Source organism: Agromyces zhanjiangensis (genome assembly GCF_040496055.1).
Classification (GTDB): domain Bacteria; phylum Actinomycetota; class Actinomycetes; order Actinomycetales; family Microbacteriaceae; genus Agromyces; species Agromyces zhanjiangensis.
The window spans coordinates 1-112,750 of the sequence record NZ_JBEPKB010000005.1 but is presented as its reverse complement, the minus strand read 5'-3'; the positions used below and the strand labels follow the sequence as shown (position 1 = coordinate 112,750).

The following is a 112,750-nucleotide window of genomic DNA, read 5'->3' as shown; positions in this document are numbered from 1 at the left end:
GGCGTAGAGGTTCAGGAGTGCGAGCCCGAGGTGCACTGCGCCGAAGGCGAGCCAGAGCGTCGCCCGCTCGCCGAGGCGGGGCGGGGTCCGTCGCGGGCCCCCCGGCCGCTGCCCCGCGACGTCGGTGTCGGACTCCGCCATGGCACCCGAGCCTAGCCGCGCCCGATTCGGGACCGGCTCAGCGGCGGAGCAGGCCGCCGACGACGGCGGGCACCGCGTGCGCCACGTCGAGCGCGGTCACCGGGCCCCCGTCCCATGCGTCGCTCGCACGGCGGCCCGCCTCCGAGTGGATGAACGCCGCCGTCGCCGCGAGGTGCGTGATCGCCGCGGCGTCGTGCGCGAGGCGCTCGTGATGGGTGGCTGCGAGCGCCCCGATGATGCCGCCGAGGACGTCCCCCGTGCCCGCGCTCGCGAGCCAGTGCGTCGACGCCGTGACCGTGTGCCTGGTGCCCTCGGGGTCGCAGACGTGGGTGACCGCGCCCTTCAGCAGCACCGCGACCTGCAGTTGGTGGGCCGTGCGTTCGGCCCATCCAGCGGGGTCGGCGTCGATCTCCTCCACGGTGCACGCGGTGTCGCGGTCATGCAGCAGGCGCGCGAGCTCGCGGCTGTGCGGGGTGATCACGGTCGGACCCGTGTGCGAGCCCACCAGGTCGAGCCCGCCCGCATCGAGGACCGAGGGCAGGCCCGATGCGAGCGCGTGCTGGAGCTCGCCGGCGAGCCGGAACGAGCGGTTCGTCGAGTCCATGCCGGAGCCGAGGAGCCACGCCTGCACGCGGCCGGGAACGCCGACCGTCTCGGGCCGCGCGGCGAGGACGGCCTGGCGGACCGCGCGCGGCCCCGTGAAGCGGACCATGCCGACACCGGCGCGGTGCGCGGCCTCGACGCCGAGCACCGCCGCACCGGGGTAGTCGGGCGACCCGGTGATGACGCCGAGGACGCCCCGGCGGTACTTGTCGTCACCTGCTCCCGGTTCGCTCAGCCAGGCGGATGCGTCGTCGGCGGTCCATTCGCGCCACGTGCCGGTTGCCATGTTCCCAACGATAGGTTGATGGGCATGCCTGCGACCATTCCCGCGCCGATCGCCCTGTCGCCCCGAGTGGTCGTGTTCGACTACGGCGAGGTCATCTCGCGATCGCCCTCGGAGGCCGATCGCGCCGCACTCCTCGCGAGGGCGGGCGTGACGGGCGATGGGGCGGAGTCGTTCTGGGCCGCGTACTGGGCGCATCGCGACGAACTCGACCGGGGCACCCTCGCCATCGCCGACTACTGGGCCCGGGTCGGCGACGACCTCGGGCTGGCCTGGTCCGCGCTCGACGTCCACGAGTTGTGGGCGATCGACCACCGAGGGTGGCTCAGCGTCGACCCGGACACGCTCGCCGTGCTCCACGCGCTCCGCGACGGAGGGACCCGGCTGGCGCTGCTCTCGAACGCGGGCGCCGACTTCGGCGGCTGGCTGCGCCACGGCGCGTTCGGGCCCCTGTTCGAGGCGGTCTTCGTGAGCGGCGAGCTCCGGGTGGTCAAGCCCGATCCGGAGATCTTCCGGCACGTGATGCGGGAGCTCGGCATCACGCCCGACGAGCTGGTGTTCGTCGACAACAAGCCCGTGAACGTCGACGGCGCGATCGCCGTGGGCGGCACCGGTCACGTGTTCACGGATGCCTCCGGCCTCGAGTCGTGGCTGCGGGGTCTCGCCGCATGAGCCGCCGCGACCTCGCCGTGGCCGACGCGACCGCGGACAGCCCCGCCCTGTTCCGCCCGATCCGGATCAGGGGGCTCGAGATCCGCAATCGGATCTGGGTGCCGCCGCTCTGCCAGTACTCGGTCACCGAGCGCGACGGCGTCCCGCACGACTGGCACCTCGTGCACCTCGGCTCGATGGCCGCCGGCGGAGCCGGCCTGGTGATCGCCGAGGCGACCGCGGTGAACGCGGAGGGTCGCATCTCGGAGTACGATACGGGGCTCTGGAGCGACGCGCAGGCCGACGCCTGGGCGCGGATCACGCGGTTCATCCGTTCGCAGGGCGCGGCGTCCGGCATCCAGCTCGCGCACGCGGGCCGCAAGGCGTCCGTGTGGCCGGAGACGGTCGACCGGCGCGGCTCGCAGCCGCTCGACGAGGGCGGCTGGACCACGGTGGCGCCGTCGGCGATCGCCTTCGACGGCCTCCGGGAGCCCGTCGCGCTCGACGAGGCGGGCATCCTGGCGGTGATCGAGGACTTCCGGGCCGCCGCGCGACGTGCGGTGACCGCGGGCTTCGACGTCGTCGAGGTCCACGCCGCGCACGGCTACCTCGTGCACCAGTTCCTCTCGCCGCTCTCGAACGCGCGCGACGATCGCTGGGGCGGCGACCTCGAGGGCCGGGCGCGCCTGCTGCTCGAGATCGTGCGCGCGGTCCGCGCCGAAGTCGGCGAGCGGATGCCCGTGTTCGTGCGCTTCTCCGCGACGGACTGGGCGCCCGGCGGCTGGGACGAGGAGCAGACGTCGATCGTGGCCGGCTGGGCCGCCGAGGCGGGCGCCGACTTCTTCGACATCTCGACCGGCGGGCTCGTCCGCGACGTGCGCATCCCGGTGGGCCCCGCGTACCAGGCCGCGCACGCGGAGTTCGTGCGCGGGCGGGCCGGCGTGTCGGTCTCCGCCGTCGGCCGGATCACCACGCCCGAGCAGGCCGAGCGCCTCGTGGCGTCCGGCGCGGCCGACGCGGTCATGTTCGGCAAGGCGATGATGCGCGACCCGCACCTCGCGCTGCGCGCCGCGAACGAGCTCGGTGCGGGCGCCGCGATCTGGCCGCCGCAGTACCGCCGGGCGAGGCCGGAGGTCAACGACGGCGAGTGGTGAGTCGGACGCTCAGGCGGTCGACCCGGTCAGCATGGCCCGCGCCTCGTCGAGCGAGACGCCCATCGGCGTGGCGAGCGCGATGATGTTGCCCTCGCTGTCGTCGAACCATGCTCCGCGCTCGCCGGCCTCGTCGTCGCCCATCCGGGCGACGCCGTCGACGGTCTTGAGCTCGGGGAGGTCGTAGTCGTGGAAGACGACGCCCTTCTCGCGGAGGGCGGCCATGTCGCGGTCGAGGTCGTCGGTCATGATCGAGAAGGCGGTCGCCTTGTTGGTCCCGGCGAACTCCGACTCGTACACGAGGACGGCCGCGGAGCCGATCACGTAGACCGCCCCACCGCCCGTGTCCGTCTGGACCGGATCGAGGCCGAACACGTCGTGCCAGAACGCCTTCGCCCGTTCCAGGTCGGATGCCGCGAGCACGGTCATGGCCATGGAGTTCTCAAACATGAGACCACCTCATCTATCGGAGACGCTGCGAGTCTACGCCGACCGGGAGGCGGCCGCCTCACCCCCTCCGGGTGGCATCCTGCACCTCGCCGACCAGCTCCTCGATGATGTCCTCGAGGAAGATGACGCCGGTCGTCCGCCCCTGGTCGTCGAACGCGCGCGCCAGGTGCGTCCCGAGGCGGCGCATGCTGGCCAGCGCGTCCTCGAGGTCGGTGCCGTCGAAGATCGAGACGACCCTGCGGACGCGCTTGGCCGGGATCGGATCGTCGAACTCGTCGTCGTCGAGGTCGATGACGTCCTTGAGGTGGACGTACCCGACCGGCTCGCCGTCCGCGCCCGCGAGCACGTAGCGCGAGAAGCCGCGCCGCGCGACGGCGCGCTCGACATCGCCCGGCGTGGCGTCCGCCGGCAGGCAGACCAACTCGTCCATCTGGACGGCGACGTCGCGCACCTTCTTCGTCGTGAACTCGAACGCCGCGGTCAACGTCCCGCTCGCATCCACCAGCAGGCCCTCGCGGCGCGACTGGACGACGATCGTCTGGACCTCCTCGAGCGTATAGGTCGAGGTCGCCTCGCTCTTCGGCTGCACGCCGAACAGGCGCAGCACGCCGTTCGCGGTCGCGTTCAGCGCCACGATGACGGGCCGGAAGATCCTCGCGGTGAACACGAGCGGCGGGGCGAGCAGCAGCACCGCGCGATCCGGCAGCGAGAAGGACAGGTTCTTCGGCACCATCTCGCCGAGGACCACGTGCAGGTACGAGACCAGCAGGAGCGCGATGACGAAGGCGATCGTCGACACCACCTCGGGCGACCACCCGGTCAGCTCGAGCGGGACCTCCAGGAGGTGGTGGATCGCGGGCTCCGACACCGTGAGGATCAGCAGCGAGCAGATCGTGATGCCGAGCTGGCTCATCGCGAGCATGAGCGTCGCGTGCTCCATCGCCCAGAGCGCGGTCTTCGCACTGCGGCTGCCCTGCTCGGCCAGCGGTTCGATCTGCGAGCGCCGCGCGGAGATGACCGCGAACTCGGCGCCCACGAAGAACGCGTTGCCGAGCAGCAGCACGAACAGCCAGGCCAGTCCCGCCCAGTCGCTCATCGGCCCGCCTCCCTCGCGTCGTCGCCGACGACGGCGGCCTCCCGGGCGGCATCCGCCTGGGTCGGCACCGTCGCGGGCGAGAACTGGATCCGGTCGATGCGACGCCCGTCGAGCCGCTGCACGCGGAACGTGCCGCCCTCGACCTCGACCTCGTCGCCGACGACCGGCAGCCGCCCGAGCGTCGCCATCACGAACCCGGCGACGGTCTCGTAGGCGCCGTCCTCCGGCACGCGGATGCCAGTGCGGTCGAGCAGCTCGTCCGGCCGCAGGATCCCGGGGAAGCTCACGAACTCGCCGCGCCGGACGACGCCCGCACGGGTGCGGTCGTGCTCGTCGGAGACCTCTCCCACGAGCTCCTCCACGAGGTCCTCGAGCGTCGCGACGCCGGCCGTTCCGCCGTACTCGTCGACCACGACGGCCATCTGGTAGCCGCGGCCGCGGAGCTCGCCGAGGAGCGCGTCGAGCTTGATCGTCTCCGGGACGCGGAGCGCGTCGGACTGCAGCGCTGAGGCCGGCACGACCTCGCGCTTCTCGCGCGGCACCGCGACCGCCTGCTTCACGTGCACGATGCCGACCACGTCGTCGAGGTCCTCGTCGTACACGGGGAAGCGGCTGAACCCGGTCTGCCTGGCCAGCTCGAGCACGGCCTCCGCCGGCTCCGTGCGCTGCACGGCCGCGACGCGCGGACGCGGCGTCATCACGTCGGAGGCGTCGTGCTCGGAGAAGCGCAGCGTGCGCCCCAGCAGGGTCGCCGTGTCCTGCTCGAGCAGGCCGGCGCTCGCCGAACGCCGCACCAGGCTCGAGAGCTCCTCCGCCGAGCGGGCGCCCGAGAGCTCCTCCTTCGGCTCGATGCCGACGAGGCGCAGCAGGCGGTTCGCGCTGCCGTTCAGCACGGTGATCGCCGGTCGGAAGACCCATGTGAAGGCGGTCTGGAACGGCATCACGACCTTCGCGGTCTGCCGCGGCAGCGCGAGGGCGAAGTTCTTCGGGACGAGCTCGCCGATGATCATCGACAGCAGGGTGGCGACGACCACGGCCGTGATCGCGCCGACCGGCCGGATCAGGGCCCCGGGCAGGCCGATCGCGGCGAGCGGACCCGCCAGCAGCGACGAGATCGCCGGCTCCATCGTGTAGCCGGTGAGCAGCGTGGTCAGCGTGATGCCGAGCTGCGCACTGGAGAGGTGCGTCGAGGTGATCTTGAGGCCCTCGATGGTGAGCCCGAGGCGGGTCTCACCCCTGGCGCGACGCGCCTCGAGGTCGGCGCGGTCGAGGTTCACGAGCGCGAACTCGCTCGCAACGAAGAGGCCCGTGCCGATCGTGAGGAGGAGTCCGATGCCGAGGAGTACCCACTCAGACATCCGCACCTCCCCGCGCGGTCACGGGCGTGGGTCTATGGCAGGGCGAGGTCGCAGAGGGAGGGTCGTCCATGATCGAGCCAGTATATCGGCGGATGCGGGATGGTCCCCGAGCCGTGACGCCGCCGTCACACGCGCCTACCAGCTGACCGGGAGCGCCTTGCCCTCCTCGTATCCTGCGGCGGACTGGATGCCCACGAGCGCCCGCTCCCGGAACTCCGGCACGCTGCGCGCTCCCGCATAGGTGAACGAGCTCCGAACTCCCGAGGTGATCATGTCGAGCAGGTCCTCGAGCGAGGGTCGCAGCGGATCGAGGTAGATCGCCGACGACGAGATGCCCTCCGCGAACAGTTCCTTGCGGGCGAGCTCGTACGCGGAGAGCCGCCCGAAGCGCTCCTTGACCGCCTTCGTCGAGGCCATGCCCCAGCTCTCCTTGTACACGCGACCGTCGGCGTCCCGACGAAGCGTTCCGGGCGCCTCGATCGTTCCGGCGAACCACGAGCCGATCATGACGGATGCCGCGCCAGCGGCCAGCGCGAGCGCCACGTCACGCGGGTACCGGACCCCGCCGTCCGCCCACACCGCGGCGCCGCGCTCGCGGGCGGCCTCCGAGGTCTCGAGCACCGCGGAGAACTGCGGCCGCCCGACGGCGGTCATCATGCGCGTCGTGCACATCGCGCCCGGGCCGACGCCGACCTTCAGCACGTCGGCCCCGGCCTCGACCAGGTCGGCGACCGCGTCGGCCGTGACGATGTTGCCGGCGACGATCGGGATCCCGAGCCCTGCGGCCCTCACGGCCCGGACCGCGCGGATCATGCCCTCCTGGTGCCCGTGCGCGGTGTCGACGACCAGCATGTCGACGCCCGCCGCGGCGAGCGCGCGCGCCTTGGCCTCGACATCCCCGTTGATGCCGATCGCCGCCGCGACGCGGAGGCGGCCGGAGGCATCCGTGTTGGGCTCGGAGACGGTGCCGCGCAGGGCGCTCCGGCGGCTCAGCGTGCCGACGACCCGCCCGTGCTCGAGGATCGGCGCGAAGTCGATGCCGGCGTCGACCATGAGGTCGAACGCGCGCCTCGGGGTGTCCACGTCATCGGCGTCGAGCGACGGGATGGCACCGTGCACGAGGTCGCCGAGCCGGGCGTCGGGCAGCGCGGTCGCGAGGCGCGCGGCCGGGATCGTCCCGGCGTACGCGCCGTCGTCGTCGTGGAGCACGATGCCGTGGCCCTCGACGGGCGGCAGCACCTCGAGCGCGTCGGCGACGGTCCGGTCGGCCGAGAACGCGTGCGGCACGTCGAACCGGGCCGGGCGGGACTTCACCCACCGGATCGCCTCGTCGAGCTCCTGGAGCGGCAGGTCCTGCGGCAGCACGCCGATCCCGCCGCGGCGCGCGAGCGTCGCCGCCAGCCTCGGACCGGTCACCGAGTTCATGTTCGCCGAGACGATCGGGATGCTCGCTCCCGAGCCGTCGTCGGGCGCGAGCGACACGTCGAGCCGGCTCGTCACGCCCGACCGGCTCGGCACCAGGAAGACGTCGGAGTACGTGAGGTCGTGCCGCGGCGTCGTGCGATAGAACTCCATGCCCACAGGCTATGCCTCGCGGGCGCGGCCCGGGTCGGCCGGGGTCGGGCGCGGAGCGGGTGCACGCGCGCTGGGAGGATGCTGCGATGCGTGCGCGCATCCGTTGCACGGTGCCGAGCGCCATCGGAAGGGGTTTAGGCTTGTCTGGGCGTTCCGCGTCGTGCTGCGCGCCACGCCTCAGGTGAGCATCCATCAATGGAGAGAGTGGGCGAAAGGCTGTGTCGAGCCAATTGACCGGGTCGGGATCCGACGAGACGACGTCGGCGATGTTCGGAGCCAACGAATGGCTCGTGGACGAGATGTACGAGCGGTTCCTCGCCGACCCCAGTTCGGTGGATGAGACGTGGCGCGAGGTGCTCGAGCACTACCGCCAGGTCCGCACCGGCGAGACCGCCGCGACGCCCACGACCGCGGCCGAGATGCCCGACGAGTCGGCGCTGCACCGCGCGGCGAGCGAGCAGTCGGGGCCCGCGCAGTCGGCCCCCGCCGCCCCGGCCGCTCCCGTCGAGCAGGCCGCCGCACCCGAGGCCCCGGCCGCGCCGACCGGCGAGGCCGCCCCCGCCGACCAGCCCGCGGCATCCGCCCACGCCCCGGCGACCGCGCCGAACGCCGTCATCGGCCAGGCCCCCGCGGCGCGCACCACCTCGGTCGCCCCGCGCACCGCCCCGGTCCCCGCCGACGTCCCCGTGACGAGCCCGCAGCAGCGGGCCGACGCCGGCGAGCGCGAGGACGAGGTCCTCCCGCTCAAGGGCCTCCCCAAGACCCTCGCTGCGAACATGGACGCCTCGCTCACGGTGCCCACCGCGACGAGCGTGCGCACGGTGCCCGCGAAGCTCATGATCGACAACCGCATCGTGATCAACAACCACCTCCGCCGCACGCGCGGCGGCAAGGTGTCGTTCACGCACCTCATCGGCTGGGCGCTCATCCAGGCGCTGAAGGAGTTCCCGAGCCAGAACGTCTACTACTCCGAGGTCGACGGCAAGCCCTCCCTCGTGAAGCCCGCCCACATCGGGCTCGGCATCGCGATCGACATCCCGAAGCCCGACGGCACCCGCGCCCTGCTCGTGCCCGCGATCAAGCGCGCCGAGACGATGACGTTCAACGAGTACCTCGGCGCGTACGAAGACCTCGTGTCGCGAGCGCGCAAGAACAAGCTCACCGCCGACGACTTCAAGGGCGCGACGATCTCGCTCACGAACCCGGGCGGCATCGGCACGGTGCACTCCGTGCCCCGCCTCATGAAGGGGCAGGGCTGCATCATCGGGGCCGGTGCGCTCGAGTACCCGGCCGAGTTCCAGGGGGCGAGCGAGAAGACCCTCGCGAACCTCGCGATCGGCAAGACGATCACGCTCACCTCGACCTACGACCACCGCGTCATCCAGGGCGCCGGCTCGGGCGAGTTCCTGAAGAAGGTCCACGAGCTGCTCATCGGCGACCGCAACTTCTACCAGGACATCTTCGCGGCCCTCCGCCTGCCGTACGAGCCGATCAAGTGGAACGCCGATATCTCGGTCGACATCGCCAGCGCGATCGACAAGACCGCCCGCGTGCAGGAGCTCATCAACTCCTTCCGCGTCCGCGGCCACATGATGGCCGACATCGACCCGCTCGAGTACGTCCAGCGCTCGCACCCCGACCTCGACATCGAGAGCCACGGCCTGACCTTCTGGGACCTCGACCGCGAGTTCGTGACGGGCGGGTTCGGCGACAAGCGCACCGCGCTCCTGCGCGACATCCTCGGCGTGCTCCGCGACTCGTACTGCCGCACGATCGGCATCGAGTACATGCACATCCAGGACCCGGTGCAGCGCCGGTGGATCCAGCAGCAGGTCGAGCGCAAGTACGAGAAGCCCACGCACGACGAGCAGATGCGCATCCTCGGCAAGCTCAACGAGGCCGAGGCGTTCGAGACGTTCCTGCAGACCAAGTACGTCGGCCAGAAGCGCTTCAGCCTCGAGGGCGGCGAGTCGATGATCGCGCTCCTCGACGAGGTGCTGCAGGGGGCCGCGAAGGAGGGCCTCGACGAGGTCGCCATCGGCATGGCGCACCGCGGCCGACTGAACGTGCTCACGAACATCGCCGGCAAGACGTACGGCCAGGTGTTCCGCGAGTTCGAGGGCACCCAGGATTCGAAGGCCTTCTCGGGCTCGGGCGACGTGAAGTACCACCTCGGCACCGAGGGCACCTTCACCGCCGACGACGGCCAGCAGGTGCCCGTCTCGCTCGCGGCGAACCCGTCGCACCTCGAGGCCGTCGACGGCGTGCTCGAGGGCATCGTCCGCGCCAAGCAGGACCGGAAGCCCGTCGGCACGTACTCGGTGCTCCCGATCCTCGTGCACGGCGACGCGGCGATGGCCGGCCAGGGCGTCGTGGTCGAGACCATGCAGATGTCGCAGCTTCGCGCCTACCGCACGGGCGGCACGATCCACCTCGTGGTCAACAACCAGGTCGGCTTCACGACCGTCCCGGGCGACGCGCGCTCGTCGATCTACTCGACGGATGTCGCGAAGGCCATCCAGGCGCCCATCTTCCACGTGAACGGCGACGACCCCGAGGCCGTGGTCCGGGTCGCCGAGCTCGCCTTCCGCTACCGCCAGGAGTTCAAGCGCGACGTGGTCATCGACCTCGTGTGCTACCGCCGTCGCGGACACAACGAGGGCGACGACCCCTCGATGACCCAGCCGCTCATGTACAACCTCATCGAGGCCAAGCGCTCGGTCCGCAAGCTCTACACCGAGGCGCTCGTCGGCCGCGGCGACATCACCGAAGAGGAGTACGAGGAGGCGCACCGCGACTTCCAGGACCGCCTCGAGCGGGCCTTCGCCGAGACCCACGCGGCGCAGACCGGGTCGATCCCGATCGTCGGCGGCGAGGCGCAGGTCGCGGAGCCGGTCTCGGGCGAACTCGAGACGACCGGCGTGTCGACCGAGGTCGTCCACGCCATCGGCGACGCGTTCAACAACAAGCCCGAGGGCTTCACGGTGCACCCGAAGATCCAGCAGCTGCTGGCCAAGCGACAGGACATGAGCCGGAACGGCAAGGTCGACTGGGGCTTCGGCGAACTGCTCGCCCTCGGCTCGCTGCTGCTCGAGGGCACGCCCGTCCGCCTCGTCGGCCAGGACGCGCGCCGCGGCACCTTCGTCCAGCGCCACGCGGTGCTGCACGACCGCGTGAACGGCCAGGAGTGGCTGCCGCTGCAGTACCTCGGCGACCAGCAGGCCCGGTTCTGGATCTACGACTCGCTGCTCAGCGAGTACGCGGCCATGGGCTTCGAGTACGGCTACTCCGTGGAGCGGGCCGACGCGCTCGTGATGTGGGAGGCCCAGTTCGGCGACTTCGCGAACGGCGCCCAGACCATCATCGACGAGTTCATCTCCTCGGCCGAGCAGAAGTGGGGCCAGCGCTCGAGCGTCGTGCTGCTGCTCCCCCACGGCTACGAGGGACAGGGGCCCGACCACTCGAGCGCCCGCATCGAGCGGTACCTCCAGATGTGCGCGGAGGACAACATGACCGTGGCCCGGCCCTCGACGCCGGCGTCGTACTTCCACCTGCTCCGCCGCCAGGCGTACCAGCGCCCGCGCCGGCCGCTCGTCGTGTTCACGCCGAAGGCGATGCTGCGCCTCCGCGGTGCGACGAGCGAGGTCGAGGACTTCACGCAGGGCCGCTTCGAGCCGGTGCTCGACGACGCACGGATCACCGACAAGGGCGCCGTCAAGCGGGTCGTGTTCATGGCCGGCAAGCTCTACTACGACCTGCTCGCCGAGCTCGAGAAGAACCCGAACCCCGAGGTCGCGCTCGTGCGCCTGGAGCAGTACTACCCGCTGCCCGCGGCCGAGCTCAAGGCCGTCGCGGACGGCTACCCGAACGCCGAGCTGGTGTGGGCGCAGGACGAGCCCGAGAACCAGGGCGCGTGGCCGTTCTTCATCATCGAGACGAACAAGCTCGGCCCCCGCGAGGTGCGCCTCGTCGCGCGCACCGCGGCCGCGTCCCCGGCGACCGGGTCCGCGAAGCGCCACGCCGCCGAGCAGGCCGACCTGATCAAGCGGGCGCTCTACTAGGCAGCGCCCCGCCCCGGACGACCGACGAGCGGATGCCTCCCCCGGAGGCATCCGCTCGTCTCGTTCGTTCCCGGCGGCGCGCGCCGCGTCCGGGTCAGCCGGCCTCGACGGGCACGCGCGCGTCCCGCTCGGCCTCGCCGTCCCCCTCGATCTCGGGCGCGGTCCCCGCGGCATCCGTCGGCGCCGCGTGGACGCCGTGGCGGCGCTCCTCGCGCGCGAGTCGGCTCGGCCTCCAGATCGCGCGCCCGATGTCGTACGACAGCGCGGGCACGAGCAGCGTCCGCACGAGGAACGTGTCGAGCAGCACGCCGAAGGCCACGATGAACGAGATCTGGGCGAGGAAGAGGATCGGCAGGACGCCGAGGGCGGCGAACGTCGCGGCCAGCACCAGCCCGGCCGAGGTGATCACGCCGCCCGTGAGCCGGAGCCCTCGGAGGATGCCCTCCCTCGTCCCGTGCCGAGCCGCCTCCTCCCGCACGCGGGTCATGAGGAAGATGTTGTAGTCGACGCCCAGCGCGACGAGGAACACGAAGCCGAACAGCGGCACCGACGGGTCGGCCCCCGGGAAGCCGAAGACGTACTCGAACACGAGCGCCGAGACGCCGAGGGCGGCCGCGAACGAGATCACCACGCTCGCGATGAGGATCAGCGGAGCGACGACGGCGCGCAGCAGCAGCATCAGGATCACGAGGATCGCGAGGAGCACCAGCGGGATGATGAGCCGCTGGTCGGCGATCGCCGCCTCGTTCGTGTCGAGTGCGACGGCCGTCTGGCCGCCGACGAGCACGTCGTCGCCGACCTCGTCGAGGCGCTCGCGGAGGTCGACCACCGTCGCCTCGGCCTCGGCCGAGTCCGCGGAGTCGTCGAGCGTCGCCTGCAGCAGCACCGCCCCGTCGACCACGGTGGGTTCGGGTGCCGGCGTTCCGGGCGGGCCGAAGGCCTGGACGCCCTCATCGGTGACGGGCGCGCTGCCCGCAGGCGAGTCGGCCGAGAGCACGGCGACGGATGCCACGCCCGGCGTGCCGAGCGCGATGTCGGCCATGTCCTGCAGGTCCTCCTCCGGACCGATGACGACCGCCGGGGTTCCGGAGCCGCCCGGGAAGTGCTCGCTCACGAGTTCCTGGCCGTCGCGGGCCTGCGATTCGCCCAGCACGAACTCGCTCGACGGCACCCCGTCGGCGTCGAGCCGGACGAGTCCCAGCGCCATCACGCCGAGGAGCAGCGTCGAGAGGATCCACACCGTGCGCGGTCGTCGCGAGACCAGGCGCCCGACGGCGCCCCAGAGACCGCGCTCCGCGGCCTCCTCGGCGTCCACGGGAGCGGCGTGCCGGCCGTGGTCGGCATCCGGGGCGGTCGCCTCCACGCGCGCGATGCGACGCGGCCAGAACGCGACGCGTCCGGCCCAGAGCAGCAGCGCCGGCAGGAGCGTGAGCGCGGCGAGGAGGGCGAAGACGATGCCGATCGCGGCGACCGGCCCGAGGATCTTGTTCGAGTTCAACTCGGAGGCGAGCAGGATGAGCAGGCCCACGATGACCGTCCCGGCGGAGGCCGCGATCGGCTCCCACGCGCCCCTCAACGCGGCCCAGGTGGCATCCCACTTCGTCTCGTGCTGTGCGAGCGCCTCGCGGTACCGGGCGATGTAGAGCAGCGCGTAGTCCGTGGCCGCACCGATGACGAGGATGAAGAGGATCCCCTGGGTCTGCCCGGAGAGCAGCAGGAGGTCGGCCTTCGCGAGCTGGACGACCGTGAACACCGACGCCGTCAGCGCGGTCACGCTCGTGAAGAGCACGATGATCGGCAGGAGCGGCGAGCGGTAGACGATCACGAGGATCACGAGGACCGCCAGGAGGGCGACGGCCAGGAGCAGTCCGTCGATGCCGGCGAACGCCGCGGCGAGGTCCGCCGTGAAGCCCGCGGGTCCGGTGACCGCCGCGGTCGTGCCGTCGATCGGCGACTCGTCGAGCAGCTCGCGCACGGCCTCGACGGTGGCGCCTGAGCCCTCCTCGCCCTCACCGGGGGCGATGGATGCGACGAACTGGGCGGCCTCGCCGTCATCCGACGGGATGACCGGCGACGTCTCGTCGGTGACGACGCCGTCGACGTCGAGGACGTCGTCCCGGAGGGCGTCGATCTCGGCGAGCTGGGGTGCGGTGAGGTCGGACCCGTCGTCGGAGGCGACGATCACGATCGCCGGCACGTTCTCGGAGTCGCGGAACCCGTCCTGCAACTCGTTCACCTCGGTCGCCTCGGCCGACGCCGGCAGGAACGACGCCTGGTCGTTCTGCTGCACGTCGGAGAGCCCGCCGAACGCGGCGCCTCCGGCCCCGAAGAGGGCGAACCAGACGAGGATCAGGACGGCGGGGATCAGGACCCGAAGCCAGACGGGGACGCGACCCCCGGGACGTTTCGCGACGGCATGCTCGTTCATCGTGCTCGACGCTACGGAACGACGCCGCCGCAGCGCGTCCATCGAAAGTTCGGAAACGGACGCAGGTCGCCGGTCGCGTGGGACGACCGGCGGCCGGGCTCAGTCGGCCAGGACGTCGTGTCCGGACTGGAAGGCCCGGATGCGGCCCAGCACGACGGTGCGGAGCTCCTCGGGTGCGCTCTCCCGGCAGGCCCGCTGCACGACCTCGGTGATCGCGACGCCGACGCGCAGCTCGCTCCGGCAGTCGTCGCAGTTCGCCACGTGCTCGCGGATGTCGGCGGCATCCTCGCTGCACAGCTCGTTGTGGAGGTACTCCTCGAGTTCGGCCTTCGCCTTCTCGCAACCGCAGTCGGTCATTTCGCGCTCCTGGAGGATCGGGTCGCCGGCTGCGTCACGGCGAAGCCGCGCTCGCTGGCGTAGTCGGCGAGGGACTCGCGGAGCATCCGCCTGCCACGGTGCAGGCGACTCATCACGGTCCCGATCGGGGTGTTCATCATGTCGGCGATCTCCTGGTAGGAGAACCCCTCGACGTCGGCGAAGTACACGGCGAGCCGGAAGTCCTCGGGCAGCGCCTGCAGCGCATCCTTGACCGCCGAGTCGGGCAGGTGGTCGATCGCCTCGGCCTCGGCCGAGCGGCTGGATGCCGCCGTGGTCGACTCGGCGCCGCCGAGCTGCCAGTCCTCGAGGTCGTCGATCGTGCCCTGGTAGGGCTCGCGCTGCTTCTTCCGGTAGCTGTTGATGAACGTGTTCGTGAGGATCCGGTACAGCCACGCCTTGAGGTTCGTGCCCTGCTTGAACGACGCGAACGCGGCGTAGGCCTTCACGAAGGTCTCCTGGACGAGGTCCTGCGCGTCGGCGGGGTTCTTCGTCATGCGGAGGGCCGCGGCGTAGAGCTGGTCGATGAACGGCAGGGCCTGCTCCTCGAACAGGGCGCCGAGGTCGGGCGTCTCATCGTCGGGCCGGGTCGCCTCGGCCGGGGTCGCAGTGTCGTCGGCGCTCATCAGGGGCCATCCTAGATCGTGGGTCTCCGAGGCGACTGGACGATCGAGTACCGCGAGCGACACGCACCGACTCCTTCCTGCTCACCGGACGCTACTGTTGGTAACCGATGCAGATCTCGAGGTATTCCGCGCCGGAGTTCGATCCGTACGGCGACAACCGCCAGACCGAGACGGACGACGGATGGAACGCGCCCCCGGCATCGGCGCCGGTCTCGGCCACCGTGTCGCTGCCCGGGTCGAAGTCCCTCACGAACCGCGAGCTGGTCCTCGCGGCCCTCGCCGACGGGCCGTCGACGCTCCGCGCCCCACTGTGGTCGCGCGACAGCGAACTCATGGTCGACGGCCTCCGCGCACTCGGCGTCGGGTTCGAGCGGATGCCGGGCACCGGCGGGTTCGGCGACGACCTCCGCGTGACGCCGGCCGAGGAGCTGTTCGGCTCGACGACGATCGACTGCGGCCTCGCGGGCACGGTCATGCGCTTCCTGCCGGCCGTGGCGGCGCTCGCCCTCGGGCCGACGACGTTCGACGGCGACGCCTCGGCGTACCGCCGCCCGATGCGCGGGGTCATCGAGGGCCTGCGCGGCATCGGCGTCGACCTCGACGACGACGGCCGCTGGGCGCTGCCGTTCACGGTGCACGGCACCGGGCGCGTCGAGGGCGGCGAGCTCACGATCGACGCCTCGGCGTCGAGCCAGTTCGTCTCCGGGCTGCTGCTGTCGGCCCCCCGGTTCGAGCGCGGCCTCGACCTGACGCACGCCGGCGAGCGGCTGCCGAGCCTGCCGCACATCGAGATGACGATCGACACGCTCGCCCGACGCGGCGTCGAGGTCGAGCAGCCGTCGGTCGGCCGCTGGCGCGTGGCGCCCGGCCCGATCGGGGGGCGCGACGTCGACATCGAACCCGACCTCTCGAACGCCGCGCCCTTCCTCGTCGCCGCGCTCGTCGCCGGCGGCTCCGTGACGATCACGGGCTGGCCCGACGAGACGACCCAGGTCGGCGCGCAGCTCGCCGACCTCCTGCCCCGGTTCGGCGCCCGCGTCGAGCGGACGGGCGACCGGCTCACCGTGCACGCCCCGTCGCCGACCGCCGGCGGCGGCCGCGGCATCCGAGGCGTCGAACTCGACCTGTCAGAGGCGGGCGAGCTCGTCCCGAACCTCGTCGCGCTCGCGGCGTTCGCCGACGAGCCGAGCACCATCACCGGGATCGGGCACATCCGCCACCACGAGACCGACCGGCTCGCCGCCCTCGCAGCCGAGCTCAACGGCCTCGGCGGGCGCGTGGCCGAGCTCGACGACGGCCTGCGCATCGAGCCGGCCGACCTCCACGGCGGCCAGTGGAAGGCCTACGAGGACCACCGCATGGCGACGACGGGCGCCATCGTCGGGCTCGCGGTCGACGGGGTCGTCGTCGACGACATCGGCTCGACCTCGAAGACGCTCCCCCAGTTCACCGAGCTCTGGGAGCGGATGCTCGGATGAGCTGGTGGGACGCGGACGACGAGGACGAGGAGTACGAGGAGTACGACGAGGCCGACGTCCGGGTCCGTCCCAACCGACGCGGCAGTCGCCCCCGGACCAAGGTGCGCCCCGAACATGCCGACGCCGAGACGGGGTTCGTCCTCGGCGTCGACCGCGGGCGGTACAGCGTCCTGGTCGACGAGGGCGCGGACGACGAACGCGAGATCACCGCGGCCAGGGCGAGCGAGCTCCGGCGGAAGTCGGTGGTGACCGGCGACCGCGTCGACCTCGTGGGCGACACGTCGGGCGACGAGGGCACGCTCGCGCGCATCGTCCGCATCCGGGAGCGCACGACCCTCCTCCGCCGCAGCGCCGACGACACCGACGCAGTCGAGCGCGTCATCGTCGCGAACGCCGACCAGATGCTCATCGTCATCGCCGCCGCGAACCCCGAGCCGCGCGTGCGCCTCGTCGACCGCTACCTCGTCGCCGCGTACGACGCGGGCATCGCTCCCCTCGTGTGCGTCACGAAGACCGACCTCGCAGACCCCGGAGCCTTCCTGGCGAACTTCGCGGGCCTCGACCTGCCGGTCTTCCTCAGCCGCACCGACGACATGCCCCTCGGCGCGATCTCCGAACGCCTCGTCGGTCATCGCACGGTGTTCGTCGGCCACTCGGGCGTCGGCAAGTCGACCCTCGTGAATGCGCTCGTGCCCGACGCCAACCGCGCGACCGGGCACGTCAACGTCGTCACGGGTCGCGGGCGGCACACCTCGTCGTCGACGGTGTCGCTGCGGCTCGACCACGGGGGCCGCACCGGCTGGGTCATCGACACCCCGGGCGTGCGCTCCTTCGGGCTCGGCCACGTCGACCCCGCGAACATCCTCGGCGCGTTCGCCGACCTCGCCCGCATCGCGGAGGACTGCCCGCGCGGGTGCACGCACCTGCCCGACTCCCCAGACTGCGCCATCATCGAGGCGGTCGAGGCCGGGGAGCTCGGCGAGGCCGGGCGGGTTCGGCTCGACTCGCTCCAGCGGCTGCTCGCGACGTTCGCCTGACCCGGCCGTCGGCCGGGTCGGGCTCGCCCACCGCAGCCTCTGCGGCACGCCGCATCCGTCGCGCTGCCTACGATTGGGACATGACCGACGTACGACTCGCCTCCGGCGACCTCGCGCCCGACTTCACGCTCCCCGACCAGGACGGCTCCCCCGTCACCCTCTCCTCGTTCCGCGGGCAGCGGGTCGTGCTCTACTTCTACCCCGCCGCCATGACGCCGGGATGCACGACCGAGGCCTGCGACTTCCGCGACAGCCTGAACTCGTTCGCCGGCGCCGGCGTGCGCGTCGTGGGCGTCTCGAAGGACGAGGTGGGCAAGCTCAAGGAGTTCGCCGATCGAGACGGCCTGAACTTCCCGCTGCTCTCCGACACCGACCTCGCCGTCCAGCACGCGTACGGTGCGTGGGGCGAGAAGCAGCTCTACGGCAAGACGGTGACGGGTTCCATCCGCTCGACGTTCCTCATCGACGAGGAGGGCCGCATCGCCAAGCCCATGTACAACGTCAAGGCGACCGGGCACGTCGCCCGGATCCGCAAGGAGCTCGGCCTCGACGGCTGAGCCGACCCGAGCATCCCGCCTGGTGGGCGGTCGTCGCGCAGCGGCGGCCGCCCTCGGCGTCTCGGCCCGCGGACATCCGCGTCAGGCGGCCGGCGCGTCCTCTGGGCGGGCGTACAGGTCGCGAACCGGCGGCCAGAGCAGCAGGCCGATCACCGTGATCGCCGGGACGAGCAGCACCCAGCCGACATCGGCACGCGCGAAGAGGCCCTGGAATGCGCCGACGGCGATCGACAGCTGGAGCACCTGCCAGACGATCGCGGCCGCACGCGACCACGGCGCCCGGCGAACGGATGCCACCGCGATCGCCGTCACCCAGGCGGCGGCGATCGCGACCAGCACCACCAACGCGACCGCCGTCGCGAACGACGACGGCTGCAGCACGAGGAGGTCGACGATCAGCCACGCGAGGACCGCGAGGAGCGCTCCGGCCTCGGCGAAGAGCAGTGCGACGACGGTCACGAATGCGGCGCGCACGCCGCCCGCTTTCACAGGCATCTCCCGAAGACCACTCTTGATTCGCTTCCCTCGCTATGCGACCATTTATGAGGCCGAATTGATGCTCACAGGGACGTGAGCCGATCGTCTCCCACGATCCTACTTCCCGAGATTCGGCTTTCCCCCTGCAGCACCGCCGGTTCCCGGCTGCGCACGCGTGCGTCCGCTGCGAACCGATGAAACAAGGAGCATCTACATGGATTGGCGCGACAAAGCCGCCTGCCTCACCGCCGACCCGGAACTGTTCTTCCCCGTCGGCAACACCGGTCCGGCCGTCGACCAGATCGAGAAGGCCAAGGCGGTCTGCGCCCGATGCACCGTCACCGAGATCTGCCTGCAGTACGCCCTCGAGACCGGTCAGGACTCGGGCGTCTGGGGCGGACTCAGCGAGGATGAGCGCCGCGCCCTGAAGCGCCGCGCCGCCCGCGCACGTCGCGCCGGCTGACAGCCGGCGCGCACCGCGCGCCCGGGCTCCGACGACCCGAGGTCGTCCCCGACGGAGCCGAGCCCCCGCAGGTCGCGCACCTCCCCGCAGCACCCGGACCGGACGGCACCCGCGAACGCGCGGGTGCCGTCCGCATGTCCGTTCAGGCCTTCGTGATCCAGCGCAGCGGGACCTCGATCGTCACCTCGGTGCCGCTGCCGACGACCGTGTGCCAGTCGATCGTCCCGCCGAGCTCGCCCTGGATGAGCGTGCGGACGATCTGCGTGCCGAGTCCCTCGCCCACCTTGCCCTCGGGCAGGCCCGACCCGCTGTCGCGCACCTGGACGCTGAGCACGCTCTCGGAGCGGTTCGCGATGACCTCCACGTCGCCCTCCTGGCCCGCGAGGCCGTGCTCGACGGCATTCGTGACGAGTTCGGTGAGCGCGAGTGCGAGCGGCGTGGCGTACTCGCTCGGCAGGACGCCGAACGTGCCCGACTTCTTGGGGTGGGCGGTCGTGTTGTGCGCCGCCGCGACCTCGGCGACGAGCAGCAGTGCCCGGTCGAACACCTCGTCGAAGTCCACGTTCTGCGTGAGCCCCTCCGAGAGGGTGTCGTGCACGACCGCGATGGCACCGACGCGGCGCATCGCCTGCGTCAGCGCGTCGCGCGCCTCGTCGGAGTGGGTGCGACGGGCCTGGATCCGCAGGAGCGACGCGACCGTCTGGAGGTTGTTCTTGACGCGATGGTGGATCTCGCGGATGGTCGCGTCCTTGGTGATGAGTTCCTGCTCCTGGTGGCGCAGTTCGGTGACGTCCCGCGTGAGCACGATGGCGCCCGTCCGCTCGCCGCGGCGGCGGATCGGGATGGCGCGCAGCGAGACGGTGACGCCACGCGACTCGACGTCGGTGCGCCACGGGGCCCGACCCGTCACCACGAGCGGGAGCGACTCGTCGACGTCGAGCTTGCCGCTCAGCAGTCGGGTGGCGACATCGGCGAGCGACTGCCCCTCGAGCTCATCGTCGAAGCCCATGCGGTTGAACGCCGACAGGGCGTTGGGGCTCGCGAACGTCGTGACGCCGTCGACGTCGAGCCGGATCAGGCCGTCGGACGCACGGGGCGCGCCGCGGCGTGGGCCGGTCGGCGCGCCGAGGTCGGGGAAGTCGCCCGACGCGATCATCTGGAACAGCTCGTCGGCGCAGTCGTTGAACGTGAGCTCCTGGCGGCTCGGGGTCCGCGTCGACCCGAGGTTCGTGTGCCGGGTGATCACGGCGACCGGGTCGGGTGCCAGCGCCGTGCCCGTCACGGACAGGCGCCGCATCACCGGCACCGCGCGCACGCGCGTCGGCATCTCCTCGTACCAGTCGGGAGCCGACGACTCCTGGATCGTGCGCGTACCGAACGCCTCCGAGACGAGGTCCCGCCATTCGCTCCGGATGCCCTGCCCGACGAAGTCGCGGTAGAACAGCGTCGCCGCGCTCGACGGGCGGGAGTGCGCGACCGCGACGAAGCCGTCGTCGCCGGACGGCACCCACAGCACGATGTCGGCGAAGGCGAGGTCGGCGAGCAGCTGGAGGTCGCCGACGAGCATGTGCAGCCAATCGACGTCGGCCTGGCTGCTGCGCCCCTGGGCGAGGACGAGGTCACTGAGGGTCGACACGGGTCAAGCGTACCCACCCGAGCGGATGCCTCAGGCCGCGGCCGCCCGTCGACGCAGGGCTCCGAAGGCGGCACGCCCGCGGCGGTGTTCGACCGGCGGCGGGAGCAGCCGCTCGTCGACATAGGACCGGAGCGCGGCGCGGAGCGGCGAACGCGGCGCCGCGTCGCGCAGCGTGCGAGCGGTGAGGATCGCGGCATCCGTCGCCCGCCCGTCGTGCGGGAGCAGCGCGGCGTCGGCGAGCCCGGCGAAGCGGCGCAGGGTCTGCCGCACCTGTGCGTGGGCGTCGATGCCCAACGCGCTGGTGCGGACGCGGTTCACCACGACGTCGATGCGATCGGCGTCGACGTGCTCGACGAGCTCCGCGTGGCCGCGGAGGAGGCGTGACAGCCCGACCGGGTCGGCGAGCCCCACCGCCACGACGCGATCGGCGGCGGCGAGGGCCGAGAACGTCGCGGCATTGCGACGCGGCGCGAACGGATCGCTCGTGAGCTCCTCGTCGCGCTCGAGGCTGAAGCCGACGTCGACGACGACGTACTCGAAGCGCGCCCGCATGACCCGCAGGGCCTCGGCGACCCGCTCGTGCGAGAGCTCGGGCCATCGGCTCGGGCCGACCAGTCCGGTGAACACGTCGAAGGAGGCTCTCGGCGACGAGTAGCGCTGGGCGATGCGCTCGAGCTCGACCCGGTCGAGCGCACCCGACCCGGCGAGGCGGCACGCCGATGCGAACCCGGGGGCCTCGTCGAGCAGCCCCAGTGCGGGCGCGATCGCCCCGCCGTAGGGGTCGGCGTCGACGAGCGCCACGAGGTGCCCGGCGGCGGCCAGCTCGGAGGCGAGGCCGATCGCCGTCGTCGTGCGCCCCGGCGCCCCGGCCGGTCCCCACACTGCGACGACGCCGACGAGGTCGGAGCGCCGCGACGCGTCCGACTCGGTCGAGCCGTCGCCGAGCCGCGACGGGACCGGGGGCCCGCCCTGGAGCAGCACCTCGAGCTCCCCCGGTTCCGCATCGGCATCGAGCACCTCGAGCAGGCCGATGCGACCGGCCTCGGCCCGGTCGCGGTCCGTCGACGCGAGCGCGATCAGTCGGATTCCGCGTTCGTCGCAGGCGGCGAGGAGCTCGGCGTCGAACGTCGCGGGCCCGGCGCCGACCACCACGACATCGGGACCGAGCACGTCGAGGCAGTCCAGCACGTCGCGCCGACCGACCACGCGCGCGACGATGGTGTGCCCCGACTCGACGACGTGGGCGAGGAAGCGGTCCTCGACGGACGGATCGAGCGCGAGGGCGAGCCGCGCCATCAGCCGGCGCCCGTCACGGCGTCGGCCGGAACGAGGTCGACGGCGTCGCCCGATGCGAGGGCCTCCAGCATGGCGGCGGTCTTCGCTCGCGGGATCAGCAGCTCGACGCCCGGCCCGCCGCCGGCGACCATGCCGTCCGCCTCGAGGACCGCGGCGACCTCGGCGCCGGCCACGAGCACGACGGGGGGCTCGAAGGCGCCTCGCTCGAGCTCGCCGGCGGCCCACACGTCGACGATCGCACCCGGCGCGATCCCCCGTGCGAGCGGTCCGCGACTCGGCACGACGACGGTCGCGGTCCGGACCTCGTCTACTCCGGCGACGGATGCCGCGGGCACGAGTTCGCCGCCTCGCACCGTCCGCGTCACCACGAGCCCGTCGTCGGGGACGTCGGCGGGGACGAGGTACGCGCCGGCGAGGCCGCCGAGCCGCACGGACTCCACCCGGAGGTCGGCGAGCGTCACGCGCGACCCGGCGGTCACGGTCTCGGGCGCGACGAGCACCCGGGTGGTGTCGTCGAGCGCCTCCACCACGGCCCAGACGCCGACCGTCGAACCCGCGACGAGCACGAGGCCGAGGAGCAGCCTCGGATCGACCCGCCGTCGCTCGCGGGCCGATCGTGCCGGACGTTCCGCCATCACCGCTCCTCCCGTGGCCGCAGCCGGATCGGCGACCGTCATCCATCGTCGCCGAGTCCGAGAGGACGCCGTGAAGTTATCCACACGACACCCGGCCGGTGCGGCACGCGCCGATACTTGAGTGATGGTCCACCACGCTGCGGAGGAGCCGCTCGGCCGCTTCCTCACCATCGCCGACACGGCGGAGGTGCTCGCAGTCGACGTCGAGACCGTGCACGACCTCGTGATGTCCGGCGAGCTGCCGGCGATCCGCGTCGGCGACCGCGGCCCCTGGCGTGTCGAGCGGTCGCAGCTCGAGGTGTTCATCGAGCTGCGGTACGAGTCCACGCGACGCGAGGTGGCCTGGAACGAGGGCGAGTTCGCCAACGTGATCGAGTTCGCCGGAGTCCGTCCCGGCGGGCTCCGCCCGGTGGACTGAGCCGTCTCAGGTCGCCGCGGTCGCGACGACGACGGTGATCCGATCGAGCGGGACGAGTCGATATCCGCGGACGTCGCGCTCGCGACGCGGTGCACCGGGCTCGTGCACCGCAAGATCGAGGTGGTCGGCCGCCACCCGGTCGATGGTGCCGTGCACGCGTCCGTCGAGGGTTCGCAGTTCCACCGCCGCCCGACGCCGGCCGAGGTCGCGCAGCGCGAGCGCGAGGCCGATGCGTTCGACGATCCCGGCCGACCGCGGCTGCGCGGCGAGGCTCTCCCCCACCTGCCGACGGCTCGCGGTCACCGCCGCGATCGCCGCGATCGGGACGACGCACTGCGAGCCCGGGCCGACGGGGATGCCGCCGAGCCAGTCGCGACCGAACGTCGTCGGGCGCAGCTGCACGGCGGTCGCATCGACGAGCTCGATTCGCACGGCCCCGCCGTCGGCCGCGGACATCGCCGCGATGCGGTCGCGCAGCCCGAGCCGGCCGATCCGGACGCGCTCGGATTCGATCGCGAGCGAGCGCGCCTCCTCGAGCCGATCGTGGTCGAGCTGCGACTCGAGGTCGTCGAACAGCCGGTCCCACCGCATGCGCCGACGCTACCCGCGGTCGACGTGCGCCGACCGGGTTGTCCACAGGCGGCCGTTTTCCTTGACACCCGCACGCCGGCGCCCCTACCGTTCGATCTAGACCACCCGAACACCCCCGAAGAGGGGACACGTCGCGTCGGACCCCCGCCGTTCGCTTCGCCCTACTGGAGCCGTCATGACCGCACGCCAGCCCGGCGCGCCTCGCAGCGCCGCGACCCATGGGACGAGTGCCCGCCGCCTCGACCTCGACGACTACTTCGCGCGGCAGCGTGCAGGGCGGGCCGAGCTGCCCGACCCCGAACCGGTCCTGCGGAACCTCACGCACTGCGTGATCGAGGTGCTCGCCGGCGCGCGCGACCTGGAACAGCTCGCGCGATGGGTCACCGACGACGTGTACCGCAACCTCTCCAAGCGCGTCGTCCTCGCCGCGCGAGCGCGGCGGGTGAAGGGGCTCGTGCCGCAACGCCCCGCGTTCACGGTCGGCCGCGTGCACCTGAGCGAGCCCGCCGACGGGATCGTCGAGGCCGTCGTCATGGTGCACCAGCGGGCGAGGTCCCGCGCCGTCGCCATCCGCCTCGAGGGGCTCGACCAGCGCTGGCGGGCGAGCGTGATCAGCGTGCTGTGAGCGTGCGTCCCGCGCAACGCGCCGACCCGATCCAATAGGCTCATGCGATGGAGCCCCGCTCGGCGCCCGAGGGTCGCATCCCACGGCTGCTCGCGACCGTCGCATCCGTCGGCTTCTCGATCGAGGACGACGACGACCGCCGCGTCGAGAAGTCCGTCCTGACCTTCACCGCGGTGTTCACGGCGATCGTCGTGACCCCGTGGGCGATGTTCTACTACGCGATCGGGCGCCCCGCGGCGGCCTCCATCCCGACGTTCTACGTACTGATGACGGTCGTCGGGCTCCTCGTGCTCCGCCGACGGCACGACGATCGGTTCCTCCGCGCATCGCAGCTCGCGATGTTCCTGCTGCTGCCTCCGCTCGTGCACGTGGTGCTCGGCGGGTTCGTGCAGAGCAGCGCGGTCATCCTCTTCTCCCTCGCCGCGCCCGTCGGCGCCCTCTCCTTCACGCGAGCGTCGCGGCCCTGGATCGTGTTCGCCGTGTTCACGGCGATCGTGGTCGCACTCGTCCCGCTGGAACCCCTGCTTCGCGCGCTCGTGCCACCGCTCGACGCCACCGTCGTCACCGTGTTCTTCGCCGTGAACATCGTCTCGATCTCGACCATCATGTTCGTCGCGATGGCCTCGTACGTGAACTCGCGCGACCGACTGGCCGCCGCGCTGGCGGACGAGCGCGACCGCACCGACCGGCTCCTGCGCAACGTGCTCCCCGACGCGATCGCCGACCGGCTGATCGCCGGTGAACGGCCGATCGCCGACCGCTACGAACGGCTCGGGGTGCTCATCGCCGACATCGTCGACTTCACGAGCCTGTCCGAATCGGTGTCCGCCGACGACCTCGTGCACGACCTCAACGACCTGCTCCGCGACTTCGACGACCTCGCCGCGAGGAACGGCGTCACCAAGGTCAAGACGATCGGCGACGCCTACTTGGCGATCAGCGGGGGGCCGTCCGGAACCCCGGACCTCGCCGCGCTCGCCGACCTCGCGCTCGGCCTGCGGGAGGTCGCCGCGGCGCACGCGATCGGAGGGCGGACCGGGATCCGCCTTCGCGTCGGGATCGACGTCGGCCCCGCGGTCGCGGGCATCATCGGCGACTCGCGCTTCCTGTGGGACGTCTACGGCTCCACGGTGAACACCGCGAGCCGCATGCAGTCGACGGCGCCGCCCGGCATGATCCAGGTGAGCGACCGGGTCGGCGACGGGCTCGGGCCCGAGTACCTCGTCGTCGAGCGCGGCACCATCCAGGTCAAGGGACTCGGTCCTGTCCACACGTCGTTCCTCGAGGGTCGGAGCGCCGCGAGCTGACCCGCGCCGCGCGCGCCCCGCGCGGCGCGACGGTACGCGAGCGGCCCGGGTCGCCCCGGGCCGCTCGCGTGCGTCCGCTGGTCAGCGCCCCTTGCGCTCCTGCGCGCGCCGCTCCTGTCGGTTCATCGGGCCCGCGTCGCCCTCCTGCCGCTGGCCGAACGCGCCCCGGGCGGCCGGCGCCTGCGGCTGCCGCGGCTCACCGGACTGCTGGGCCACCGCACGACGGGCGCGCTGGGTCGCCGCCTGCTGGAGCTGGCCGCGCTGGTTGCGCACCTCGACGCCGCCCGAGTCGCTCGGCGCCGTGTAGCTGAGCTTCTCCTCGGGAGCGGTCGGGCGCTGGAGCCCCTTCGCCTCGATGCGCGGCCCGGCGACGCCGGTCTGCTGCCCGACCTCGACCTCGAGGTTGAACAGGAAGCCGATGGTCTCCTCGCGGATCGAGCCCATCATCTGCTGGAACATCGCGTAGCCCTCGCGCTGGTACTCCACGAGCGGATCGCGCTGCGCCATCGCGCGGAGGCCGATGCCGTCCTTCAGGTAGTCCATCTCGTAGAGGTGGTCGCGCCAGCGCCGGTCGATGACGGAGAGCACGACGCGGCGCTCGAGCTCGCGCATCGCGGGACTGCCGAGGTCCTGCTCGCGGCGCTCGTACGCGAGCTTGGCGTCGGAGAGGATCTCGCGCCGGACGAAGTCGCGGTTGACCCGCCCCTTCTCGCCGGCCTCGGCGACGACCTCGTCGATCGTGATGCCGATCGGGTAGAGGGTCTTGAGTTCGGCCCACAGCGCGTCGAAGTCCCATTCGTCCGGGCTGCCCGCCGCGGTGTGCTCGTCGAGGACCTCGTCGATGACCTGCTCGAGGAACGTCTGCACGCGGTCGTGCAGGTCGTCGCCCTCGAGGATGTGCCGGCGGTCGGAGTAGATCGCCTCGCGCTGGCGGTTCAGGACGTCGTCGTACTTCAGGACGTTCTTGCGGATCTCCGCGTTGCGGGCCTCGACCTGCGACTGCGCCGAGCGGATCGCGCGCGTGACGACCTTCGACTCGATCGCGACGTCGTCGGGGACGCCGCGCGACATGAGGCTCTCCGCCGCACCCGCGTTGAAGAGGCGCATGAGGTCGTCGGTGAGCGAGAGGTAGAAGCGGCTCTCGCCCGGGTCGCCCTGGCGGCCGGAACGGCCGCGCAGCTGGTTGTCGATGCGCCGCGACTCGTGGCGCTCGGTTCCGAGCACGTACAGTCCACCCGCGTCGAGGACCTTCTGCGACTCGCCGGAGGTCTCGGCCTTGATCCGCTCGAAGACGTCGTCCCAGGCCGCCTCGTACTCCTCCGGGGTGTCGACGGGGCTGAGGCCGCGTTCGTGCATCTTCTGCACGGCGATGAACTCGGCGTTGCCGCCGAGCATGATGTCGGTGCCGCGGCCGGCCATGTTCGTCGCCACGGTGACGGCGCCGTACCGGCCCGCCTGCGCGACGATCGCGGCCTCGCGAGCGTGGTTCTTCGCGTTCAGCACCTCGTGCCGCACGCCCTTCTTGGCGAGCAGGCGCGAGAGGTACTCGCTCTTCTCGACGCTCGTCGTGCCGACGAGGACGGGCTGGCCCTTCTTGTGCCGCTCGACGATGTCCTCTACGACCTGCGCGAACTTGGCCTCCTCGTTCTTGTAGACGAGGTCGGGCTGGTCGATGCGGACCATCGGCTTGTTGGTCGGGATCGCGACGACGCCGAGCTTGTACGTCGCCATGAACTCGGCCGCCTCGGTCTCGGCGGTGCCGGTCATGCCCGAGAGCTTGTCGTAGAGGCGGAAGTAGTTCTGGAGCGTGACGGTCGCGAGGGTCTGGTTCTCGGCCTTGACCTGCACGCCCTCCTTCGCCTCGATCGCCTGGTGGATGCCCTCGTTGTAGCGGCGGCCGACGAGAATGCGACCGGTGTGCTCGTCGACGATGAGCACCTCGCCGTTCATCACGACGTAGTCCTTGTCCTTCTTGAACAGCGCCTTCGCCTTGATGGAGTTGTTCAGGAACGAGATGAGCGGCGTGTTCGCAGACTCGTACAGGTTGTCGATACCGAGGTAGTCCTCGACCTTCTCGATGCCGGGCTCGAGCACGCCGACCGTGCGCTTCTTCTCGTCGACCTCGTAGTCCTCGCCGGGGACGAGCCGCTTGGCGAGGTTCGCGAACTCGGTGAACCACCGGTTCGCCTCGCCCGAGGCCGGTCCGGAGATGATGAGCGGGGTCCGCGCCTCGTCGATGAGGATCGAGTCGACCTCGTCGACGATCGCGAAGTAGTGACCGCGCTGCACCATGTCGGCCGCCTGCCACGCCATGTTGTCGCGCAGGTAGTCGAAGCCGAACTCGTTGTTCGTGCCGTACGTGATGTCGGCGGCGTACTGCTCGCGGCGCACGGCCGGCGTCTGGCCGGCGACGATGCAGCCGGTGGTCATGCCGAGGGCGCGGAAGACGCGGCCCATGAGCTCGGACTGGTAGCTCGCGAGGAAGTCGTTGACCGTGACGATGTGCACGCCCCGGCTCGTGAGCGCGTTGAGGTAGGCCGCGGTCGTCGCCACGAGCGTCTTGCCCTCACCGGTCTTCATCTCGGCGATGTTGCCGAGGTGGAGCGCGGCGCCGCCCATGAGCTGCACGTCGAAGTGGCGCAGGCCGAGGGTGCGGCGGCTCGCCTCGCGGACCGCGGCGAACGCCTCGGGCAGGAGGTCGTCGAGCGACTCGCCGTTGCCGTAGCGCTCACGGAGCTCGACGGTCTCGTGCTTGAGCTCCTCGTCGCTCAGCGCCCGGAAGTCGTCTTCGAGGGCGTTGATCGCGGCGGCGTAGTTCTCGAGCCGCTTGAGTGTGCGACCCTCGCCGACGCGGAGGACCTTTTCCAGAATCGAAGCCACGAACTGCTCTCCCGTTGTCGTTCAGGCGTGCGACGTCGGGGTGGGGCACCCGCGCACGCCGGAGGATCCGCCTTGCCGACGGTCATCATAGCCATGCTACTGGGCAGTGGACTGGGCGACGGCCCCGGGCACACGCGCGACGCGTGCCGCCCCGGGGCCGTCGCGGGTCGGTGGAGGCGGGTCAGGCGCTCGTGCGCGCGAGCCCGAGTGCTTCGGCCGCCTCGGCCTGGTCGGCCTGGGCGTGCTCGTCGAGGCCGATCACGCCGTAGTCCCAGCCCTTTCGGCGGTACACGACGCTCGGTCGATGGTTCTCCGAGTCGATGAAGAGGTAGAAGTCATGGCCGACGAGCTCCATGTGGTACAGGGCGTCGTCGACGGTCATCGGTGTCGCCGCGAAGACCTTGCGGCGGATCACCACGGGCGAGTAGTCCTCGTCCTCCTCGGCCGCGGGCTCCTCGCCCACGATCGGGATGTTGCCGGTGCGGACCTTCTCGAGGATCTCGACGTCCGCGGCCTGGACGCCCATGTCGGCGAAGCCGGCGTCGGTGGCCTCGCGGAGCGAGGTCGGGCGGCGGTTGCCGCCTCGGTGCACCTTGCGGCGGTCCTTGGCGCGGCGGATGCGCTCCAGGAGGCGCCCGAGCGCGACGTCGAGCGCCGCGTACTTGTCGGCCCCGTCGGCCTCGGCGCGGACCACCGGGCCCTTGCCGACGAGGGTGAGCTCGACCCGGTCGAGGCCGGAGGTGTTCCCGTTCTTCTCGTTGTGACGGCTGACCTTGATGTCGAGCGAGATTGCTCGTTCGGACAAGCTGGAGACCTTCTCGGCCTTCTCGGCCGCGTAGGCGCGGAATCGATCGGTGACTTCCAGGTTTCGTCCGACGATGTTCAGTTCCATGTCAACCTCCATCCACCGGCGTGTCACCCGGTTCTGAAGGGGTGGTGCGACCACGCCTGTCCTGACACCGTAGCCCCCGAGGTGACGGATGTCACGGGTCGATGCTCACGCGTCCGCATCCACTCGGCCGATTCGCAGGCGCGTGCGGGCGAGTACCGAGACGGCGTCCACCGAACCCCCGGCCTCGTGGATCGCGCGGACCGCGTCGGCGAGGGTCGACCCGGTCGTCACGACGTCGTCGACGAGCACGAAGCGTCGCCCGTCGAGCCGCCCCCGCGCCGCGAAGGACCCCTCGGCGTTGACCCGTCGTGCGTCGCGCCCGAGCGCGGCCTGGTCGGCGCGAGGGCCCGCGCGGAGCACCGGCGCGGATGCGAAGCCCGCGCGCCGGACGAGCAGCCGGACCGGATCGTACCCGCGGGCCCGCCGGGCCGCGGCGGTCGACGGCACCACCGCGACCTCGCGGGGCGACGCGTCGAGCTCGCCGACGGCCGCCGCGAGCGAGTGCCGGAGCGCCGAGCCGAGCGCCCGCGCGGCATCCGTCCTCCCGTCGTCCTTGAACGCGCGGATGGCGCGCGCCGCCGTCCCCTCGTACTCGAGCGCCGCCCACGTCGGGACGCCGGCTCGCCGGGGTTCCACGCGGACGGGACGCGCGGCGAGCGCCGCGCGGCATCCGTCGCAGAGCCCGCGGTCCGGTTCGCCGCACCCCGCGCACGCGACCGGGAGGAGCAGGCCGAGGGTGTCGAGCAGGGCCGCCCGGGCGGCGTGCACCGGGTCCGGGCGCATCACGGAACCGGTCACCCACGCAGCATGCCGCACGCGGCAGGATGCGCCCGTTCCCGGCGGAGCCGGACGACCGCGCGCCCAGCCCGTGGGGCGGTGGAGGACGGGTGCGCCCCCGAGTCAGTCGGTCTGCTGCGTGACGAGGAAGCGCAGGTCGCGGGCTTGGACCTGCCAGCCGACGCCCGCGCCGGTCGCGAGGTCGCCGTCCGAGGTGAGGATCCTGAGGTCGCGCAGGCTGTTCGCGCCGTCGACCTGGATGCCGAACGGCGGGCCGTCGCGGTAGTCCGCGGGCGTGCCGAGCTCCTGCACCGTCAGGCGGGTCTCCGACTCGGAGGTCCGCGTCAGGGTTCCGACCGAGCGGGAGTCCAGCCAGGCGACGTCGAGCGGCGTGCCGCCCGAGACGGCCAGCTCGAGGGTCACCGCGCCGAGCTCGACCGGGACGCCGTCGTCGCCCCGCACCACCGACGCCGCGACGAGGCGCGTGCGCGACCCGTCCACGAGCAGCGCCGCCATGCGGGTGCCGTCCCGGGACAGTTGGAGCGACACGATCCGGTCGACGCTCCAGGGGACGGCGATCTGGGCGCTCGATCCGTCCGACGCGAACCAGGCGAGCTCGTCGGGGGCGTCGCGCGGCACCGACCACACGGTCCCGTCCACGTCGAGCACGGGCGTGATGAGCCCGTCACGGGGGTCGAGGAGCACGGTCTCGGCGCCGGATCGCACGAGGTGGACGCCGTCCTCCGCGAGGACCGCCGCGGACGTCGCCCCGGAGCCGAGCGCCGCGCCCATCGGGCCGAGCGCCACGACCTGGTCGGACACGCCCTCGATGGCCGCCACCTGCTCGCCCGCCGAGGACAGGTATCCGAAGGCCTCGCCGTCGTAGACGGCCGGGCGGGAGTCCACGCGGAGCGTCCGCTCCGGCAGGTCCGACGTGTCCGGGGCGCTCAGCGGAACGCCGTTCAGCGTCAGCGACACGTCGTCGACGTTGCGGACGCCGAGGAGGCTCTGCTCCAGCTGGTACTGCATGAGCTGGATCGTCCGGATGTTGTCGAAGGCGGCGCCGCGCAGGTCGACCGTGGCCGTGCCGCCGGTGACCGGAACGGTCGACTGGCCCAGTTCGACGTCCTCGGGGAACGCGGATGCCACGCCGGGGTCGAGCCACTCGACAGGACCCTCGAGCAGGGCTCGGACGATGCTCGTCTGGAGCGAGTCGCGACCGGCGAACCAGCGCACGTCGGGCACGACGTACCGGAACTGCGGGTCGAAGTACGCGAGGCTGTAATCGCGGTAGACCAGCCCGAAGCTCGTCTCGTCGATGAGCACACCGGGCGGCGCGAACGAGATCCGCCATTGGCCGTCGACCTGCTCGAAGCGGTACTCGAGCTGCACCGGCTCGGTCGATCCGGCCGCGATGTACTGCCCGTTCTCGGCGAGGCTCGCCTGCGGAACGACCCGCATCCGGATCAGGTCGTCGCCGAGCTGCGTGAACGACCGGTCGGCGAGCACGTCGATCGACACCGCGGCATCCGACTCCCACTCGTCGCTGAAGTCCGGGGTCAGGAACTGGCGGGCGATCTCGTAGTTGCCGCTCGGGCTCGCGGCGGCGTCGATGAAGCCGTCGAGGATCTGCTGCTGGTTCGCGTCCTCGCGTGGCCCGCGCGGGAGGATGTCGACGTCGACCGCCTGCTCGGTCGACTCCGGGGCGCCCTGGTTCACGGCTCCGCTGGTGGGGATGGAGGCGCATCCGGCGAGCGCGGCGACGACCGTCGCCGCGGCGATCGCCAGGCGGACGAGGCGCGGTCGGACTGCGCGGTCAGGCATCGGAGGCCTCCTGGATCTGGGCGTCCCCGGCGACGAGGGATGCGCCGGCGTCCGGTCCGGACGCGTCGGGATCGGCGGGCTCGAGCGGGAGCGGCGGGACGACCGCGCCCTCGGGGTCGTGGACGCGGGGAAGGACGAGGCGGAAGACCGTGCCGCGCCCCTCGCGCGACCAGACGTCGAGCGTGCCGCCGTGCGCGACTGCGTCCTCGAGGGAGATCGCGAGCCCGAGGCCGGTGCCGCCGATCGTGCGGCGACGACTCGGGTCCGCCCGCCAGAACCGGTCGAACACGCGCTGTGCCGCCTCCTCGGACATCCCGAGCCCGTAGTCGCGCACCGAGAGCGCGACCGCCGTGGCGTTCGAGTCGACCGCGACGACGATCGGGCGTCCTTCCCCGTGCTCGATCGCGTTGCCGATCAGGTTGCGGACGATGCGGCGGATGCGGCGGGGATCGACCTCCGCGTCCAGGTGCCCCCCTGGTGCCTCGAGCCGGAGCTCGCTGCCGCGCTCGAGCGCGAGCGAGTGCATCGCCTCGATGGACTCGCTCGCGAGGTTGACGAGGTTGGTCGGCTCGGTCTCCAGCTCCACCGACCCGGCGTCGTACCGGCTGATCTCGAGCAGGTCGGCGAGCAGCGTCTCGAATCGCTCCGTCTGCGTCTTCAGGAGCTCCGCGGTCCGGGCGGTCGCGGGCGGGAAGTCGTCGCGCTGGCCGTACAGCACCTCGCCCGCGAGTCGAATGGTCGTGAGGGGCGTGCGCAGCTCGTGCGAGACGTCGCTCACGAACCGCTGCTGCATGACCGACAGCTCGGCGAGCTCGCGGATGCGCGCCTGGAGCGTGTCCGCCATGCCGTTGAACGATTCGGCGAGCGCGGCGAGTTCGTCCTCGCCCTTCGCGGGCAGCCGGACGCCGAGGTCGCCGGCGGCGAGTCGCCGGCTCGTCGCCGAGACCGCCTGGATCGGCTCGATGACCCAGCGCACGACGACGAGCGTGATCGCGCTGAGGAGCGCGATCAGCGCGATCGCCCCGATCGCGCCGGTGAGCTGCACGAAGGCGAGCGTCTGCGCGACGTCGGCCAGGTCGTACCCGATGTAGAGCTCGTACCGGCCGGCGCCGCCCGGCATGACGAGGTCGGTCCCGACGACGATGCCGGGGACGGCGGCGTCGCCGCCGTCCAACTCCACCGACTGCCAGTACTGGGTCTCCGGGTTCTCCTGCACGAGCTCGCGGAGTTCGGGTGAGATCTTCCCGGCCAGGTCGGGGCTCAGGAAGTCGGATGGTGCGATCGCGACGGGCGTCGTCCCCGGCGCTCGGAAGAGCGCGATGTCCGGACTCCCGGAGACGCCGATGACCGTCTCGATCGCGTCGTACGTGACGGCCTGCACGGTGGCGCGGTCGGCGGCATCGGAGGCGTCCAGGATGCCCTGCGCCGCCGACGCCGCGGTCGACGAGGACGCGAGGACGCGTTCGACCTGCTGCTGGAAGAGGTTCGAGGCGACCGTGAACGAGATGGTGAAGCCGATCACGAGGATCGCGAGGCTCGACAGGCCGAGCGTGATGAGGACGGTGCGGAACTGCAGCGACCGACGCCACAGGGTGCCGAAGCGTCGCGTCCGGCCGCGGAACCATCCGACGGCACGCTGCGCCGGAGTGGCCGCGGTGGTCATGGCGCGACCGGCCTCAGGTCGTGGCGCCGGCGCGATAGCCCACGCCTCGGACGGTCATCACGATCCGCGGGTTGTCGGGATCGTGCTCGACCTTGGCCCGCAGTCGCTGCACGTGGACGTTCACGAGCCGCGTGTCGGCCTTGTAGTGGTACCCCCACACCTGCTCGAGCAGCATCTCGCGCGTGAAGACCTGCTGAGGCTTCGAGGCGAGGGTCAGCAGGAGGTCGAACTCGAGCGGCGTGAGGTTGATCCGCTCGTCGCCGCGCCGGACCTCGTGGCCCGCCGCGTCGATCTCGAGGTCGCCGACCGAGATCGTGTCGACGACCGCCTCGGGTGCAGGGCGGAGCCTCGTGCGGATGCGGGCCACGAGCTCCTTCGGGTTGAAGGGCTTCACCATGTAGTCGTCGGCGCCCGACTCCAGGCCCTTGACGACGTCGGTCGTGTCGCTCTTGGCGGTCAGCATGATGATCGGCGTGCCGCTCTCGGCACGGATGCGCCCGCAGACCTCGATGCCGTCCATCCCCGGCAGCATGAGGTCGAGGAGCACGAGGTCGGGCTTGGCCTCGCGGAACGCCGCCACCGCACCTCCCCCGTCGGCGCAGAACACCGGGTCGAACCCCTCCGTGCGCAGCACGATGCCGATCATCTCGGCGAGGGCCGTGTCGTCGTCGACGACGAGTACGCGAGGCGTCATGCGTTCGTTCTCCGTGGGTTCCGGCGCACGGGCCGGTCGGCGGTCCAGTGGCACCAGCGTAGCCGTTCGAGGGATCGGGTCGGCCGTGGGCGGGCTGTGGCAGCATTGTGGGATCCCCCGGGAAGGAGCACGACGCACGTGTCGGATCAGCAGTGGCACCCGCCCACTCCCCCGGCGAGCTCCGGATACGGACCGCCCCCGCTCCCGCCGGGCGCCGCCGCGACGCCGCCCGCACCCGCGTACGCTCAGACGACGGCACCCGGGTACGGCGCGCCGACCGGCGGGTGGACGCCGCCGCCGAAGCCGGGCCTGCTGCCGCTCCGGCCGATGGGCTTCGGCACCCTGCTCTGGGCGCCGTTCAAGACCCTCCGGCGGAACCCCGCACCCGTGTTCGGCACCGGGCTCGTCGTGCAGCTCGCCTCCGTCGTCGCGACCGCCGCGGTCTTCGTGCCGTTCCTCGTCCTCGCCGTCGGCCGCATCGAGTCCTCCAGCGCCGAGGACCTCGACGCCGTCATGACGGGGACGATCGGATGGCTCGTCCTGCTCTCGCTCGTCCCGGTCGCCGTCGGCGTGGTGGCCGGCGCGTTCCTGCAGGGCGTCATGGTCGTCGAGGTCGCGAGCGGCACGCTCGGCCGACGGCTCGGGTTCGGCGCGCTGTGGAGGCGCGCGGCGGGCCGGATCGGCCCGCTCATCGGCTGGACGCTGCTGGTGGGCGGCATCGTGCTCGGGGCCGTCGTCCTGCTCGCCGCGCTCATCGTTATGACGGCCCTGATCGCGCCCGACCCGCTGACGGTCGTCGGCGTGGTGGTCGTGGTGCTGCTGCTCCTCGCCGGCATGGCGGTGCTGGGGGCCTGGCTCGGGACGAAGCTCGCACTCGTCCCGAGCGTCATCGTGCTCGAACGTGCGGGCATCGCGCAGTCGGTCCGACGATCGTGGGAGCTCACGACGGGCCACTTCTGGCGGACGTTCGGGCTGATACTGCTGGTCGGCCTCATCGTCTCGACCATCGCGCAGACCGTCGTGCAGGTGCCCATGCTCGGCGGCACGATCCTCGCCGTCATCCTCGACCCGACGGCCGGGGCGACCTACGAGGCGATCTCGATCGCATCGACCGTCGTCGGCACCGTCCTCTCGATCCTCGTCGGCGCGATCGTGGCCGTGGTCCAGGCCGCCCTGATCGCCGTCATCTACATCGACCTCAGGATGCGATCGGAGGGGCTCGACCTCGAACTCGAGCGGCACGTCGAGGAGCGCGAGGCGGGCCGGCCGGTGACGGATCCGTTCGTGCCGGCGCCGGCGGGTGACGCGGCCCCGACGTGGTCCTGACCCCACTCGCGCGGCTGGAGCCGCCGCTCGATCCCGATGCGCCGGAGGCGCGCCGCTGGGTCGTGGAGGAACTCGCCGACCCGGCGTACCGCGCGGCCGAGCCGACGCTCTTCGACCTCGCGGCGCAGGCGGTGCGCGACTGGATCGCGAGCCTCTTCAGCGGTGCGACGGGGCTGCCGGTCCCGACCCTGGCGCTCGTCGCGGTGCTCGTCGTCGTCGGCCTCGTCGGCCTCGGCCTGCTCGTCTTCGGCCTCCCGCGCCTGCGGCGTCGCACGCCGTCGGTGATCGCCCTGTTCGACGACGGCGACCTCCGCGATGCGGCGACGCTCCGCCGTGCTGCGGAGCGGGCCGCCGCATCGGGCGACTGGACGCTCGCGATCGAGGAGCGCTTCCGCGCCCTCGTGCGCGCCCTCGTCGAGCGGGAGCTCCTGCGCGTGCACCCCGGCACGACGGCGCACGGCATGGCCCGCGCGGCATCCGCGCCCTTCCCGACGCGGGGACCGGCACTCGAGCGCGCGGCCGACGCCTTCGACGGCGTCCGCTACCTCGGCCGACCCGGTGACGCGGGCGCGTACGCCGAGGTCACCGCGCTCGATGCCGAGCTCGGCGCGGCGCGGCCGCTCGCCGCTCCGACCGAGCCGGTCGGAGCCGGAGCGTGATCGGCGTCCGCGACGCCCGGCCCGGGCCGTCGACCGCCCGACCCGACCGCCCGGCCCGCGCGATCACGCCCGGCATCCGCGCGTCGCTCCGGCGCGGGCGCACGTGGATCGTCCTCACCGTCGTGCTCGTGATCGGCGCCCTCGTGCTGGTCGTGATCCAGGGCGCGGTGCGAGCGCCCGGCTCGCCGCTCGCCGCAGACAACCCGGCGCCCGTCGGCGGGCAGGCGCTGGCCCGCGTGCTCGCCGACCGGGGAGTCGAGGTCCGCCAGGTGCGCAGCCTCGACACGGCACTGGAGGCCGCGGCCGACGGAGCGACGGTCTTCCTGCACGACGACCTCGGCGTGCTCGATCGCGACCGGGTGCGAGAGCTCGCCGCCGCCGCCGAACGCATCGTGGTCGCGCGGCCGGACTTCGCCGCGCTCGAGGTGCTCGCCCCCGGCGTCCGACTCGCCGGCGCCGCCGAGGCCGCTCCCGCCGACGCCGCGTGCGACCTGCCGACCGCCGCTCGAGCCGGCGCGCTCTCCGACGGGCAGCGCCTCCTCACGATCGGCGATGACGCGGCGGCCTCCGGGTTCACGGGCTGCTTCCCGGAGGGCGACGGGGTCGCCGTGGTCGTCGGCACCGCCCCCGACGGCGCCGACGTCGCCCTGGTGGGCGCCACGACGCCGTTCGCGAACGACACGATCGACGAGGCCGGGAACGCGGCGCTCGCGATCGGCCTGCTCGGCGAGCGCGACGAGCTCGCCTGGTACCTGCCGGGCCCGGCCGACGCGGATGCCGCCGACGCGCCGACCCTCGCCGAGCTGACCCCGGGGTGGGTCAGTCCGGTCCTCGTCCTCCTCGTCGTGGTCACGATCGTCGCGGGCATCTGGCGGGGCCGGCGGTTCGGCCCGCTGGTCGTGGAGGACCTCCCCGTCCACGTCCCGGCCTCCGAGACCGGCCAGGGCCGGGCGCGCCTCTACGCGAGGGGCTCGGCCCGGCTGCGGTCGCTCGACCAGCTGCGCTTCGGCTCCATCCGACGACTGGCCGCCGTGCTCCGGCTTCCCGCATCGGCCGACGTCGACGTCGTCGTCGCGGCCGCCGCGAGCGCGACGGGTCGGCCCCCGGCATCCGTTCGCGCACTGCTCGTCGATGCCGTACCCGACGGCGATCGCGACCTGGTGGACCTCGCTCGCGACCTGGACGGGCTCGAACGCGCCGTGCACGCGGCGATCGCACCCGAACCGGCCCTCGAGGCCACCGACCCGACAGGAAGGCGACCATGACCGACCCGACCCCCGACGACGCGCAACTGCGCGGCGCGCTCGACCGTGTCCGCACCGAGGTGGGCAAGGCGGTCGTCGGCCAGGACGGCGCCGTGACCGGCCTCATCATCGCGCTGCTCGCCGACGGGCACGTGCTGCTCGAGGGCGTCCCCGGCGTCGCGAAGACGCTGCTCGTGCGGACCCTCAGCAGGACGCTGCGCCTCGAGACGCGGCGGGTGCAGTTCACGCCCGACCTCATGCCCGGCGACGTCACGGGATCGCTCGCATACGACCCGCGATCGGGCGAGTTCGCCTTCCGCGAGGGACCGGTGTTCACGAACCTGCTCCTCGCCGACGAGATCAACCGCACGCCGCCGAAGACGCAGTCGGCGCTCCTCGAGGCCATGGAGGAACGGCAGGTCTCCATCGACGGGGTGACGAGGCCGCTGCCCGTCCCCTTCCTCGTCGCCGCGACGCAGAACCCGATCGAGTACGAGGGCACCTACGCGCTCCCGGAGGCCCAGCTCGACCGGTTCCTGCTGAAGGTCGTGCTCGACGTGCCGGAGCGCGACGCCGAGGTCGCCATGCTCCGCCGCCATGCCGACGGCTTCGACCCGCACGACCTGGCCGCGGCGGGCGTCGAGCCCGTCCTCGGCGCCGCGGAGCTGCTCGCCGCGCGTGCCGCCGCCCGCCGCGTCGGCGTCGCGGACGACGTCCTCGCCTACGTCGTCGACCTCGCCCGCGCAACCCGCCGGAGTCCGTCGATGCGCCTCGGCGTCAGCCCGCGAGCCGTCGCGGGGCTCCTCGCCACCGCGAAGGCCTGGGCGTGGATGACGGGGGTCGAGAAGGTCACGCCCGATCACGTCCAGGCCATGCTGCTGCCCGCGTGGCGCCACCGGGTGCAGCTGCGGCCCGAGGCCGAGCTCGAGGGCGTGTCCGTCGACCAGGTGCTGCGATCGGTCGTGCAGCAGGTCCAGGTCCCGCTCTGACCATGGCGCTCACCGGACGCTTCAGCCTGCTCGTCGCCGTCGGCGTCGTGCCGGTGGTGCTGCTCGGCGGCGACGCGGGGACGGCGTGGGCGACCCTCGTGGCCTGGCTGCTCGTCGCGATCGGCCTGGGCGCGTTGGACCTCTCGGTCGCCGCATCGCCCAGGCAGGTCGCGGTCGAGCGCGAGCTGCCGCCGAGGCTCCGCCTGGGCGAGACCGTCCGCGCCGAGTTGGTGCTCCGGAACCTCGGGCGACGGAGGCTGCGCGCCGAGGTGCGCGACGGCTGGCCGCCGTCGGCCGGCGTGCACGGACGCAACCGCTCCCGCGTCGACGTCCCGGCCGGGGAGGGTCGACGCGTGCGGCTCGCCCTGACGCCGACCCGCCGCGGCGACCGCGTCACGGAGCTCGTCACGATCCGGTCCCGGGGTCCCCTCGGCCTCTGGGCCCGGCAGGCGACCCTCATCGCGCCCGGCCGGATCCGCGTGCTGCCGCCGTTCCACTCGCGGGCCCACCTGCCGTCGCGGCTCACGCGACTGCGCGAGCTGGACGGCAGGACCCCGATCCTGATCCGCGGCCAGGGGACCGAGTTCGACTCGCTCCGGGAGTACGTCCGCGGCGACGACGTCCGGGCGGTCGACTGGCGCGCCACGGCCCGGCGGTCCGACCCGGAGTCGCCGGGCTCGGCGAAGCTCATGGTGCGCACGTGGCGGCCGGAGCGGGATCGGCGCATCGTCATCGTCGTCGACACGTCGCGCACCGCGGCGGCGCGGATCGGCGACGAGCCGCGACTCGACACCGCCTACGAGGCGGCCCTCCTGCTCGCCGCCCTCGCGACGCACGCTGGCGACCGCGTCGACCTGCTGCTGTGGGACCGGCGACTCCGCGGGCGCGTCCACGGTGCGAGCGGGGCCGACCTGCTGGCGCGCATGGTCGACACGATGGCCGACGTCGACGCCGAGCTCATCGAGGCCGATTGGGCCGGCGTCCCCGCCCAGGTCCGCGCCGTCACGAGCCGCCGCGCTCTCGTCGTGCTGCTCACGGCGGCGGATTCGCCGGGAAGCTCGCGCGGCCTCCTCTCCGTGATCCCGCAACTCGCATCCCGGCATCGCGTGGTCGTGGCAGCCGTCGCCGACCCCACCCTCGAGGCCGCCGCGCGCCGACGCGGCGAGCTCGCCGAGGTCTACTCGGCCGCGGCGGCCGAGCGCACCCGTCTCGATGCCGATCGGGTGGCGTCGGCCGCCCGTCGCCTCGGCGCATCGACCGTGACGGCGGGCCCGGCCGGCCTCCCGCCGGCGCTCGCCGACCGGTACCTCGAGCTCAAGGCCGCCGGGCAGCTCTGAGCGGATGCCGCGGCCGCCCGCCGTCGGCGCGGCACCGCACCGACGCGGCACGAGGTCGGCGGCACCCGCGACGCGCGGTCGCGGCTCAGCCGGCGGTCGCCCGACGTGCCCCCGCGTCGAACTCGGCGAGATCGCCCGTCTCGCCCGCCCCGGCGGCGCGCCGGCCGAGGACGAGCATGGTGAACAGCAACAGCCCGAGCGCGAGCGCGCCGATGCCGATCTTCACCGGCCACGGCCAGGGTGCGGGGGTCACGAACCCCTCGATGGCGCCCGCGACGAACAGGAAGAACACGAGCCCGATCGCGACCGAGAAGAGGGCGCGCGCGTCCTCCGCGACGGCGGCGCCGCGCGTGCGGGGCCCCGGGGCGACCCACGCCCAGAAGATGCGGAGCCCCGCGGCCGCGGCGACGAACACGCACGTGAGTTCGAGCAGGCCGTGCGGGGCGATGTAGAGGAAGAAGGTGTCGGCCTCGTCGTAGGCGAACATGATCGCCGCGTTCAGGCCGAGGTTCTGCGCGTTCTGGAGGATCACCCACGGCACCCAGACGCCGGTGATGCCGAACGCCACGCACTGCGCCGCGATCCACGCGTTGTTGGTCCAGACGGCACCGGCGAAGGAGGCGGCGGGATTCTCGGAGTAGTAGGCGACGAAGCCCTCCTCGGCGATCTGCCGGAGCTCCTCCTCGCTGCCGAGGTTCGCGAGGACGCGCGGATCGGCGAGCACCCACGTCGCGTAGAGCGCCGCGACGACGAATGTCGCGATCGCGACGGCGAGCGTCAGCCAGCGCACCCGGTACAGCGCCGCGGGGAGGCCGGCGAGGGCGAAGCGGGAGAGCTGGCGCAGCGGGTTCTCCGCGACCCCTGTGAACCGAAGCCGCGCGCGGGCCAGGGTGAGCGAGAGCCGCTCCCCCAGCGCGGTCGACCCGGCGGTGGCCTGGATGAGCGAGAGGTCGGCCGCCGCGGACTGGTAGCGCTCGATCAGCTCGTCGGCCTCGGCGCCGGTCGGGCGCGACCTGCGCGAGAGCGCGTCGAGGCGCTCCCAGTCGTCGTGGCGGGCGGTCGCGAGCGCGTCGAGGTCCATCTGCTTGAATACTAGCCATGCCCGCCGACGTCTCCCCTGCGCGGACCGCGGTCGCGATCGACGACGAGGCCGTGCTCACGGGCGAGGCGGTCGCACTCGACCTTCGCCCCGCGAGCGCCGTGATGCGAGCCGGCGGCGCCGCGATCGACGTCGCCCTCACGATCCTGGTCGGCCTGCTCGCGCTCCTCGCGATCTCGGGGCTCGAGCTCGACGAGGCTGCCTTCCGCGCGATCGGCATCGCGCTCCTCGTGACGTGCATCGTGGTGCTGCCGACCGCCGTCGAGACGGCCTCGCGGGGCCGCTCGCTCGGCAAGCTCGCCATGGGCATCCGCGTGGTCCGCGACGACGGCGGGTCCATCGGCTTCCGCCACGCCCTCATCCGCGCACTCACGGGCGTGCTCGAGATCTGGCTGACGTTCGGCGGGCTCGCGGTGCTCGTCGGCTTCCTGAATCCCGAGTCGAAGCGCCTCGGCGACATCCTCGCGGGCACGCACGGGCAGGTCGAGCGCGTGAAGGCCTACGCGCCCGCGTCGTTCGGCGTGCCCGATGCGCTCGCGGGGTGGGCCTCGGTCGCCGACGTCGGCCGGATGCCCGATCCCCTCGCCCGCCGCGTCGCCGCGTTCCTCCGCAACGCCCCGCACCTCGCACCCGGCAGTCGGCAGCGCGTCGCGGCATCGCTCGCGGCCGAGGTCGCCCCGTTCGTGTCGCCGCTGCCGCACGTCGAACCCGAGCTCCTGCTCGCGGGCGTCGCGGCACTGCGACGCGAGCGCGACCTCGCGGCACTCGCACTGGTCGATGCGCGCATGCGCTCGCTCGAGCCCGTGCTCGAATCGCGGCCGAACGGCTTCCCCGAGCGCTGACCCCGGCGCTGACCCGGGCGAACCCACGCCCGGGCGAGCCGCTGATGCGGCGCCGCGACGCTGCTGGGTCGGCCGATCCCGCGGCGCAGCTCTCGCCGCGGGATCCGTTTCGCGTTCAGTACCGGTAGTGGTCGACCTTGTACGGCCCCTCGACCGGCACGCCGATGTACGCGGCCTGCTCGGGCGTGAGCACGGTGAGCTCGACGCCGAGCGCATCGAGGTGGAGGCGTGCGACCTTCTCGTCGAGGTGCTTCGGCAGCACGTAGACGCCGATCGGGTAGGCGTCGGGCCGAGTCCAGAGCTCGATCTGGGCGAGCACCTGGTTCGCGAACGAGTTCGACATCACGAACGACGGGTGGCCGGTCGCGTTCCCGAGGTTCATGAGCCGGCCCTCGGACAGCACGAGGATGCTCCGCCCGGTCGGCAGCCGCCACTCGTGGACCTGCGGCTTGATCTCGACGCGCTCGGCGCCCTCGAGCGACTCCAGCGCGGCCATGTCGATCTCGTTGTCGAAGTGGCCGACGTTCGCGACGACGGCCTGGTGCTTCAGGGCGAGCAGGTGCTCGAGTCGCACGACGTCCTTGTTGCCGGTGCCCGTGACGAGGATGTCGACCTGGCCGACGACGGACTCGAGCCTCGCGACCTGGTAGCCGTCCATCGCGGCCTGGAGCGCGTTGATCGGGTCGATCTCGGAGACGATGACGCGTGCGCCCTGCCCGCGCAGCGCCTCGGCTGCGCCCTTGCCGACGTCGCCGTACCCCGCGACGAACGCGACCTTGCCGCCCATGAGGACGTCGGTCGCGCGATTCAGGCCGTCCGGGAGGGAGTGCCGGATGCCGTACTTGTTGTCGAACTTCGACTTCGTGACGGAGTCGTTGACGTTGATCGCCGGGAAGAGGAGCTCGCCGTCGGCGTGCAGCTCGTAGAGGCGGTGCACGCCGGTCGTGGTCTCCTCGGTGACGCCCTGCAGCTCGGCGGCGATGCGCGTCCACCGGTCGGGGCTCCCCGCGAGCGAGTCGCGGAGCGTGTCGAGCACGACGCGGTACTCCGCGCTCGCGTCATCCGCCGCCGCCGGGACCGAGCCCGCCGCCTCGAACTCGCGCCCCCGGTGCACGAGCAGCGTGGCGTCGCCGCCGTCGTCGAGGATCATGTTGGGGCCGATCCAGTCGGCGCCCGCGGCCACGGCCTCGGCCGACCAGTCGAAGATGCGGTCGGTGCACCACCAGTACTCCTCGAGCGTCTCGCCCTTCCATGCGAACACGGGGACGCCGCTCGGCTCGTCGACGGTGCCGTCGGGGCCGACCACGACGGCGGCGGCCGCCTCGTCCTGCGTCGAGAAGATGTTGCAGCTCGCCCAGCGCACCTCGGCGCCGAGCGCGACGAGGGTCTCGATCAGGACCGCGGTCTGCACCGTCATGTGCAGGCTGCCCGCGATGCGGGCGCCCGAGAGCGGCTTCGACGTGCCGTACTCGGCTCGCAGCGCCATGAGGCCCGGCATCTCGTTCTCCGCGAGGCGGAGCTGGTGCCGGCCCGCCTCGGCGAGCGAGAGGTCGGCGACCTTGAAGGGCAGGGCGGATGTCGCGGAGGGCGTGACGAGGGTCATGGCGTCCATTCTCGCAGCCACGTGGGCGCGGGGCATCCGTTCGCCGCCGGGGACTAGGCGCGGATGAGCGCGAGCACCTCGTCGCGGATGGCCGACATGGTCGCGACGTCCTCGCCCTCGACGTTGAGTCGCAGCAAGGGCTCGGTGTTCGAGGGCCGCACGTTGAACCACCAGAACGGCTCGTCCTCGGCGGTGATGCCCGTCGCCGTGAGGCCGTCGAGCTCGTCGAACTCGACGCGACCGGTGAACGACTCCACGATCCGCGTGTAGGCCGCCGGCACGTCGGCGACGGTCGAGTTGATCTCGCCCGACAGCGCGTACGGGGTGAACCGTGCCGACATCTCGGACAGGGGCGCGTCCTGCGCGCCGAACTCCGCGAGCAGGTGCATGGCGGCGAGCATGCCGTTGTCGGCGCCCCAGAAGTCGCGGAAGTAGTAGTGCGCGGAGTGCTCGCCGCCGAAGACCGCGCGAGTCTCGCTCATGCGGTCCTTGATGAGCGAGTGCCCGACGCGCGTCCGGATCGCGACCGCGCCCACGGCCTCGATCGTCTCGGGCACGAAGCGCGAGGTGATGAGGTTGTGGATGACGGTGGGCTCGGCCTCGCCCAGGGCCCGCACGCGGGCGATCTCGCGCAGGGCCACGATCGCGGCGACCGCCGACGGGTCGACCGCCTCGCCGCGCTCGTCGACGACGAAGCAGCGGTCGGCGTCGCCGTCGAACGCCAGGCCGAGGTCGGCGCCGTGCTCGCGGACGGCACGCTGGAGGTCGACGAGGTTGGCGGGGTCGAGCGGGTTGGCCTCGTGGTTCGGGAAGGTTCCGTCGAGCTCGAAGTAGAGCGGGACGATCTCGAGGGGCAGGGCGGCGAGGCCCGCCGCGTCGCCGAGGACCGCAGGGACGGTGAGCCCGCCCATGCCGTTGCCGGCGTCGACGACCACCTTCAGCCGGCGGATGCCGCCGAGGTCGACGAGCGTCCGGAGGTGCCGTGCGTAGTCGGCGAGGACGTCGGCCCGCTCGACGCGACCGGGCTCGGGCACCGCGGGGATGCCGCCCTCGAGGTAGTCCGCTGCACGGTCGCGGATGGCCGCGAGCCCCGTGTCGAGCGAGATGCCCTGCGCGCCCGCACGCGAGAACTTGATGCCGTTGTAGGCCGCCGGGTTGTGGCTCGCGGTGAACATCGCCGCCGGGGCGTGCAGCGAACCCGATGCGAAGTAGCTCTCGTCGGTCGAGCAGAGCCCGATCGCGACGACGTCGGCACCGCGCGCGGTGGCCCCGCGGGCGAACGCCTCGGCGAATCCCGGCGATGAGTCGCGCATGTCGTGGCCCACGACGACGCGGCCTCCCCCGGCGCCGACCTCGTCGACGAAGCCGGCCCCGAGCGCCTCGACCGCCTCGGCGGTCAGCGCGTCGCCGACGATTCCTCGGACGTCGTAGGCCTTCACGATCGTTTCGAGGCGCGCGCGAGCACCCGGGTTCACGGGGGGATTCATGCCGTGAACCCTACCTCACCGAGGGTGACGTGCCGGATGATCTGCCAGCCGCGCGGAGCGGACGTGCGGTCGGCGTGCCGCGCGCACAGGTCGTAGGAGTGCGGCTCGCGCGTGAACGACAGCGGGCCGAGGACGGCGAGCGAGTCGGCGTAGTCGTACGTCAGGGTCGCGACCGCCTCGGCGGTGCATGCGGTGCGCGAACAACGTCTCATGGCGACCCCCAGCGTAGCGATCCGACCGGCCGCTACGATGGAGGCCATGCCCCGTTCCCGTCGTGTCGCCGCGACGTCGGCCTCGCGGAGGCGCCTGTCGCGTGACCGTCACGGCCGTGGCATGCGGTCTGCGGTGACCGGCCCGCACCTCCCGCCGCTTCGTACCCGGATCGACGAGTTCGACGTCACGCTCGCCTCGACCGCGGCCTACCTGCGTGGGCTGTGGCCCGATCTCGAGGGCGTGTCGTTCCAGGTCGCCGATGCGCCGGCCGAGGCGATCCACGACGACCACGTCGACCGGTGGCGGGTGTACCACGACGAGCGACGGATCGTCTTCTTCCGCCTGCCGATCGTGCGCTTCCTCCGCACCCAGGAGGGCGAGGAGAAGGACGAGCGACTCCTCGTCGAGAGCTGCGTGTTCCGCGCGGTCGCCGACTTCCTGGGCCGTGATCCGTGGGAGCTCGCGCCGGGTCGGTACCGCCACCTCTGACGCACCGGGCCGGCGCCGACGGTGACCCGCTGCGTTCGAGCGGCCGCGGCTCCTACTGGGGGAACACGCGGACCGGGCTGTCGAGCGGTCCCGGCGGCGCGACCGGGATCGACGCGAGCACGTCGCCGTCCTCGAAGGTGACGGCCGCGTGCAGGCCCTCGACGCCCTCGAGGATGAGGCGGTCCCCGCCCCGCACCGGGACGGATGCCGCGCCGCCGGCCGGGACCGCCACGGACCGCTCGCCCCCGCCGATCGAGACCGTCGCGGTGGCCGCCTCGTCGCCGGGGTTCGCCAGTCGGAGCGTCGCACCCGGCCCGTCGGGGATCGCGACCGCCGCGCGTTCCAGCAGCGGGCCGGTCGCGGCCGACCAGGCCAGGTCGGCGAGGATCGGGTCGCCGCCGTCGCCGAGGACCGTGGAGCGGGCGGCCGCGACGACCGGCGCGTCCGCGTCGACGACGACGGTGTACGCGCCGGGATCGAGCGTGCCGAGCGGGAGGTCCGTGGCCTGGCCGGCGGCGAGGGTGACCTCGATCCGGGAGACGGCGGCGCCGCCACCGTCCCGGACCTCGACGACCGCGGAGGCCTCGGCCTCGTCGGGCGCGAACAGGCGGAGTGCCGGGAAGTCGTCGCCCTCCGCGTGGTCCTCGTCGGGCGCCACGCCCGGCGCGTCGGTCACCACGACGCCGGGCACCACCTGGCGGGTCGCGGGCGGGGCGGCGGGCGTCGACAGCTCCACGCCCGCAGGCTCGAGGCCGAGCACGACCGAGTGCTGCAGCGCCGCGGCGATCGGCGCGCCTCCGCTGGTCACGTGGACGACCGGTGTGCGCACGCTGGGCGCGAGTCCGGCGAGCGAGACGACGCGCTGGCTGCCGGGCGGCACGACGATGCCGAGCCCGGCCGGCGCCTCGACCGGCCCGGTCTCGCCGACCACGCGGACGTCGACCGTGGAGGCGACCTCGCCGGGGTTGGCGAGCAGCACGAGGCCCGAACGTCCGACTTCGGTGGCACCGGCGAGGAGCCATGAGTCGGACGCCGGCTCGACGCATGCCGCCGCCGCGAAGCCGCTGAGCGACTCGCTCGACACGGCCTGCGACTGCGCACCGGCGAGCATGCCGGCCAGCACGGCCCCCGGCTCCGCGGAGATCGCGATCGGGCCGCCGCCCGCGTCCGCACCGGCGTTGTCCGGTGCCTCGAGCGGCGTCCGTTCGATCGTGGCGCTCTCGGGGTCCGCCGCGACGATGAGCTCGGGTGCGCCGGACGAGCGAGCGGTGGCGGCCGACGCGGCGTCGTCCGCGAGCGACAGCAGCGGTCCCGGGCAGACCCGGAGCTGCCGGCTCTCCGCCGGCTGGACGACGGTCGACGGCGGTTCTGCCACGACCTCGGGCAACGGTGCGACGGATGCCGCGAGCAGCGCGCCCGCGGCGAGGCCGCCGGCGGCCAGGACCGCGACGCCCCGGAGGACTCCGCGGATCACGTCACGTCTCGTCGGCACGGCGGCCACCTCCGTCCTCGTCCCTGGCCTCGTCTTCGTCTTCGTCTTCGTCTTCGTCGTACACCGTCGGCTCGTCGGCGTCGGCGTCGGCGTCGCGCCGCTCCCCAGGCGACGCCGCGCCGGCCTCCGGCGGCCCCGGCGGCGCATCCGTCGTCGTCCCGCGGGCGGGTGCGGCCTCGGCCGCCGCGTCCTCGCGTGCCGCGGCCGCGCGCACCGTCCGCCGTCGCCGGCGACGCACCGACGGGGGCCTGCGGTCGGGTTCCCGACCGCCGCCCGTCGGGATCGACAGCAGGAGGGCCGCACCGATGACGACGAGCTGGCCCACCACGATCCACCCGGCCACGGGTCCGGCGTCCGGGACGACCCCGCCGGGCGCGTCCTGCTCCGCGTCGACGAACCGCCAGATCGGCCCGAAGTCGGTCTCGCCGATCGCGACGACCTGCGGGTTGCCGTCGAGCGCTGCGCGTGCGCGCTGCTCGACGGCGACCGCGGCGGTGTCGTCGGGCGCGGCCGTCCCGACGAGCACGAACGAGAGCCCGAACTCCCCGACCGCCGACGTCGCGTCGTAGCCGCTGCGCGAGGCGAGGTTGCCCGCGAGGTCCGCGATCGACTCGGTGCGCGTGGTGAGCTCGCGCTGCGTCGATGCGAGGGTCGACTGCTCGTCGAGCGTGGCGCCGGTGCCGCGCTCGATGGTGGCGCGGATCCCGCCATCCGCCGTGGGCTGCATCCGCAGCGTGCCGACGCGCGGATCCGACGCGGCCTCGGCCTCGACGAAGGCCGGGAGGGTCCGTTCCGGAACCGGTCCGACCGCGGTGCGCCCGAGCGCGATCGCCACGATGGTCGGGGTCACGGCCATGATCGCGCACACGACCACGATCGCCGCCGCCGCCGCAGCACCCCGGCGGAGCGTGCTGAGCGCGACGATCGCGGCGGCGAGCAGGCCGAGCCACATCACGCTGATGCCCGCCCCCGCCCAGACGGGCACCGCCCGATCGCCCGAGAAGGCGACGTGCACGAGGGTCGCGCCGAAGGCGGTGGCGAAGCCGCCCGCTGCGAGGGCGAGCGCGAGCAGTCCGCCGCGAAGGCGTCGCGACGCGACGACCGCGATCGCGGTGAGCGCGAGTGGGGCGAGGAGGACGGCGAGGAGGATCGGAGGCGGGACGAACTCCGCGACGAGCCCGCCCAGTGCGTCCTCCCAGCGGCCCCATGTCCCGTTCGCCTGCCCGAGCGCGAGCTGCGCCACGGTCGGCTCGCCGCCGCCGTGCGGGAGGCCCGGGTCGGCGAGGAGCGAGAGCGGTGCACCGCGCCCGACCTGCTGCACGATCAACGGGAGTGCGAGCGCGAGCGCCGGCAGGGGGATGCCGACGAGCCGCACTGCGGCGCGGCCCGCGAGCGGCAGCGCCACGAGCCAGGCCAGCATCAGCGCGGGCGCGAGGACCGGCGCGCACGCGACGATCGCGGCGAAGACCAGTGACGCGGCTGCCGCGGCCGCCCAGGAGGTCCCGGCGGCGAACATCAGCACGGCGAGCCAGGGAAGGAGGACGTGGACGAGCACCGCGGCGGGGCGGCCTGCGGCGAGCGCGTCGAGGAGCGGCGGTGCGACCGCCCACGCGAGGCCGCCGAGCACGCGCAGCGACGCCCGCTCGGTGAGGCGGGACGCGGCGAACCACCCGCCGAGGCCCGACAACGGGATGGCGACGAGCCACAACCCGAGCAGGACGGCCGAGGGGTTCCAGAACGTCGTGCTCCCGAGGACCGCGAGCACGCCCGCGAACGGGTCGGCCGCGCCGACGAACCCGCCGCCGACGTCTCGCCACCCCGCGGACGCGTTGCGCCACAGGGAGGCGACGTCCTCGGACAGGGGAAGCAGTCCGCCACCCGAGATGCCGCCGGATGCCAGCAGCGGCGCGTAGAGGACCGCGGAGAGGGCGAGGGTGACGAGGAGCACCCATCCGCCGCCCGTCTGCAGGAACTGCAGGTCGTCGACCCGGCCGCGCGCGCGCTGACGCCGCGCTTCGGCCGCCAGCTGCCGTCGGACGCGCACCTCGTCGGGCCGGATCCGGAGCGTGGCGAGCGCCGACCACTTCGCGGTCTTCACACGCGCGATGCCGCGCCGCGAGCGCAGGATCCGCTGCGGCGTGACCATGACCTCGATCGCCGCGGCGAACTCGCCGGGGATGGAGCCGGGGGTCTTGACGAGCAGGTGACGGAGCGATCGGAGTACTGCGAGGGGCAGCAGTGCGAGCCAGTGAAGGGGAACGAGCACCGTCGGGGCATCCGCGAGCCGCCGGTGCAGCCACGCGGCGCGCGCGACCCGCGCGCGGTGCCGGGCGGCGCGTCCGCCGGGCTCCGACCCGGGACCCGCGACGCCCGAATCAGCGAACCTGATCGCGGCAGACGGCACGGCGATCACCCGGTGCCCGGCGAGCCGCGCGCGCATTCCGAGGTCGAGGCCGTCGTCGACGACGGGCAGTGCCGGATCGAACCCCTCCAGGTGGCGCCACACGGAGTGCCGGACGAGCATGCCGACGGGGTCGGCCCCGAGGATGTCCGAGAGGTCGTCGTGCTGCCCCTGGTCGAGTTCGCCGTCGACGATCGCCAGGCTCCGGCCGCCCCGCGTGACCGACCGCCCGAACCGCACGATCCGCTTCGGGTCGTCCCACTCGACGAGCTTCGGCGCGGCGATCGCCGCGGTGCGCGCGTTCTCGAGTGCGGCGACGAGCGACTCGAGGGCGGTCGGCTCCGGGGCGGAGTCCTCCGCCAGCAGCCAGAGCGACGACCGCTCGTCGGGCGGCTCGGGCAGGGTCCGTTCCACGGCGGCGACGGCCGCACCGAACGGCTGCGACGCCCCGAGCGAGACGACGTGGGACGGCCGGAGCGCCTCGACCCGGCGACGGGTGGCGTCATCGGCGTCCATCAGGACGACGGCGAGGTCGTCCGGCTGGCGCGTCTGCGACCGCAGCGCGTCGATCGTGGCGCGGAGCCGGTCGCCGCCGTGCTGCACGACGAGGACGGCGGTGACTCTGGGGAACATCGGGGACAGCCTAGGCGGCCGCCCCCGCGGCATCCGTCAGCACTGCGGGCGTGCCGTGAGCACGCGCCGCACCCTGCGTGGGACGGTCAGCCGGCCTGCCGACGGAGCTTGCGTCGCTCGCGCTCGGAGAGCCCGCCCCAGATGCCGAACCGCTCGTCGTTCGCCAGTGCGTACTCGAGGCATTCCGAACGGACCTCGCAGCCCGTGCAGATGCGCTTGGCGTCGCGCGTGGAACCGCCCTTCTCGGGGAAGAACGCCTCCGGATCGGTCTGCGCGCACAGCGCATCGGTCTGCCACGCCAGTTGGTTGTCGTCGTCTGCGACCCCGCGAACCCCCGGTACGCCGAGCCGCACGGGGTCGACGAACCAATCCTCAGGTACCCCAGAACGATATTCAGGCTTGCCCATATCGTCTCCCACCCAGTTGTACCGACATCCCCGAGGGGTGTGTCTCACCAATTACATCGGTGTAATTCGGTGGAGTCAAGTCGCGGATGGAGAACCCTCAATACCTCGTCGAGGCTTGACGACGAACGCGACACGCTGGGTGCGTGTCCGAGTCGTGATCGGGCTCACTCGACGGCTGCCGCCCGGCGGGCCGACCACGCACTGGCGACCATCTCGCGGAGCGAGTGGCGCATCCGCCAGTCGAGGTCGCGGGCGGCGAGGTCGCCGGAGGCGACGATGCGCGCCGGGTCGCCCGCACGGCGGGGCCCGACCTCGGGGGTGAAGTCGTCGCCCGTCACGTGCGCCACCTCGCGCATGATCTCGCCCACCGAGACGCCGTCGCCGGACCCGAGGTTGTAGACCGCCTCGATCGGATCGCCGGCGTCGAGGCGTCGTGCCGCCGCCACGTGCGCGTCGGCGAGGTCGGCGACGTGGATGTAGTCGCGCACGCACGTGCCGTCGGGCGTCGGGTAGTCGTCGCCGTTGATGCGGGGCGTGCGCCCATCGAGCAAGGCGTCGAAGACGAGCGGGAAGAGGTTGTGCGGGCTCGGGTCGAACACCTCGTCGGTGCCCGAGCCCACGACGTTGAAGTAGCGGAGGGAGGTGTGCCGGAGGCCTGCCGCGCGAGCCTGGTCGGCGAGGAGCCATTCGCCGATGAGCTTCGACTCGCCGTACGGCGACTCCGGGCGCTTCGGCGTGTCCTCGGTCACGAGGTCCACGTCGGGGGTGCCGTAGACGGCGGCGCTCGACGAGAACACGATGCGGTCGACCCCGCTCGCCTCCATGGCGCCGAGGAGCCTCGCGGTGCCCGTGACGTTCTGCTCGTACGTGTGGAGGGGGCGCTGCATCGACACCCCGGCGTACTTGAAGCCGGCGAGGTGGACCACGCCGCCGACGTCGTGCGCCTGCATGGTGTCCTCGAGGAGCGCGCCGTCGAGGATCGAGCCGTGCACGAACGGCGTCCCATCGGGGACGAACGTCCGCCTGCCGGAGGAGAGGTCGTCCACGACGACCGTCTCGATGCCCTGGGCCCGGAACGCGCGCACGACGTGCGCTCCGATGTAGCCCGCTCCCCCGGTGACCAGCCAGCTCATGTCCCGCCTTCCGTCGCCGGAGTCTCCGGCGTCGTGACGATGCTAGCGGGCGGGGTCAGGCGCGACGCAGCGGGGCGCGGTCGACGTGACGCACGCGGTCCCGGATCTCGGGACGGCCGTAGCCGTCCGAGTCGAGGCGGAGCAGCGTCGCGACGACGCCCCACACCGCGAGTCCCACGAGGACCAGAAACACGATGATGTCCATGGCAGGAATTCTGCGCCTTGCAAGATCCTGCCGAAAGTGGCAGACTCGCCACCGATCGACACATTCCTGCCACACTCAGGCGGCCTCGAGGAGGAACCGTGCTCCAGACCATCGCGTGCATCGCCGTCCCGCAGATGGCCCCGTTCGAGTTCGGCGTGATCTGCGAGGTCTTCGGCATCGACCGATCGGAGCAGGGCGGTCCGACGTTCGACTTCCACGTGGTCGCCGCCGAACCCGGTCCGATCTCCACGAAGCTCGGCTTCGACGTCGTCGTGCACGAGGGACTCGAGGCCGCCGAGACCGCCGATCTCGTCGCCGTCCCCGCCTCGCTCATCGACGAGCCGGCCCACCCCGAGGTCCTGCGCGTCATCCGCGAGGCCGTCGACCGCGGCGCCTGGGTGCTGAGCGTCTGCTCGGGCGCCTTCACGCTCGGCCGCGCCGGGGTGCTCGACGGTCGGCGGGCGACCACGCACTGGCTCTACACCGACCGCATGGCCGAGATGTTCCCCGACACCGAGGTCGACCCCGACGTGCTCTTCGTGCAGGACGGCAAGGTCGTCACCGGCGCGGGCACCGCCGCCGGCATCGACGCGGCGCTGCACATCGTGCGCACCGAGCTCGGCGCGAGCGCCGCCAACATCGTCGCCCGGCGCATGGTGGTCCCGCCCCAGCGGGACGGCGGGCAGTCCCAGTTCATCCAGACCCCGGTCGTCGACGCGAGGAGCGACTCGTTCGCCCTCGTCACCGAGTGGATGCTCGAGCACCTCGACGAGGACCTGACCGTCGACCGCCTCGCCCGCAAGGCGCTGATGTCGCCCAGGACCTTCGCACGGAAGTTCCGTGCCGAGACCGGCACGACGCCGAACGCCTGGCTCAACCGCCAGCGGCTCCTCCGCGCGCAGCAACTGCTCGAGGAGACCGACTTCACGCTCGAGGAGATCGCCCGCGAGACGGGCTTCGGCGCCGCAGCGGTCATGCGCCACCACTTCGTGAAGACGCTGCAGACCACGCCGACCCAGTACCGCCGGGTGTTCGGACCGCGACAGGCCGGATGACCCGGGCGGATGCCGCGGCATCCGCCCATCGCTCACTTCGCGTCGCGCAGCGCGGCCCCGCTCAGCCCTGCATCGGAGGCACGGTCGCCACCCACGCGACGCCCTCGCCGCCGATCGCGAGGGACGCCTCGTCGGGCGAGACGAACGCGGCCTCGCCGCGCGCGATCGCGATCGACCCGTGCGCGCCGGCGACCCGCACGTCCGCGCCCTCGGCGAGGACGATCGCCGGTCCCGACAGCGCGATGCGCGCCGCATCGTCCGCGCCCGCGACCCGGAAGAGCGTGAAGTCCGGCACGGCGGGGCGGTACTCCCGGATGCCCTCCGCCGCCTCGATCGGCCGCAGCAGCGGCGGCTCGATCGGCGTGAAGTCGAGCACCTCGAGGAGCTCGGGCACGTCGATGTGCTTCGGCGTGAGGCCGCCGCGCAGCACGTTGTCGCTCGCGGCCATCAGCTCGATGCCGAGGCCCGAGAGGTAGGCGTGGATGTTGCCCGCGTCGAGGAACAGGGCCTCCCCGCGCGCGAGCGTCACCCGGTTCAGCAGGAGCGAGATCACGATCCCCGGGTCGCCCGGGTACTCCTCGGCGAGGTCGAGCACCGTGCGGAACGACGCGGCGAACCGCGAGCCGAGCGCCGCGTCGCTCGCGGCGAGCGCGGTCACCCGCTCGATCAGCCAGGCGGCCTCGCCGGTGTCCTCGCCGCGACCGTCCTGGAGGAGCCACGCGACGCACTCGCGGAGGCCGTCCGGGCCCTCGAGCCGCGCGGCGAGCAGGTCCAGCGCGCCCGGCTGCGGCTCGGGCGAGCCGGTGTCGGCGGCCCGGAGGGCGTCGAGGACCCCGGCGACCTCCTCGAGCGGCCGGAAGCCCGAGAGCGCCTCGAACGACTCGCTCACCGCGACGATGAGCTCGGGCTTGGCGAACGGATCCTTGTAGTTGCGGTCGAACGCGTCGATCGGCACGCCTTCGGCCTCCTCGCGGCCGAACCCCACGCGCGCCTGGTCGGGCGTGGGATGCGCCTGCAGCGACAGCGGTCGCGCGGCGGCGAGCACCTTGAGCAGGAACGGGAGCCGGGCCCCCTCGCGTGCATGCTCGGGCCCGAGCGCGAGCGCCGGGTTCGCGGCGATGAGCTCGGCGAGGTCGGCCGCCTCGGCGGACGCCGCATCGACCACCTCGGCGGGCGATCCCGCGTGCGCGCCCAGCCAGAGCTCCGCCTCGGGCGACCCGCTCGGCTCCGTTCCTCGGAACTCTGCGATCGCGGTGTGGGAACCCCACGCATAGTCCCGGGGCGTGTTGCGGATCGCGACAAACATGCGGAGTGGGGTCCTTTCGCGGTTTGGCCCCAAACTACCAAGCACTGCGCTCCCGGACGGGTGGCTGCCTACGCTCGGGCCATCCGCCGATGAATGAGGAGCAGTCATGTCCTTCGAGCCGCTCGCGAGCGACTTCTACTCGTACGCCTCCCTGCTGACCGACCGCGAGCAGGAGGCGCTCGTGTCCCTCCGCGCCTGGCTCGAGCGCGACGTGCGGCCCATCGTCAACGACCACTGGGAGCGGGCCGAGTTCCCGATGGAGGTCGTGAACCCCCTCGCCGACCACGGCGTGCTCGCGTACGCGTGGGATGAGACGGCGCCGTTCGAGAACTCGGCCGTGTTCCGCGGGTTCGTCGCGCTCGAACTCGCTCGCGTCGACGCCTCGGTCGGCACGTTCGTCGGCGTCCAGAGCGGACTCGCGACCGGCTCGATCTCGATCGCCGGCTCCGAGGAGCAGCGTCGCGAATGGATCCCGCGCCTCGCCTCCGGCGAGATCATCGGCGCGTTCGGGCTCACCGAGCCGCTGTCGGGCTCCGACTCGGCGCGCGGCCTGCGCACGACCGCCCGGCGGGAGGGCGACGAGTGGGTGCTAAACGGCGAGAAGCGCTGGATCGGCAACGCGACCTTCTCTGACATCACCGTCATCTGGGCCAAGGACGAGGCCGACGGCCAGGTGAAGGGGTTCATCGTGCCCACGTCCACGCCCGGCTACGCGGCGACGAAGATCCAGGGCAAGGTCAGCCTCCGGATGGTGCAGAACGCCGACATCACGCTCACCGACGTGCGCGTGCCCGAGTCGCTCCGCCTGCAGAACGCGAACTCGTTCCGCGACACCGCCGCGGTGCTCCGGCACACGCGGGCCGAGGTCGCGTGGGCCGCCGTCGGCACCGCGATCGGCGCCTACGAGGCCGCCGTGCGGTACGCGACCAAGCGCGAGCAGTTCGGCAAGCCCATCGCGTCGCACCAGCTCATCCAGGACCTCCTCGTGAAGTGCCTCGGCAACATCACCGCTTCCCTCGGCATGGTCGTCCGGGTCTCGCAGATGCTCGACGCGGACGAGCAGCGCGACGAGCACTCGGCGCTCGCCAAGGCGTTCGCAACCTCCGCGATGCGCGAGACCGTCGCGTGGGCGCGCGAGGCGTGCGGCGGCAACGGCATCGTCCTCGACTACGACGTCGCGCGCTTCTTCGCCGACGCCGAGGCGCTCTACTCCTACGAGGGCACGCGCGAGATGAACACGCTCATCGTCGGTCGCGCGATCACGGGCGAGGCGGCGTTCGTCTAGCCGGTCGCGGCGGCAGGTCAGGCACGGCCTCCGCGATACCCTTGTGCGCATGACCCTCGGACGACGGCCGGTGCTGGAGAGCGCGTTCGCCACGTTCGTGTTCTTCACCGCGTTCGCCGGACAGTTCTGGCGGAACCTGCTCGGCTGGTGGGGGTTCGGTGCGGTCGTCGCAGTGGTGCTGATCGGCTCCGTGTGGCTCTGGGTCGCCCGCCGGCCCCGCGCGACCTGGCGTCGGACGCCGAAGTCGACGTTGTTCTTCCTCGGCATCGCGACGCTCTCCCTCGCCTGGTCGCACTACCCGGGCGGCACGGCCCTCGGGCTCGCGATCCTCTTCGTGACGACCGTCGCCGCCCTCTCGCTCACGCTCTCGCTCGGCTGGCACGGCGTGCTGCGCGCCGTGAGCAGCGCGCTCAAGTGGGTCCTCGCGCTCTCGCTGCTGTTCGAGCTCTGGGTCGCCGTGTTCGTGCGGGAGCCGCTGCTGCCGAACTTCCCCGACTTCGACCCGACGGCGGGCGACCTGCCGATGGCCTACTACTGGTCGCGCGCGATGCTCTTCGACGGCGGTCCGATCGAGGGCATCGTCGCCAACCGCAACCTGCTCGGCATGGCGGCGCTGATCGCCGCGATCCTCTTCGCCGCGCTGCTCGCGAGCGGGGGCATGCGGCGCGCCCAGGGCATCGGCTGGCTGGTCGTGAGCGGCGTCGTCCTCCTCCTCACGCGCTCCGCCACCGTCGCCCTCGCCGGGCTGCTCGTGCTCGCCGCGTTCGGGTTCGCGACGTGGGCGCGACGGGCCGGCCCCGACGGCCGCCGCATCGTCTACGTCTCGGCAGCGGCCGCGCTCGTGGCATCCGTCGCCCTCGTCGCGCTGCTGTGGAACGCGCTGCTCGGCCTCTTCGGCAAGAGCGACGACCTGACCGGCCGCCTCGACATCTGGGCGTCGGTGAGCGCGCTCGCGGCCGAACGCCCGATGGTGGGCTGGGGCTACATCGGCTACTGGCAGCCCTGGGTGGAGCCCTTCGACGGGCTCGCGGTCCGCAACGGCGTCGAGTACCTGCAGGCCCACAACGCGTGGCTCGACGTCTGGATGCAGCTCGGCATCGTCGGACTCCTCGCCTTCGCCGCGATAGTCGTCGGCGCACTGTGGCGCTCGTGGTTCCTCGCCGTCGACCGGCCGCGGGACGAGCGCGGCCACCCGGTCGGGTTCTCCGCGATCGCAGTCGTGCCCCTGCTGGTCCTCGTCGCACTGATCGGCCAGTCGCTCGCCGAGAGCCGCCTGCTGGTCGAGTCCGGCTGGATCCTCCTCATCGCGATCGCATGGGGCACGAAGCAGCGGCAGTGGTCGGCCGAACCGCTCCCGAGCATGCCGCCGACCCGCTCGCCACGCCGGTGGTCGCGTGCGGAGGTACCCCGGTGAGGTCGGCCCTGCGCGAGTTCGCCGGCTCGGCGCGCTTCGCGCAGGCGGTCACGCTCATGTCGGTGGGACTGGCGTTCTCGACCCACGCGGTGCGCGCGATGGTCGGCTGGCCCGGGCTCATCGCCGCGCTGGCCACGCTCATCGTGCTCTCCGCAATCTCGCTCGTCGCGCGATGGCGGGCCGTCGAGTGGTACGGCATCCTGCCGCTGACCATCCTCGTGTTCGTCGGCTGGTGCGGCGCCTCCGTGATCTGGAGCGACACGCCGGGCCTCACGGTCCTCGGCGTGGGCTACCTCGTCGCCTTCGGCGTGCTCGGGTTCTACGTCGCGCTCATGCGCGACACCATCCAGATCGTGCGAGCCTTCGGCGACGTGCTCCGGGTGCTGCTCGGAGTCTCGCTCGCGCTCGAGGTGCTCTCCGGCATCCTGCTCGACCTCCCGATCGCATTCCTCGGGATCCAGGGGAACATCGCCGCGTTCGGCCCCGTGCAGGGCATCTTCGGTTCGAGGAACGTGCTCGGCTTCGTCGCCCTGATCGGCCTCATCACGTTCATCGTCGAGTGGCGCACCCGGAGCGTCCTCCGTGGCCGCGCGATCGCCTCCGTGGTGCTCGCGGGCCTGCTGCTCCTGCTCTCCGGATCACCCACGACCTTCGTCGCCCTGGGCATCACGCTCCTCGCGCTCGCCGCGCTCTACGGCCTGCGTCGCGTGCCGGCGGACACGCGGTGGCGGTGGCAGCTGGCGCTGCTGGTCTCCGCCGTCGCGATGCTCGTCGTCGGATGGATCATCCGCATCCGCATCATCGAGCTCCTCGACGCGCGCGGTGAGTTCGACGTCCGCCTCGATGTCTGGCGCGAGGTCTCACGCTACCTCGCGGTGAACCCGCTGCAGGGCTGGGGCTGGGTCGGGCGGTGGCCGGATGCCGCACCCTACGTGTGGGTCGAACGCGGAGTCGGGCGCGACCACTCGTCGGCCCTCAGCGCGTACATCGACGCCTACTTCCAGGTCGGGGTCATCGGCGTGCTCCTCTTCGCCGGGCTGGTCGGCGTCGCCCTCGTGCGCGCATGGCTCCTGGCCTCGTCGCGTCGCAGCGTCGTCTACCTCTGGCCCGCGCTCGCCCTCGTCGCCCTGAGCGTCACGAGCTTCGCGGAGAGCTTCGCCCTGGTCGAGGGCGGGTGGATGCTGCTCGTCGTCTGCGCCGTGAAGGCCGCACGCGACATGAGCTGGCGCGACGCACTCGCGGGCACGTCGCCGGCGCGGCTCGCGTGAGCCCGCCCCGGGGTCAGATCGGCTGCACGAGGTCGCGCAGCACGTCCTGGGCGCCCAGCCCGTAGCGCGTGTAGCGGCCGGTGCGCCATTCCCTCAGCACCGGCCCGATCCGGGCGACGCGTGCCGCGGGCAGGCTCGAGCGCGCCCGCTCGTGCGCGAGCTTGTCGCCGGTCACGGTGGCGACGAACTCCGGCGCGACGCCGCCGGCGCGCTCCGCGATGCCGGGCAACCGGTCGGCGAGCGCTCCCGCGCGCGCGAGCAGCCGGCCGTTGCGCTCGGTGCGCGGTGCCCGCAGCCGGTCGATGCGACCGCCCCAGTCGAGCGACGTCACGCCGATCTGGTTCGAGCCGTGCTGCCGGTACCCGATGAGGCGCTCGGCCCGGAACCCGATGCCGCCGGACACGGCGGCGACGACCGCGAGCCACTCGTCGTGGACCCAGCTCGCCGGGAACGGCGCCGCGAGTTCGACCAGCTCCCGGCGCAGCATCATGGTCGCGCCGGTGAGGAGGTTCCGGCGGAGGAGCTCGTCGAACGCGGCGGCGCCGTCGACCGAGGCCCGCAGCGGCTCGTCGATCCCCAGGGTGTCGAACAGCGACGCCGGCATCGCGGTCCCCTGCGCGTCGACCAGCTCGGCATCGCCGGCGACGAGGCACAGCGACGGCCGCTCCTCGAACGCGGCGAGCGCGACGGCGATCCGGTCCGGGTGCCAGAGATCGTCCTGGTCCGACAGGGCGATCACGTCTCCGGTCGCGGCGCGCAGCGCCTGCTCGAAGTTGGCGGTGACGCCGAGCGGCACGTCGTTGCGGAGGACCAGCAGGTCGACGGCCGCGCCGGTCGCGCGGTACTCCTGCACCGCGCGCTCGACGATCGCGATCGTGTCGTCCGCCGAGGCGTCGTCGCTCACGACGATCTCGTCGACGGGCCTCGTCTGGCCGAGGATCGTGGCGACCTGCTCTCCGACGAAGCGCGCGCCGTTGTGCGTGCCGATCACCACCGAGACGGTCGTCGCACGCGCCGCCGGCCGTGCCGCGGCATCCGCTGCGCCGCTCATTCCTTGCGGAGCCCGACCTTGAGCACCCCGAGGAACATTCCCGCCATGATGGTCTGCGAGCCGAGCATCATGAAGAGGGCGGCGAGGACGGCCATGCGCGCGGTGGTGCCCGGATCGAGCGGGCCGAAGTCGGCGGCGGCCCAGACGACGAACTGCCAGATCGCGATCCCGATCCCCACGATGAACAGGGCGAGTCCGGCGAGTGCGCCGCTCTCGAGGCTGATCCGGCGCTCGAGCCGGTCGAAGTTGCGCGATCTCGGGATCCGGAACCCCTCGTGCTGCGCGTAGATCTTGGTCAGGATGGCGAACAGCACCGACTGGTACCCGACGACGGTGAGGGCGGCGAGGTACACCTGGCTCAGGAGGTCGAACCCGACGTCGCCGAACACGACCGGCCCGAAGGTGAGCGCGAGCGTGCCCAGGAGCCCGAGGAAGAACGCGACCGCACCGGGGATCAGGAACAGCCAGCGCGGGCTGAAGATGAGGAGGAACCGCAGGTGCCGCCATCCGTCCCGCCAGCTGCGCAGGTGCGGCGGCCGGCTCCGACCGTCCTTGTCGAGCGTCGTGGGCACCTCGGTGACCCGCAGCCCGCCGAGCGTCGACTTCACGACCACCTCGCTCGCGAACTCCATGCCCGTGGTCTGCAGGTGCAGGTCGAGCATCGACTGCCGATGGAAGCCCCGGAGCCCGCAGTGGAAGTCGCCGATCGGCGATCGGAAGAGCACGCGGCCGATCCACGACAGCACCGGGTTGCCCAGGTACTTGTGCAGCGGCGGCATGGCCCCCTCGGCGATCCCGCCGCGGAACCGGTTGCCCATGACCAGCTGGTCGCCCGCTCGGAGCCGGTCGACGAACGCGTCGAGGTTCGAGAAGTCGTAGCTGTCGTCGGCGTCGCCCATGATCACGTAGGTGCCCCGGGCCGCTTCGATGCCGCCGAGCAGCGCGCTGCCGTAGCCCTTCGCCGGGACGTCGACCACCCGGGCGCCGTGCGCCCGCGCGATCTCCTGCGACCCGTCGGTCGAGCCGTTGTCGGCGATCACGACCTCGCCCACGACGCCGCTCCGCTCGAGGAACCCGTTGGCCTTGTCGATGCAGGTCGCAAGGGTCTCGGCCTCGTTCAAGCACGGCATCACGATCGAGAGCTCGATCGTGTCGGTCGCAGCAGGCATGTGGCGATGATCCTGTCGGTGTGTGCGGGCGTGATCATCGTACAGAATGAGACATCGTGGACCTCGGACTGGTGGTTTCGACGCTCGGGCGCGTCGAGCCGCTGCGGCGCCTCCTCGACTCGCTCGGAGGGCGGCTCGGGGCCGGTGACCAACTCGTCATCGTGGCGCAGCGGAACGTGGCGCAGGTCGAGGCGCTGGTCGACGGCTTCGACGCGGGTGCCGGTCGCGTGGTCGTCACCACGAGCAACCCCGGCGCCGCGCGAGGACGGAACCACGGAGTGTCCGTGCTGAAGGGGACGGACCCCCTCCTCGTGTTCCCCAACGACACGACGTGGTTCCCGGCCGGCACGGTGGAGGCCCTTCGCGCACTGCCCGACGACACGCGGCTCGCCGCGATGACCGTCGTCGACGAGCACGGCCCGAAGTTCGAGCTCCCCGAGCCCGGCACGCCGTTCGATCGATGGAACGCGTGGAGCGTGATCGAGATGGGCCTGCTCATCCGGCGGAGCCTGTTCGACGCCGTCGGCGGGTTCGACCCCGACCTCGGCACCGGTGCGCCGACTCCGTGGCAGGCGGGCGAGGCGACGGACCTGCTCCTGCGCATCGACGACCGCGCACCCGACGCGACCGGGCGGATCGCCTGGCTGCCGCCCTCGGTGGCGGTGGGCGGGATCGCCGACGCCCACGGACTCGCTCGGGCGGAGCGCAGGCGGAAGCTCCGCGCCTACGGCCGCGGGCTGGGCCTCGTCGTCACGCGCTGGCACTACCCGTGGCCGTGGCGGGTGGCCTTCGTGGGCGGCGGGCTCGCGTTCGGCGTGCGGCACGGCGGCGAGTACGGCGTCCTCGACGGCTGGTGGGTCTTCCTCGGCCGGCTCGAGGGAGCGGTCGGCCGGACGTTCGGCGGCTCCTCCGCGCTCGAGGCGGTGCGCCGATGAGCCTCGAGTCCCCGGCGCCGATGCGGCTGCGCCGTGCCACCATGAGCGCGATCACCCTCCTCGGCGGCGTGTCCCTCGCGGTGATCCCCGCCGCGACCGTCTCCATCGCGTCGCGCCTCTTCACGCCCGCCGAACAGGGCGTGATCGCCGTGGCCGTCACGGTCGCCACCTTCGCGGGGCAGCTCGCGTTCGCCGTCATCGTCGAGTCGCGCCTGAGCTCCGCGGGTACCGAACGACGCGTCGTCTTCCCGCTCTGGCTCGCCGCGGCATCCGTCGTCGCGGGCGTCGCGGTGGTGGCCACCGGGCCGAACGTGGTGTCCCTCTGCATCGGGCTCCCCGTCCTCGTCGCCGCGCTCGAGGTCGGCCGCGGCGTCTCGGTCGCCGAACGCCTCGATCGTCGGGAGATCTGGGCCTCGATCCTCGTCGGCGCAGGTGCGCTCGCCGGGGTCGTCGCCGGCTTCGCCGGCCAGGCGTGGGCGCTGACGCCGCTCGTCGCGGGCATCGTCGCGGCGACCGTCGTCCGATGCCTGCCGGTCGAGCATCGCGCGAGCCGCCCGGAGCGACGCGTCATGGGCTGGGTGGTCGCCGACACCGCGATCACCGGAGCCGTCTACCCGCTGCTCAACTCGATGATCCTGGCCTTCCTCGGCCCGAACGAGGCGGTCCTGTTCGCCGCGATCTCGACCGTGTCGGGCCTGCTCGCGATCCCGCTGAACTTCATGCGCCTCCGACTGCTCAAGGAGCACTCGGGGCTCGACATCGTCGTGTCGGCCGGCGCGGTCGTCGCGGCGATCGCCGCGCTCCTCGTCGCGGAGTGGCTCGGCGTGTTCGGATTCCTCTTCGGCGAGGCCTGGACCACGTCGGCGACGCTCCTGCCGCTGCTCATCGCCTGCGCGTGGCGCGCGGCCTCGCTCGCGACCACGATCCCGTTCGCCTCGCTGCGCCGTCGAGGGGAGGTGCGACTCGTGACCGGCCTCCGCGCCGTCGTCTCGGTGATCACGTTCGCCCTGGCCGGGCTCGCACTCGTCACGGGCTCGCTTGCGGCGGTCTTCGCCGGGCTGCTCGTCGCCGAAGTCGTCTCCGCGATCATCTACGAGGCGGCGCGCCGGCGCCGCGTCGCGGCGGTGCGGGGCGCCGCTCCGTCCGGGCGGGACGCCTCGCGCTCCGCCGAGGCCGCGACCTCCGACGTGCCGCGCCACGCCCGCGACGACCAGTCGGGCGGCGACGCGCCATGACCCGGATCCTCGTCGACCTGCTGTTCCTCACCGGCCGGAAGGGCGGCATGGAGTCGTACGTCCGGGAACTGTACCCGCGGCTCGGTTCGCTCAGACCCGACCTCGAGTTCGTGGGGCTGGCCTCGACCGAACTCGCACGAGACGGGGCGCCGTGGTTCCCCGGAGAACTCGTGGCGTCGGGCCGGTCCGGCGAGGACCGCATCGCATGGGCGCGCGGCGAGGTGTTCGACGTCTCGCGCCACGCCGCACGGCTCCGCGCCGATCTCGTCCACGCACCCGCGAACCTCGGCCCCGTCCGGTCCCGGACTCCCGTCGTCCTGACGGTGCACGACCTGCTCCCCTTCCGGCACCCGGAGTTCGTGCCCGGCCCCTACGCGCCGGTGCTGCGGGGGATGATCCGCGGCGCCGCGCGCGCCGCGCGACGCGTGCTCACCGTCAGCGAGTCGACCGCGGCCGATCTCGTCGACCTGCTCGGCGTCGACCCCGACCGCATCGACGTGGTGCCGCTCGCCGGCGGCGCCGTCGCGCCCCGGGACGCGACCGCCGGGACCGAGCGCTCGGACGACCTCGTCCTCGCGATCGGCAACCGCATGCCGCACAAGAACTTCGTCGCACTCCTCGAAGCCGTCGCACTCATGCCCGCAGACCGCCGTCCGAGGGTCGTCGTGACCGGGAGCCACGACGACGATCCGCTCGCGCCCGAGGTGCGACGGCTGGGCCTCGACGAGCGCGTACGGCTCGAGCGCTGGGTCGCGTCCGACGAACTCGAACGGCTCTACGCCGAGGCGGCGCTCCTGGTGTTCCCGACGCGGTTCGAGGGATTCGGACTCCCCCTCATCGAGGCGATGGCGCGCGGCGTCCCCGTCGTGGCGTCCGACCTGCCCGTCCTTCGCGAGGTCGGCGGGGACGCCGTCGCCTGGTTCCCCCCGACGGACCATGCCGCGCTCGCCCGGACACTGCAGGACCTGCTGTCCGACCGGGAGACCCGGACGAGGATGGCCGGGCAGGGCGCCGCTCGCGCAACGGGGTACTCCTGGGACCGGACGGCGATGGGCACGCTCGCCTCGTTCGACCGCGCGCTCGACTCCTGAGCGCGATTCACCGACGCAGCCGCTCCATGCGCTCGAGGATCTCGTCGACCGATGCGCCGAGGTTCCGGCGCTCGCGCTCGGCGGCGAACCAGTCCGCCGTCGATCTCCGCATCCGGTCGCCGCTCAGGACGACCCGGACGATCGCGCGGCCGAGGGCGTCCGCGGATGCGTCCTCCGCGATCTCGCCGTTGACGCCCGGTGCGACCAGTTCGGCGGCCGCGTTGTCCTCGCCGGCCACCACCACCGACGGAGTGCCCTGCGCTGCCGCCTCGACGACCACCAGCCCGAACCCCTCGCGCGCCGATGGGTTGACCAGGGCGGCGGCGCCGGCCGAGAGGGCGTCGAGTTCGTCGTCGTCCACGCGCCCGAGGAACTCGACCGCGTCGGCGACGCCGTGCTCGACGGCCGCGTCCCGTGCGGCCCCGGTCTCCGGTCCCGTCCCGACCACCCGCGCTCGCAGGCCCGGGACCGTCCGACGGGCGACGCCCAATGCCGGCGGAAGCGCCGACAGTCGCTTGTCCGCGATGTGGCGGCCGACGAAGAGGACGTACGGAGCGTCGTCGCTCGAACGCCGGTCGCGGCCGGCACCGTCGCGAACCGGGCCCGCGAGATCGAGCAGCCCCAGCACCACCGGGTCCGCGTCGCGACGCGCCATCCGGAGCCGGCGCCGCGTGAACTCGCTGTTGACGGTCTGGATCGAGCCCACGCGCACGGCGAGCCACTGCAGGACGGCGGCGATGCTCCCCGTGAACCGGCCGGCGTAGTCGCGCCACTTGCGCGCCGGCCACACCTCGAGCCAGTCGACGGCGATGACCACGGGGGTGCCGAGGAGCGCGAGACGGACCGCGAAGACGTTGAGGACGGGCAGGGCCGCCACGATCACGAGGTCGTACCGACCGCGTCGGCGGACGAAGTACCGGAAGAGCCCGACGGCGAACGCGACCGCGCTGGAGGTGGTCCGGACGCCGAGACCGTCGTAGATCGGGCCTCGCCAGACCGAGGCGATGTCGAACGACGCGTGCGGGGGATCGTCCGCGGGCCACTGTCCGCGCGTGACGTACGTGACCTCGCCGCCGCGGCCGACGAGCAGCTCCGCCATCCTCCGGTAGACGCGCTCTCCCCCGCCCGTGTTCACCGGGAACAGGCAGTCGTACGCGATGGCGATGCGGGTTCCGGTCACCGCGCCGCGACCTCCGTCACGAGTCCGCTGCGTCGGACGACGGACCGGGTCGTCATGCCGACGAGCGCCGTCAGCGCGGCCGACGCGACCACGTACGACGCGATGAGGACCCACCACGCGACCGGAGGCTCCCAGCCGGGCGACCGCCACATCTCACTCAGCGCACCCTCGGTCCCGACCATGTACCGGTAGAGCACGAAGGCGAAGGCCAGCACTCCGAACGACGCGACGAGCGCCGCGACCACCCACGACATCCGATCCACCACGTGCAGCACGCGGCGGGCGCTGCGACCCGAGAGCACCCATCCGGCCACGATCAGCACGCCGAGGAGGAGGACGAGCCCGTACCTGCCCTGCCAGATGATCCCGGTCTGGGCCACCGACCGAGCCTGGACGAGGGTCGGGACGACCACCGAGGAGGCGGCGACGAGCAGCACCAGCGTGGTCGACCGCCGACGCGTCGCCGTGACGGAGAGGACCAGGACGGTCCCCGCCGCGACGACGGGCAGCCAGTAGACCCAGATCGGCAGGATCGTGTCGAGCCAGCCGAAGATTCCGACCGCACCGACCAGGAAGTCGGGGAGGTGGCGGATCATGTACGCCGCACCGGCCAGGAACGAGCCGCCGACGAGTGGCGCGTCGCCCTCGGAGGCCTGACCGGAGAGGCTTCCGCCGCCGAGGGTCCACGCGACCGAGAACCCGCAGGCGAGCGCGATGGCCACGATCCATGGAACGCTCGCGCGGGTCGTGAGCAGTCCGCGGAGGCTGCTCCATCCCACGACGAGCACGGCGAGCAGGAGGATCACCGCGACCCAGAGCGGCCCGAGCGCCCGAGCGTTCGCGAGCAGTGCGGCCGAGATCGTCGCCACGAGCCAGAGGTACCACCCCGACGGCCGTTCAGCGTGGCCGTCGGGGTCCTCGGCCGCGTTGGACTCCAGCAGGCGCAGTGCGGCCACCCAGAGCGCGACCCCCGCGGCGATCTCGACGCCGTTCGGGTTCACCGAGCCCATGAGGAACACGTTCATCGGGGCGGCCGCGAAGCCGACGGCCATCGGAAGCCACGCCCGCGGCCTGCCGACGACGGCGAGTTGGAACGCCGCCGCGATGAGCACGGCGCAGAGCATCGCACTCGTCACGCGCATCGAGTACAGGCCGGCCTCGCCACCGACCAGCAGGCTCGGCCACCCGACCAGCGCGTAGTACGCCGGATTGTAGGCATCGACCCAGGTTCCGAACCGGTCGTTCCCCGCACCGAGCTCCGCGGCGCAGCCCGCAGAGCGTTCGGGATGGAATGCGAAGCACGTCGAGGTCGCGGGGAACCGGAACTCCTCGGGCAGTCGGACGACGGGATGCTTCTCGCCCTCGACCTGCTCGCCGAAGAGCTGCCCCCGAACCTGTGCGACCGCGTTCGCGACGTGGGCGTTCTCGTCGGGCACCGCGAACACCGGACCGGCGAAGGCCCACAAAGTCGCGAGCGAGAACACGGTGAGGAACGCCGCTCCGAACACGTCCCAGCGGTACCGCTGCGCACCAGATCGCACGGGGTGGTCCTCCCTCCGCCGGCCCGGGGACCTCGACCGGCATCGCATACGGCAGCCGCGGGGCCCACGGCGGCCGGACGGCGTCGGCGTCGCGCGGCCCCGGCCCGAGCCGGCGTCGCGGATCCTTTACGATATCTTCTCGGGACAGCCGCAGCGGTCGATGCTGTCCGCTTGTCGCTCCCCCGATTCCGAGGACCCCGTGAAACTCTTCATCCAGATCCCCTGCCTCAACGAAGAGGAGACGCTCCCGCTCGTGCTCGAGTCGATCCCGAAGGAGATCCCGGGAGTAGATGAGATCGAGATCCTCATCATCGACGACGGTTCTACCGACCGGACCATCGAGGTGGCCAAGGCCCACGGCGTGACGCACTTCGTCCGTCACACGCGCAACATGGGCCTCGCGCGTTCGTTCCGCGACGGCGTCGACTACGCGCTCCTCCACGGCGCCGACATCGTCGTCAACACCGACGGGGACAACCAGTACCCGCAGGAGCGGATCGCCGACCTCGTGCGCCCCATCATCGACGGCGAGGCGGAGATCGTGGTCGCCGATCGCCAGACGGCGACCGTCGCCCACTTCTCGCCGTTCAAGAAGCTGATGCAGCGCTTCGGCAGCTGGGTGGTGAACAAGGCCGCGGGCACGGACATCCCCGACGCACCGAGCGGATTCCGCGCCTACTCGAAGTACTCGCTCATCCGGCTGAACGTCGTCACTCGATTCAGCTACACGATGGAGACGATCATCCAGGCGGGCTACAAGCGCCTCGCCATCACCAGCATCCCGGTCACGACGAACCCGAAGACGCGCGAATCGCGGCTGTTCAGCAACATCTGGGAGCACATGTTCCAGTCGGGCACGGCCATCGTGCGCGCCTACGTGATGTACCGGCCGTTCGCGCTCTTCGCCTGGCTCGGCGCCCTCCTCGGCGTCGCGGGGTTGATCCCGTTCGTCAGGTACCTCGTGCTCATCGCCCAGGAGACGCCCGGCGACCACATCCAGTCGCTCCTGCTCGGCAGCCTCCTGCTGATCGGATCGCTCCTGTCGTTCGTGATCGGCGTAGTGGCGGACCTGACCCGGATCAACCGCACGCTCGCGGAGGAGACGCTCGACTACCTGAAGCTGCGCCGGTACGGCGACTGAAGATGACGTCGCTGCCCCAGGTCTCCACGCGGATGCGCGTGGCCGTGATCGCCCTCACGGTCGCCTTCGGACTGCTGCTGTCGGTGTGGGCGACGATCACGCCCGCCTTCCGCGGCCCCGACGAGGTCTCGCACTTCTCGAGCGCGGAACGCATGGCCACGGCACCCGCCTGGCCGGATCCGGGGGACGCCCGGATGAGCGGCGCCGTCTGGGGGGCGTTCCAGGAACGGACGACCGCCGCACCCGAGCGTTCGACGCTCGGAGAACTTCGCGAGGCCGACCCCGGACTCACGGACCGGCTGGACTGGATGACCCAGCATCCTCCGCTCTACTACGCGGTCGCGGGAGGCTTCCTGGCCGCGATCGGCGGCGACGCACTGCGATGGGACCACGCGCTGCTCGCCCTCCGACTGTTCGACGTGCTGCTCGTGACGCCGATCGTTCCCCTGCTCTTCGTGAGCATCCGACGGATCACGCGCTCGAACGCGGCCGGCCTCGTCGCCGCCGCGACGCCGTTCGCGATCCCGCAGTTCCAGCAGATCAACTCGGCGGTCACCAACGACGCGCTCCTGACGCTGCTCGCCGCCGTCGTCGGCTGGCTCTCCATCCGGGTCATCACCGGCGACCGGCGATGGCAGGTCCTCCTCGGACTCGGCGTGGCGCTGGGCCTCACCACGTTCACCAAGGGGACCGGGCTCCCCGCGGCGGCCCTGGTCCTGTTCGCCCTGCTGTTCGGCCGGGGCCACCCGCCGCGCTGGCCCGCCCGGATCTGGCAGACGGTCTGGCCGCTCGCGACCGCGACGGCGTTCGGCATGTTCTGGTGGCCGCTGAACGTGCTCCGGTTCGGCGCCATTCAGCCGAGCGCGACGCGCTCCGTCCGGCCCGACAACCCGTGGCCGCCCGGTCAGGGGCCGAACGCGTACGACTACCTCGTGCACCTGTGGGACGGCTTCACCCTCACGTTCTGGGGGAAGGTCGGCGCCCTCGAGTTCCCGATCGCGTCGCCGCTCGTCGACATCCTGTCCGTGATCAGCCTCGCCGTGCTCGTCGTCTACGGGTTCCGGACGGCAGCGCTCCGCCGGGTGAACCTGATCCTCGTCGCGCAGCCCATCGGCACGATCCTCCTGCTCGTGTACGGCACGTGGGGCGTGTACACGCGAACCCAGATGATCGTCGGCGTCCAGGGGCGCTACTTCTTCGCCTGCATCGTGGTCCTGGTCGCTGCCAGCGCACTCGCATGGATGGAGTACGTCCGCAGCCCCCGCGCCCGGCGCGGCGTCGGCATCGGCGTCCTCGCACTCGGGGTGCTGATGACGGTCCACGGCCTGATCATCGCCTTGGCCGGCTTCTACGGGGCGTCGCACCTCAAGTTCACGTTCGGCAACGTGCTCACCTGGCTGGGCGTGTCGCCGATCGGGTCGGTCCCGACCGCGGCGATCGCCGCCGCCGCCGCGATCGCCTGCGCGGGAGCGATCCTGCTCGCAGGTCGCGAGCTGCTGCCCGGTCGCCGGGCCACCGTTCCGAGCGCGCCCTGATCCGCGTCCGCCCACGCAGGGGTCAGGCGGCCGGACCGATCGGGAACTGGGCGGCGAAGGCGTCCGAGACGTCGACGAATCCCGACCCCGCGGAGATCTCGCGCCACCGCGCGAGCGACATCACCTGGCGCCGCTCGCCGTCCTCGATGAGGTAGATGCTCCGGGAACCCACCCGGATGAACCGCGTCGCGTCGTCCCCGAAGTCGAGCTGGGCGCAGAGCAGCGGATCCAGTTCCGTGGGCTGCAGCGCGTAGTCCGCGACGAGCGCCGAGGGGATCCGATGCAGGCGACCGCCAGCCGGGAAGGCGATCGCGCCACCGCATCGCAGGCCCCACGTGAGCGTCGCAGGTGCCGCCTCGTAGCCGCGAAGCGCGTCCTCCGATGACAAGCGCAGGACCCCGGCGATGCCGGCGTCCCTGGTGATCGCCATCGATGGGATGCGGATCCGCTCGTCGACGCCGTTCAGGAGGTGCACCGAGCGGCTGCCGTCGATGCTCACGAGCGCACCGACGGGGTACACGGGGCCGCCCGCCGAGGTCTTCACGAGGATGGTCGGCACGGGCGCAGGCTCGGGGACCGTCCGCCCCGGGTAGACGGAGGAGACCGCCTCGGCGCTGGTGAGCCTGCGCACGGCGTCCCCGGTGACGAGGTAGCGGCTCGACGAGTTCAGCGGAGCCACCATGTCACCGTCATCGACCACCGTGCGGGTCGACACGTACCCCGAGAGGAAGTCCTCCGTCACCGGCACCGGGGTCTGCGCGGTCGGGACTGCGGACGGTCCCCACCCGACTCGACCAGCCGTGCTGACGACCTTGACCGCCCCGTCCAGCGACACGACGCCGTCGAATCGCTCGGATGACGACGGCAGCCGCGCCGCGCTGGTCGCGGCGAGCGACCCCGCGACCCGCGCGGAGACCCCCAGCTGCGACGCCGTGTACGAGCCGATCGTCCGCACCGCATCGTCGGCGTAGAACCAGTAGTCCGAGCTCCCCCGCTTCCGGATGTAGACGGAGTCGCGCACGATCGGCACGCCGGTCCGGATCGCCGGCAGGGTGTACGACGATCGCAGCGTCACGAACGTCCCCGAGATGGATGCATCGGCGAGCGACCGGTCGTCGAGCACCTCGCGCTTGGCACCGTCGCGGATGACCCAGCGGTAGCCCGACCGGTCAGAGAGGTAGGTGCGCACGGTCTCGCCACGACGGAACAGCGCGACCTGGGCGTCGGTGAGCTGCGTGTACCCACCGCTGCAGGAGCCGCCGTAGTAGGCGACGACCGTGCAACTCGACATCGGATGGATCGTGTCGCCGTCCAGGAGGTAGATCCCTCCGCTCGGACTGCGGACGACCAGACTCGCCGGACCGGCGGCGTCGTAGGAGTCGAGCTTCGAACCGGAGACGTATCCGACCGACCCGAAGCCGCGGTACGCGGCGAGCATCCGCGAGTTCGTGATGGAGTACTTCGAGCCTCCCGAGATGAGGTAGACGGTGGCGTCGGCCTCCGTCCGAACGAGATTCGCCCCGCCGTTCGGGAGCCCGAACCAGTCGGTGTGGATGCGCCAGAAGTTGCGGTTGCCGTAGGAACTGCAAGCGCCACCCGAGCCGTAGAGGTTCGCGAGCGCGGCGGCGTCGGGCGTGTACGGAGTGTAGTTGTAGAGGCCGGCGGTCGCCTGGTTCGCGATGTACACCTGCTTGGTCCCGCAGGCCGAGTTCGGGTGGTAGCGGACGCTGTTCGTCTGGCCGGCCCGATGGTTGAAGGAGCCCGGATTCGCCTTGTAGATCTGGAACTGCCGAGCCCCGTAGTACACCTGGTAGAAGAACCCGGCGTACGCGGAACTGCACGCGGCGGTGTCCGGGCACCCCATGCCGGTGGCCTTCTCGAACCGGGTCCGGGTGGGCGAAGCGGAGGTGACGAGGCTCTGCTCCTTCTCGAGGAGGACGAGCAGGGACTTCTGGCTGATCCCGCACGCGCGGCCGACCTTGGAGATGATCCGGGCCGCACTCTCGTTGCTCTCGCCGACGTACCTCCCGCAGTACAGGTCGGCCGGCATCGTCGGAGTGGTCTGCCGGTAGGTCGTGAGGCAGGCGTAGTCGCTGCGACAGGTCGGGACCTTGGAGAGCAGGAAGGACTGGATCCCGCTGGAGTCCATCGACTGCCCGTCGAAGAAGAGGGCGTCGCTGATCAGGTTGCCCGCATCGAAGTCCCTGGCGTCCGCGGCGAGCGCGTCGGGCTCGGGACCGGTCAGCCCGGAGCCCAGCAGTGCCCCAACGATGACGGCGGCGACCGCGAACACCGTGCCGACCCGACGACGGCCCGACCCCGACACGTCCTCGTGCCTCCACCGGGCGACCCGCGACTCGATCACGTCACCACCCCCCGTCCATGCCGCTCCACCCTACGGAGCGCGCGCCCGCGCCCCGGCCACGCGCCCCGGAGTTTCGCGATTGTGGGGAGCGGACCACCGCTGGCTACGATTGACTCCCATGTCGCGTGTCAGCCCACTCCGCCGCTGGCGCGCCCACCCGTACGCCGTCGTCGTGCCATCACTCGTGGTCATCGCGGTCACGTACCTCGCCGTCGCGGGCTTCGCGATCGCCACGCTGCCCTGGGAGGGGACGGCCGACGCGTACGATCACCTCGACTACATGGTGCAGCTCGCGTCCGGACAGCTCCCGCAGCCGTTCGGCCATGTGTTCGCGCCGACCGGAACGTCGTTCGGGGCGAACCGGGTGGAGGGACGGCAGTACGCGTCGGCGCACCCGCCCCTCTTCTACGCGCTCGCGGTCGCGGTGGCCGGTCCCCTGCTCGACGTCGAGCACTGGCGGATCGGCGTGGCGATCGTCCGCACGCTCAACGTGCTGGTCGGGCTCGCCGGCGTCGGGGTCCTGAGCTGGGCCGGGTGGACCATCGGCGGCCGCCGTCGCGTCGCGCTGGCGATCGCGCTGCCCGCGGTCGGCGCGTTCACCTTCGGCTACCTGCGGTTCTCGGCCGAGATCTACAACGACCTGCTCGTGACCGTGCTGTCGATGACGGCGATCGCCATCGCATGCCGGATGCTCGTCTCGCGCGTCACGTGGCCGTGGCTCATCGCGCTCGTCGCGGTCTGCGCGCTCGGAATGGGCGCGAAGGCCACGTTCATCCTCACGCTGGGACTCTGCACGGTCGCCGTGGCGACCGCGATCCTCATGGGCACCGGCCTTCGTCGGGGCAGCGGGTACCTCCGTGCGGTCGGCGCGGCGGTCCTCGTGTTCGTCGTGCCGTTCGCCGTGTGGGGATGGTTCTACCTCCGCAACCTCGCCCTGAGCGGCGACTGGTACCGATCCACTCCGAAGTCGCCGGTCGGGACCAGGTCGAACCGCACGCTGCTGTCGAACCTCCTCGATCCGGACTTCTACACGATCGTGCCCCGCGGCCTCGTCGGACGGGGGTCGGCCGAGATGGCGCACCTGGCGACGCAGGCCTCGGTGGTGATCTTCACGTTCGGAGCCGCCGTCTCGCTCGTGGCGGCGGTGATCGTGCTCGTGCGCCGACGGTGGCGCCTGGAACTCCGGACCTGGGCGATCATCGGGCTGCTCGCCGCCCACCTCCTCGGCTCGTACGCACTCCAGCTGAGCCACTCGACCGGATACGGCGCGTACAACTGGCGGTACTTCCTCCCCGCGACGATCACGATCGCGATCATCCTCGCCGGCGGAATCGCGGTCGCGGGTCGCGCCGCCGCCGTGCTGGTGCCCGTGATGACGGCCGCCCTCGCCGCGACGAACATGACGTCGTTCGTCGAGTACGGCTCCACGATCTGGCCGAAGCGGGGGCCGTCGGACGACCTCGTGATCGCGGCGGCCCAACTGATCGGCGCGAACGGGTTGCCGCCGTGGTTGCTCGTGGTGTTCATCGCCACCGCGGTCGGCGGCATCGTCGCGCTCGGCTTCACATTCTCCGCCGCCCTGCAGCGGGAATCCGAGACGACGGGATCGATCGGGTCGGACGGTTCCGGCGATGCCGGCGCACCTGCACCCTCGGTGCCGGACGGTGCGAAGGCCGCGTCGAGCGCCTGACCGGCGTGTTCGTGGGCCCTCGATGCTCCGTCCGTTCCGCGGCGGGGCGGTCCGCGGCCGCGGGGTCCGCGGCCGCGTCGAGCGAGGAGCCCTAGGCGTCGCCCTCCGACTGCGTCGCCGGCTTCCAGCCGGGCACGACGACCTGCGCGATCAGGTCCGCCTGGGCGACGGAACGCGCTCGGACCTCGGGAAGGTGCGCCACCAGTCGTCCCTGCACGTCGCTCCTGGCATCCGCCAGGGCCTCGAACCGATCGACGAGGTAGCCGGGCTCGAGCCGGTCGTGCCCGAAGGCCCAGTCCTCGAGCTCGAACATCTCCAGCACCTCTCGGTACTTGTGGCTCCAGCCGATCACCAGGGTCGGGACCGCCATGGCGAGCGAGGAGACCATCGCATGGAAGCGGCTCGCCACGAACAGGTCGCAGCGTCCGATCAGGTAGCGGAGCACCTGCGAGGGCAGCTCCCGGTCGAGGAAGAGCACCGACGAACGTTCGTCACCCAACCGCGCGAAGATCTCCCGGCACAGCGGCAGGTCGTTGTTGTGGGTCTTGTCGGTGCCCGTCCGGACGCTGTGCGGCACGAGCAGCACCTTCCGTCCGCTCCGGACGACGTGCTCGATGAACGCCACCATCTGCCCGACGTAGTCGCCATCGCGAGCGTCGACCTTCTTCTGGAGGACGACGCTCGGGCTGAGGCCGACGACCTCGCCGTCGTCGAAGAACGAGAGATCGAAGAGCGCCCCGGCCGCGGCCTCCTCTGTGCCGTCCAGCTCCAGCGAGAACGCGTAGTCCGCCCCCGCGTACAGGTTGGTCAGGCCGAGCCCCTCGGCGTATCCGTGCGTGATCCGCCCGCGCGTCACGAGCGTCGAGGCCTTCGGGAGGAAGATCTTCGAGACGGCCCGATTGATCGGATTCCGGAAGGGACCCACGGCCTGCGCGCACTTGAAGACCGGCGTCTTCACGTTGATCGCAGGCAGGATCGACGCCACGTTGTAGAGCAGGAACTTCTCGCGACCGTCGGTGAACGTGATCCCGCCCTGATCGAGCAGCACCTCGGACTCGACGAGAGCGCGGATCGCCTTGGACCGGCGCCGGATCGTGCCGCGCACCGGCGGCAGGATGCGGTAGAGCAGCGCGAGGGAGTTGATGGTCACGCCCAGCTTGCGCGGGGTCGCATCCACGATCTCGAGGTTCGGGTAGTGGTTCTGGGCGCGATCCTCGCCCGGGTACATGCTGAGCAGCGTGAAGCGGACACCGGGGATCCGTTCGCCGAGCGTCTGGATGGAGCTCTCGAGCATGGCAGAGGCCCCCTTGTTGCCCGAGAGGGCGGAGCCGATGACGGTGACGTGGGGTGCGTTCATGATGATGGGGTGTCCTTGGGTCCGGGCACTCGGAGTGCGACGTAGAGGAGGGCGACCGCGCCGTCGGCGATCGTGCTGAGGAGTCGGGAGAGGATCGAGAGGACTGCGGCCGTCGCCGCCGGCACGCCCGCGGCGACGAGGACGGCGAAGATCACGGCTTCACGCACGCCGAGTCCGCTCGGGACGAACACGGCGAGGATCCCGATCGCGCCGGCGAGCACGTATGCGGCGCCGAACAGGAGCCATTGCGACGGCGGCGGCTGCGCGATCGAGACCGCGATCACGACGAAGCCCGCGCCGTTCAGGATCCTCGGGCCGAGGAACTCGACCAGGTAGCCGAGGGTCGTGCGCGTCGGGAGGAAGTACTCCTGCGGGAGGTCCTGCTTGAGCACGCGCCGCGTGGCCAGGGAGAGCACCCGATGGAACACGTCGGGCACGAGCACCGCCACGAGGGGGACCAGCATGAGCAGCGGGAGCAGCAGCGTCACCGGGTTCTCGGCGAACACGTCGGAACCGAGGGCCAGGAGGATGATCACTGCGCTGGGCACGATCGAGGCGATCTGGAGGAAGACATTCTCGTAGATGAACGTGATGACGATGAGGGTCCGGCTGAGGCCTCGGGCACTCCCCCACGCGACCTTGTTCACGACCGCGCCGACCTGTCCGGGCACGTACTTCAGGAGCCAGGAGGCGCACTGCACCGCCATCGCCTCGCGCGGGGTGACGCGGTGCCCGTGGCTCAGCCGATTGACGATCTGTCCCCAGAGCAGGCCGGAGAGCGGAACCGCGACCGCGAACAACAGCACCGCGATCACCCAGAGCCAGTCGAACTCCAGGTCCTGCGCGACGAACTCCTCCCAGTTCGCGCTCAGGGCGCGCGCGAAGAGCACGCCGACCACGATCACGACGATGGCCGTGATCGAGTAGCGCAGCGCTCTGCGGGCGCCAGGCGGAAGTTTCGCCACGGGCTAGGGCAGGACGTTGAAGGAGCGGAACGTGTCGAGCTCCTTCTTCTGCGAGAACGGCACGAGCCCCTCGGGGTGCGCGTATCCGACCGCGATGAGCATGACGACGCGGTCGGGCAGGCCCAGTCCGAGCGTCCGCTGCATCTTCGCCTCGAGCGGCTCGAAGTCGGGCCAGTTGATCACGCTCGAGCTGAGCCCGAGCGTCTCGAGGGCGAACATGAACGACATCGCCGCAAGCGAGGAGTCGACGTAGATCGCGTGCCGGTCGCGCGGGCTGAAGTAGCTCTCGAGCTTCCCGACGACGACCACGATGGTCGGGATGTTGTGCGCGTAGCCGGCCGCACCGAACGGGAGCCCGGCGACGGTCTTGACCATCTCGGGGTCGTCGAACACCCGGAACTCGTACGGCAGCCGGTTGCAGGCGGTCGGCGCCTGTCGGGCGACGAGAAGCGCGTCGTCGATGAGCTCGCGCGGGACGGGCCGGCCGTCGAACCACCGGACGGACCGGCGCTGGCGGGCCAGCTCCATCAGCTCGTCGTAGTTCACCGTGGAGGTGTTCGACTTCACGTACGGGACGGTGCCCACGAGCACCGGGTCGTACGAGACCGCGTGGAACCGCTCGCGTGCGGCGTCGACGGCCGGGTGCGATCCCGTGCTCACGCGGAAGTACTCGGCGAGGACGTTGTGCGCCCAGTCCAGCTCGCTGCGCTCGATCGAGGTCGGGTCCACGAGGCACTGGCGAGCCGCGTTCTCGTAGAACTCGATGGTCTCGGTGATGTAGTCCTTCGCGAAGATCTCGCGGCGCGGCCGCATGATGATCCCCTTCTCGATGCGATGGACGTTGCGTCGCAGCTCGACGTGCGAGAGGCGTTCGCGGTTCTTGTTGCGGTAGTAGTCGCGCCGACCACGGAGCGTCGCCGCCTGCTCGCGATTGAAGGGCAGGAAGGCGACGATGAAGAAGAAGTAGGACAGGATCCGACTCGATCCGAACGTCTCGAGGAAGATCCGGTTGACGAACTCGTAGGCCCGACGGATCCAGGTGATCGCCAAGAGGTCCTTGGCGAAGTTCTTCAGGGTGTTCAGCACGCGTGCTCCAGGGAAGGGGGGAAGTGCGCGATCTGCCAGCGCGCAGTATTAGGATCCTACGTGATCGATGTCTGGCATCTGCCTGACGCCCCCATCGCCGCGCCCTCCACCGCGGCATCCGTGGGCCCACCCCGACCGAAAGCTCCACATGACGGACCATGCCGCGAACTCGCGATTCCTCCGCATCGCACAGGAACCGATGGCGAAGGTCGGCAGCGAGAGCGGAAGCCTCGTGCGTGGGACGTGGGGGTCGATCCGCGAGGTGTTCGCGCACCGCGAGCTGATCGGGATGCTCGTCGGCCGCGAGCTCAAGGCGCGATACAAGGACAGCTCGCTCGGCGTCGTGTGGAGCCTCGTCCGACCCTTGACGCAGCTGCTGATCTACTACTTCGCCATCGGCGGCATCCTCGGCCTCGCCCGGCAGATCCCGAGCTTCGCGATCTTCGTCTTCGTCGGCCTCACGGCGTGGACCCTGTTCACCGAGATCGTCTCCGCGAGCACGACGTCGATCATCAACAACAGCGGCCTGGTCAAGAAGGTGTACTTCCCCCGCGAGATCTTCCCGCTGGCGAGCGTCGGCGGCGCGCTCATCAACTTCGGGATCCAGATGGGCATCCTCCTCGTGGCGACGATCGTGTTCCGCGAGTTCCCCTGGCACCCCGCCCTGGCGATGGTGATCCCGTCGATCGCGGTGATCCTCGTCTTCGGCACCGGCCTCGGGCTCATCCTCTCAGCGGTCAACGTCTACCTGCGCGACATCCAGCACCTCGTCGAGGTCGCACTCGTCGTGCTGTTCTGGGCCTCGCCGATCGTCTACTCGTACTCGTTCGTCAACGAGGCCGTCGGCGGGACGTGGATCGAGGCGCTCTACCTCTCCAACCCGGTCACCCTCGCCGTCATGGGCATGCAGGAGGCCCTCTGGCTCGCCGGCAGCACGGTGTCGGACGCGACGAACTGGCCGCCGGATCTCGATCTCCGACTCTGGATCGCCCTGGGCGTGGGCGTGGTGCTCCTCTGGGTCGGGCAGCGCGTGTTCTCGCGCCTGCAGGGCAACTTCGCGCAGGAGCTGTGAACGGATGACCACTCCCCCCGCCATTATCGACGTCTCCGGCGTCTCCAAGCGCTTCATCCTGCACAAGGACAAGTCCGTGAAGGAGCGGATCGTCAACCTCCGGCGTTCGCGCCGCCACCGCGACGACTTCTGGGCGCTCCGCGACGTCGACCTCCAGGTCTCCGCCGGCTCGACCGTCGGCTTGGTCGGGCACAACGGGTCGGGCAAGAGCACGCTCCTCAAGGTCATCGGCGGGATCATCGAGCCGACCTCAGGCACGGTCCGCCGCCGCGGTCGGCTCGCAGCCCTCCTCGAACTCGGCGCGGGCTTCCATGCCGACCTGACCGGTCGCGAGAACGTCTACCTCAACGCCGCGATCCTCGGACTGAGCCGGAAGGAGACCGACCGGTACTTCGATGCGATCGTCGACTTCTCGGGCATCGAGGAGTTCATCGACACGCAGGTGAAGTTCTACAGCTCGGGCATGTACGTACGACTCGCGTTCGCGGTGGCCGTGCACGTGGATCCCGACCTGTTGCTGGTCGACGAGGTCCTCGCGGTCGGCGACGAGCCGTTCCAGCGCAAGTGCCTCGAGAAGATCTCGGACTTCCAGCAGGAGGGGCGCACGATCGTCTTCGTGAGCCACTCGGCGGACCAGGTCGGGAGCCTCTGCGATCGGGTCGTCGTGCTGAACCACGGCGGCGTCGTCCACGACGGGGACACCGCCGAAGGGCTTCGCGTGCTCCGGGCCGGTTTCGACGCCGACCGGGAGGCGCGGCTCGAGCGCCAGGATGCCCCGACCGCAGACGAGGGCGTGACGATCGATCGGGTCGACGTCCGGTCCGATCGGCTCCTCCCGAACGGCGTGATCGCGTCCGCGAGCGATCTCACCGTCGACATCGACTTCACGGTCTCGTCGGCACCGGCCGGGTGGATCGCGGGGATCGCGATCGAGACGCCGCTCGGGCAGCCCGTGTACCGCGTGAACACCGAAGGCCTCGGCGTCGAGCTGCCGCGCGAAGCCGGAACCTACTCGGCCCGGTTCGAGCTGCCGCGCAACGCGTTCGGTGGGGGCCAGTTCCTCGTCAACGTCGGGCTCGTCGCACCCGATGGGCGGCCGCTCGACCGTCGTCGTCCGGCCGCGTCGTTCTTCATCGAGGACGATCCGTCGGGCGTCGGACTCGTGCGCTTCGACACGAGGTTCGCGGTGTCGGGCGGCTCCTCGGCCTGAGTCGGTGCAGCGCCGCGGGGCGCGCGACCTGCCTCGTCAGCGTCCGGTGAGCGCGCGAAGCCCTCGTCGCACGCGGCGCGCGATGCGAATCGCCGGGATCGATCGGATGCGCTCGAGTTGCGCGGCGTACTGCGCACTGGCTGCGGCGAGCGAGTCGCGCTCGGCGGTCAAGCGCGCAGCCGAATCCTCCAGCACCAGGAGCTCGGATTCACGCCGACGCGCTTCCGTCTCGTAGAACTCGATGAGCTCGAACAGGATGCCGCGCTGCGTCTCGGCGACACGTGCCGTGTCGCCGATCACCTCGATGTCCATCAGCCAAGTGCTCCAATCATGGTCATCGTCGACCGGTCGGCCCGCTCGCGCAGCGAGCGCGACCGGGAGTGCTCCTCGGGATCCGCTGCGAGCGCGATCGCGCGCGCAGACGCCTCAAGCATGTCATCCGGCGTCACGCCGTGAGGCGAGTCCGGGTCCCAGGCCCCCGCGTAACGCGACACCTTGTCGTTCTCCAGTGAGACGCGCGGCACGCCGTAGGAACTGGAGATGATCCGTCCGTGCAGCGACGAGCCGACCCACAGGGTCGCGTGCGCGATGTGCGCCACGAGCGTCGAGGTGTCGCGCGTGGTCAGGATCTCGACTCGGCGCCCGGTGCGTCCGCGCGCCGCCGAGGCGATGCGCACGTAGTCGGCGAAGCTGTCGTGCGCGTACGCGGTGCCTGCCGCGAAGAGGACGATGTCGAGGTTGAGGTCTGCGGAGAGCCGGGCGATCGCCGACGCGAAGGCGTCGACGCCGAACTTCCGCACGAGCTCCGTGTTCACCTGCACCAGCGCGAAGGGCACCTCCCGTTCGACGGAGAGCTCGTTGCGGCCGTATCCCGGGCGGCCCGCGATCGCGTGCACCATGTCGGGAGCGAGTTCGGCGTTGCCGCCGAACGACTCGATCACGGACTTCGAGTCATCGTCGCGCACCGACACGCGGCGTGCGGCGAGCAGTGCGCGCGACGAGCGATCCCTGGCGTTCGCGTCGTCGAGGATGCCGAGCCTCGAGACGCCGATCGAGTTCGCGACGAGCGGCGTGTCCCGGTTGAGCGGGTAGTCCATGAGCTCCGGCAGGTAGGCCATCGCGTGCGGATCCGCCTGACCGAGGAACCGGGCGACGAAGGCTCGGCCGGGCGCGCTGGCCTCGGCGAAGATCTTCCGCTCGTGTTCGGGCAGCGACATCCCGAGCGCACCCAGGACGTCGACGCCGCCGATCTCGCCGCCGACGACCCAGACGGCGTCCCAGGTCCGCTCGTCGAGGAGTTCGTGCCACGGTCGCACCCTGACGGGCTCCGCGCCGGGCAGGTCGGCGGTGAGGATCGAGCCGGCGGTGACGTCGAAGCCGGCCTCGGCGAGGTAGTCGGCCGTCAGCCGGTAGAACAGGATGTCACCGAAGTTGTCGCGCTCGTAGGCGCCGATGGTCAGGACATGCGGCATGGCCGACGCTCACCTCCATGGCCGGGCGGACGGGACGTCGCTCGACCTCGTCGAACGGTCATCGAGCGGTGCGCCTGGCATGCTCGAGCGAACCGGCGTCGACGGCGGCGGTATCGTCGACGTCGATCAGGGTCGCCTTCCGGTAGCTGCGCCACTTCCGCACCTGGAACGCCGGGTTGACGACGAGCCAGTACAGCTTCCGGCGCCACGAGAAGTCCCGATCGCGCACGATGCGGAGGGTGTCACCGGCGATGCCGCGGAGCGTGAGGCGCAGGCGGCCCCTCCGCGACATCGGCGGGATGGCGAGACCGATCTGCCGGAGGCCGACCGTCTCGTCGAAGATCCGGCGACCGTACTCGGCCAGGTCGAGGTCGTTCGAGTGCTCGACCACCGCACGCGGTGCGTACGCCTTGCGGTACCCGGCCTGGATCACGTCCCGACCGAACAACTGGTCTTCGGCGTACCGGACGTCGCGATAGGGGATCACCTCGAGCAGGAAGTCTCGGCGGGCGGCCGAGTTCACGTCGGAGTAGAAGCCGACCGCACCCAGGACGCCGTCGTCCTGGATGAACGGTCCGCCCGAGAAGACGGTCGTCCCGAAGTCCGGTCCGAACCCGGCGAAGACGCCGTTGATCTCGTACTTCAGGAGCGGGAAGCAGCCGGCCCTGGGCACCTGCTTGCCCATCACGGCCACGATCGAGTCGTCGATCCGGAACGGCTCGAGCAGCTCCGCGAGCCATCGTGCGTGCGCCGGCACGGCGTCGTGGGTCAGGTACGCGACGAAGCGGCCCCGGGCGAGCTGCGCGGCGAGGTTCCTCGTCTTCCCGTGACCGAACTCCGAGTTCGGGATCTCATGCAGCCTCACCTCGGGGAACTCGCGCACGATGTCCAACGTGCCGTCGGTCGATCCGGAGTCGATGACGAGCACTTCGAAGTCGTCGTCGAGTTCCTGGACGCGCAGCTGCTGCAGGATGCGCCGGAGGTACTCCTCGCCGTTCCAGGTGAGGATGGCCACCGTGGCGAGGGGTTCAGCCGTGGTCATGTTCCGCCTCGATCTCCTTCAGCGTTCGGCGTGCGCCCTCTTCGAGGCTGGTCAACTGCGGAATCCCGAACTCCGACCGGAATCTGGTCGTGTCCAGGATCACACGCTGGACGAAGGTCGGCGGCACCTCCCGCTCGACGATCCGCACCGGGCGGTCCGCGACACGTGCGAGCGTCTCGAGGACCTCCGTGACGGAGTATCCGGCGCCGCTGCCGATGTTGTACAGGTCGAACTCCGTCTCGAGTCCGACGATCGGCACGATCGAGCGCACCAGGTCCTCGACGTAGATGTAGTCGCGCACCATGGACCCGTCGCCGAGGCGGACGACCGGCTCGCCGAGGACGATCTGCCGGAGCGCGATCGGGATCAGCCCCTGCTTGCGTCCCGGGTGCTGGCGGGTGCCGTACGGATTCGAGATTCGCAGGCTCGTCGATGCGAGCCCGTGCCTGGCCTTGAAGTACCGGAGGTAGTGCTCGATCGCCAGCTTGCCGATCGCGTACGGCGAGACCGGGAGCGCGCGGTCGGTCTCCGAGTACTCCTGCTTGCCCTGGTCCCCGTAGATCGCCCCACCCGTCGAGGCGAAGTACATGCGCGCCACGCCCGCGGCCGCGCATGATTCGAGCAGTTCGACGGTCTGCGCCACGTTCGTGCGGATGTCGAGCGTCGGATCGCTCTCCGCCGTCGCGGGCGACGTCGTGGACAGGAAGTGGAAGACGTAGTCCTGGCCGGCGACCGCGGCGTCCAGGTCGGCGCGGCTGAGGAACTCGCCCTGCAGGATCCTGGCGCGATCCGTCGTGAAGGTCGCGTGCCCCATGCTGAACCGGTCGAACGCGGTGACCTCGTGACCGGCCTCGGCGAGCGCGTCGACGAGGTGGGAGCCGATGAAGCCGTTCGCCCCGATGACCGCGACCCTAGGCACGGACGGCCTCCTGCAGCGCGGCGAGGAACTGCGCTCCGGCGTGCGACCAGTCCGTCTCGGCGAGCGACGCGGACATCGCCGCCGAACGCTCGGGCGCGTCCTCGCGCTCGAGCACCTCGATGATCCGCCTGGCGATCACGGCGGGCACAGGGGGGACGTACTCGATGTAGGGGTTGTCGGACACGAGACGGTTGTTGGGCGCGTCGTTCACGATCGGCGCGACACCGCTCGAGATCAGTTCGAGCGGCAGCAGCGACATGTTCGTGAGCGAGAGCACCAGCGCGGCGCCGCATCGGTTGTAGACCTCGTTGAGTTCGGAGATGTCGAGGCTGGAGAGGTTCTCGTGCCGGAACGGGATGACCCAGTTCGAGACGTTCCAGCCCGCGAGGTTGATCGTGATGTCGGGCCGTTGCCGGGCGACCTCCTCGAGCGCCAGCAGCCCGAACTCGAACGCGCGCCTGGCGGTCACCGGACGCGCGTAGAAGAAGATCTCGTCGCGACGGCCGGTGTTCGTCACGTGGTACTTGGAACGGTCGACGGCGAAGTCGAAGTGCCGGGTCCACATGCCGTACTCGTCGTGCAGGCGAGTGGAGAGCCACCCGCCGGCCGTGATGGCTCGGAACCCGAAGCGATAGGTGTTCTCGGCGAGCAGCGCTTCGGACCCCACGGGATAGAAGCTCGGCTCGAAGTCCTGCACGAAGTAGAGGCGGCGGGCGCGGGATCGGTCGAGGTAGGCCGGGTAGGCCGTCTCCCAGCCGGTGGCGAACAGCACCTGGGCGCGCGGGTCGACGCCGGTCTCCCTGTCCCACATCTGGAAGCTCGCGTCGACGTCCGGGTATGCGTCGGCGTCGGCGATCATGGCCCGCACGTCGGGAATGCTCACGGGGATGCCCGTCGCATTGTAGAAGTACACGGAGCACGTGTGGCCGGCGTTCTCGGCGAACTTGATGAAACGGAAGAGGTTCTGGTGCCCCCCGCTCTCGCGACCGGGGGGCGACATGATCCAGGCGATGTGAAGCCGCTCCGGCTCGTCGATCTCGATCGGGTTCCGCCGCCAGTCCGGCTCGACGGTCCAGTCGACGTCGAGCGCATCGTCGTTGGCGACGAGCATCACCGGCCGATGGGGGACGAGGTGCAGCTTCGAGGTGCGCAGCAACCGAGACGCGAACGCACGCGGACCCTCGTCGCGCAACAGCCTGAAGGCCCTGGCCCCCTTCTGGACGAATCTCCTGATTCCACGGCCGATCCGCGGGAAGACGCGCGTCCGCGCACGACTGTTGTCAACGCTCAAATCCACTGCCCATTCGTCTCGACCCACTGTCGCCGAAGGCACGACGAAGGGGCTCCCATGCTATCAGCCGGACCCTCCCGGCTCCGTTCCGGGGGCGCCGCCGGGGGCCTCTCCGGCTGACCTATGCTTGTCGCTGATGATTCCCGATCCGCTCCCCCGCACCGCCGTGGTGACGGTCACGTACAACTCCGAGAAGATTCTCGACGCGTTCCTGAAGTCGATCGAGGAATCGGAATCGCAGCCCCCGACCGTCGTCATCGCCGACAATCGCTCGGAGGACCTGGCGTCCGTGCGGGCCATCAGCTCGGCCCATGGGGCGAGGCTGCTCGAGCTGGACCGGAACCTGGGGTACGGCGGAGCGGTCAACGCGGCCGTCCGGGTGCTCGATCCATCGTTCGAGTACGTCCTGATCTCGAATCCCGACCTCATCGTGCACCGGGGGGCCATCTCGCGGCTCGTCGAGCGCATGGATCAGGACCCCCGAGCCGCCGCCGTGGGTCCCCGCGTGCTGAACCCCGACGGCACGACCTATCCGTCCGCCCGGCTGGTGCCCTCGCTCCGCACCGGGATCGGCCATGCGCTGCTGACACGTGTCTGGCCGACCAACCCCTGGACCCGGGCGTACCGGGCCGAACAGGACCATCCGGACCGGGTACGGTCCGCCGGGTGGCTCTCGGGCGCCTGCGTGCTCGTGCGCCGGAGCGTGTTCGAGGAGCTCGGCGGGTTCGACGAGGGGTACTTCATGTACTTCGAGGACGTCGACCTCGGGTACCGGTTCGGCCGCGGCGGGTGGCGGAACATCTACGAGCCCGCGGCCGAGGTCACGCACGCCGGGGCACACTCCACGAGCACCCAGTCCGCCCGCATGCTCGCCGCGCACCATGCGAGCGCGTATCGCTTCTTGGCGCGCAAGTACCGCGGCTGGTACCTCGCGCCGTTGCGCTGGACCCTGCGGATCGCCCTCGACGTCCGATTCCGGCTCAGCCGTCACTGAGCCGCCGCGGCGGCGGTCCCGCCGTCAGCCGCCGGCGACGAGCAATGAGCGCAGGTAGGAGCCGTACCCGCTCTTCTGCAGCGAATCGGCGATCTCCCCGAGCTTCGCGTCCCCGATCCAGCCCGCGCGCCAGGCGATCTCCTCGATGCAGCCGATCTTGAAGCCCTGCCGATCCTCGATCACGCGCACGTACTCCGACGCCTGCATCATCGACTCGAACGTGCCGGTGTCCAGCCAGGCGGTGCCCCGATCGAGCACCTGGACGCTGAGCTTCCCGGCCTCGAGGTAGCGTTCGTTGATCGTCGAGATCTCGAGTTCGCCCCGGGCGCTCGGCTCGATCGTCTTGGCGATCTCGACCACGTCGTTGTCGTAGAAGTAGAGTCCCGGCACCGCGTAGTTGCTCTTGGGCCGGGCCGGCTTCTCCTCGATCGAGATCGCCGTGAAGTCCTCGTCGAACTCCACGACGCCGTACGCCGATGGATCGCTGACCTGGTACGCGAAGATGAGTGCTCCGTCGATGTCCGAGTTCTTCCGCAGCGCGGAACCGAGCCCGGTGCCGTGGAAGATGTTGTCGCCGAGCACCAGCGCGACCGACTGGTCGCCGATGAACTCCTCGCCGATGATGAACGCCTGCGCGAGGCCGTCGGGCGACGGCTGCACGGCGTACTCGAGCCGGATGCCCAGGTCGGATCCATCGCCCAGCAGCGCCATGAACTGTGCGTTGTACTCCGGCGTGGTGATGATCAGGATCTCGTCGATCCCCGCCATCATCAGCGTGGACAACGGGTAGTAGATCATCGGCTTGTCGTAGATGGGCATCAGCTGCTTCGAGATGCCCTTGGTGATCGGCCAGAGACGCGTGCCGGATCCACCGGCGAGGATGATGCCGCGCATCGGTCAGTCCTCCTCGGACTTCAGGGAGTCGTAGAAGGCCCGTGCGGCCTCCCAGGTCGGCAGGATGCCGGAGGCGGCGGCGTCCGCGAGGGACGGCGCCTCGGTGTCCTTGGGCGAGAGCAGCAGCTCCCCGGCGGCCTCCGGGAAGGCCAGCCCGATCTCGGGGTCGAGCGGGTCGATCCCGTGCTCGCGCGGCGCATCGTACGGTGCGCTCACGAGGTAGCTGACCGTCGCGTCGTCCGTCAGGGCCACGAAGCAGTGGCCGAGTCCCTCGGCGATGTACACGGCGCGACGATCCGAGTCGTCCAGCAGCACGGAGTCCCACTGGCCGAAGGTGGGCGAGCCGACGCGGATGTCGACCACGAAGTCGAGCACGGCGCCTCGCAGGGCGGTCACGTACTTGGCCTGGCTCGGTGGGATGTCCGCGAAGTGGATCCCGCGGACCACGCCACGACGGGAGACGGAGGTGTTCGCCTGGGCGAGCGTGAGGCGGTGGCCAACGGCTTCGGCGAGCCGGTCGAAGCGATACCACTCGAGGAAGACGCCGCGATCGTCGCCGAACTGCGTGGGAGTGACCTCGTAGCTGTCGGGGATCTTCAGTTCGCGGATCTGCACCGGCCGAGTGTACCAAGGCCGGTCGGCCCGGCGCGGGCCGGCCGCCTGACGCGGACGACGGCGCCCGGGAGCGGCGATCAGGGAGACGCGAATAGGATGAAGCGCGTGTCAAGACTCCTCGTGACCGGCGGTGCCGGCTTCATCGGCTCGAACTTCGTCCACTACGTGCTCGCGAACACCGACCACTCGGTGACCGTGCTCGACAAGCTCACGTACGCCGGCAACCTCGCCTCGCTCGACGGACTCCCCGAGGACCGCTTCCGGTTCGTGAAGGGCGACATCTGCGACGCCGAACTCGTCGACGGGCTCTTCGCAGAGCACGACGCGGTCGTCCACTACGCCGCGGAGAGCCACAACGACAACTCGCTGGCGAACCCGCGGCCGTTCCTCGACACGAACATCATCGGCACGTACACGCTGCTCGAGGCGGCCCGGAAGCACGACATCCGCTTCCACCACATCTCGACCGACGAGGTCTACGGCGACCTCGAGCTCGACGACCCGGCGAAGTTCACCGAGCAGACTCCGTACAACCCGTCGAGCCCCTACTCCTCCACCAAGGCCGGCAGCGACCTGCTCGTCCGGGCGTGGGTCCGGTCCTTCGGCGTGAAGGCGACGATCTCGAACTGCTCGAACAACTACGGGCCCTACCAGCACGTCGAGAAGTTCATCCCGCGGCAGATCACCAACGTGCTCCGCGGCGAGCGCCCGAAGCTCTACGGCAAGGGCGAGAACGTGCGCGACTGGATCCACGCCAACGACCACTCCTCGGCGGTCCTCACGATCCTCGAGAAGGGCGTCATCGGCGAGACCTACCTCATCGGCGCCGACGGCGAGCGCAACAACAAGGACGTCGTCGAGCTCATCCTGACGACCCTCGGGCAGCCCGCCGACGCGTACGACCACGTCGTCGACCGCCCCGGCCACGACCTCCGCTACGCGATCGACTCGACGCGACTGCGCACCGAGCTCGGCTGGGAGCCGCAGTTCTCCGACTTCGAGTCGGGCCTGGCCGACACCGTCGCGTGGTACCGCGACAACGAGGCCTGGTGGGCGCCGCAGAAGGACGAGACCGAGGCGAAGTACAAGGCGCAGGGACAGTAGCCGTGCGTGTGCTCGTCACCGGCGCGAACGGCATGCTGGGCCGCGACCTGCAGTCGGCGCTCGCAGGTCGCCATGTGACCGCGCTCGGCCGCGCCGACCTCGACGTCACGGATGCCGCCGCCGTCGCCGCGGCGGTGGCGGGTCATGACGTGGTCGTCAACTGCGCCGCCTACACGAAGGTCGACGACGCCGAATCCCACGAAGACCTGGCGTACGCGGTGAACGCCACCGGCACGGCGAACCTGGCAGCCGCCTGCGCGACGGTCGGGGCCCGCCTTGTGACGATCTCCACCGACTACGTGTTCGACGGGAACGCGACCGAGCCGTACGCGGAGAACCTCCCCCGCGATCCGATCAACGCCTACGGCCGCACCAAGGCCGCCGGCGAGGAGCTCGCGCTCGCCGCGCATCCCGACGGCACCTACATCGTGCGCACGGCGTGGCTGTACGGGAAGCACGGCGCGAACTTCGCCCAGACCATGCTGAACCTTGCGAAGTCGAAGGACACCTGGTCGGTCGTCGACGACCAGCTCGGCCAGCCGACGTGGACGGCGGATCTCGCCGCCCAGATCATGGCGCTGCTCGATGCAGATGCTCCCGCCGGCACGTACCACGGCACGAACTCCGGCCAGGCGACCTGGTACGAGTTCGCCAGGGCGGTGCTCGAGGAGTGCGGCCTGGACCCCGAGCGGATCACGCCGACCGACAGCTCGACGTTCGTCCGTCCCGCGCCGCGCCCGTCGTACTCGGTCCTCGGTCACGACGCGTGGGCTGCTGCCGGGATCCCCGAGATGCGCCCGTGGCGCGAGGCGCTCGCCGAGGCCGTCCGCTCGGGCGCGCTCGTCGCGTGAGGCGGACCGCGGCGACGCCTGTGAGCGATGCACGACGCCGGGACGCTCGCCCCGACTAGTCTGGGCGAGCGGACGCGAGACGGAAGGAGAAGCTCGGCGTGACCACCACCCTCCGGTTGATCGTCGACCAGATCGTCGCTCCGGTGCCCGGCGCGATCGGGCGGTACACGCGCGACCTCGGCCGCGCGCTGATCGCCTCCGCCCCGGCGGGATGCGAGGTCGAGGGCATCGTCTCGTCGTCCCTCCCCGGCGACTACGCCACGGTCGAGTCCGAACTGGCCGGGCTCTCCGGCCTGTACAAGTCCTCGCTCGCGCGCCGTGAGCTCGCCGCTGCCTGGCAGTTCGGCCTCACGACCTCGCCGGGCGGGGGGATGATCCACGGGACGAGCCTGTTCGCCCCCCTGCGCAAGCACGACGCCGATGCGGGCGACCAGACGGTCGTCACCGTCCACGACGTCCTCGCGTGGACCCACCCCGAGGCGCTGAGCTCGGCATCCGTCGCGTGGCAGAAGGGCATGCTGAAGCGCGCTCGGAAGCACGCGGACGCCGTCGTCGTCCCGACGCACGCCCTCGCCGATCGGCTCTCCATGGTCGCCGACTTCGGGGACCGCGTCCGCGTGGTCGGCACGGCGCCCCGTGCGGGCCTGGTCGTCGGTGCCGACGCGGAGACGCGCGCCGCGCGGCTCGGACTCCCCGACGCGTACGTCGCCGTCTCGGGCACGCTCGAGCCGCGGAAGGGCCTCGTCGACGTCCTGACCGCGCTCGGGCGCCGCGACGTGCCCGACGTCCCGATCGTCGTCCTCGGCCCCGAGGGCTGGGGCGACCAGCACCTCGCGCAGACCGCCGACGAGCTCGGCATCGACGTGCGACGCATCCATCGATTCGACGACCTCCCGGCCGAGGACCTCGCGGTGGTGATCGCCGGCGCCGCCGCCTACCTCGCCCCCGCGCACGACGACGACTCGGGCACCGAACTCATCGAGGCGTTCTCGCTGGGCGCACCGGTCATCCACTCGGACACGCCGTCATACCTCGAGATCTCCGCCGGGGCCGGCCTCAGCGTGCCGGTCGGCGACGGCGACGGCTACGCCGACCGCCTCGCCGCGGCCATCACGAGCGTCGTCGAGGACCGCGACGCCGCGTACCGCCTCGCGGTCTCGGGCCACGACCGTTCCCGGGCCTACGACTGGCGCGACGCCGCGGAGCGGATCTGGTACCTCCACGCCGAGCTCTGAGCCCCGCGACGCGGGCGGGTGCCGGGGCTCCGGGAGGCGTGGCTCGTCACCCCTCCGCGGGCTCCGTCGTCGGCGGCACCAGCGCCTCCTGGATCATCTGCCGGATCGCCTCGTAGTCGGGGGCGAGCGGGTCCACGCCGTTGTCCGGGACCAGCGGCACGTCGATGATCGGCAGCTCCCGGGTCTTGGCCGCCAGGTCGACGAAGTACCCGAGCATCGACTGCGGGACATCCGTCTTCACGACCTGGGAGCCGGCCGCGGCGACATCCTGGAACTTGGAGAGCACGTTCGCCGCGTTGAACTGCGCGAGCACGGCCTCCTGGATCTGCAGCTGCCTGGCCATCCGGTCGTAGTCGCTCGTCCCGTGCCGGGACCGGGCGTACCACAGCGCGTGGTAGCCGTCGAGGTGCTGCTCCCCTGCCGGGATCCACTCGGCGACGGTCGTGAACGTCTCGTCCGCGTGGATCGGCACGTCGTGCGGCACGTCGACGGTGACCCCGCCGAGCGCGTCGATGAGCTGCTGGAACCCGGCCATGTCGATGAGCACGTAGTACTGGATGGTGAGGCCCGTGATGCCCTCGGCCGCATCCCGCATCGCCTCGATGCCCGGCTCGCTCCCCTGCGACACGGCATCGGGATACCGTTCGGGGCTCTTCAGCTCGACCTCGGTGTAGATCGAGTTGAGCTGGCACAGGTCGACGTCGCAGACGCCGTTCGCCCCGTAGCCGTCGGGATACGTCGCGCGCATCGGCGAGGACTCGTCGAACGGCACGTTCGTCAGGTCGCGCGGAAGGCCGATCGTCACCGCCTGCCCGGTCTCCGCGTCCACGCTCACGACGCGGATGCTGTCGGGGCGCAGTCCCTCGCGATCGGGCCCGGCGTCGCCGCCGAGCAGCAGGATGTTGTAGCGACCGTCGATGGGCGGCTCGCTCGGACCGGCGACGAAGACGGACGACAGGAAGCCGCTCGCGCTCGTGGCCACGTAGGCCCCGTAGGCGGCACCCCCCGAGAACAGCACCATCGCGACGATGGCGAGCGCCGCGATCCCACCGCGCGCGGCGGGGACGGTCTTCACGAGGCGGACGAGCCGGAGCGTGTCGAGCGTGAGCAGGACCCAGAGCACCGCGTAGAAGACGGCGGCGATCGCGACGATCCAGAGGACGATGCTGTTCGAGGCGAGCGTGTAGACGACGGCGGGCGCGACGAGCCAGGTGACGAACGCGGCGACGACGAGGGTCCACAGCACGAGCGTCGCGCCGAGGCCGAGCCGCCCGAGCCGGTGGTTGCCGGCGAGGGACTGCGCCGACCCGGGGATCAGGATGTTGAGGCCGACGAGCCACCATCCGCGCCGCGTCATGACCGGGCGCGAACCGGTGTCCGGGTAGCGGATCGGGCTCTCGGCGAGGCTCATCGGCTCGACTTCAGCCGTTCGTTCTTCTCCTCGACGAGCGCCGCGAGCGAGGCGGCGTACCCGGCGAGCGCGTCGCGCAGTGCATCGTCGGCGGTGGCGAGGATCTTGACCGCGACGAGGCCGGCGTTCTTCGCCCCGCCGATCGACACGGTCGCGACCGGCACGCCGGCGGGCATCTGCACGATCGAGAGCAGGGAGTCGAGCCCGTCGAGTCGCGACAACGGCACGGGAACGCCGACCACCGGGAGGGTCGTCACCGATGCGAGCATGCCCGGAAGGTGCGCGGCGCCGCCGGCACCGGCGATGATGACGCGGATGCCGCGTCCGGCAGCCTCCTTGCCGTACGCGATCATCTTCTCCGGCGTCCGGTGCGCCGAGACCACCTCGACCTCGTGCGGCACCCCGAACTCGTCGAGGAGCTCCGACGCGTCCTTCATCACGGACCAGTCCGAATCCGAGCCCATGACGACGCCGACGAGGGGGGTGGTGGGGTTGCCTGCGATCACTCGATCGATATTAGGGCCGTCTGCTGCGAGTTCCCCGCAGCGGCGCTCCGCCGGGGCGCACGCCGCCGGGTCTCAGTCCTGCAACGCGGCGGCCGCCGCGCGCGCCTCGTAGACCGCGTCGTCGAGGTCGTCGCCGATCGCGGTCACGTGGCCGACCTTCCGGCCGGGTCGGGGGGCCTTGCCGTAGTTGTGGATCTTCACGGTCGGGTGCGACGCGAGCGCTTCGGCGTACCGGTCGGCGAGGGTGCCGTCGGCGGGACCTCCGAGCAGGTTCACCATGACCGCCCACTCCGCGTGGCAGCCGGTGCCGCCGAGCGGCAGGTCGAGCACGGCCCGCAGGTGCTGCTCGAACTGGCTGGTGGTCGCACCGTCCATGCTCCAGTGCCCGGAGTTGTGGGGGCGCATCGCCAGTTCGTTCACGAGCACACGGTCATCGGTCGTCTCGAACATCTCGACGGCGAGCACGCCGGTGACGTCGAGGCCCTCGGCGATCGCGACGGCGACGTCGGCGGCGACGTCGGCGAGACGACCCGCCGAGTGCGGTGCGGGGGCGATGACCTCGCTGCAGACGCCCCCCACCTGGACGGTCTCCACGAGCGGCCAGGCGACGACCTCGCCAGACGGGCGGCGCGCGACGAGCTGGGCGAGCTCGCGGCGGAAGTCGACGAGCTCCTCGGCGAGCAGCGCCCCGTCACGGCCGTCCTCCACGGCGGCGGCGAACCACTCGGCGACCTCGGCCGCGGCGCGCACCACGCGCACGCCCTTGCCGTCGTAGCCACCGCGGGGGGTCTTCACGACGGCCGAGCCGCCGTGCTCGGCGATGAAGGCGTCGAGTTCCTCGGGGCCCGAGACGCGCGCCCACTCGGGGACCGGGAGGCCGAGCTCGGAGAGGCGCTCGCGCATGAGGAGCTTGTCCTGCGCGAAGCGCAGGGCGTCGGGACCGGGGTGCACGCGGATCCCCGCGTCGACGAGCGCGCGCAGCACGTCCTGCGGGACGTGCTCGTGGTCGAACGTCACGACGTCGACCTCACGGGCGAACGGGAGCACCGCGTCGATGTCGGTGTAGTCGGCGACGCGGTCGGCCGCGAGACCGGCCGCCATCCCGTCGGCCTCCGCGAGCACCCTGAGCTCGACGCCGAGCTCGATCGCCGCGGGGATCATCATGCGGGCGAGCTGCCCTGCGCCGATCACTCCGACTCGCACGTGACGCACCATCCGTTCCCGCGGCGCCGATCGCCGCGACATCCCAGTCTAGGCGAGCGCTCGTCTAGGATCGGGGGGTGTCCGAGACCGTCCGCACGTTCGCGTCGCGGGCGTGGCACGGGTTCCTCGCCTACCTCGTCAAGTTCGGCGTCGTGGGGCTCATCGGCTTCGTGATCGACGTCGCGCTCTTCAACGCGCTGCGGGTCGGGGTGTTCGGCACCGACACGTGGGCGCAGACGGCGATCGGGGCGAAGACGATCTCGACGAGCGTCGCGATCGTCTTCAACTGGCTCGGCAACCGCTACTGGACCTTCCGCCGGCACCGACGACGGCACGTGCTGCGCGAGTTCGCCGAGTACCTCGTCGTGTCGCTCGGCGGCATGGCGATCTCGCTGCTCTGCCTGTGGATCAGCCACTACCTGCTCGGTTTCACGAGCCTGCTCGCCGACAACATCTCCTCGAACGTCATCGGCCTCGGACTCGGCACGGCGTTCCGGTTCCTGCTCTACCGGTACTGGGTCTTCGGCCACCACCGGAGCGACGGACTGTCGAACCTCGCGCGGGTCGAGGAGGCGCAGCGCGCGCTGTTCGAGCAGCCGCCGCTCGAGCACGGACCGCTCGAGACCGAGCGGTCCGTCGCAGCGTCACCGCCTCCGGGCGACGCCTCCGATGCGGCTCAGTCGCCGGAGCCGAGGAACCAGGGCGGGTAGACCGCCACGCGAGTCTTCGCGCCGACCGCCTGCAGCGCGGCGCGCACGCGATCGCGCACGCGATCGTTGGAGACCGCGATGAGCGCGATGCGCTCGAGCGGCACGTCGCCCCGGACGAGCAGTTCGCCGGTCCGCAGCCCCTCGCCGTCATCGGCGAGCGTGAGGCGGACGATGGCGCGCGAGACCGCCGACCAGTCGGCTGCGAGCTCAGCGCCGCCGACCGCGGCATCCGTCGCGCTCACGACGACCTCGCCGTCGATGTCGCGCCGGGCGCCGGCGGCCGCCGCGACGGACGACACCAGGATGACGTGATCGGCCGCGGCGCGCTCGACGGCCTCCGGCGCGAGCCGCGGGTCCTGCGTGCCGGTGCGGATCGCGTCCCACAGGTGTGCGTCGGTGCTCAGCAGGAACGGCACGTACTCGGCGACCGTCGCGTCGGCGCCGGGTACCGTCGCGCTCCGACGGTAGGCGCGTGCGGCGGGTGCGGCGACGTCGACCGCGGGCGTCGCGGGCGGGTCGCCGGCATCGGCGAGGATGGCGCCGGCGCCGAGGATGCGGCCGAGGTTCTCGATGTGCGTGACGTGGTAGATCCTCGTCTTGCCGACGTCGACGGGCGCGGCCGAGGCGCCGGACGCGCGGGACGACCGGGCGGATGCCGCGGGCTTCGCGCTCCGGGCGGCGGGGCCATCCCGCAGCGTGCTCCGCCCCGCAGACGTCCGGGTCGCACGTGCGGGCTTCGGCGCGGCCGCGGGCTCAGGCGGGGGCGAGCAGATCGCGCAGAGGCCCTCGTCGAATCCGTGGATGCATTCCTCGCCCAAGTGGTCTCGCCCTTCGTCCCGAACGACCCGTCACCGTGCGCGGGCCGCGGACTAGAGTACGCGCTCCGCCTCGGGGCGGCGTCCACGGGCGGTCCCCCGACCCGCTCGGCGCACCGCTCAGCGACCGCCCCACGGCAGCGCATCGGCGGTCGCGAAGGCCGCCGGCCGCGCGGCGGGACCGACCGCGGGCCCGCCGAGCGCATGCGCGTCGGCCATCAGCTCGTGCAGGGCGGCCTGCACCTCCAGCGGCTTCGGCACGTCGCGGATCACGACGGCGACCTCGTGCCCGGTCTCCAGCCGGACGTCGCCCGAGCCCGACATCCGCTGCAGCCACGACCGCACGACCTGCACGTCGTACCCCGAACGGTGCCAGAGCTCGCGCCGCACGCGGACGAACAGTCCGCGGCGCACGATGACGCGGCGCGTCGTGATCGTCGTGCGCGAGCTCAGCCAGCCGAGGTACGGAAGCAGGCTGCCGAGCACGATCACGAGTGAGCCCGCGACGATCGCCGCGAGGCGCGGCCAGCCGTCCTCCAGCCACGGCACCGCGTACGCCGTGACCCCCGCGACGGCGATGAGCAGGGCCGCAGGCAGCACGAGCATCCGGCCGTGGCGACGCAGTCGCGCCACGACGTGCTCGGCGCCGTCGGGCACCGGTACCTCGGCCGTCTCCCCCATAGGCCCATTAATACCTCAGGTGCGTGACGTCTCCCGCGGCGACAGCCTGCTCCTCGCCGTTCTCGTCGTCGCGGACCACGAGGCGTCCGTCGGCGTCGATGCGCTCGGCGACGCCGACGAGCTCGCCGCCGCCCGGCAGTTCGACGCGCACGTCCTGGCCGAGCGTGCCGCACAGCGAGGCCACGCGCTCGGCGATGCCGCTCGCGATCGGATCGCCGCCGGACGCCGCGAAGTCGGCGGTCGACGCGAGCAGGCGCTCGAGGTAATCGGCGAGGACGGCATCGGCATCGGGTCGGACGCCCGTCGCCAACTGGAGCGAGGTCGAAGTGAGCGTCGGCAGGTCGTGCTCGTCGAGCGTGTGGTTGAGGCCCGCGCCGATCACGACGGTGTCCTCGGCGACGAGCTCCGAGAGGATGCCGCACACCTTGAACCCCGACACCAGCACGTCGTTCGGCCACTTCAGCCAAGCCTCGACGCCGCCGGTGCCGTCCTCCTCGCCGCCGCGGTCGACGGATGCCGCCGCGAGCGCCCCTCGGACCGCCTCGGTCATCGCCGCGCCCGCGAGGAGCGGGAGCCAGCCCAGCGCGTCGGGCGGGAGTTGCGCGCCGCCGAGCTCGGCCGGGCGGATGAGGACCGAGATCGCGAGCGTCTTCCCGGTCGGCGCGAGCCAGGTCCGCCCGAGTCGCCCGCGACCGCTCGTCTGGTCGTCGGTCACGACGGTGGCCCCGTGGTGCCACCCCGCGGCATCCGCACCGGTGACGGCCTCGCGCAGGACGTCGTTCGTCGACCCGGTCGAGTCGAGCCACTCGAACCTCGGCACCGCGCGTCGCGATCGCTCCCAGTCCATGCGACCTCCCCTTCCGTCGAGGTTCAGGGTAGTGTCCCCGGACTGCTCGGCGGTGGCGATCACCACCACGCACCGCCGCCTTTTTGTGGGAATCCGTCAACGAACCGGCCCGGATGGGCGCCGGTAGAGTGAACGACGTGACCGAATCGACGAACGACGGCCCCGACCTCTCCACGACCGCGGGCAAGCTCGCCGACCTCAAGCACCGCTACCACGAGGCCGTGACCGCCTCGGGCGAGGCGGCCATCGAGAAGCAGCACGCCAAGGGCAAGATGACCGCGCGCGAGCGCATCGCCGAGCTCCTCGACCCGGGCTCGTTCGTCGAGCTCGACGAGTTCGTCCGGCACCGCACGCACGCCTTCGGCATGGAGGCGAAGCGGCCCTACGGCGATGCCGTCGTGACCGGCCTCGGCACCATCCACGGTCGTCCCGTCGCGGTCTACTCGCAGGACTTCACGATCTTCGGCGGCTCGCTCGGCGAGGTCGCCGGCGAGAAGATCATCAAGGTCATGGAGCACGCGCTGAAGACCGGCGTGCCCATCATCGGCATCCTCGACTCCGGCGGCGCCCGCATCCAGGAGGGCGTGGTCGCGCTCGGCAAGTACGGCGAGATCTTCCGCCGCAACACCGCCGCCTCCGGCGTCATCCCGCAGATCTCGATCGTCTGCGGCCCGGCCGCGGGTGGTGCGGTGTACTCGCCCGCGCTCACCGACTTCGTGATCATGGTCGACAAGACGAGCCAGATGTTCGTCACGGGCCCCGACGTCATCAAGACCGTCACCGGCGAGGACGTCGGCATGGAGGAGCTCGGCGGCGCGCTCACCCACAACACGGTCTCGGGCGTGGCCCACTACCTCGCCAGCGACGAGTCGGACGCGCTCGACTACGCCCGCACGCTCGTCTCGTTCCTGCCCGACAACAACATGTCCGAGGCGCCCGTCTACGAGAGCGAGTCGGAGCTCGAGATCACCGACGAGGACCGCCGCCTCAACACGATCATCCCCGACTCGCCGAACCAGCCCTACGACATGCACTCGATCATCGAGGGGATCGTCGACCACGGCGACTTCCTCGAGGTGCAGCCGCTGTTCGCACCGAACATCGTCGTCGGCTTCGCCCGGGTCGAGGGCCGCTCGGTGGGCATCATCGCCAACCAGCCCAGCCAGATGGCCGGCACGCTGAACATCGCCGCCGGCGAGAAGGCGTCGCGGTTCGTCCGGTTCTGCGACGCGTTCTCGATCCCGATCCTCACCCTCGTCGACGTGCCCGGCTACCTGCCCGGCACCGACCAGGAGTGGACGGGCGTCATCCGCCGCGGCGCGAAGCTGCTGTACGCGTACGCCGAGGCGACGGTCCCGCTCGTCACCGTGATCACGCGCAAGGCCTACGGCGGCGCCTACATCGTCATGGGCTCCAAGCAGCTCGGGGCCGACATCAACCTCGCGTGGCCGACCGCCGAGATCGCCGTCATGGGCGGCCAGGGCGCCGTGAACATCCTGTACCGCGGCGAGATCAAGCGGGCAGAGGAGGCCGGCGAGGACGTCGCGGCGGTCCGCACGAAGCTCGCGAACGAGTACACCTACAACGTGGCCTCGCCGTTCCTCGCCGCCGAGCGCGGCGAGCTCGACGGGGTCATCGAGCCCGCGGCGACGCGCGTGTCGGTCACGAAGGCGCTCCGCGCGCTCCGCACCAAGCGGGCGAGCCTGCCGCCGAAGAAGCACGGCAACATCCCGCTCTAGGAGGAATGATGACCAGCGCACCCCAGGAGGGCGACGCCGAGGCGCTCGACCTCCGGTTCGTGACCCGCGACGTGCGGGCCGACGAGGCCGCGGCCGTGACCGCGGTGCTCGTCGCGACCGTTCGAGAGTCGCAGGGCGAGCACGAGGTGACCCCCCGCAACGACTGGTCGCACCCGCGCAACGCACTGCGGCCGCGGGTCGAGGTCGGCCCCGGTCGCTGGGCGGCGTCGGCGCGCTGACCGCGCAGCCCGCGCGTCCGGCGTCTCGGCGTCCCCCGGTTCGGCGAGCGGATGCGGCGTGCACCCACGGTTCCCGCCCGACGTGTCCCCCATGTCCCCCGAAATGCTGACTTCGCACGACGCGACGGATCCGTACGATTGGGGGTACGCACTCCATCGGAGTCGTATCCGTCACCGGCTGGGTAACCGGTGGCGCTCTGGGGGCGAGTCAGGGCGATATTCGGGTTGTCGCCGTGACTCGGGCTTGCTGGGGGGTCGGTAGGGGCCGACCCCCCGCTTCCATGTCCGGGCGGGCTCGCGAGGGCCGCGAGGCGCCGTCGGCATCGCGGCGCGCCTTCCGCGGTGCTCAGCCCGCGCGCGGGATCTCCAGCCAGAGCTCGACCTCGGCATCCTCCGACTCGGCCGTCTCGCCGTTGCCGCCGCTCAGTCCGACGATGGTCACCGCGACCGGCGACCCCTCCGCGGCGGTGCGCGCGATGATCCGGTCCGCCCGCGTCGACTCGACCACCTCGGCCAGCTGCGACAGGATCCGGTCGCGCTCCGCCTCGTCGAGCTCGTCGATCCCGCCCTCGTCCAGGAGCGTCACCGTGGCGCCGCGGTCGCGCGCACTGCGCACGGCCGCCCGCACGGCGTCGGTGAGCAGCATCCGCCCTCGGATCTCATCGCGGATCGCGGCCTCCAGCGTGCGGCACTCCGCGCGCTCCGCATCGCTCAGCGAATGGTCGCCGTCCGCGATGCGGCGGAGCATCGGCGAGGCGAGTCGCTGGGTCTGCGCGAGCCGCATGCGCCCCTCGAACAGGTGCGCGTCCTGCGCGGCCTGCCACGCTGCGGCCTCGCGCTCGGCCTGCGCGTAGCGCCGGGTCGCCCGGGCCGCTCCGGCGAGCGCGGCGGAGAGCATGTGGGCGATGCCGACCCAGACCAGGCTGCCGATCACGCCGAGCTGCCCGAGCGCGAGCGGCCCCGCCCACACCACGGTCTGCACCGCCAGCACGATGACCCCCGCCCAGGCGACGACGAGCTGGCGACGGGCTGCCGCGATGGTCATCAGCGTCCCGACGGCCGCGACGTACCAGGTCGCGTACCCGTTGTCCGCCGTCGGGTCGAGCTGGCTCGTGACGAGCACCGGGAGCACGATGCCGACCGCGAGGTCGAGCGCGGCGAGCCAGTCCGGCATGCGCGCCCGCCGTGCGGGCCAGAGGCTGAGCACGGTCGCGATCGCGTAGAGCACCAGTGCCACGATGATCGGCCACGGGGAGGCCGCGACATCCGTCGACAGCGACGAGACGCCCAGGACGACGTGATAGCCGGAGAACATCGCGGCGAGGGCCAGGAGCAGCCAGCGGGGCACGGAGATCATGCGCCGCTCCCCTCCACGCCCGCGGGCCATGCGAGCGTCACCGTCGTCCCCTCGCCGGCGGTGGACTCGATCGTCGCCGACCCGCCCTCGTTCGCCATCCGCTCCTCGATCGAGACCCGGAGCCCGAGTCGGCTCGGCGGCACCGCCCTCGGGTCGAAGCCCGACCCGTTGTCGATGACGCGGATGACGCATCCGCCCGCCCCGACGCCGCGGACCTCGAGCTCGCGGCGCACCCGGCCGATCGGACCGTCGGCGTGCTGCACGCTGTTCACCATCGCCTGCATCGCGGCCGACGAGAGCGCGTCGATCGCCTCGACCGGCAGCTCCACGCCGTCGGCGCCGTCGACGCGGACGATGAACGGCGCGGAGAACCCGTCGACGCCGGCGCGGAGCCGGCGCGTGAGCACGGTGAGGGCGACGCGATCGTCGACGCCCGGGACCTCGACGGCGGCCTCGTCGAGCCTGCGGACCGCATCGGCGGCCATGCGCGCCGCGAGCGCTCGCTCGGCGGGCGTGCGGGATGCCGCGGCCGAGAGCAGGGTCGTGAGGACGCTGTCGTGCACCAGGGCGTCGACCTTCACGCGCTCGATCTCGGTCGCGTGCCGTCGCGCCACCGCGTCGTAGCGCTCGAGCGCGGCCTCCTGCGCGGCATCCACCGCGATCGCGGCCTGCCGGAGCATGGTGATGATCACGAGCACCACGATCCCGAGGATCACCGCGTAGAGCGTGTCGAGGACCGCGAGGAGCGCGCCTGCGCCGCCGCCCGAGGGGCTCAGCCGGACGACGCCGTAGATCGCGGGGACCGCGGTGGTGTACGCGGCGGCCGGCGCGACCGGCAGTGCGATCACCGCCGCAGTCGTGGCGACCGTGCACAGGTAGTACAGCCAGGGCGTCCGGCCCGTCATGGCCGCCGTGTCGACCACCAGGAACGGCCAGGCCAGGAGCGCGATGACGTAGATGGTCGCGAACGCGAGCGCCGCCGCCCGCACCGCCACGCGGGTGAACGTCGCCGCAGCCAGCGCCGCGATCGCCCCGTACACGACGGCCATCATCGCCACGCCCGAGCCGTCCGCCATGAAGCGGGCCTCGTCGATGGCCGTCGGCACCGTCTGCGCGCCGAACACGAGCCCGAACGCTCCGAGTGCCCGCCCCGCGACGGTCTCGACCTGCGCGCGGCTCACCGCCGCACGGCGCGGGACGAGCCGGCTCGCCCGCCAGTCAGCGGCGGGCATCCCCGGCCTCGGCATCGAGCCCCGGGAGGATGCCGTCCTCGACCGCGCGACGCAGCAGGTCGACCTTCGTCGGGGCCGGCCGGCCCACCTCGACGTACTTCGCGCGGATGCGGTCGAGGTACTCGCGCGCGGTCGAGTGCGCGATGCCGAGCTGCTGGGCGACGAGCTTCAACGGCAGGCCCGACGCGTACAGGTGCAGGACGTCGCGCTCGCGGCGGCCGAGCTGCGCCTTGGCGAAGTCGCGGTCGGCCTCGATGGCACTGGCCCACTCGACGTTGTTCAGCGCGTCGCCACGCGCGACGGTCGCGATCGCCGCGATCACCGACGCGGTGGGCGACGACTTCGGGATCACCCCGGCGGCGCCGGCCGCGAGGGCCTCGCGCACGGCGGCGACCCGGTCGGCGATGCTGTGGACGAGGACCTGGCTGCCGGTCGCGAGCACGGCGCGGACGTTGTCGGTGACGTTCGACCCGTCGCCGAGCGAGAGGTCGAGCAGCACGACCTTCGGCGGGTCGATCACCGGGTCCTCGAACGCGGCGAGGAGCGTCGGGACGTCGGCCGTGTCCGCGACGACCTCGTAGCCGGCGTCGCGGCAGGCGGCGCGGAGCCCGAGCCGGACCGCCTCGTGGTCGTCGACGATCGCCACCGTCGTGGCCACCGCAGCGCCTGCCTCGCCCGTCACCGTCGTCACGCGCACTCCCCCGTCACGGCCGAATCCTGTCGTGCCGATGCCCTGCGCGACCTCGGTCACGCGTCAGCCACCGTCCTCACACGATAGCGGCGAATCGGGCGACCGCCTCGAGGTGATGGGTGTTCGGGAAGAGGTCGAACGCGTCGAGGGCCTCGAGCTCGAAGCCGTGGGAGCGGAACGTCGCCACGTCGCGCGCGAGCGCGACCGGGTCGCAGGCGACGTACACGACCTGGGCGGGACGCAGCTCCGCGAGGCGGTCGACGACCGCGCGGCCCGCACCGGCGCGCGGCGGGTCGAGCACCACGGTGGCACCGCGGAGGCCGCGGGACGAGGCATCCGCCTCGCCGACGAGGCGGTCGAGGTAGCGGTCGACGCGGTCCGAGACGGCGCGCGCGCCGACCCAGTCTGACAGGTTGGCGCCGGCGTGCTCGGTCGCGCGCTGATCGGCCTCGACGGTCGTGATCCGCGTCGAGCCGCCGAAGCGGTCGCCGACCGCGGCCGCGAGCAGGCCGACGCCGCCGTACAGGTCCTGGTTCTCCGCCTCCGGATCGAACCGGTCGGGGTCGACGGCCTCCTGCACGGCACGCGTCAGCGTCGCGGCCGCGCCCCGATGGACCTGCCAGAAGCCGCCGCGGTCGAGCGTGAACGTCCGCTCGCCCACGCGTTCGACGATCGTCGGCGGATGCTCGGGGCGTCGCTCCCCGGCGGCCCGGACCACGAGCTCCGCGGCACCGGTCGAGGGGGCGACGAGGTCGATCGCCGAGGCACCCGATCCGGTGCCGGCCGCGCGACGGCCGGAGCCGATCGGCGCGATCGTCTCGAGCTCTGCCACGGCGAGCGGCAGCGAGCCCACCTGGATGATCCGGTGGCTGCGCGCGGCATAGGGTCCGACCGCGCCATCCGCGCCGACGTGCAGCCGCACACGGGTGCGCCACCCGGTCCCCGACTCCTGGTCGGCGCCGGGGGCGAGCTCGGGGGCCACCGACCGCACCTCGACGTCGCGTTCGACGCCGCCCATCCGCGACAGGGCGTCGCGGAGGACCTCGGCCTTCAGTTCGCGCTGCCGCCGCATCACGATGTGCCCGAACTCGGCGCCGCCGACGCGATCCTCGGGAGCGCGGTCGACGGATGCCTCCGCCCAGACGTGTTCGCGGCGGTCGGGCGAGGCGTCGAGCACCTCGAGCGTCTCGGCGCGCCAGAAGCGGTCGTGCCCGGCGTCCGTCACCCGGGCGCGCACGCGCTCCCCCGGGATCGCGTCGGCGACGAAGACGACCCGGCCCTCCTGGCGGGCGACGGCGACGCCGCCGTGCGCGATCCGCTCGACGTCGAGGTCGAGCACCGGACCGGGTTCGGCCGGGCGCGCCGGCGCCGTGCGGCGAGCGCCTGCCGGGCGGGCGCCTCGGGCGGGACGACGACGGGAGTTGGCCATCGTCCGAGCATCGCACACCGAGCCGAATGCGGGCAGGGAGCGGCACCGGCAGGATGGAGGCATGCGCCTGTACCTCGCGTCGACCTCGCCCGCCCGCCGTCAGCTGCTGCGTCAGGCGGGCATCGAACCCGTGCTCGTCGCACCCGGCGTCGACGAGGCGGCCGCGGTCGCCGCGTACGAGGCCGAGCACGGGCCGCTCGCCCCGCACGAGCTCGTGCAGCTGCTCGCGCAGCGCAAGGCCGAGGCGATCGCCGGACACGACGTCGACGGCTCGCCCATCGACGGCCTGATCCTGGGCGGCGACTCGGCGTTCCTCGTCGACGGCGTGCTGCACGGCAAGCCGCACCGCCCGGAGGTCGCGCGCGAACGGTGGGCGGGGCAGAACGGGCGCTCCGGCGTGCTCTGGTCGGGCCACTGGGTCATCGACCACCGGGGCGGCGCGGCGCGCGGCGCGGTCGGTCGCCCGGCGTCCGCGGTGGTCGAGTTCGCCAGCCTCGACGACGCGGAGATCGACGCGTACATCGCCACGGGAGAGCCGCTCGCGGTGGCCGGCGCGTTCACCGTCGACAGCCTGGGGGGTCCGTTCATCCGATCCGTCGACGGCGACCCGTCCACCGTCGTCGGGCTCTCGCTGTCGACGCTGCGCGACCTCGTCCGGGAGCTCGGCGTCGACTGGATCGACCTCTGGGACCTCGGCAGGCGCTGAACTCCCGCGCCCGGCGCGGCCGCCGGAGGGTTGGTGCGGGGCGCCGCCGGCGCGCGCCGAGGCCGGAGGCATCCGCCTCGTTGTCGCTCACCGAAACACCTGCAGCGCTTTTTTGTGTGGACCGCCCAAGGGCGGCTGGGAATCCGCCAATAGGCTTGGTCATCATGCGTCGCATCACCAAGGTCCTCATCGCCAACCGCGGCGAGATCGCCGTCCGCGTCATCCGCGCCGCCCGCGACTCCGGGCTCGCCTCCGTCGCCGTCTACGCCGACCAGGACCGCGACGCGCGCCACGTCAAGCTCGCCGACGAGGCCTACGCCCTCGACGGCTCGACGAGCGCGGAGACCTACCTGGTCATCGACAAGCTCCTCTCGGTCGCGCGCCGCTCGGGCGCCGACGCCGTGCACCCCGGCTACGGCTTCCTCGCCGAGAACCCCGACTTCGCCCGCGCCGTCATCGCCGCCGGGCTGATCTGGATCGGACCGTCCCCCGAGGCCATCGAGCGCCTCGGCGACAAGGTCTCGGCCCGCCACGTCGCCGAGAAGGTCGGTGCGCCACTCGCCCCCGGCACCCTGAACCCCGTCGCGGATGCCGCGGAGGTGCTCGAGTTCGTCGACGACCACGGACTGCCCGTCGCGATCAAGGCCGCGTTCGGCGGCGGCGGTCGCGGCCTCAAGGTCGCGCGCGAGCGCGGCGAGGTCGCCGAGCTCTTCGAGTCGGCGACGCGCGAGGCCGTCGCCGCGTTCGGTCGCGGCGAGTGCTTCGTCGAGAAGTACCTCGACAAGCCGCGCCACGTCGAGACCCAGTGCCTCGCCGACGAGCACGGCAACGTCGTCGTGGTGTCCACGCGCGACTGCTCGCTGCAGCGCCGCCACCAGAAGCTCGTCGAGGAGGCGCCCGCGCCGTTCCTCACCGAGGAGCAGAACCGCCTGCTGTACGAGTCGTCGAAGGCGATCCTCAAGGAGGTCGGCTACGTCGGCGCGGGCACGTGCGAGTTCCTCATCGGCCAGGACGGCACGGTCTCGTTCCTCGAGGTGAACACGCGACTCCAGGTCGAGCACCCCGTCTCCGAGGAGGTCACCGGCCTCGACCTCGTGCGCGAGCAGTTCCGCCTCGCCGAGGGCGGCACGCTCGACTACGACGACCCGGTGACGACCGGCCACTCCTTCGAGTTCCGCATCAACGGCGAGGACCCGGGCCGCAACTTCCTGCCCGCGCCCGGCCCCATCCACCAGCTCCGCTTCCCCGGCGGCCCCGGCGTCCGCGTCGACTCCGGCGTGACCAGCGGCGACGAGATCTCGGGCGCGTTCGACTCGCTGCTCGCGAAGCTCATCGTCACCGGCGCGACCCGCAAGGACGCGCTCGAGCGCGCACGCCGCGCCCTCGACGAGTTCGACGTGGCCGGCCTGCCGACCGTGCTCCCCTTCCACCGCGACATCGTCCGCAACGCGGCCTTCGCCCCGGAGGGCGACGAGCCCTTCTCTGTGTACACGCGGTGGATCGAGACCGAGTACGACAACCAGCTCGAGCCGTGGACCGGTGAACTCGCGGAGACCAAGGGCCCCGGCGCCCGCACCGCCCTCGTGGTCGAGGTCGACGGCCGCCGCATCGAGGTGTCGCTGCCGAAGCGCCTCGCGGGCGCACCGTCGACGAACGGCTCGCGCGGCCCCGCACCGCGACGCCGCGCCGCGCACCACGCCGTCGACACGTCGACCGGCGACGCCGTGACGGCGCCGATGCAGGCGACCGTCGTCAAGGTCGCGGTCGCCGAGGGCGACAAGGTCGTCAAGGGCGACCTCGTGCTCGTGCTCGAGGCCATGAAGATGGAGCAGCCCATCGTGGCGCACAAGGACGGCGTCATCGGCCTGGTCAACGCCGAGCCCGGCACGACCGTCTCGAGCGGCCACCTCCTGCTCTCGATCGCCGACGCGTAGGCCGCGGACGCGCAGGCCAACGGCGCGCAACCGACGACGCGTCGCGCGCCGGCGCCTTCCGGCACGCGGCCGAGGGGTCGAATCGCCGAGGACCCCTGAGTGCCGGATCGGCGCGCGCTATCGCACGACGTGCATCGCTCGCGCAGCGTCGGTCAACGACCCCGTGAGCGACGGGTAGACCGGGAACGCCTCGGCGAACTGGTCGACCGTGAGCCGGTGCTCGACGGCCAGCGCGAGCGGGAAGATCAGCTCGGACGCCTTCGGCGCCACGATCACGCCACCGATGATCGCGCCCGACCCGGCCGAGGCGAACAGCTTCACGAACCCGTCGCGGATGCCCATCATCTTCGCCCGCGGGTTCGACGCGAGCGGGAGCTTGTAGATCGTCCCGGGCACGACGCCCTCGTCGATCTCCTTCTCGGTCCAGCCGACCGTCGCGATCTCGGGCTGGGTGAAGATGTTCGAGGTGATGTTGCGGTTCTCCGGCGGGTTCACGATGTCGCCCATCGCGTGGAACACGGCGGTGCGCCCCTGCATCGAGGCGACGGAGGCCAGCGGCAGGAAGGTCGTGCAGTCCCCTGCCGCGTAGATGTTCGGCATCGAGGTGCGCGCGACCCGGTTGACGCGGATGTGGCCCGACTCGGCGAGCTGCACGCCGGCCTCCTCGAGGCCGAGGTCGGCCGTGTTCGGGACCGAGCCGACCGCCATCAGGCAGTGCGACCCGCGCACCTCGCGACCGTCGGAGAGCGTCGCGAGCACCCCGTCGCCGTCGACGACGACCGAGTCGGCGCGCGACTTCGAGAGCACCTTCATGCCGTTGCGCTTGAACACCTTCTCGATCACCGCGGCAGCGTCGGCGTCCTCGCCGGGCAGCACGTGCTCGCGGCTGGAGACGAGCGTGACCTTCGCACCGAGCGCGCGGTACGCCGACGCGAACTCGGCCCCGGTCACACCGGAGCCGACGACGATGAGGTGCTCGGGCACCTGCTTCAGCGCGTAGAGCTCGGTCCACGTCAGGATGCGCTCGCCGTCGGGGACGGCGGACGGGAGCACGCGCGGGGTCGCGCCGGTCGAGATGACGAGCGTGTCGGCGTCGATGCGGTCGAAGTCGGTGCCGCCCTTCGCGGTCGCGACGATGATCGCGTTCGGCCCGTCGAGTCGCCCCTCGCCCTGGACGAGGCGCACCCCGGCGTCGAGCAGGTTCGTGCGCATGTCCTCGGACTGCTGCGCCGCGAGGCCGAGCAGGCGCTTGTTCACGGCCTGGAGGTTGATCGCGACATCCGGCTTCACGGCCTTCGCGTCGCCGCCGCGCGCGAAGAACTGCACGCCGAGGTCGGCGGCCTCCTTCACGGCGTTCGACGCCTCGGCCGTGGCGATGAGGGACTTCGAGGGAACGACGTCGGTGAGCACGGCCGAGCCGCCGACGCCGGCGCGCTCGACGAGCGTGACCTCGGCCCCGAGCTGTGCGGCGGCGAGGGCGGCCTCGTACCCGCCGGGTCCACCTCCGAGTACGGCGATCCTCTGGGTGCGCTCGAAGGTGGTGTGCATGGCGACCATTCTCGCGTACGCGCGGGCGGGCGCGCGAACGCGGGCGGGCGCGCGAACGCGGGCGGGCGCGCGAACGCGGGCGGGCGAGCGGATGGCGCGCGCAGACGAGCACGCCGGCGCGCACGCCCTGCCGCGGCATCCGCCCCTTGCGTACGATGAGGGGATGCAGCAGCAGAATCCGCTCGACGACCCCTCCGCCGACCCGTTCGCCGTCGCACGCGACGCGGCCGCGCGCATCGCGGAGCTCACGGGCGTCGAGCGCCATGACGTCGCACTCACGCTCGGCTCGGGCTGGGGCGCCGCCGCCGAGCTCATCGGCGAGACCACGCACACGATCGCCGCGAGCGAGGTGCCCGGGTTCTCGAAGCCGGCCCTCGAGGGCCACGTCGGCACGCTCCGCTCGGTCGCGCTGCCCGACGGCCGGCGAGCACTCGTGATCGGCGCGCGCACGCACTACTACGAGGGACACGGCGTGCGCCGGGTCGTCCACTCGGTCCGCACCGCAGCGGCCGCGGGGGCGACGACGATGATCCTGACCAACGGCGCCGGGGGCATCAAGGAGCACTGGACGCCCGGCAGCCCCGTGCTGATCAGCGACCACATCAACCTCACGGCCGACTCGCCGCTCGAGGGCGCGACGTTCGTCGACCTCACCGACCTGTACTCGTCGCGGCTCCGCGCCGTCGCGAAGGGCATCGACCCGTCGCTCGACGAGGGCGTGTACGTGCAGTTCCGCGGCCCGCACTACGAGACGCCGGCCGAGGTGCAGATGGCGAAGGCCATCGGCGGGCACATCGTCGGCATGTCGACGGCACTCGAGGCCATCGCGGCGCGGCAGGCCGGCATGGAGGTGCTCGGGATGTCGCTCATCACGAACCTGGCTGCGGGCATCCAGACCACGCCCCTCAGCCACGAGGAGGTCATCGAGGCAGGCCGCAACGCCGAGGCCAGGATCTCCGACCTGCTGGCGAAGGTCGTCGCGGCGATCCAGCCCTAGCCCGCCCACGACACCGCAGAACCGAACACCGGAACGTCCGCGCGACCGGGCCGCCGCCCACCGCACCCGAGAGAGAAGGCAACGGATGCCAGAACTCACCGACGCCGACCGCATCGCCCTCGCCGAGGCGTGGATCGCACAGGATCCCGACCCCGAGACCCGCGAGGAACTCGCCGCGATCGTCGCGCGCGTGCGCGAGGCGGATGCCGCGGCATCCGCCGACCTGGCCGATCGCTTCGACGCGCGGCTCGCCTTCGGCACCGCGGGACTGCGCGGCGAGATCGCCGCCGGCCCGAACCGGATGAACCGCGTGCTGGTGTCGCAGGGCGCGGCCGGCCTCGCCGCCCACCTGCTCGAGCGGTCGACGGATGCCGCTGAGCCGAGCGTGGTCGTCGGCTACGACGGTCGACGCAACTCCGAGGCGTTCGCGCGCGACGTCGCCGAGGTGATGGCAGGCGCGGGCGTGCGGTCGATCCTGCTCCCCCGACTGCTCCCGACCCCCGTGCTGGCGTTCGCCGTCCGGCACCTCGACACGAGCGCCGGCGTGATGATCACCGCGTCGCACAACCCGCCGAACGACAACGGCATGAAGGTCTACCTCGGCGGCGCCGACCAGGGCTCGCAGATCGTCGCGCCCGCCGACGCCGAGATCGCCTCGCAGATCGACCGGGTCGCCGCCACGACGCCGGTCACCGAGCTCCCGCGCGGCGCCTTCGAGACGGCCGACGAATCCGTCGTCGACGCATACGTGGCCGCGACGGCCGCCGTGGCATCCGCCCCGTCCGCGCAGCCGCGCGTGGTCTACACCGCCATGCACGGCGTCGGCTGGGAGACGATGCGACGCGTACTCGAGGCCGCCGGCTTCGACGCGCCGTCGCTCGTCGCGGAGCAGATCGAGCCCGACGGCCGCTTCCCCACCGTGTCCTTCCCCAACCCGGAGGAGCCCGGCGCGATGGACCTGTCCTTCGCGGCGGCGCGAGCCGCGGGCGCCGACCTCATCATCGCGAACGACCCCGACGCCGACCGCCTCGCCGTCGCGATCCCGGACGCGGCCGAACCCGAGGGCTACCGCCGGCTGACGGGCAACGAGGTCGGGCTGCTGCTCGGCTGGCAGGTCGCCGAAGCGGCCGCGGGCTCGAACGGCACGCTCGCGTGTTCGATCGTCTCCTCCCCAGGGCTCGAAGCGGTGGCGCGCGCGCACCGGCTCGACTTCCGGGCGACGCTCACCGGGTTCAAGTGGATCTCGCGCGCCCCCGCGCTGGTGTTCGGGTTCGAGGAGGCACTGGGCTACCTCGTGAACCCCGGCACCGTCCGCGACAAGGACGGCATCTCCGCGGCGGTCGCGTTCCTCTCGCTCGCAGCCCGCCTCGCCGCCGAGGGCCGCACGATCGCCGACCACCTCGACGACTTCGCCCTGCGCTTCGGGCGCTTCGACTCCAGCCAGGTGTCGATCCGCGTGACCGACCTCTCGCGCATCGCCGACGTCATGGCTCGGCTGCGAGCCGGGCCGCCGTCGGAGGTGGGCGGCATCCGGGTCGAGCGGATCGACGATCTCGCTGCCGGGGTCGACGGGTACCCGCCGTCGGACGTGCTCCGCCTCGTCTTCGAGGGCGGTGCGCGCGTGATGGTGCGCCCGAGCGGCACCGAGCCGAAGCTCAAGGTGTACATCGACGCCGCGGCGACCGAAGGCTCGCTTGAGGAGCGTCGCGCTGCGGCGTCCGACGCCGTCGCCCGCCTGGAGGCCGGGATGCGCGCGCTCGTCGCCTGACGCACCCGAGCGATCCCGCGCCTGCGATGCCGGCCCGCCTCGGCCGCGTCGGCGATCAGCCCAGCGACGCGTCGAGCTTCCGGCCGATCTCCTCGACGTCGAAGTAGTTCTCGACCTCGATGATCTCCGCCCACGTGCGGCCGAGTTCCTCGCGGACGCGGTCGGCGAGCTCAGTCGAGGTGAGCACCACCTGGGCATCGGCGGCGACCTCTCGGAGTCCGGCGAGACCGCTCGCCGAGACGTCGGCGGTGAGCCCGAGCCGGTCGAGCGCTCGCTCGGCGTTGCCCTTGAGGATGGCCGACGTCCCCACGCCGACACCGCAGACCGCGACGATCCTCATGACGGGGCCCCGGCGGCATCCGTCGCCGGACTGCCACCGTCGGCGGCGACGCGCAGGACCGCTCGGACCTCGGCCGGCGTCTCGGCGGCGGCGATGCGGTCGATGGCGTCGCGCTCGTTGAACACGTTCGCGAGGTCGGCGACGCTCGCGACGTGCTCCTCGGCGTTGGAGACGGCGAGGCCGAGGACGACCCGAACCGGATCGTTGTGCGGATGGCCGAACGCGACGGGCTCGGCGAGGGTCACGACCGACAGGCCGCTCCGGCGCACGTCGGGCCCGGGTCGGGCGTGCGCGAGGGCGAGCCCCGGCGCGATCACGATGTAGGCGCCGAACTCCACCAGCACGTCGATCATGCGATCGGTGTAGTCCGGACGCGTCGCCCCGGACCGCGCCAGCGCATGCCCTGCGGCGCGGATGGCGGCGCGCCAGTCGGCGACGTCGGCCCGCAGCACGATCGCGTCGTCGGGAAGCGGAGGGAGGGTCATCGATGTCCGTTCAGCGGGTGGTTCTGGTGTCGTGGTGGGAGCGGCGTCCGTCCGGGCTGCGGCGGCGGGCCCGCGCCGAGGATCGGGTCAGGCCTCGTCGAAGCCGTCCTGGATCTGCTCGACGAGGTCCTCGCGGTCGTCGAGCGGAAGGAACGCCGCCGCGGCGGCGTTCAGCTGGAAGACCTCGAAGTCATCGAGGTCGTAGCCGAACGCATCGGAGAGCAGGGCGAGCTCGCGGGTGAGCGACGTGCCCGACTGGAGGCGGTTGTCGGTGTTGACGGTGACGCGGAACCCGAGCTGGTAGAGCAGGTCGAAGGGATGGTCGACGAGCTCGTCTCCCCACGCCGCGATGGCGCCGGTCTGCAGGTTCGAGGACGGGCTCGTCTCGAGGGCGATCTCGCGGTCGCGCACCCACTGCGCGATCGGGCCGAGGGAGACGTACGTGTTCTCGTCGTCCTGCCGCTCGATGGTGAGGTCCTCCGCGAGTCGCACGCCGTGGCCGAGGCGGAGCGCACGCCCGTCGAACAGGGCGCTCCGGATCGACTCGAGGCCGTCGGCCTCGCCGGCGTGGACCGTGACGGGCATGAAGCGGGTCGCGAGGAAGTCGAACGCGGTGCGGTGCCGGCTCGGCGGGAAGCCCGCCTCGGCACCCGCGATGTCGAAGCCGACGACGCCGCGATCGCGGTGACGCACGGCGAGCTCAGCGATCTCGAGTCCGCGGTCGGCGTGCCGCATCGCGGTGATGAGCTGGCCGACTCGGATGCGGGCCCCCTGGCGCCGCACGTCGTCGACGCCCTGCTCGAGGCCCGCCTGCACCGCCTCCACGGCCTCGTCGAGCGAGAGTCCCCGCGTGAGGTGCTGTTCCGGCGCCCAGCGGACCTCTCCGTAGATCACGCCGTCCTCGGCGAGGTCGTTGACGAACTCGCGGGCGACGCGCGCCAGGCCGTCGCGCGTCTGCATGACCGCGGTGGTCACGTCGAACGTCTTCAGGTACTCGACGAGCGAACCCGAGTCGGACTGGTCGGCGAACCATCGACCGAGATCATCGGCCTCGGTCTCGGGGAGCTCGAACCCGACCTCATCGGCGAGCTCGATGACGGTCTGCGGCCGCAGGCCGCCGTCGAGGTGATCGTGCAGCGAGATCTTCGGCAGCGACCGGATGTCGGTGCCGTCTCCCTCGATCCGGTATTCGGTCGCGTGCGTGTCCACCCCACCACGATAGCGGCGTGCGCGCGGATCGACGCAGGGAAATCCCTGCGTACGACGGCACGCGACGGGCAGCCGCGCACGGCGGACCGGCTCGCCGTCAGCGCCCGATGCGCTCCGCGATGAGCGGGCCGCCGTCCTGGACCTCCGCGCCGGCGTCGCCGATCTCCCACGCCCCCTCGACGGATTCGAGGGCGCGCGCGAAGCGAGCGGGCTGGTCGGCGTGCAGCGTGAACAGCGGCTGGCCGGCGCGGACCTCGTCTCCGGGCTTCGCGTGCAGGTCGATGCCGGCCGCGTGCTGCACCGGGTCCTCCTTGCGCGCGCGACCCGCGCCCAGGCGCCAGGCGGCGATGCCGAACGACAGCGCGTCCTGCCGGAGGAGGACGCCGTCGCGATCGGCCGTCACGACGTGCTGCTCCTTGGCGACGGGCATGGGGGCGTCGGGGTCGCCGCCCTGGGCGCGGATCGAGGCGCGCCACGTGTCCATCGCGCGGCCGTCGTCCAGCGCCCGCTCCACGTCGGCGTCCGCGACCCCGGCGAGCTCGAGCATCTCGCGCGCGAGCGCGATCGTGAGCTCGCGCACATCGGCCGGCCCGCCGCCGGCGAGCACCTCGACGGACTCGCGGACCTCGTTCGCGTTGCCGATCGTGAGCCCGAGCGGCACGTTCATGTTCGTCAGGAGCGCCGAGGTCGCGACCCCGGCGTCCTCGCCGAGTTCGACCATCGTGCGCGCCAGCTCGCGCGAGCGCTCGATGTCCTTCAGGAACGCGCCCGACCCGAACTTCACGTCCAGCACGAGCGCGCCCGTGCCCTCGGCGATCTTCTTCGACATGATCGACGACGCGATGAGCGGGATGGCCTCGACCGTGCCCGTGATGTCGCGCAGCGCGTAGAGCTTCTTGTCGGCCGGGGCGAGCCCGGCGCCGGCGGCGCAGATGACGCCGCCCACGTCGCGCAGCTGGGCGAACACCTCCTCGTTGGAGAGCTCGGCGCGCCAGCCGGGGAAGGACTCCAGCTTGTCGAGCGTGCCGCCGGTGTGCCCGAGGCCCCGCCCCGAGAGCTGCGGGACGGCCACGCCGAACGAGGCGACCAGCGGCATCAGCGGCAGCGTGATCTTGTCGCCGACGCCGCCCGTCGAGTGCTTGTCGGTCGTCGGCTTGCCGAGCGCCGAGAAGTCCAGGCGCTCGCCCGAGGCGAGCATCGCCATCGTCATGTCGCGGATCTCACGGCGGCTCATCCCGTTGAGGAAGATCGCCATGGCCATCGCCGACATCTGCTCGTCGGCGACGTAGCCGCGCGTGTACGCGTCGACCAGCCAGTCGATCTGGTCGGTGGACAATTCGCCTCGATCGCGCTTGGTGCGGATCAGGTCGACGGCGTCGAAGGCCTCGACGGCGTTCATGAGCTCTCTCCTCGGTACTCGGCGAGCTGTCGCGGACCGAACGCGTCGGGCAGCACCTCATCGATGGTCTTCAGCCCCGAGACGGTCTCGAGCACCATGCCCTCGGCCGAGTGCTCGTAGAGGAGCTGGCGGCAGCGGCCGCACGGCATCAGGACGTTGCCGTGCCCGTCCACGCAGGTGAAGGCGACGAGCTTGCCGCCGCCCGACATGACGAGCGCCGAGACGAGCGAGCACTCCGCGCAGAGGGTCACGCCGTACGACGCGTTCTCGACGTTGCACCCGCTCACGACGCGGCCGTCGTCGGCGATGGCCGCGGCGCCCACGGGGAACTGGGAGTACGGGACGTACGCCTTCGCCATCGCCTCGCGGGCGATCTCGCGAAGGTGGCCCCAGTCGGTCGACTGGTGGTCGGTCATCGGTGACGCTCCTCGGTCAGGCTTTGATGTAGGGCTTGCCGGCTGCGGCGGGTCCGCGGACCTTGCCGACGAATCCGGCGACGGCGAGGATCGTGACGACGTAGGGCAGCATG

101 protein-coding genes (1 of these 101 cut by a window edge) are annotated in these 112,750 nt (G+C 72.0%); 40 read left to right on the top strand and 61 right to left on the bottom strand.

The window, feature by feature from the left end; genetic code table 11:
- Together ABME02_RS11360 and ABME02_RS11355 are read right to left on the bottom strand one after the other, a co-directional pair.
- A protein-coding gene (locus tag ABME02_RS11360; RefSeq protein WP_353815440.1) for a glycosyltransferase 87 family protein crosses the window boundary here: on the bottom strand, positions 1-141 show its 5' end (the start). It extends 1,131 nt beyond the left edge of the window; the window shows 141 of its 1,272 coding nt (coding positions 1-141); the start codon lies at positions 139-141; the stop codon falls past the left edge of the window.
- Positions 142-178: 37 nt separating this feature from the next.
- Positions 179-1,030, bottom strand: a complete 852-nt coding sequence (locus ABME02_RS11355) for an ADP-dependent NAD(P)H-hydrate dehydratase (protein ID WP_353815439.1) — start codon at positions 1,028-1,030, stop codon at positions 179-181.
- Positions 1,031-1,054: 24 nt separating this feature from the next.
- Between ABME02_RS11355 and ABME02_RS11350 the strand changes: the two genes are divergently transcribed.
- On the top strand, positions 1,055-1,699 hold the full coding sequence (locus ABME02_RS11350) for an HAD family hydrolase (protein WP_353815438.1): 645 nt from the start codon (positions 1,055-1,057) through the stop codon (positions 1,697-1,699).
- Positions 1,696-2,832 carry an NADH:flavin oxidoreductase/NADH oxidase gene (locus ABME02_RS11345; RefSeq protein ID WP_353815436.1) on the top strand — a complete coding sequence of 379 codons (1,137 nt, stop codon included), beginning with the start codon at positions 1,696-1,698 and terminating at the stop codon, positions 2,830-2,832. The genes ABME02_RS11350 and ABME02_RS11345 overlap by 4 nt, the downstream gene beginning before the upstream one ends.
- Positions 2,833-2,841: 9 nt before the next feature.
- On the opposite strand, the gene ABME02_RS11340 is transcribed toward ABME02_RS11345, so the two are convergent.
- The 4 genes from ABME02_RS11340 to guaB1 all read right to left on the bottom strand — a co-directional run bounded on the left by ABME02_RS11340 (position 2,842) and on the right by guaB1 (position 7,308).
- Positions 2,842-3,279 (bottom strand): VOC family protein, encoded by a 438-nt coding sequence (locus ABME02_RS11340; protein WP_353815435.1) that lies wholly within the window; start codon positions 3,277-3,279, stop codon positions 2,842-2,844.
- Positions 3,280-3,337: 58 nt separating this feature from the next.
- Positions 3,338-4,375, bottom strand: coding sequence for a hemolysin family protein (locus ABME02_RS11335; RefSeq protein WP_353815434.1), 1,038 nt, complete (start codon positions 4,373-4,375; stop codon positions 3,338-3,340).
- Complete coding sequence (locus ABME02_RS11330) at positions 4,372-5,733, bottom strand: hemolysin family protein (protein WP_353815433.1); 1,362 nt, start codon at positions 5,731-5,733, stop codon at positions 4,372-4,374. Before ABME02_RS11330 ends, ABME02_RS11335 begins: the two co-directional genes overlap by 4 nt.
- Before the next feature lie 135 nt (positions 5,734-5,868).
- A complete protein-coding gene (guaB1, locus tag ABME02_RS11325) occupies positions 5,869-7,308 on the bottom strand; it encodes a GMP reductase (RefSeq protein WP_353815432.1) in 1,440 nt (479 codons plus the stop codon).
- A 266-nt stretch (positions 7,309-7,574) separates the two neighbouring features.
- On the opposite strand from guaB1, the gene ABME02_RS11320 reads away from it, so the two are divergent.
- Positions 7,575-11,369 carry a multifunctional oxoglutarate decarboxylase/oxoglutarate dehydrogenase thiamine pyrophosphate-binding subunit/dihydrolipoyllysine-residue succinyltransferase subunit gene (locus ABME02_RS11320; RefSeq protein WP_436408262.1) on the top strand — a complete coding sequence of 1,265 codons (3,795 nt, stop codon included), beginning with the start codon at positions 7,575-7,577 and terminating at the stop codon, positions 11,367-11,369.
- Between the two features lie 94 nt (positions 11,370-11,463).
- Here ABME02_RS11320 and ABME02_RS11315 read toward each other — a convergent pair whose 3' ends face one another.
- The 3 genes from ABME02_RS11315 to ABME02_RS11305 all read right to left on the bottom strand — a co-directional run bounded on the left by ABME02_RS11315 (position 11,464) and on the right by ABME02_RS11305 (position 14,798).
- Positions 11,464-13,797, bottom strand: a complete 2,334-nt coding sequence (locus tag ABME02_RS11315) for an MMPL family transporter (RefSeq protein ID WP_353815430.1) — start codon at positions 13,795-13,797, stop codon at positions 11,464-11,466.
- 99 nt (positions 13,798-13,896) lie between these two features.
- Complete coding sequence (locus ABME02_RS11310; protein ID WP_353815429.1) at positions 13,897-14,154, bottom strand: zf-HC2 domain-containing protein; 258 nt, start codon at positions 14,152-14,154, stop codon at positions 13,897-13,899.
- Positions 14,151-14,798, bottom strand: coding sequence for a sigma-70 family RNA polymerase sigma factor (locus tag ABME02_RS11305; RefSeq protein WP_353815427.1), 648 nt, complete (start codon positions 14,796-14,798; stop codon positions 14,151-14,153). Before ABME02_RS11305 ends, ABME02_RS11310 begins: the two co-directional genes overlap by 4 nt.
- Positions 14,799-14,905: 107 nt before the next feature.
- Here ABME02_RS11305 and aroA point away from each other — a divergent pair, with 107 nt between their 5' ends.
- The 3 genes from aroA (at position 14,906) to bcp (ending at position 17,870) form a co-directional block, all read left to right on the top strand.
- The gene (aroA, locus tag ABME02_RS11300; protein WP_353815426.1) at positions 14,906-16,276 is read left to right on the top strand and encodes a 3-phosphoshikimate 1-carboxyvinyltransferase; all 1,371 of its coding nucleotides are present in this window, start codon (positions 14,906-14,908) and stop codon (positions 16,274-16,276) included.
- On the top strand, positions 16,273-17,313 hold the full coding sequence (gene rsgA / locus ABME02_RS11295) for a ribosome small subunit-dependent GTPase A (protein WP_353815424.1): 1,041 nt from the start codon (positions 16,273-16,275) through the stop codon (positions 17,311-17,313). The genes aroA and rsgA overlap by 4 nt, the downstream gene beginning before the upstream one ends.
- Positions 17,314-17,393: 80 nt before the next feature.
- The gene (bcp, locus tag ABME02_RS11290; protein WP_353815423.1) at positions 17,394-17,870 is read left to right on the top strand and encodes a thioredoxin-dependent thiol peroxidase; all 477 of its coding nucleotides are present in this window, start codon (positions 17,394-17,396) and stop codon (positions 17,868-17,870) included.
- 81 nt (positions 17,871-17,951) lie between these two features.
- On the opposite strand, the gene ABME02_RS11285 is transcribed toward bcp, so the two are convergent.
- Entirely contained in the window at positions 17,952-18,365 is a 414-nt protein-coding gene (locus tag ABME02_RS11285) for a hypothetical protein (RefSeq protein ID WP_353815422.1), read from the bottom strand.
- A 196-nt stretch (positions 18,366-18,561) separates the two neighbouring features.
- On the opposite strand from ABME02_RS11285, the gene ABME02_RS11280 reads away from it, so the two are divergent.
- Positions 18,562-18,810, top strand: a complete 249-nt coding sequence (locus tag ABME02_RS11280) for a WhiB family transcriptional regulator (RefSeq protein WP_055859573.1) — start codon at positions 18,562-18,564, stop codon at positions 18,808-18,810.
- Between the two features lie 142 nt (positions 18,811-18,952).
- Here ABME02_RS11280 and ABME02_RS11275 read toward each other — a convergent pair whose 3' ends face one another.
- The 3 genes from ABME02_RS11275 to ABME02_RS11265 are packed head-to-tail and all read right to left on the bottom strand — an operon-like array spanning position 18,953 to position 22,377.
- Positions 18,953-20,446, bottom strand: a complete 1,494-nt coding sequence (locus ABME02_RS11275) for a sensor histidine kinase (RefSeq protein WP_353815421.1) — start codon at positions 20,444-20,446, stop codon at positions 18,953-18,955.
- Positions 20,447-20,476: 30 nt separating this feature from the next.
- Positions 20,477-21,742, bottom strand: a complete 1,266-nt coding sequence (locus tag ABME02_RS11270; RefSeq protein WP_353815420.1) for a CpaE/TadZ family protein — start codon at positions 21,740-21,742, stop codon at positions 20,477-20,479.
- Positions 21,742-22,377 carry a hypothetical protein gene (locus tag ABME02_RS11265; RefSeq protein WP_353815419.1) on the bottom strand — a complete coding sequence of 212 codons (636 nt, stop codon included), beginning with the start codon at positions 22,375-22,377 and terminating at the stop codon, positions 21,742-21,744. Before ABME02_RS11265 ends, ABME02_RS11270 begins: the two co-directional genes overlap by 1 nt.
- Before the next feature lie 124 nt (positions 22,378-22,501).
- Between ABME02_RS11265 and ABME02_RS11260 the strand changes: the two genes are divergently transcribed.
- A complete protein-coding gene (locus ABME02_RS11260; protein WP_353815418.1) occupies positions 22,502-22,795 on the top strand; it encodes a helix-turn-helix domain-containing protein in 294 nt (97 codons plus the stop codon).
- A gap of 6 nt (positions 22,796-22,801) precedes the next feature.
- Here the strand turns inward: ABME02_RS11260 and ABME02_RS11255 are convergent, their stop codons facing one another.
- Positions 22,802-23,386: a hypothetical protein gene (locus tag ABME02_RS11255; RefSeq protein ID WP_353815417.1), complete on the bottom strand. Its 585-nt coding sequence runs from the start codon at positions 23,384-23,386 to the stop codon at positions 22,802-22,804.
- Between the two features lie 175 nt (positions 23,387-23,561).
- Between ABME02_RS11255 and ABME02_RS11250 the strand changes: the two genes are divergently transcribed.
- Both ABME02_RS11250 and ABME02_RS11245 read left to right on the top strand, forming a co-directional pair.
- Positions 23,562-24,011 (top strand): Rv3235 family protein, encoded by a 450-nt coding sequence (locus ABME02_RS11250; RefSeq protein WP_353815416.1) that lies wholly within the window; start codon positions 23,562-23,564, stop codon positions 24,009-24,011.
- Positions 24,012-24,058: 47 nt separating this feature from the next.
- The gene (locus tag ABME02_RS11245; protein ID WP_353815414.1) at positions 24,059-25,318 is read left to right on the top strand and encodes an adenylate/guanylate cyclase domain-containing protein; all 1,260 of its coding nucleotides are present in this window, start codon (positions 24,059-24,061) and stop codon (positions 25,316-25,318) included.
- An 81-nt stretch (positions 25,319-25,399) separates the two neighbouring features.
- Here the strand turns inward: ABME02_RS11245 and secA are convergent, their stop codons facing one another.
- The 6 genes from secA to mtrA all read right to left on the bottom strand — a co-directional run bounded on the left by secA (position 25,400) and on the right by mtrA (position 34,048).
- Entirely contained in the window at positions 25,400-28,198 is a 2,799-nt protein-coding gene (secA, locus tag ABME02_RS11240) for a preprotein translocase subunit SecA (protein ID WP_353815412.1), read from the bottom strand.
- Between the two features lie 181 nt (positions 28,199-28,379).
- Positions 28,380-29,090 (bottom strand): ribosome hibernation-promoting factor, HPF/YfiA family, encoded by a 711-nt coding sequence (gene hpf, locus ABME02_RS11235; RefSeq protein ID WP_155051917.1) that lies wholly within the window; start codon positions 29,088-29,090, stop codon positions 28,380-28,382.
- A 105-nt stretch (positions 29,091-29,195) separates the two neighbouring features.
- Positions 29,196-29,888: a ComF family protein gene (locus tag ABME02_RS11230; protein WP_353815411.1), complete on the bottom strand. Its 693-nt coding sequence runs from the start codon at positions 29,886-29,888 to the stop codon at positions 29,196-29,198.
- 102 nt (positions 29,889-29,990) lie between these two features.
- Complete coding sequence (locus ABME02_RS11225; RefSeq protein WP_353815410.1) at positions 29,991-31,691, bottom strand: LpqB family beta-propeller domain-containing protein; 1,701 nt, start codon at positions 31,689-31,691, stop codon at positions 29,991-29,993.
- A complete protein-coding gene (gene mtrB / locus ABME02_RS11220) occupies positions 31,684-33,354 on the bottom strand; it encodes an MtrAB system histidine kinase MtrB (RefSeq protein WP_353815409.1) in 1,671 nt (556 codons plus the stop codon). The genes ABME02_RS11225 and mtrB overlap by 8 nt, the downstream gene beginning before the upstream one ends.
- A 13-nt stretch (positions 33,355-33,367) precedes the next feature.
- Positions 33,368-34,048, bottom strand: coding sequence for an MtrAB system response regulator MtrA (mtrA, locus tag ABME02_RS11215; protein ID WP_353815408.1), 681 nt, complete (start codon positions 34,046-34,048; stop codon positions 33,368-33,370).
- 138 nt (positions 34,049-34,186) lie between these two features.
- Between mtrA and ABME02_RS11210 the strand changes: the two genes are divergently transcribed.
- From ABME02_RS11210 to ABME02_RS11190, 5 genes are read left to right on the top strand one after another with little or no spacing between them, the layout of a single operon-like run.
- Complete coding sequence (locus tag ABME02_RS11210) at positions 34,187-35,374, top strand: DUF7847 domain-containing protein (protein WP_353815407.1); 1,188 nt, start codon at positions 34,187-34,189, stop codon at positions 35,372-35,374.
- Complete coding sequence (locus ABME02_RS11205) at positions 35,365-36,033, top strand: DUF4129 domain-containing protein (RefSeq protein WP_353815406.1); 669 nt, start codon at positions 35,365-35,367, stop codon at positions 36,031-36,033. Before ABME02_RS11210 ends, ABME02_RS11205 begins: the two co-directional genes overlap by 10 nt.
- Entirely contained in the window at positions 36,030-37,298 is a 1,269-nt protein-coding gene (locus tag ABME02_RS11200; RefSeq protein WP_353815405.1) for a DUF4350 domain-containing protein, read from the top strand. The genes ABME02_RS11205 and ABME02_RS11200 overlap by 4 nt, the downstream gene beginning before the upstream one ends.
- On the top strand, positions 37,295-38,266 hold the full coding sequence (locus ABME02_RS11195) for an AAA family ATPase (RefSeq protein WP_353815404.1): 972 nt from the start codon (positions 37,295-37,297) through the stop codon (positions 38,264-38,266). The genes ABME02_RS11200 and ABME02_RS11195 overlap by 4 nt, the downstream gene beginning before the upstream one ends.
- A 2-nt stretch (positions 38,267-38,268) precedes the next feature.
- A complete protein-coding gene (locus ABME02_RS11190; protein WP_353815403.1) occupies positions 38,269-39,603 on the top strand; it encodes a DUF58 domain-containing protein in 1,335 nt (444 codons plus the stop codon).
- Between the two features lie 85 nt (positions 39,604-39,688).
- On the opposite strand, the gene ABME02_RS11185 is transcribed toward ABME02_RS11190, so the two are convergent.
- Complete coding sequence (locus tag ABME02_RS11185) at positions 39,689-40,684, bottom strand: stage II sporulation protein M (protein ID WP_353815402.1); 996 nt, start codon at positions 40,682-40,684, stop codon at positions 39,689-39,691.
- A gap of 17 nt (positions 40,685-40,701) precedes the next feature.
- Here ABME02_RS11185 and ABME02_RS11180 point away from each other — a divergent pair, with 17 nt between their 5' ends.
- The gene (locus tag ABME02_RS11180; RefSeq protein ID WP_353815401.1) at positions 40,702-41,544 is read left to right on the top strand and encodes an RDD family protein; all 843 of its coding nucleotides are present in this window, start codon (positions 40,702-40,704) and stop codon (positions 41,542-41,544) included.
- Between the two features lie 115 nt (positions 41,545-41,659).
- Here ABME02_RS11180 and ahcY read toward each other — a convergent pair whose 3' ends face one another.
- From ahcY to ABME02_RS11165, 3 genes are read right to left on the bottom strand one after another with little or no spacing between them, the layout of a single operon-like run.
- Positions 41,660-43,147 carry an adenosylhomocysteinase gene (ahcY, locus tag ABME02_RS11175; protein ID WP_353815400.1) on the bottom strand — a complete coding sequence of 496 codons (1,488 nt, stop codon included), beginning with the start codon at positions 43,145-43,147 and terminating at the stop codon, positions 41,660-41,662.
- A gap of 53 nt (positions 43,148-43,200) precedes the next feature.
- Entirely contained in the window at positions 43,201-44,634 is a 1,434-nt protein-coding gene (locus ABME02_RS11170) for a phosphomannomutase/phosphoglucomutase (protein WP_353815398.1), read from the bottom strand.
- Positions 44,631-44,846 (bottom strand): DUF3499 family protein, encoded by a 216-nt coding sequence (locus ABME02_RS11165; protein WP_154345184.1) that lies wholly within the window; start codon positions 44,844-44,846, stop codon positions 44,631-44,633. The genes ABME02_RS11170 and ABME02_RS11165 overlap by 4 nt, the downstream gene beginning before the upstream one ends.
- 133 nt (positions 44,847-44,979) lie before the next feature.
- Between ABME02_RS11165 and ABME02_RS11160 the strand changes: the two genes are divergently transcribed.
- On the top strand, positions 44,980-45,336 hold the full coding sequence (locus ABME02_RS11160) for a hypothetical protein (RefSeq protein WP_353815397.1): 357 nt from the start codon (positions 44,980-44,982) through the stop codon (positions 45,334-45,336).
- Between the two features lie 52 nt (positions 45,337-45,388).
- Here the strand turns inward: ABME02_RS11160 and ABME02_RS11155 are convergent, their stop codons facing one another.
- The 5 genes from ABME02_RS11155 to ABME02_RS11135 all read right to left on the bottom strand — a co-directional run bounded on the left by ABME02_RS11155 (position 45,389) and on the right by ABME02_RS11135 (position 51,607).
- A complete protein-coding gene (locus ABME02_RS11155; RefSeq protein WP_353815396.1) occupies positions 45,389-46,828 on the bottom strand; it encodes a DUF5719 family protein in 1,440 nt (479 codons plus the stop codon).
- Complete coding sequence (locus ABME02_RS11150; protein WP_353815395.1) at positions 46,812-49,862, bottom strand: glycosyltransferase family 2 protein; 3,051 nt, start codon at positions 49,860-49,862, stop codon at positions 46,812-46,814. Before ABME02_RS11150 ends, ABME02_RS11155 begins: the two co-directional genes overlap by 17 nt.
- Before the next feature lie 86 nt (positions 49,863-49,948).
- Positions 49,949-50,269, bottom strand: a complete 321-nt coding sequence (locus ABME02_RS11145; protein WP_129234301.1) for a WhiB family transcriptional regulator — start codon at positions 50,267-50,269, stop codon at positions 49,949-49,951.
- A 164-nt stretch (positions 50,270-50,433) separates the two neighbouring features.
- The gene (gene galE, locus ABME02_RS11140; RefSeq protein WP_353815394.1) at positions 50,434-51,402 is read right to left on the bottom strand and encodes a UDP-glucose 4-epimerase GalE; all 969 of its coding nucleotides are present in this window, start codon (positions 51,400-51,402) and stop codon (positions 50,434-50,436) included.
- Between the two features lie 55 nt (positions 51,403-51,457).
- Complete coding sequence (locus ABME02_RS11135; protein WP_353815393.1) at positions 51,458-51,607, bottom strand: hypothetical protein; 150 nt, start codon at positions 51,605-51,607, stop codon at positions 51,458-51,460.
- Between the two features lie 98 nt (positions 51,608-51,705).
- Here ABME02_RS11135 and ABME02_RS11130 point away from each other — a divergent pair, with 98 nt between their 5' ends.
- Complete coding sequence (locus tag ABME02_RS11130) at positions 51,706-52,662, top strand: GlxA family transcriptional regulator (protein ID WP_353815392.1); 957 nt, start codon at positions 51,706-51,708, stop codon at positions 52,660-52,662.
- Positions 52,663-52,723: 61 nt separating this feature from the next.
- Here the strand turns inward: ABME02_RS11130 and manA are convergent, their stop codons facing one another.
- The gene (manA, locus tag ABME02_RS11125; RefSeq protein WP_353815391.1) at positions 52,724-53,968 is read right to left on the bottom strand and encodes a mannose-6-phosphate isomerase, class I; all 1,245 of its coding nucleotides are present in this window, start codon (positions 53,966-53,968) and stop codon (positions 52,724-52,726) included.
- A gap of 106 nt (positions 53,969-54,074) precedes the next feature.
- Here manA and ABME02_RS11120 point away from each other — a divergent pair, with 106 nt between their 5' ends.
- The 3 genes from ABME02_RS11120 to ABME02_RS11110 are packed head-to-tail and all read left to right on the top strand — an operon-like array spanning position 54,075 to position 57,935.
- Positions 54,075-55,253, top strand: a complete 1,179-nt coding sequence (locus tag ABME02_RS11120) for an acyl-CoA dehydrogenase family protein (RefSeq protein WP_353815390.1) — start codon at positions 54,075-54,077, stop codon at positions 55,251-55,253.
- A 49-nt stretch (positions 55,254-55,302) separates the two neighbouring features.
- Entirely contained in the window at positions 55,303-56,667 is a 1,365-nt protein-coding gene (locus ABME02_RS11115; RefSeq protein ID WP_353815389.1) for an O-antigen ligase family protein, read from the top strand.
- Positions 56,664-57,935 carry an O-antigen ligase family protein gene (locus tag ABME02_RS11110; protein ID WP_353815388.1) on the top strand — a complete coding sequence of 424 codons (1,272 nt, stop codon included), beginning with the start codon at positions 56,664-56,666 and terminating at the stop codon, positions 57,933-57,935. Before ABME02_RS11115 ends, ABME02_RS11110 begins: the two co-directional genes overlap by 4 nt.
- A gap of 13 nt (positions 57,936-57,948) precedes the next feature.
- Here the strand turns inward: ABME02_RS11110 and ABME02_RS11105 are convergent, their stop codons facing one another.
- Positions 57,949-58,986 (bottom strand): glycosyltransferase family 2 protein, encoded by a 1,038-nt coding sequence (locus tag ABME02_RS11105; protein WP_353815387.1) that lies wholly within the window; start codon positions 58,984-58,986, stop codon positions 57,949-57,951.
- Positions 58,983-60,155 (bottom strand): glycosyltransferase family 2 protein, encoded by a 1,173-nt coding sequence (locus ABME02_RS11100; RefSeq protein ID WP_353815386.1) that lies wholly within the window; start codon positions 60,153-60,155, stop codon positions 58,983-58,985. The genes ABME02_RS11105 and ABME02_RS11100 overlap by 4 nt, the downstream gene beginning before the upstream one ends.
- A gap of 56 nt (positions 60,156-60,211) precedes the next feature.
- Between ABME02_RS11100 and ABME02_RS11095 the strand changes: the two genes are divergently transcribed.
- The 3 genes from ABME02_RS11095 to ABME02_RS11085 are packed head-to-tail and all read left to right on the top strand — an operon-like array spanning position 60,212 to position 63,416.
- Positions 60,212-61,090 carry a glycosyltransferase family 2 protein gene (locus ABME02_RS11095; protein WP_353815385.1) on the top strand — a complete coding sequence of 293 codons (879 nt, stop codon included), beginning with the start codon at positions 60,212-60,214 and terminating at the stop codon, positions 61,088-61,090.
- Positions 61,087-62,325 (top strand): hypothetical protein, encoded by a 1,239-nt coding sequence (locus tag ABME02_RS11090; protein ID WP_353815384.1) that lies wholly within the window; start codon positions 61,087-61,089, stop codon positions 62,323-62,325. Before ABME02_RS11095 ends, ABME02_RS11090 begins: the two co-directional genes overlap by 4 nt.
- Positions 62,322-63,416: a glycosyltransferase family 4 protein gene (locus ABME02_RS11085; RefSeq protein WP_353815383.1), complete on the top strand. Its 1,095-nt coding sequence runs from the start codon at positions 62,322-62,324 to the stop codon at positions 63,414-63,416. Before ABME02_RS11090 ends, ABME02_RS11085 begins: the two co-directional genes overlap by 4 nt.
- A 7-nt stretch (positions 63,417-63,423) precedes the next feature.
- Here ABME02_RS11085 and ABME02_RS11080 read toward each other — a convergent pair whose 3' ends face one another.
- Both ABME02_RS11080 and ABME02_RS11075 read right to left on the bottom strand, forming a co-directional pair.
- Entirely contained in the window at positions 63,424-64,596 is a 1,173-nt protein-coding gene (locus ABME02_RS11080; protein ID WP_353815382.1) for a glycosyltransferase family 4 protein, read from the bottom strand.
- Complete coding sequence (locus ABME02_RS11075) at positions 64,593-66,137, bottom strand: DUF2142 domain-containing protein (RefSeq protein WP_353815381.1); 1,545 nt, start codon at positions 66,135-66,137, stop codon at positions 64,593-64,595. The genes ABME02_RS11080 and ABME02_RS11075 overlap by 4 nt, the downstream gene beginning before the upstream one ends.
- A 199-nt stretch (positions 66,138-66,336) precedes the next feature.
- Between ABME02_RS11075 and ABME02_RS11070 the strand changes: the two genes are divergently transcribed.
- Together ABME02_RS11070 and ABME02_RS11065 are read left to right on the top strand one after the other, a co-directional pair.
- Positions 66,337-67,278: a glycosyltransferase family 2 protein gene (locus tag ABME02_RS11070; protein WP_353815380.1), complete on the top strand. Its 942-nt coding sequence runs from the start codon at positions 66,337-66,339 to the stop codon at positions 67,276-67,278.
- 2 nt (positions 67,279-67,280) lie between these two features.
- Positions 67,281-68,813 (top strand): DUF2142 domain-containing protein, encoded by a 1,533-nt coding sequence (locus ABME02_RS11065; protein WP_353815379.1) that lies wholly within the window; start codon positions 67,281-67,283, stop codon positions 68,811-68,813.
- A gap of 22 nt (positions 68,814-68,835) precedes the next feature.
- Here the strand turns inward: ABME02_RS11065 and ABME02_RS11060 are convergent, their stop codons facing one another.
- Complete coding sequence (locus ABME02_RS11060; RefSeq protein ID WP_353815378.1) at positions 68,836-71,178, bottom strand: hypothetical protein; 2,343 nt, start codon at positions 71,176-71,178, stop codon at positions 68,836-68,838.
- A 118-nt stretch (positions 71,179-71,296) separates the two neighbouring features.
- On the opposite strand from ABME02_RS11060, the gene ABME02_RS11055 reads away from it, so the two are divergent.
- Positions 71,297-72,868, top strand: a complete 1,572-nt coding sequence (locus ABME02_RS11055) for a hypothetical protein (RefSeq protein WP_353815377.1) — start codon at positions 71,297-71,299, stop codon at positions 72,866-72,868.
- A 91-nt stretch (positions 72,869-72,959) separates the two neighbouring features.
- Here the strand turns inward: ABME02_RS11055 and ABME02_RS11050 are convergent, their stop codons facing one another.
- From ABME02_RS11050 to ABME02_RS11040, 3 genes are read right to left on the bottom strand one after another with little or no spacing between them, the layout of a single operon-like run.
- The gene (locus tag ABME02_RS11050) at positions 72,960-74,225 is read right to left on the bottom strand and encodes a polysaccharide pyruvyl transferase family protein (protein WP_353815376.1); all 1,266 of its coding nucleotides are present in this window, start codon (positions 74,223-74,225) and stop codon (positions 72,960-72,962) included.
- A complete protein-coding gene (locus ABME02_RS11045; protein WP_353815375.1) occupies positions 74,222-75,190 on the bottom strand; it encodes a lysylphosphatidylglycerol synthase domain-containing protein in 969 nt (322 codons plus the stop codon). The genes ABME02_RS11050 and ABME02_RS11045 overlap by 4 nt, the downstream gene beginning before the upstream one ends.
- Positions 75,191-75,193: 3 nt before the next feature.
- A complete protein-coding gene (locus ABME02_RS11040) occupies positions 75,194-76,276 on the bottom strand; it encodes a nitroreductase family protein (RefSeq protein ID WP_353815373.1) in 1,083 nt (360 codons plus the stop codon).
- A 148-nt stretch (positions 76,277-76,424) separates the two neighbouring features.
- Between ABME02_RS11040 and ABME02_RS11035 the strand changes: the two genes are divergently transcribed.
- The gene (locus ABME02_RS11035; protein ID WP_353815372.1) at positions 76,425-77,348 is read left to right on the top strand and encodes an ABC transporter permease; all 924 of its coding nucleotides are present in this window, start codon (positions 76,425-76,427) and stop codon (positions 77,346-77,348) included.
- 4 nt (positions 77,349-77,352) lie between these two features.
- Positions 77,353-78,558: an ABC transporter ATP-binding protein gene (locus tag ABME02_RS11030; protein ID WP_353815371.1), complete on the top strand. Its 1,206-nt coding sequence runs from the start codon at positions 77,353-77,355 to the stop codon at positions 78,556-78,558.
- A 36-nt stretch (positions 78,559-78,594) separates the two neighbouring features.
- Here ABME02_RS11030 and ABME02_RS11025 read toward each other — a convergent pair whose 3' ends face one another.
- The 5 genes from ABME02_RS11025 to ABME02_RS11005 are packed head-to-tail and all read right to left on the bottom strand — an operon-like array spanning position 78,595 to position 83,147.
- Positions 78,595-78,870 carry a hypothetical protein gene (locus ABME02_RS11025; protein WP_353815370.1) on the bottom strand — a complete coding sequence of 92 codons (276 nt, stop codon included), beginning with the start codon at positions 78,868-78,870 and terminating at the stop codon, positions 78,595-78,597.
- Positions 78,870-80,030: a polysaccharide pyruvyl transferase family protein gene (locus ABME02_RS11020; protein WP_353815369.1), complete on the bottom strand. Its 1,161-nt coding sequence runs from the start codon at positions 80,028-80,030 to the stop codon at positions 78,870-78,872. The genes ABME02_RS11025 and ABME02_RS11020 overlap by 1 nt, the downstream gene beginning before the upstream one ends.
- Before the next feature lie 58 nt (positions 80,031-80,088).
- Complete coding sequence (locus tag ABME02_RS11015) at positions 80,089-81,072, bottom strand: glycosyltransferase family 2 protein (RefSeq protein WP_353815368.1); 984 nt, start codon at positions 81,070-81,072, stop codon at positions 80,089-80,091.
- On the bottom strand, positions 81,059-81,991 hold the full coding sequence (locus ABME02_RS11010; RefSeq protein WP_353815367.1) for an NAD-dependent epimerase/dehydratase family protein: 933 nt from the start codon (positions 81,989-81,991) through the stop codon (positions 81,059-81,061). The genes ABME02_RS11015 and ABME02_RS11010 overlap by 14 nt, the downstream gene beginning before the upstream one ends.
- Entirely contained in the window at positions 81,984-83,147 is a 1,164-nt protein-coding gene (locus tag ABME02_RS11005; RefSeq protein ID WP_353815366.1) for a rhamnosyltransferase WsaF family glycosyltransferase, read from the bottom strand. Before ABME02_RS11005 ends, ABME02_RS11010 begins: the two co-directional genes overlap by 8 nt.
- Before the next feature lie 271 nt (positions 83,148-83,418).
- Here ABME02_RS11005 and ABME02_RS11000 point away from each other — a divergent pair, with 271 nt between their 5' ends.
- A complete protein-coding gene (locus ABME02_RS11000; RefSeq protein ID WP_353815365.1) occupies positions 83,419-84,276 on the top strand; it encodes a glycosyltransferase family 2 protein in 858 nt (285 codons plus the stop codon).
- 24 nt (positions 84,277-84,300) lie between these two features.
- On the opposite strand, the gene rfbA is transcribed toward ABME02_RS11000, so the two are convergent.
- A complete protein-coding gene (rfbA, locus tag ABME02_RS10995) occupies positions 84,301-85,170 on the bottom strand; it encodes a glucose-1-phosphate thymidylyltransferase RfbA (RefSeq protein WP_353815364.1) in 870 nt (289 codons plus the stop codon).
- A 3-nt stretch (positions 85,171-85,173) separates the two neighbouring features.
- Positions 85,174-85,785 carry a dTDP-4-dehydrorhamnose 3,5-epimerase family protein gene (locus ABME02_RS10990; RefSeq protein ID WP_353815363.1) on the bottom strand — a complete coding sequence of 204 codons (612 nt, stop codon included), beginning with the start codon at positions 85,783-85,785 and terminating at the stop codon, positions 85,174-85,176.
- 105 nt (positions 85,786-85,890) lie between these two features.
- Between ABME02_RS10990 and rfbB the strand changes: the two genes are divergently transcribed.
- The 3 genes from rfbB (at position 85,891) to ABME02_RS10975 (ending at position 88,975) form a co-directional block, all read left to right on the top strand.
- Complete coding sequence (gene rfbB / locus ABME02_RS10985; RefSeq protein WP_353815362.1) at positions 85,891-86,889, top strand: dTDP-glucose 4,6-dehydratase; 999 nt, start codon at positions 85,891-85,893, stop codon at positions 86,887-86,889.
- A 2-nt stretch (positions 86,890-86,891) separates the two neighbouring features.
- Positions 86,892-87,740 carry a dTDP-4-dehydrorhamnose reductase gene (rfbD, locus tag ABME02_RS10980; protein ID WP_353815361.1) on the top strand — a complete coding sequence of 283 codons (849 nt, stop codon included), beginning with the start codon at positions 86,892-86,894 and terminating at the stop codon, positions 87,738-87,740.
- A 98-nt stretch (positions 87,741-87,838) separates the two neighbouring features.
- Positions 87,839-88,975: a glycosyltransferase gene (locus tag ABME02_RS10975; protein WP_353815360.1), complete on the top strand. Its 1,137-nt coding sequence runs from the start codon at positions 87,839-87,841 to the stop codon at positions 88,973-88,975.
- Positions 88,976-89,021: 46 nt separating this feature from the next.
- Here ABME02_RS10975 and ABME02_RS10970 read toward each other — a convergent pair whose 3' ends face one another.
- The 3 genes from ABME02_RS10970 to ABME02_RS10960 all read right to left on the bottom strand — a co-directional run bounded on the left by ABME02_RS10970 (position 89,022) and on the right by ABME02_RS10960 (position 92,107).
- Positions 89,022-90,386: an LCP family protein gene (locus tag ABME02_RS10970; RefSeq protein ID WP_353815359.1), complete on the bottom strand. Its 1,365-nt coding sequence runs from the start codon at positions 90,384-90,386 to the stop codon at positions 89,022-89,024.
- Positions 90,383-90,850 (bottom strand): 5-(carboxyamino)imidazole ribonucleotide mutase, encoded by a 468-nt coding sequence (gene purE, locus ABME02_RS10965; protein WP_353815600.1) that lies wholly within the window; start codon positions 90,848-90,850, stop codon positions 90,383-90,385. The genes ABME02_RS10970 and purE overlap by 4 nt, the downstream gene beginning before the upstream one ends.
- Before the next feature lie 114 nt (positions 90,851-90,964).
- A complete protein-coding gene (locus tag ABME02_RS10960) occupies positions 90,965-92,107 on the bottom strand; it encodes a 5-(carboxyamino)imidazole ribonucleotide synthase (protein WP_353815599.1) in 1,143 nt (380 codons plus the stop codon).
- A gap of 65 nt (positions 92,108-92,172) precedes the next feature.
- Between ABME02_RS10960 and ABME02_RS10955 the strand changes: the two genes are divergently transcribed.
- Entirely contained in the window at positions 92,173-92,805 is a 633-nt protein-coding gene (locus ABME02_RS10955) for a GtrA family protein (protein WP_353815358.1), read from the top strand.
- Here ABME02_RS10955 and ABME02_RS10950 read toward each other — a convergent pair.
- The 3 genes from ABME02_RS10950 to ABME02_RS10940 all read right to left on the bottom strand — a co-directional run bounded on the left by ABME02_RS10950 (position 92,772) and on the right by ABME02_RS10940 (position 95,148).
- Positions 92,772-93,623 carry a DarT ssDNA thymidine ADP-ribosyltransferase family protein gene (locus tag ABME02_RS10950; RefSeq protein ID WP_353815357.1) on the bottom strand — a complete coding sequence of 284 codons (852 nt, stop codon included), beginning with the start codon at positions 93,621-93,623 and terminating at the stop codon, positions 92,772-92,774. The genes ABME02_RS10955 and ABME02_RS10950 overlap by 34 nt on opposite strands.
- Positions 93,624-93,740: 117 nt before the next feature.
- Positions 93,741-94,301 (bottom strand): PH domain-containing protein, encoded by a 561-nt coding sequence (locus tag ABME02_RS10945; RefSeq protein ID WP_353815356.1) that lies wholly within the window; start codon positions 94,299-94,301, stop codon positions 93,741-93,743.
- Positions 94,302-94,308: 7 nt separating this feature from the next.
- A complete protein-coding gene (locus ABME02_RS10940; protein ID WP_353815355.1) occupies positions 94,309-95,148 on the bottom strand; it encodes a biotin--[acetyl-CoA-carboxylase] ligase in 840 nt (279 codons plus the stop codon).
- A 113-nt stretch (positions 95,149-95,261) separates the two neighbouring features.
- Between ABME02_RS10940 and ABME02_RS10935 the strand changes: the two genes are divergently transcribed.
- Together ABME02_RS10935 and ABME02_RS10930 are read left to right on the top strand one after the other, a co-directional pair.
- Positions 95,262-96,887, top strand: a complete 1,626-nt coding sequence (locus tag ABME02_RS10935) for an acyl-CoA carboxylase subunit beta (protein WP_353815354.1) — start codon at positions 95,262-95,264, stop codon at positions 96,885-96,887.
- A gap of 8 nt (positions 96,888-96,895) precedes the next feature.
- Positions 96,896-97,126, top strand: coding sequence for an acyl-CoA carboxylase epsilon subunit (locus ABME02_RS10930; protein ID WP_353815353.1), 231 nt, complete (start codon positions 96,896-96,898; stop codon positions 97,124-97,126).
- Between the two features lie 346 nt (positions 97,127-97,472).
- Here ABME02_RS10930 and ABME02_RS10925 read toward each other — a convergent pair whose 3' ends face one another.
- From ABME02_RS10925 to ABME02_RS10910, 4 genes are all read right to left on the bottom strand, one after another.
- Positions 97,473-98,483 carry a DUF8320 family protein gene (locus tag ABME02_RS10925; RefSeq protein ID WP_353815352.1) on the bottom strand — a complete coding sequence of 337 codons (1,011 nt, stop codon included), beginning with the start codon at positions 98,481-98,483 and terminating at the stop codon, positions 97,473-97,475.
- Complete coding sequence (locus tag ABME02_RS10920; RefSeq protein WP_353815351.1) at positions 98,480-99,715, bottom strand: sensor histidine kinase; 1,236 nt, start codon at positions 99,713-99,715, stop codon at positions 98,480-98,482. The genes ABME02_RS10925 and ABME02_RS10920 overlap by 4 nt, the downstream gene beginning before the upstream one ends.
- Complete coding sequence (locus ABME02_RS10915) at positions 99,702-100,406, bottom strand: response regulator (protein ID WP_436408265.1); 705 nt, start codon at positions 100,404-100,406, stop codon at positions 99,702-99,704. Before ABME02_RS10915 ends, ABME02_RS10920 begins: the two co-directional genes overlap by 14 nt.
- A 76-nt stretch (positions 100,407-100,482) precedes the next feature.
- Positions 100,483-101,835 carry a class I SAM-dependent RNA methyltransferase gene (locus ABME02_RS10910; protein WP_353815350.1) on the bottom strand — a complete coding sequence of 451 codons (1,353 nt, stop codon included), beginning with the start codon at positions 101,833-101,835 and terminating at the stop codon, positions 100,483-100,485.
- Positions 101,836-101,896: 61 nt separating this feature from the next.
- Between ABME02_RS10910 and ABME02_RS10905 the strand changes: the two genes are divergently transcribed.
- Together ABME02_RS10905 and ABME02_RS10900 are read left to right on the top strand one after the other, a co-directional pair.
- Positions 101,897-102,541: a Maf family protein gene (locus ABME02_RS10905; RefSeq protein ID WP_353815349.1), complete on the top strand. Its 645-nt coding sequence runs from the start codon at positions 101,897-101,899 to the stop codon at positions 102,539-102,541.
- A 164-nt stretch (positions 102,542-102,705) separates the two neighbouring features.
- On the top strand, positions 102,706-104,475 hold the full coding sequence (locus ABME02_RS10900) for an acetyl/propionyl/methylcrotonyl-CoA carboxylase subunit alpha (RefSeq protein WP_353815348.1): 1,770 nt from the start codon (positions 102,706-102,708) through the stop codon (positions 104,473-104,475).
- A 117-nt stretch (positions 104,476-104,592) separates the two neighbouring features.
- Here ABME02_RS10900 and ABME02_RS10895 read toward each other — a convergent pair whose 3' ends face one another.
- Positions 104,593-106,023, bottom strand: a complete 1,431-nt coding sequence (locus tag ABME02_RS10895) for an NAD(P)H-quinone dehydrogenase (protein ID WP_353815347.1) — start codon at positions 106,021-106,023, stop codon at positions 104,593-104,595.
- A 163-nt stretch (positions 106,024-106,186) separates the two neighbouring features.
- On the opposite strand from ABME02_RS10895, the gene ABME02_RS10890 reads away from it, so the two are divergent.
- Both ABME02_RS10890 and ABME02_RS10885 read left to right on the top strand, forming a co-directional pair.
- Entirely contained in the window at positions 106,187-107,020 is an 834-nt protein-coding gene (locus ABME02_RS10890; protein WP_353815345.1) for a purine-nucleoside phosphorylase, read from the top strand.
- 85 nt (positions 107,021-107,105) lie between these two features.
- Positions 107,106-108,788 (top strand): phospho-sugar mutase, encoded by a 1,683-nt coding sequence (locus ABME02_RS10885; protein WP_353815344.1) that lies wholly within the window; start codon positions 107,106-107,108, stop codon positions 108,786-108,788.
- 55 nt (positions 108,789-108,843) lie between these two features.
- On the opposite strand, the gene ABME02_RS10880 is transcribed toward ABME02_RS10885, so the two are convergent.
- The 5 genes from ABME02_RS10880 to ABME02_RS10860 all read right to left on the bottom strand — a co-directional run bounded on the left by ABME02_RS10880 (position 108,844) and on the right by ABME02_RS10860 (position 112,637).
- The gene (locus tag ABME02_RS10880) at positions 108,844-109,128 is read right to left on the bottom strand and encodes a PTS sugar transporter subunit IIB (protein ID WP_353815343.1); all 285 of its coding nucleotides are present in this window, start codon (positions 109,126-109,128) and stop codon (positions 108,844-108,846) included.
- Positions 109,125-109,613, bottom strand: a complete 489-nt coding sequence (locus ABME02_RS10875; protein ID WP_353815342.1) for a PTS sugar transporter subunit IIA — start codon at positions 109,611-109,613, stop codon at positions 109,125-109,127. The genes ABME02_RS10880 and ABME02_RS10875 overlap by 4 nt, the downstream gene beginning before the upstream one ends.
- An 87-nt stretch (positions 109,614-109,700) precedes the next feature.
- Positions 109,701-110,822 (bottom strand): adenosine deaminase, encoded by a 1,122-nt coding sequence (locus tag ABME02_RS10870; protein WP_353815341.1) that lies wholly within the window; start codon positions 110,820-110,822, stop codon positions 109,701-109,703.
- Positions 110,823-110,919: 97 nt separating this feature from the next.
- On the bottom strand, positions 110,920-112,221 hold the full coding sequence (locus ABME02_RS10865) for a thymidine phosphorylase (protein WP_353815340.1): 1,302 nt from the start codon (positions 112,219-112,221) through the stop codon (positions 110,920-110,922).
- Entirely contained in the window at positions 112,218-112,637 is a 420-nt protein-coding gene (locus ABME02_RS10860) for a cytidine deaminase (RefSeq protein WP_353815338.1), read from the bottom strand. The genes ABME02_RS10865 and ABME02_RS10860 overlap by 4 nt, the downstream gene beginning before the upstream one ends.
- Positions 112,638-112,750: the final 113 nt, after the last annotated feature.

Excerpts from the sequence above, each read along its gene's own strand:
- ABME02_RS10900 (WP_353815348.1), top strand. The coding sequence starts at position 102,706 with ATGCGTCGCATCACCAAGGTCCTCATCGCCAACCGCGGCGAGATCGCC.
- hpf (WP_155051917.1), bottom strand. The coding sequence starts at position 29,090 with ATGGAACTGAACATCGTCGGACGAAACCTGGAAGTCACCGATCGATTC.
- ABME02_RS11190 (WP_353815403.1), top strand. The coding sequence starts at position 38,269 with ATGGCGCTCACCGGACGCTTCAGCCTGCTCGTCGCCGTCGGCGTCGTG.
- ABME02_RS10880 (WP_353815343.1), bottom strand. The coding sequence starts at position 109,128 with ATGAGGATCGTCGCGGTCTGCGGTGTCGGCGTGGGGACGTCGGCCATC.
- ABME02_RS11120 (WP_353815390.1), top strand. The coding sequence starts at position 54,075 with ATGTCCTTCGAGCCGCTCGCGAGCGACTTCTACTCGTACGCCTCCCTG.
- purE (WP_353815600.1), bottom strand. The coding sequence starts at position 90,850 with ATGGGCTCGGATTCGGACTGGTCCGTGATGAAGGACGCGTCGGAGCTC.
- ABME02_RS11350 (WP_353815438.1), top strand. The coding sequence starts at position 1,055 with ATGCCTGCGACCATTCCCGCGCCGATCGCCCTGTCGCCCCGAGTGGTC.
- ABME02_RS11245 (WP_353815414.1), top strand. The coding sequence starts at position 24,059 with ATGGAGCCCCGCTCGGCGCCCGAGGGTCGCATCCCACGGCTGCTCGCG.
- ABME02_RS11280 (WP_055859573.1), top strand. The coding sequence starts at position 18,562 with ATGGATTGGCGCGACAAAGCCGCCTGCCTCACCGCCGACCCGGAACTG.
- ABME02_RS10920 (WP_353815351.1), bottom strand. The coding sequence starts at position 99,715 with ATGCCCGCCGCTGACTGGCGGGCGAGCCGGCTCGTCCCGCGCCGTGCG.
- ABME02_RS11195 (WP_353815404.1), top strand. The coding sequence starts at position 37,295 with ATGACCGACCCGACCCCCGACGACGCGCAACTGCGCGGCGCGCTCGAC.
- ABME02_RS11050 (WP_353815376.1), bottom strand. The coding sequence starts at position 74,225 with ATGAACGCACCCCACGTCACCGTCATCGGCTCCGCCCTCTCGGGCAAC.
- ABME02_RS10940 (WP_353815355.1), bottom strand. The coding sequence starts at position 95,148 with ATGGACTGGGAGCGATCGCGACGCGCGGTGCCGAGGTTCGAGTGGCTC.
- ABME02_RS11030 (WP_353815371.1), top strand. The coding sequence starts at position 77,353 with ATGACCACTCCCCCCGCCATTATCGACGTCTCCGGCGTCTCCAAGCGC.
- ABME02_RS11335 (WP_353815434.1), bottom strand. The coding sequence starts at position 4,375 with ATGAGCGACTGGGCGGGACTGGCCTGGCTGTTCGTGCTGCTGCTCGGC.
- ABME02_RS11355 (WP_353815439.1), bottom strand. The coding sequence starts at position 1,030 with ATGGCAACCGGCACGTGGCGCGAATGGACCGCCGACGACGCATCCGCC.
- ABME02_RS11065 (WP_353815379.1), top strand. The coding sequence starts at position 67,281 with ATGACGTCGCTGCCCCAGGTCTCCACGCGGATGCGCGTGGCCGTGATC.
- ABME02_RS10935 (WP_353815354.1), top strand. The coding sequence starts at position 95,262 with ATGGGCGCCGGTAGAGTGAACGACGTGACCGAATCGACGAACGACGGC.
- ABME02_RS11170 (WP_353815398.1), bottom strand. The coding sequence starts at position 44,634 with ATGAATCCCCCCGTGAACCCGGGTGCTCGCGCGCGCCTCGAAACGATC.
- ABME02_RS11265 (WP_353815419.1), bottom strand. The coding sequence starts at position 22,377 with ATGGCGGAACGTCCGGCACGATCGGCCCGCGAGCGACGGCGGGTCGAT.
- ABME02_RS11340 (WP_353815435.1), bottom strand. The coding sequence starts at position 3,279 with ATGTTTGAGAACTCCATGGCCATGACCGTGCTCGCGGCATCCGACCTG.
- ABME02_RS11035 (WP_353815372.1), top strand. The coding sequence starts at position 76,425 with ATGACGGACCATGCCGCGAACTCGCGATTCCTCCGCATCGCACAGGAA.
- ABME02_RS11260 (WP_353815418.1), top strand. The coding sequence starts at position 22,502 with ATGGTCCACCACGCTGCGGAGGAGCCGCTCGGCCGCTTCCTCACCATC.
- ABME02_RS10890 (WP_353815345.1), top strand. The coding sequence starts at position 106,187 with ATGCAGCAGCAGAATCCGCTCGACGACCCCTCCGCCGACCCGTTCGCC.
- ABME02_RS11165 (WP_154345184.1), bottom strand. The coding sequence starts at position 44,846 with ATGAGACGTTGTTCGCGCACCGCATGCACCGCCGAGGCGGTCGCGACC.
- mtrB (WP_353815409.1), bottom strand. The coding sequence starts at position 33,354 with ATGACCACCGCGGCCACTCCGGCGCAGCGTGCCGTCGGATGGTTCCGC.
- ABME02_RS11185 (WP_353815402.1), bottom strand. The coding sequence starts at position 40,684 with ATGGACCTCGACGCGCTCGCGACCGCCCGCCACGACGACTGGGAGCGC.
- ABME02_RS10905 (WP_353815349.1), top strand. The coding sequence starts at position 101,897 with ATGCGCCTGTACCTCGCGTCGACCTCGCCCGCCCGCCGTCAGCTGCTG.
- ABME02_RS11015 (WP_353815368.1), bottom strand. The coding sequence starts at position 81,072 with ATGACCACGGCTGAACCCCTCGCCACGGTGGCCATCCTCACCTGGAAC.
- ABME02_RS11225 (WP_353815410.1), bottom strand. The coding sequence starts at position 31,691 with ATGCCTGACCGCGCAGTCCGACCGCGCCTCGTCCGCCTGGCGATCGCC.
- ABME02_RS11270 (WP_353815420.1), bottom strand. The coding sequence starts at position 21,742 with ATGGCGCGGCTCGCCCTCGCGCTCGATCCGTCCGTCGAGGACCGCTTC.
- ABME02_RS11025 (WP_353815370.1), bottom strand. The coding sequence starts at position 78,870 with ATGGACATCGAGGTGATCGGCGACACGGCACGTGTCGCCGAGACGCAG.
- ABME02_RS11150 (WP_353815395.1), bottom strand. The coding sequence starts at position 49,862 with ATGTTCCCCAGAGTCACCGCCGTCCTCGTCGTGCAGCACGGCGGCGAC.
- ABME02_RS11310 (WP_353815429.1), bottom strand. The coding sequence starts at position 14,154 with ATGACCGACTGCGGTTGCGAGAAGGCGAAGGCCGAACTCGAGGAGTAC.
- ABME02_RS10960 (WP_353815599.1), bottom strand. The coding sequence starts at position 92,107 with ATGGTGCGTCACGTGCGAGTCGGAGTGATCGGCGCAGGGCAGCTCGCC.
- ABME02_RS11085 (WP_353815383.1), top strand. The coding sequence starts at position 62,322 with ATGACCCGGATCCTCGTCGACCTGCTGTTCCTCACCGGCCGGAAGGGC.
- guaB1 (WP_353815432.1), bottom strand. The coding sequence starts at position 7,308 with ATGGAGTTCTATCGCACGACGCCGCGGCACGACCTCACGTACTCCGAC.
- ABME02_RS11090 (WP_353815384.1), top strand. The coding sequence starts at position 61,087 with ATGAGCCTCGAGTCCCCGGCGCCGATGCGGCTGCGCCGTGCCACCATG.
- galE (WP_353815394.1), bottom strand. The coding sequence starts at position 51,402 with ATGAGCTGGCTGGTCACCGGGGGAGCGGGCTACATCGGAGCGCACGTC.
- ABME02_RS11020 (WP_353815369.1), bottom strand. The coding sequence starts at position 80,030 with ATGCCGCATGTCCTGACCATCGGCGCCTACGAGCGCGACAACTTCGGT.
- ABME02_RS11100 (WP_353815386.1), bottom strand. The coding sequence starts at position 60,155 with ATGCCTGCTGCGACCGACACGATCGAGCTCTCGATCGTGATGCCGTGC.
- ABME02_RS10930 (WP_353815353.1), top strand. The coding sequence starts at position 96,896 with ATGACCAGCGCACCCCAGGAGGGCGACGCCGAGGCGCTCGACCTCCGG.
- ABME02_RS10970 (WP_353815359.1), bottom strand. The coding sequence starts at position 90,386 with ATGAGCCTCGCCGAGAGCCCGATCCGCTACCCGGACACCGGTTCGCGC.
- ABME02_RS11250 (WP_353815416.1), top strand. The coding sequence starts at position 23,562 with ATGACCGCACGCCAGCCCGGCGCGCCTCGCAGCGCCGCGACCCATGGG.
- ABME02_RS11330 (WP_353815433.1), bottom strand. The coding sequence starts at position 5,733 with ATGTCTGAGTGGGTACTCCTCGGCATCGGACTCCTCCTCACGATCGGC.
- mtrA (WP_353815408.1), bottom strand. The coding sequence starts at position 34,048 with ATGACGCCTCGCGTACTCGTCGTCGACGACGACACGGCCCTCGCCGAG.
- aroA (WP_353815426.1), top strand. The coding sequence starts at position 14,906 with ATGCAGATCTCGAGGTATTCCGCGCCGGAGTTCGATCCGTACGGCGAC.
- ABME02_RS10945 (WP_353815356.1), bottom strand. The coding sequence starts at position 94,301 with ATGGGGGAGACGGCCGAGGTACCGGTGCCCGACGGCGCCGAGCACGTC.
- ABME02_RS10895 (WP_353815347.1), bottom strand. The coding sequence starts at position 106,023 with ATGCACACCACCTTCGAGCGCACCCAGAGGATCGCCGTACTCGGAGGT.
- rfbA (WP_353815364.1), bottom strand. The coding sequence starts at position 85,170 with ATGCGCGGCATCATCCTCGCCGGTGGATCCGGCACGCGTCTCTGGCCG.
- ahcY (WP_353815400.1), bottom strand. The coding sequence starts at position 43,147 with ATGACCCTCGTCACGCCCTCCGCGACATCCGCCCTGCCCTTCAAGGTC.
- ABME02_RS10865 (WP_353815340.1), bottom strand. The coding sequence starts at position 112,221 with ATGAACGCCGTCGAGGCCTTCGACGCCGTCGACCTGATCCGCACCAAG.
- ABME02_RS11315 (WP_353815430.1), bottom strand. The coding sequence starts at position 13,797 with ATGAACGAGCATGCCGTCGCGAAACGTCCCGGGGGTCGCGTCCCCGTC.
- ABME02_RS10910 (WP_353815350.1), bottom strand. The coding sequence starts at position 101,835 with ATGGCCAACTCCCGTCGTCGTCCCGCCCGAGGCGCCCGCCCGGCAGGC.
- ABME02_RS11105 (WP_353815387.1), bottom strand. The coding sequence starts at position 58,986 with ATGAGCGGCGCAGCGGATGCCGCGGCACGGCCGGCGGCGCGTGCGACG.
- ABME02_RS10885 (WP_353815344.1), top strand. The coding sequence starts at position 107,106 with ATGCCAGAACTCACCGACGCCGACCGCATCGCCCTCGCCGAGGCGTGG.
- ABME02_RS11285 (WP_353815422.1), bottom strand. The coding sequence starts at position 18,365 with ATGCCTGTGAAAGCGGGCGGCGTGCGCGCCGCATTCGTGACCGTCGTC.
- ABME02_RS11180 (WP_353815401.1), top strand. The coding sequence starts at position 40,702 with ATGCCCGCCGACGTCTCCCCTGCGCGGACCGCGGTCGCGATCGACGAC.
- ABME02_RS11345 (WP_353815436.1), top strand. The coding sequence starts at position 1,696 with ATGAGCCGCCGCGACCTCGCCGTGGCCGACGCGACCGCGGACAGCCCC.
- ABME02_RS10860 (WP_353815338.1), bottom strand. The coding sequence starts at position 112,637 with ATGACCGACCACCAGTCGACCGACTGGGGCCACCTTCGCGAGATCGCC.
- ABME02_RS11000 (WP_353815365.1), top strand. The coding sequence starts at position 83,419 with ATGATTCCCGATCCGCTCCCCCGCACCGCCGTGGTGACGGTCACGTAC.
- ABME02_RS11145 (WP_129234301.1), bottom strand. The coding sequence starts at position 50,269 with ATGGGCAAGCCTGAATATCGTTCTGGGGTACCTGAGGATTGGTTCGTC.
- ABME02_RS11115 (WP_353815389.1), top strand. The coding sequence starts at position 55,303 with ATGACCCTCGGACGACGGCCGGTGCTGGAGAGCGCGTTCGCCACGTTC.
- bcp (WP_353815423.1), top strand. The coding sequence starts at position 17,394 with ATGACCGACGTACGACTCGCCTCCGGCGACCTCGCGCCCGACTTCACG.
- manA (WP_353815391.1), bottom strand. The coding sequence starts at position 53,968 with ATGTTTGTCGCGATCCGCAACACGCCCCGGGACTATGCGTGGGGTTCC.
- ABME02_RS11320 (WP_436408262.1), top strand. The coding sequence starts at position 7,575 with ATGTTCGGAGCCAACGAATGGCTCGTGGACGAGATGTACGAGCGGTTC.
- ABME02_RS11255 (WP_353815417.1), bottom strand. The coding sequence starts at position 23,386 with ATGCGGTGGGACCGGCTGTTCGACGACCTCGAGTCGCAGCTCGACCAC.
- rsgA (WP_353815424.1), top strand. The coding sequence starts at position 16,273 with ATGAGCTGGTGGGACGCGGACGACGAGGACGAGGAGTACGAGGAGTAC.
- ABME02_RS11055 (WP_353815377.1), top strand. The coding sequence starts at position 71,297 with ATGTCGCGTGTCAGCCCACTCCGCCGCTGGCGCGCCCACCCGTACGCC.
- ABME02_RS10925 (WP_353815352.1), bottom strand. The coding sequence starts at position 98,483 with ATGATCTCCGTGCCCCGCTGGCTGCTCCTGGCCCTCGCCGCGATGTTC.
- ABME02_RS10875 (WP_353815342.1), bottom strand. The coding sequence starts at position 109,613 with ATGACCCTCCCTCCGCTTCCCGACGACGCGATCGTGCTGCGGGCCGAC.
- ABME02_RS11135 (WP_353815393.1), bottom strand. The coding sequence starts at position 51,607 with ATGGACATCATCGTGTTTCTGGTCCTCGTGGGACTCGCGGTGTGGGGC.
- ABME02_RS11305 (WP_353815427.1), bottom strand. The coding sequence starts at position 14,798 with ATGAGCGCCGACGACACTGCGACCCCGGCCGAGGCGACCCGGCCCGAC.